At 59.1% G+C, this 114152-nt stretch carries 109 protein-coding genes and 5 pseudogenes (2 of these 114 running past the window's edge); 61 read left to right on the forward strand and 53 right to left on the reverse strand.

Annotated features, from left to right (window positions below):
- From rpsN to bfr, 16 genes are all read left to right on the forward strand, one after another.
- Positions 1 to 197, forward strand: partial view of a 30S ribosomal protein S14 gene (gene rpsN, locus LOY38_RS03380; protein ID WP_003176414.1) — the 3' portion only. Its footprint begins 109 nt before the window's first position; the window shows 197 of its 306 coding nt (coding positions 110-306); the start codon falls outside the window, past its left edge; it ends in the stop codon at positions 195 to 197.
- Between the two features lie 210 nt (positions 198 to 407).
- A complete protein-coding gene (gene rpsH / locus LOY38_RS03385) occupies positions 408 to 800 on the forward strand; it encodes a 30S ribosomal protein S8 (protein WP_003186040.1) in 393 nt (130 codons plus the stop codon).
- Between the two features lie 12 nt (positions 801 to 812).
- Entirely contained in the window at positions 813 to 1346 is a 534-nt protein-coding gene (rplF, locus tag LOY38_RS03390) for a 50S ribosomal protein L6 (protein ID WP_007896774.1), read from the forward strand.
- 10 nt (positions 1347 to 1356) lie between these two features.
- A complete protein-coding gene (gene rplR, locus LOY38_RS03395; protein WP_003186037.1) occupies positions 1357 to 1707 on the forward strand; it encodes a 50S ribosomal protein L18 in 351 nt (116 codons plus the stop codon).
- A gap of 3 nt (positions 1708 to 1710) precedes the next feature.
- Positions 1711 to 2211, forward strand: a complete 501-nt coding sequence (gene rpsE / locus LOY38_RS03400; RefSeq protein ID WP_003186035.1) for a 30S ribosomal protein S5 — start codon at positions 1711 to 1713, stop codon at positions 2209 to 2211.
- 2 nt (positions 2212 to 2213) lie between these two features.
- The gene (gene rpmD / locus LOY38_RS03405; RefSeq protein ID WP_003176408.1) at positions 2214 to 2390 is read left to right on the forward strand and encodes a 50S ribosomal protein L30; all 177 of its coding nucleotides are present in this window, start codon (positions 2214 to 2216) and stop codon (positions 2388 to 2390) included.
- A 3-nt stretch (positions 2391 to 2393) separates the two neighbouring features.
- The gene (gene rplO / locus LOY38_RS03410; protein WP_003228720.1) at positions 2394 to 2831 is read left to right on the forward strand and encodes a 50S ribosomal protein L15; all 438 of its coding nucleotides are present in this window, start codon (positions 2394 to 2396) and stop codon (positions 2829 to 2831) included.
- Entirely contained in the window at positions 2832 to 4160 is a 1329-nt protein-coding gene (secY, locus tag LOY38_RS03415; RefSeq protein ID WP_003228718.1) for a preprotein translocase subunit SecY, read from the forward strand.
- 27 nt (positions 4161 to 4187) lie between these two features.
- On the forward strand, positions 4188 to 4304 hold the full coding sequence (gene rpmJ / locus LOY38_RS03420; RefSeq protein WP_002555468.1) for a 50S ribosomal protein L36: 117 nt from the start codon (positions 4188 to 4190) through the stop codon (positions 4302 to 4304).
- Between the two features lie 130 nt (positions 4305 to 4434).
- A complete protein-coding gene (gene rpsM / locus LOY38_RS03425; protein WP_003186020.1) occupies positions 4435 to 4791 on the forward strand; it encodes a 30S ribosomal protein S13 in 357 nt (118 codons plus the stop codon).
- A gap of 30 nt (positions 4792 to 4821) precedes the next feature.
- A complete protein-coding gene (rpsK, locus tag LOY38_RS03430; protein WP_002555466.1) occupies positions 4822 to 5211 on the forward strand; it encodes a 30S ribosomal protein S11 in 390 nt (129 codons plus the stop codon).
- 18 nt (positions 5212 to 5229) lie between these two features.
- On the forward strand, positions 5230 to 5850 hold the full coding sequence (rpsD, locus tag LOY38_RS03435) for a 30S ribosomal protein S4 (protein ID WP_003176404.1): 621 nt from the start codon (positions 5230 to 5232) through the stop codon (positions 5848 to 5850).
- 22 nt (positions 5851 to 5872) lie between these two features.
- Complete coding sequence (locus tag LOY38_RS03440; protein WP_003186012.1) at positions 5873 to 6874, forward strand: DNA-directed RNA polymerase subunit alpha; 1002 nt, start codon at positions 5873 to 5875, stop codon at positions 6872 to 6874.
- Between the two features lie 42 nt (positions 6875 to 6916).
- A complete protein-coding gene (gene rplQ, locus LOY38_RS03445; protein WP_007955635.1) occupies positions 6917 to 7303 on the forward strand; it encodes a 50S ribosomal protein L17 in 387 nt (128 codons plus the stop codon).
- 212 nt (positions 7304 to 7515) lie between these two features.
- Complete coding sequence (locus LOY38_RS03450; RefSeq protein WP_258698831.1) at positions 7516 to 8964, forward strand: catalase; 1449 nt, start codon at positions 7516 to 7518, stop codon at positions 8962 to 8964.
- Between the two features lie 155 nt (positions 8965 to 9119).
- Positions 9120 to 9584, forward strand: coding sequence for a bacterioferritin (bfr, locus tag LOY38_RS03455; RefSeq protein WP_258698832.1), 465 nt, complete (start codon positions 9120 to 9122; stop codon positions 9582 to 9584).
- A 72-nt stretch (positions 9585 to 9656) separates the two neighbouring features.
- Here the strand turns inward: bfr and uvrA are convergent, their stop codons facing one another.
- Entirely contained in the window at positions 9657 to 12491 is a 2835-nt protein-coding gene (gene uvrA / locus LOY38_RS03460; protein ID WP_258698833.1) for an excinuclease ABC subunit UvrA, read from the reverse strand.
- A 191-nt stretch (positions 12492 to 12682) separates the two neighbouring features.
- Here uvrA and LOY38_RS03465 point away from each other — a divergent pair, with 191 nt between their 5' ends.
- Positions 12683 to 14080 (forward strand): MFS transporter, encoded by a 1398-nt coding sequence (locus LOY38_RS03465; RefSeq protein ID WP_258698834.1) that lies wholly within the window; start codon positions 12683 to 12685, stop codon positions 14078 to 14080.
- A 9-nt stretch (positions 14081 to 14089) separates the two neighbouring features.
- The gene (locus tag LOY38_RS03470) at positions 14090 to 14614 is read left to right on the forward strand and encodes a single-stranded DNA-binding protein (RefSeq protein ID WP_007896798.1); all 525 of its coding nucleotides are present in this window, start codon (positions 14090 to 14092) and stop codon (positions 14612 to 14614) included.
- A gap of 65 nt (positions 14615 to 14679) precedes the next feature.
- On the opposite strand, the gene LOY38_RS03475 is transcribed toward LOY38_RS03470, so the two are convergent.
- The 10 genes from LOY38_RS03475 to LOY38_RS03520 form a co-directional block, all read right to left on the reverse strand.
- The gene (locus LOY38_RS03475; protein ID WP_258698835.1) at positions 14680 to 16884 is read right to left on the reverse strand and encodes an OsmC domain/YcaO domain-containing protein; all 2205 of its coding nucleotides are present in this window, start codon (positions 16882 to 16884) and stop codon (positions 14680 to 14682) included.
- Between the two features lie 120 nt (positions 16885 to 17004).
- Positions 17005 to 18162: a glutathionylspermidine synthase family protein gene (locus tag LOY38_RS03480; protein WP_258698836.1), complete on the reverse strand. Its 1158-nt coding sequence runs from the start codon at positions 18160 to 18162 to the stop codon at positions 17005 to 17007.
- A 12-nt stretch (positions 18163 to 18174) separates the two neighbouring features.
- Positions 18175 to 18903 (reverse strand): DUF1190 domain-containing protein, encoded by a 729-nt coding sequence (locus LOY38_RS03485; RefSeq protein ID WP_258698837.1) that lies wholly within the window; start codon positions 18901 to 18903, stop codon positions 18175 to 18177.
- A 19-nt stretch (positions 18904 to 18922) separates the two neighbouring features.
- Positions 18923 to 19351 carry a DUF350 domain-containing protein gene (locus LOY38_RS03490; protein ID WP_008008913.1) on the reverse strand — a complete coding sequence of 143 codons (429 nt, stop codon included), beginning with the start codon at positions 19349 to 19351 and terminating at the stop codon, positions 18923 to 18925.
- A gap of 14 nt (positions 19352 to 19365) precedes the next feature.
- Positions 19366 to 20040 carry a YjfK family protein gene (locus tag LOY38_RS03495; RefSeq protein WP_258698838.1) on the reverse strand — a complete coding sequence of 225 codons (675 nt, stop codon included), beginning with the start codon at positions 20038 to 20040 and terminating at the stop codon, positions 19366 to 19368.
- Positions 20027 to 21061 (reverse strand): potassium channel family protein, encoded by a 1035-nt coding sequence (locus tag LOY38_RS03500; RefSeq protein WP_258698839.1) that lies wholly within the window; start codon positions 21059 to 21061, stop codon positions 20027 to 20029. Before LOY38_RS03500 ends, LOY38_RS03495 begins: the two co-directional genes overlap by 14 nt.
- Before the next feature lie 73 nt (positions 21062 to 21134).
- Complete coding sequence (locus LOY38_RS03505; protein ID WP_258698840.1) at positions 21135 to 21698, reverse strand: rhomboid family intramembrane serine protease; 564 nt, start codon at positions 21696 to 21698, stop codon at positions 21135 to 21137.
- A gap of 163 nt (positions 21699 to 21861) precedes the next feature.
- Positions 21862 to 22560 carry a PspA/IM30 family protein gene (locus LOY38_RS03510; RefSeq protein WP_258698841.1) on the reverse strand — a complete coding sequence of 233 codons (699 nt, stop codon included), beginning with the start codon at positions 22558 to 22560 and terminating at the stop codon, positions 21862 to 21864.
- Between the two features lie 24 nt (positions 22561 to 22584).
- Complete coding sequence (locus LOY38_RS03515) at positions 22585 to 23166, reverse strand: YjfI family protein (protein WP_258698842.1); 582 nt, start codon at positions 23164 to 23166, stop codon at positions 22585 to 22587.
- 367 nt (positions 23167 to 23533) lie between these two features.
- Entirely contained in the window at positions 23534 to 24082 is a 549-nt protein-coding gene (locus LOY38_RS03520) for a cysteine hydrolase family protein (RefSeq protein ID WP_258698843.1), read from the reverse strand.
- Between the two features lie 102 nt (positions 24083 to 24184).
- On the opposite strand from LOY38_RS03520, the gene LOY38_RS03525 reads away from it, so the two are divergent.
- From LOY38_RS03525 to LOY38_RS03535, 3 genes are all read left to right on the forward strand, one after another.
- Positions 24185 to 25180, forward strand: a complete 996-nt coding sequence (locus LOY38_RS03525; protein ID WP_258698844.1) for a GlxA family transcriptional regulator — start codon at positions 24185 to 24187, stop codon at positions 25178 to 25180.
- A 181-nt stretch (positions 25181 to 25361) separates the two neighbouring features.
- A complete protein-coding gene (locus tag LOY38_RS03530; RefSeq protein ID WP_258698845.1) occupies positions 25362 to 26471 on the forward strand; it encodes a DUF3182 family protein in 1110 nt (369 codons plus the stop codon).
- Positions 26461 to 27219 (forward strand): S9 family peptidase, encoded by a 759-nt coding sequence (locus tag LOY38_RS03535; protein WP_258698846.1) that lies wholly within the window; start codon positions 26461 to 26463, stop codon positions 27217 to 27219. The genes LOY38_RS03530 and LOY38_RS03535 overlap by 11 nt, the downstream gene beginning before the upstream one ends.
- A gap of 138 nt (positions 27220 to 27357) precedes the next feature.
- Here the strand turns inward: LOY38_RS03535 and LOY38_RS03540 are convergent, their stop codons facing one another.
- The 4 genes from LOY38_RS03540 to LOY38_RS03555 all read right to left on the reverse strand — a co-directional run bounded on the left by LOY38_RS03540 (position 27358) and on the right by LOY38_RS03555 (position 34994).
- Positions 27358 to 28344: a lysylphosphatidylglycerol synthase domain-containing protein gene (locus LOY38_RS03540; RefSeq protein WP_258698847.1), complete on the reverse strand. Its 987-nt coding sequence runs from the start codon at positions 28342 to 28344 to the stop codon at positions 27358 to 27360.
- The gene (clsB, locus tag LOY38_RS03545) at positions 28341 to 29627 is read right to left on the reverse strand and encodes a cardiolipin synthase ClsB (protein WP_258698848.1); all 1287 of its coding nucleotides are present in this window, start codon (positions 29625 to 29627) and stop codon (positions 28341 to 28343) included. Before clsB ends, LOY38_RS03540 begins: the two co-directional genes overlap by 4 nt.
- On the reverse strand, positions 29624 to 30421 hold the full coding sequence (locus LOY38_RS03550; protein ID WP_258698849.1) for an endonuclease/exonuclease/phosphatase family protein: 798 nt from the start codon (positions 30419 to 30421) through the stop codon (positions 29624 to 29626). Before LOY38_RS03550 ends, clsB begins: the two co-directional genes overlap by 4 nt.
- A gap of 256 nt (positions 30422 to 30677) precedes the next feature.
- The gene (locus LOY38_RS03555) at positions 30678 to 34994 is read right to left on the reverse strand and encodes a DEAD/DEAH box helicase (RefSeq protein ID WP_258698850.1); all 4317 of its coding nucleotides are present in this window, start codon (positions 34992 to 34994) and stop codon (positions 30678 to 30680) included.
- Between the two features lie 324 nt (positions 34995 to 35318).
- Between LOY38_RS03555 and LOY38_RS03560 the strand changes: the two genes are divergently transcribed.
- Both LOY38_RS03560 and LOY38_RS03565 read left to right on the forward strand, forming a co-directional pair.
- The gene (locus LOY38_RS03560; RefSeq protein ID WP_223485583.1) at positions 35319 to 36203 is read left to right on the forward strand and encodes a sugar nucleotide-binding protein; all 885 of its coding nucleotides are present in this window, start codon (positions 35319 to 35321) and stop codon (positions 36201 to 36203) included.
- The gene (locus LOY38_RS03565; protein WP_258698851.1) at positions 36196 to 37125 is read left to right on the forward strand and encodes an NAD-dependent epimerase/dehydratase family protein; all 930 of its coding nucleotides are present in this window, start codon (positions 36196 to 36198) and stop codon (positions 37123 to 37125) included. Before LOY38_RS03560 ends, LOY38_RS03565 begins: the two co-directional genes overlap by 8 nt.
- A 175-nt stretch (positions 37126 to 37300) precedes the next feature.
- Here the strand turns inward: LOY38_RS03565 and LOY38_RS03570 are convergent, their stop codons facing one another.
- From LOY38_RS03570 to LOY38_RS03590, 5 genes are all read right to left on the reverse strand, one after another.
- The gene (locus tag LOY38_RS03570; RefSeq protein WP_258698852.1) at positions 37301 to 37999 is read right to left on the reverse strand and encodes an OmpW family protein; all 699 of its coding nucleotides are present in this window, start codon (positions 37997 to 37999) and stop codon (positions 37301 to 37303) included.
- A 228-nt stretch (positions 38000 to 38227) separates the two neighbouring features.
- Positions 38228 to 38746, reverse strand: a complete 519-nt coding sequence (locus LOY38_RS03575; protein ID WP_258698853.1) for a DUF3299 domain-containing protein — start codon at positions 38744 to 38746, stop codon at positions 38228 to 38230.
- Between the two features lie 11 nt (positions 38747 to 38757).
- Positions 38758 to 40023 carry an ABC transporter permease gene (locus LOY38_RS03580; RefSeq protein WP_258698854.1) on the reverse strand — a complete coding sequence of 422 codons (1266 nt, stop codon included), beginning with the start codon at positions 40021 to 40023 and terminating at the stop codon, positions 38758 to 38760.
- Between the two features lies 1 nt (position 40024).
- The gene (locus tag LOY38_RS03585; RefSeq protein ID WP_258698855.1) at positions 40025 to 40735 is read right to left on the reverse strand and encodes an ABC transporter ATP-binding protein; all 711 of its coding nucleotides are present in this window, start codon (positions 40733 to 40735) and stop codon (positions 40025 to 40027) included.
- Positions 40736 to 40901: 166 nt separating this feature from the next.
- Positions 40902 to 41495 carry a DUF2796 domain-containing protein gene (locus tag LOY38_RS03590; RefSeq protein WP_258698856.1) on the reverse strand — a complete coding sequence of 198 codons (594 nt, stop codon included), beginning with the start codon at positions 41493 to 41495 and terminating at the stop codon, positions 40902 to 40904.
- A 135-nt stretch (positions 41496 to 41630) separates the two neighbouring features.
- Here LOY38_RS03590 and LOY38_RS03595 point away from each other — a divergent pair, with 135 nt between their 5' ends.
- Complete coding sequence (locus tag LOY38_RS03595) at positions 41631 to 41978, forward strand: hypothetical protein (protein ID WP_258698857.1); 348 nt, start codon at positions 41631 to 41633, stop codon at positions 41976 to 41978.
- Positions 41979 to 42021: 43 nt separating this feature from the next.
- Here LOY38_RS03595 and trxA read toward each other — a convergent pair whose 3' ends face one another.
- The 3 genes from trxA to LOY38_RS03610 form a co-directional block, all read right to left on the reverse strand.
- Positions 42022 to 42894 carry a thioredoxin gene (gene trxA, locus LOY38_RS03600; protein ID WP_052967072.1) on the reverse strand — a complete coding sequence of 291 codons (873 nt, stop codon included), beginning with the start codon at positions 42892 to 42894 and terminating at the stop codon, positions 42022 to 42024.
- A gap of 177 nt (positions 42895 to 43071) precedes the next feature.
- Positions 43072 to 43728, reverse strand: coding sequence for a methyltransferase (locus tag LOY38_RS03605; RefSeq protein WP_258698858.1), 657 nt, complete (start codon positions 43726 to 43728; stop codon positions 43072 to 43074).
- Positions 43725 to 44189: a YbaY family lipoprotein gene (locus tag LOY38_RS03610; protein ID WP_258698859.1), complete on the reverse strand. Its 465-nt coding sequence runs from the start codon at positions 44187 to 44189 to the stop codon at positions 43725 to 43727. The genes LOY38_RS03605 and LOY38_RS03610 overlap by 4 nt, the downstream gene beginning before the upstream one ends.
- 117 nt (positions 44190 to 44306) lie before the next feature.
- Between LOY38_RS03610 and nrdR the strand changes: the two genes are divergently transcribed.
- The 12 genes from nrdR to LOY38_RS03670 all read left to right on the forward strand — a co-directional run bounded on the left by nrdR (position 44307) and on the right by LOY38_RS03670 (position 53108).
- Complete coding sequence (gene nrdR, locus LOY38_RS03615) at positions 44307 to 44771, forward strand: transcriptional regulator NrdR (RefSeq protein ID WP_007906838.1); 465 nt, start codon at positions 44307 to 44309, stop codon at positions 44769 to 44771.
- Positions 44768 to 45901 (forward strand): bifunctional diaminohydroxyphosphoribosylaminopyrimidine deaminase/5-amino-6-(5-phosphoribosylamino)uracil reductase RibD, encoded by a 1134-nt coding sequence (ribD, locus tag LOY38_RS03620; RefSeq protein WP_258698860.1) that lies wholly within the window; start codon positions 44768 to 44770, stop codon positions 45899 to 45901. The genes nrdR and ribD overlap by 4 nt, the downstream gene beginning before the upstream one ends.
- Before the next feature lie 47 nt (positions 45902 to 45948).
- Positions 45949 to 46611, forward strand: coding sequence for a riboflavin synthase (locus LOY38_RS03625; RefSeq protein ID WP_258698861.1), 663 nt, complete (start codon positions 45949 to 45951; stop codon positions 46609 to 46611).
- 31 nt (positions 46612 to 46642) lie between these two features.
- Positions 46643 to 47734, forward strand: coding sequence for a bifunctional 3,4-dihydroxy-2-butanone-4-phosphate synthase/GTP cyclohydrolase II (ribBA, locus tag LOY38_RS03630; RefSeq protein ID WP_258698862.1), 1092 nt, complete (start codon positions 46643 to 46645; stop codon positions 47732 to 47734).
- 90 nt (positions 47735 to 47824) lie between these two features.
- Positions 47825 to 48301: a 6,7-dimethyl-8-ribityllumazine synthase gene (gene ribE / locus LOY38_RS03635; protein ID WP_003228649.1), complete on the forward strand. Its 477-nt coding sequence runs from the start codon at positions 47825 to 47827 to the stop codon at positions 48299 to 48301.
- Positions 48298 to 48798, forward strand: a complete 501-nt coding sequence (gene nusB / locus LOY38_RS03640; protein WP_214379096.1) for a transcription antitermination factor NusB — start codon at positions 48298 to 48300, stop codon at positions 48796 to 48798. The genes ribE and nusB overlap by 4 nt, the downstream gene beginning before the upstream one ends.
- 18 nt (positions 48799 to 48816) lie before the next feature.
- Positions 48817 to 49782 (forward strand): thiamine-phosphate kinase, encoded by a 966-nt coding sequence (gene thiL, locus LOY38_RS03645; protein ID WP_258698863.1) that lies wholly within the window; start codon positions 48817 to 48819, stop codon positions 49780 to 49782.
- A complete protein-coding gene (locus LOY38_RS03650; protein WP_258698864.1) occupies positions 49779 to 50282 on the forward strand; it encodes a phosphatidylglycerophosphatase A in 504 nt (167 codons plus the stop codon). Before thiL ends, LOY38_RS03650 begins: the two co-directional genes overlap by 4 nt.
- Before the next feature lie 22 nt (positions 50283 to 50304).
- Positions 50305 to 51039, forward strand: coding sequence for a transporter substrate-binding domain-containing protein (locus LOY38_RS03655; protein ID WP_258698865.1), 735 nt, complete (start codon positions 50305 to 50307; stop codon positions 51037 to 51039).
- A gap of 235 nt (positions 51040 to 51274) precedes the next feature.
- Positions 51275 to 51892, forward strand: a complete 618-nt coding sequence (gene ribA / locus LOY38_RS03660; RefSeq protein ID WP_007906827.1) for a GTP cyclohydrolase II — start codon at positions 51275 to 51277, stop codon at positions 51890 to 51892.
- On the forward strand, positions 51889 to 52308 hold the full coding sequence (locus LOY38_RS03665) for an MFS transporter (RefSeq protein WP_258698866.1): 420 nt from the start codon (positions 51889 to 51891) through the stop codon (positions 52306 to 52308). Before ribA ends, LOY38_RS03665 begins: the two co-directional genes overlap by 4 nt.
- Positions 52308 to 53108 (forward strand): cobalamin-binding protein, encoded by an 801-nt coding sequence (locus LOY38_RS03670; protein WP_258698867.1) that lies wholly within the window; start codon positions 52308 to 52310, stop codon positions 53106 to 53108. Before LOY38_RS03665 ends, LOY38_RS03670 begins: the two co-directional genes overlap by 1 nt.
- 174 nt (positions 53109 to 53282) lie before the next feature.
- Here the strand turns inward: LOY38_RS03670 and dxs are convergent, their stop codons facing one another.
- The 3 genes from dxs to LOY38_RS03685 all read right to left on the reverse strand — a co-directional run bounded on the left by dxs (position 53283) and on the right by LOY38_RS03685 (position 56399).
- Positions 53283 to 55181 (reverse strand): 1-deoxy-D-xylulose-5-phosphate synthase, encoded by a 1899-nt coding sequence (gene dxs / locus LOY38_RS03675; protein ID WP_258698868.1) that lies wholly within the window; start codon positions 55179 to 55181, stop codon positions 53283 to 53285.
- Between the two features lie 91 nt (positions 55182 to 55272).
- Positions 55273 to 56160 carry a (2E,6E)-farnesyl diphosphate synthase gene (gene ispA, locus LOY38_RS03680; protein ID WP_258698869.1) on the reverse strand — a complete coding sequence of 296 codons (888 nt, stop codon included), beginning with the start codon at positions 56158 to 56160 and terminating at the stop codon, positions 55273 to 55275.
- The gene (locus tag LOY38_RS03685; protein WP_007894317.1) at positions 56157 to 56399 is read right to left on the reverse strand and encodes an exodeoxyribonuclease VII small subunit; all 243 of its coding nucleotides are present in this window, start codon (positions 56397 to 56399) and stop codon (positions 56157 to 56159) included. Before LOY38_RS03685 ends, ispA begins: the two co-directional genes overlap by 4 nt.
- Before the next feature lie 480 nt (positions 56400 to 56879).
- Here LOY38_RS03685 and LOY38_RS03690 point away from each other — a divergent pair, with 480 nt between their 5' ends.
- The 8 genes and pseudogenes from LOY38_RS03690 (at position 56880) to LOY38_RS03725 (ending at position 68954) form a co-directional block, all read left to right on the forward strand.
- Positions 56880 to 57671: a YfaP family protein gene (locus LOY38_RS03690; RefSeq protein WP_258698870.1), complete on the forward strand. Its 792-nt coding sequence runs from the start codon at positions 56880 to 56882 to the stop codon at positions 57669 to 57671.
- Positions 57672 to 57706: 35 nt separating this feature from the next.
- The gene (locus LOY38_RS03695) at positions 57707 to 59431 is read left to right on the forward strand and encodes a DUF2138 domain-containing protein (RefSeq protein WP_258698871.1); all 1725 of its coding nucleotides are present in this window, start codon (positions 57707 to 57709) and stop codon (positions 59429 to 59431) included.
- On the forward strand, positions 59416 to 60066 hold the full coding sequence (locus LOY38_RS03700; protein ID WP_258698872.1) for a DUF1175 domain-containing protein: 651 nt from the start codon (positions 59416 to 59418) through the stop codon (positions 60064 to 60066). Before LOY38_RS03695 ends, LOY38_RS03700 begins: the two co-directional genes overlap by 16 nt.
- Positions 60063 to 64637, forward strand: coding sequence for an alpha-2-macroglobulin (locus tag LOY38_RS03705; protein ID WP_258700647.1), 4575 nt, complete (start codon positions 60063 to 60065; stop codon positions 64635 to 64637). Before LOY38_RS03700 ends, LOY38_RS03705 begins: the two co-directional genes overlap by 4 nt.
- Position 64638: 1 nt before the next feature.
- The gene (locus LOY38_RS03710; RefSeq protein ID WP_258698873.1) at positions 64639 to 66258 is read left to right on the forward strand and encodes a DUF2300 domain-containing protein; all 1620 of its coding nucleotides are present in this window, start codon (positions 64639 to 64641) and stop codon (positions 66256 to 66258) included.
- A 3-nt stretch (positions 66259 to 66261) separates the two neighbouring features.
- On the forward strand, positions 66262 to 67077 hold the full coding sequence (locus tag LOY38_RS03715; RefSeq protein WP_258698874.1) for a YfaP family protein: 816 nt from the start codon (positions 66262 to 66264) through the stop codon (positions 67075 to 67077).
- A 30-nt stretch (positions 67078 to 67107) separates the two neighbouring features.
- A pseudogene (locus LOY38_RS03720) lies at positions 67108 to 67263 on the forward strand (DUF1016 N-terminal domain-containing protein); the annotation flags it as partial.
- A gap of 260 nt (positions 67264 to 67523) precedes the next feature.
- Positions 67524 to 68954 carry a PLP-dependent aminotransferase family protein gene (locus LOY38_RS03725; RefSeq protein ID WP_258698875.1) on the forward strand — a complete coding sequence of 477 codons (1431 nt, stop codon included), beginning with the start codon at positions 67524 to 67526 and terminating at the stop codon, positions 68952 to 68954.
- A gap of 34 nt (positions 68955 to 68988) precedes the next feature.
- Here the strand turns inward: LOY38_RS03725 and LOY38_RS03730 are convergent, their stop codons facing one another.
- The 9 genes and pseudogenes from LOY38_RS03730 to LOY38_RS30235 all read right to left on the reverse strand — a co-directional run bounded on the left by LOY38_RS03730 (position 68989) and on the right by LOY38_RS30235 (position 76006).
- Positions 68989 to 69282, reverse strand: coding sequence for a hypothetical protein (locus LOY38_RS03730; protein WP_258698876.1), 294 nt, complete (start codon positions 69280 to 69282; stop codon positions 68989 to 68991).
- A gap of 90 nt (positions 69283 to 69372) precedes the next feature.
- Entirely contained in the window at positions 69373 to 70155 is a 783-nt protein-coding gene (locus LOY38_RS03735) for a methyltransferase domain-containing protein (protein ID WP_258698877.1), read from the reverse strand.
- A gap of 103 nt (positions 70156 to 70258) precedes the next feature.
- The gene (locus LOY38_RS03740) at positions 70259 to 71158 is read right to left on the reverse strand and encodes a DMT family transporter (protein WP_258698878.1); all 900 of its coding nucleotides are present in this window, start codon (positions 71156 to 71158) and stop codon (positions 70259 to 70261) included.
- A gap of 63 nt (positions 71159 to 71221) precedes the next feature.
- Entirely contained in the window at positions 71222 to 71845 is a 624-nt protein-coding gene (locus tag LOY38_RS03745) for a 2OG-Fe(II) oxygenase (protein ID WP_258698879.1), read from the reverse strand.
- A gap of 3 nt (positions 71846 to 71848) precedes the next feature.
- Positions 71849 to 73087, reverse strand: coding sequence for a hypothetical protein (locus tag LOY38_RS03750; RefSeq protein WP_258698880.1), 1239 nt, complete (start codon positions 73085 to 73087; stop codon positions 71849 to 71851).
- Entirely contained in the window at positions 73087 to 74076 is a 990-nt protein-coding gene (locus LOY38_RS03755) for a hypothetical protein (protein ID WP_258698881.1), read from the reverse strand. Before LOY38_RS03755 ends, LOY38_RS03750 begins: the two co-directional genes overlap by 1 nt.
- 214 nt (positions 74077 to 74290) lie before the next feature.
- A complete protein-coding gene (locus LOY38_RS03760; protein WP_258698882.1) occupies positions 74291 to 75031 on the reverse strand; it encodes an SDR family NAD(P)-dependent oxidoreductase in 741 nt (246 codons plus the stop codon).
- A gap of 315 nt (positions 75032 to 75346) precedes the next feature.
- Positions 75347 to 75646: pseudogene (locus LOY38_RS03765) on the reverse strand (integrase core domain-containing protein); the annotation flags it as partial.
- Positions 75647 to 75739: 93 nt separating this feature from the next.
- Complete coding sequence (locus LOY38_RS30235; RefSeq protein ID WP_408980560.1) at positions 75740 to 76006, reverse strand: TIGR02391 family protein; 267 nt, start codon at positions 76004 to 76006, stop codon at positions 75740 to 75742.
- A gap of 167 nt (positions 76007 to 76173) precedes the next feature.
- On the opposite strand from LOY38_RS30235, the gene LOY38_RS03770 reads away from it, so the two are divergent.
- From LOY38_RS03770 to LOY38_RS03790, 5 genes are all read left to right on the forward strand, one after another.
- The gene (locus tag LOY38_RS03770; protein WP_258698883.1) at positions 76174 to 76356 is read left to right on the forward strand and encodes a hypothetical protein; all 183 of its coding nucleotides are present in this window, start codon (positions 76174 to 76176) and stop codon (positions 76354 to 76356) included.
- Between the two features lie 81 nt (positions 76357 to 76437).
- Positions 76438 to 77439 carry a hypothetical protein gene (locus LOY38_RS03775; RefSeq protein ID WP_258698884.1) on the forward strand — a complete coding sequence of 334 codons (1002 nt, stop codon included), beginning with the start codon at positions 76438 to 76440 and terminating at the stop codon, positions 77437 to 77439.
- Complete coding sequence (locus LOY38_RS03780) at positions 77436 to 78452, forward strand: iron-containing redox enzyme family protein (RefSeq protein ID WP_258698885.1); 1017 nt, start codon at positions 77436 to 77438, stop codon at positions 78450 to 78452. Before LOY38_RS03775 ends, LOY38_RS03780 begins: the two co-directional genes overlap by 4 nt.
- On the forward strand, positions 78449 to 79780 hold the full coding sequence (locus LOY38_RS03785) for an aminotransferase class III-fold pyridoxal phosphate-dependent enzyme (protein WP_258698886.1): 1332 nt from the start codon (positions 78449 to 78451) through the stop codon (positions 79778 to 79780). The genes LOY38_RS03780 and LOY38_RS03785 overlap by 4 nt, the downstream gene beginning before the upstream one ends.
- Positions 79781 to 79901: 121 nt before the next feature.
- Positions 79902 to 81386: an aldehyde dehydrogenase family protein gene (locus LOY38_RS03790; RefSeq protein WP_258698887.1), complete on the forward strand. Its 1485-nt coding sequence runs from the start codon at positions 79902 to 79904 to the stop codon at positions 81384 to 81386.
- A gap of 151 nt (positions 81387 to 81537) precedes the next feature.
- On the opposite strand, the gene LOY38_RS03795 is transcribed toward LOY38_RS03790, so the two are convergent.
- From LOY38_RS03795 to LOY38_RS03815, 5 genes and pseudogenes are all read right to left on the reverse strand, one after another.
- Positions 81538 to 82140 (reverse strand): peroxiredoxin, encoded by a 603-nt coding sequence (locus LOY38_RS03795; protein ID WP_258698888.1) that lies wholly within the window; start codon positions 82138 to 82140, stop codon positions 81538 to 81540.
- 103 nt (positions 82141 to 82243) lie between these two features.
- A pseudogene (locus tag LOY38_RS03800) lies at positions 82244 to 82369 on the reverse strand (transposase); the annotation flags it as partial.
- A 90-nt stretch (positions 82370 to 82459) separates the two neighbouring features.
- Positions 82460 to 82720: a hypothetical protein gene (locus LOY38_RS03805; protein ID WP_258698889.1), complete on the reverse strand. Its 261-nt coding sequence runs from the start codon at positions 82718 to 82720 to the stop codon at positions 82460 to 82462.
- The gene (locus LOY38_RS03810) at positions 82717 to 83175 is read right to left on the reverse strand and encodes a hypothetical protein (protein ID WP_258698890.1); all 459 of its coding nucleotides are present in this window, start codon (positions 83173 to 83175) and stop codon (positions 82717 to 82719) included. The genes LOY38_RS03805 and LOY38_RS03810 overlap by 4 nt, the downstream gene beginning before the upstream one ends.
- 115 nt (positions 83176 to 83290) lie before the next feature.
- Positions 83291 to 83668 (reverse strand): annotated as a pseudogene (locus tag LOY38_RS03815) (tyrosine-type recombinase/integrase); the annotation flags it as partial.
- Positions 83669 to 83730: 62 nt separating this feature from the next.
- On the opposite strand from LOY38_RS03815, the gene LOY38_RS03820 reads away from it, so the two are divergent.
- Positions 83731 to 84911, forward strand: a protein-coding gene (locus LOY38_RS03820; protein ID WP_258698891.1) for an IS3 family transposase whose coding sequence is annotated in 2 segments (ribosomal slippage) — positions 83731 to 83995 and positions 83995 to 84911 — 1182 coding nt in all. Because the reading frame shifts where the segments join, the coding sequence is not laid out codon by codon here.
- Between the two features lie 74 nt (positions 84912 to 84985).
- Here the strand turns inward: LOY38_RS03820 and LOY38_RS03825 are convergent.
- Positions 84986 to 85495: a LasR-specific antiactivator QslA gene (locus tag LOY38_RS03825; RefSeq protein WP_258698892.1), complete on the reverse strand. Its 510-nt coding sequence runs from the start codon at positions 85493 to 85495 to the stop codon at positions 84986 to 84988.
- A gap of 1009 nt (positions 85496 to 86504) precedes the next feature.
- Between LOY38_RS03825 and LOY38_RS03830 the strand changes: the two genes are divergently transcribed.
- From LOY38_RS03830 to LOY38_RS03860, 7 genes and pseudogenes are all read left to right on the forward strand, one after another.
- The gene (locus tag LOY38_RS03830) at positions 86505 to 87020 is read left to right on the forward strand and encodes an Hcp family type VI secretion system effector (RefSeq protein ID WP_007919523.1); all 516 of its coding nucleotides are present in this window, start codon (positions 86505 to 86507) and stop codon (positions 87018 to 87020) included.
- A gap of 127 nt (positions 87021 to 87147) precedes the next feature.
- The gene (locus LOY38_RS03835) at positions 87148 to 90054 is read left to right on the forward strand and encodes a type VI secretion system tip protein VgrG (RefSeq protein WP_258698893.1); all 2907 of its coding nucleotides are present in this window, start codon (positions 87148 to 87150) and stop codon (positions 90052 to 90054) included.
- A complete protein-coding gene (locus LOY38_RS03840; RefSeq protein WP_258698894.1) occupies positions 90051 to 94739 on the forward strand; it encodes an RHS repeat-associated core domain-containing protein in 4689 nt (1562 codons plus the stop codon). The genes LOY38_RS03835 and LOY38_RS03840 overlap by 4 nt, the downstream gene beginning before the upstream one ends.
- A complete protein-coding gene (locus LOY38_RS03845) occupies positions 94729 to 95211 on the forward strand; it encodes a DUF4265 domain-containing protein (RefSeq protein WP_258698895.1) in 483 nt (160 codons plus the stop codon). Before LOY38_RS03840 ends, LOY38_RS03845 begins: the two co-directional genes overlap by 11 nt.
- A gap of 66 nt (positions 95212 to 95277) precedes the next feature.
- The gene (locus LOY38_RS03850; RefSeq protein ID WP_258698896.1) at positions 95278 to 95541 is read left to right on the forward strand and encodes a PAAR domain-containing protein; all 264 of its coding nucleotides are present in this window, start codon (positions 95278 to 95280) and stop codon (positions 95539 to 95541) included.
- Between the two features lie 143 nt (positions 95542 to 95684).
- Positions 95685 to 96032 (forward strand): hypothetical protein, encoded by a 348-nt coding sequence (locus tag LOY38_RS03855; protein ID WP_258698897.1) that lies wholly within the window; start codon positions 95685 to 95687, stop codon positions 96030 to 96032.
- A 145-nt stretch (positions 96033 to 96177) separates the two neighbouring features.
- A pseudogene (locus LOY38_RS03860) lies at positions 96178 to 96285 on the forward strand (PAAR domain-containing protein); the annotation flags it as partial.
- A 32-nt stretch (positions 96286 to 96317) separates the two neighbouring features.
- Here the strand turns inward: LOY38_RS03860 and LOY38_RS03865 are convergent.
- The 10 genes from LOY38_RS03865 to LOY38_RS03910 form a co-directional block, all read right to left on the reverse strand.
- Entirely contained in the window at positions 96318 to 97523 is a 1206-nt protein-coding gene (locus LOY38_RS03865; protein WP_258698898.1) for a site-specific integrase, read from the reverse strand.
- A 565-nt stretch (positions 97524 to 98088) separates the two neighbouring features.
- Entirely contained in the window at positions 98089 to 98835 is a 747-nt protein-coding gene (locus LOY38_RS03870; protein ID WP_258698899.1) for a helix-turn-helix transcriptional regulator, read from the reverse strand.
- 228 nt (positions 98836 to 99063) lie between these two features.
- Complete coding sequence (ppa, locus tag LOY38_RS03875; RefSeq protein WP_008052339.1) at positions 99064 to 99591, reverse strand: inorganic diphosphatase; 528 nt, start codon at positions 99589 to 99591, stop codon at positions 99064 to 99066.
- A gap of 273 nt (positions 99592 to 99864) precedes the next feature.
- Entirely contained in the window at positions 99865 to 100677 is an 813-nt protein-coding gene (locus LOY38_RS03880; RefSeq protein ID WP_258698900.1) for a zinc-dependent peptidase, read from the reverse strand.
- A gap of 6 nt (positions 100678 to 100683) precedes the next feature.
- Entirely contained in the window at positions 100684 to 101340 is a 657-nt protein-coding gene (locus LOY38_RS03885) for a DedA family protein (protein ID WP_258698901.1), read from the reverse strand.
- Between the two features lie 267 nt (positions 101341 to 101607).
- Entirely contained in the window at positions 101608 to 102069 is a 462-nt protein-coding gene (locus LOY38_RS03890) for an N-acetyltransferase (protein WP_258698902.1), read from the reverse strand.
- A 113-nt stretch (positions 102070 to 102182) separates the two neighbouring features.
- Positions 102183 to 103007, reverse strand: a complete 825-nt coding sequence (eutC, locus tag LOY38_RS03895; RefSeq protein ID WP_258698903.1) for an ethanolamine ammonia-lyase subunit EutC — start codon at positions 103005 to 103007, stop codon at positions 102183 to 102185.
- 8 nt (positions 103008 to 103015) lie between these two features.
- On the reverse strand, positions 103016 to 104410 hold the full coding sequence (locus LOY38_RS03900; RefSeq protein WP_258698904.1) for an ethanolamine ammonia-lyase subunit EutB: 1395 nt from the start codon (positions 104408 to 104410) through the stop codon (positions 103016 to 103018).
- A 204-nt stretch (positions 104411 to 104614) separates the two neighbouring features.
- Positions 104615 to 105985 (reverse strand): ethanolamine permease, encoded by a 1371-nt coding sequence (gene eat, locus LOY38_RS03905; RefSeq protein ID WP_258698905.1) that lies wholly within the window; start codon positions 105983 to 105985, stop codon positions 104615 to 104617.
- A gap of 265 nt (positions 105986 to 106250) precedes the next feature.
- Complete coding sequence (locus LOY38_RS03910) at positions 106251 to 107771, reverse strand: aldehyde dehydrogenase family protein (protein ID WP_258698906.1); 1521 nt, start codon at positions 107769 to 107771, stop codon at positions 106251 to 106253.
- Between the two features lie 367 nt (positions 107772 to 108138).
- Here LOY38_RS03910 and LOY38_RS03915 point away from each other — a divergent pair, with 367 nt between their 5' ends.
- From LOY38_RS03915 to LOY38_RS03930, 4 genes are all read left to right on the forward strand, one after another.
- Positions 108139 to 110052 carry a sigma-54-dependent Fis family transcriptional regulator gene (locus LOY38_RS03915; protein WP_258698907.1) on the forward strand — a complete coding sequence of 638 codons (1914 nt, stop codon included), beginning with the start codon at positions 108139 to 108141 and terminating at the stop codon, positions 110050 to 110052.
- A gap of 187 nt (positions 110053 to 110239) precedes the next feature.
- Positions 110240 to 111589: a UDP-N-acetylmuramate:L-alanyl-gamma-D-glutamyl-meso-diaminopimelate ligase gene (gene mpl / locus LOY38_RS03920; protein ID WP_258698908.1), complete on the forward strand. Its 1350-nt coding sequence runs from the start codon at positions 110240 to 110242 to the stop codon at positions 111587 to 111589.
- Positions 111586 to 112218 (forward strand): flavin prenyltransferase UbiX, encoded by a 633-nt coding sequence (gene ubiX / locus LOY38_RS03925; RefSeq protein ID WP_223485712.1) that lies wholly within the window; start codon positions 111586 to 111588, stop codon positions 112216 to 112218. Before mpl ends, ubiX begins: the two co-directional genes overlap by 4 nt.
- Positions 112211 to 112495: a YceK/YidQ family lipoprotein gene (locus tag LOY38_RS03930; protein ID WP_258698909.1), complete on the forward strand. Its 285-nt coding sequence runs from the start codon at positions 112211 to 112213 to the stop codon at positions 112493 to 112495. Before ubiX ends, LOY38_RS03930 begins: the two co-directional genes overlap by 8 nt.
- Before the next feature lie 56 nt (positions 112496 to 112551).
- Here LOY38_RS03930 and LOY38_RS03935 read toward each other — a convergent pair whose 3' ends face one another.
- Together LOY38_RS03935 and LOY38_RS03940 are read right to left on the reverse strand one after the other, a co-directional pair.
- Positions 112552 to 113193 carry an oxidoreductase gene (locus tag LOY38_RS03935; protein ID WP_258698910.1) on the reverse strand — a complete coding sequence of 214 codons (642 nt, stop codon included), beginning with the start codon at positions 113191 to 113193 and terminating at the stop codon, positions 112552 to 112554.
- Positions 113194 to 113220: 27 nt separating this feature from the next.
- Positions 113221 to 114152 carry the 3' portion of a C13 family peptidase gene (locus tag LOY38_RS03940; RefSeq protein WP_258698911.1) on the reverse strand. Its footprint extends 784 nt past the window's final position, so 932 of the gene's 1716 nt are visible here — the last part of the coding sequence; its start codon lies off the right edge, out of view; its stop codon occupies positions 113221 to 113223.

Genomic DNA, 114152 nt, shown 5'->3' on the forward strand with positions numbered 1-114152 from the left:
GTCCAGAAGCGCGTTGGGAAGCTACAGTAGCTCTGCAGAAGCAGCCACGTGACGCAAGCGCTTCGCGCATGCGTAACCGCTGCCGCCTGACCGGTCGTCCACACGGCGTTTACCGCAAGTTCGGCCTTGGCCGTAACAAGCTGCGTGAAGCTGCAATGCGTGGTGACGTACCTGGTCTGGTTAAAGCCAGCTGGTAAGCACTGTCAAAGTCTCGGTGCTCGGGGTCGCAAGATCCTGACCATCGGTGACCTTGAACTTGAATCAAGCCCCTATTGGGGCTTGATTCATTTGTGGGGTGTGTCTAGAATACCCGGCTCGCCTGAGCCCGTGCTTTTTTTGCGCGGATGTATTCGGCGACACGTAGTAGCCGCAAGGCTAATTTTTTGTGTATTAGGAGCGTCTAGCCCATGAGTATGCAGGACCCGTTAGCGGACATGCTAACTCGAATCCGTAATGCCCAGATGGCTGAAAAGTCCGTCGTAAGCATGCCATCTTCTACTTTGAAGGTAGCTGTTGCCAAAGTCCTGAAGGACGAAGGTTACATTGCGGGTTATCAGATCAGCAGCGAAATCAAGCCACTGCTGTCCATCGAGCTGAAGTACTTCGAAGGCCGTCCGGTCATCGAGGAAGTGAAGCGCGTTAGCCGTCCAGGCCTGCGTCAGTACAAGTCCGTCGATGATCTGCCAAAAGTTCGTGGCGGTCTCGGTGTGTCTATCGTCTCCACCAACAAAGGTGTGATGACGGATCGTGCTGCGCGCGCTGCCGGTGTCGGCGGCGAAGTTCTTTGCACTGTGTTCTAAGGGGGGATAAGCATGTCACGCGTCGCTAAGAACCCCGTTAAGCTGCCAGCCGGTGTCGAAGTCAAATTCGCAGGCCAACAGCTTTCGGTGAAGGGTGCCAAGGGTACTCTCGAACTGAACATCCATTCGTCCGTTGAGATCGTTGAAGAAGCTGGTGAGCTGCGTTTCGCTGCTCGCAATGGCGATCAACAAACTCGCGCAATGGCTGGTACCACTCGTGCGTTGGTAAACAACATGGTCCAAGGCGTAAGCCAAGGCTTCGAGCGCAAGCTCCAGCTGGTCGGTGTTGGTTACAAAGCGCAAGCAAAAGGCACAGTGCTGAACCTGGCTCTTGGCTTCTCGCACCCAGTGGATTACGAACTGCCGGAAGGCATCACCGCTGAGACTCCTAGCCAAACCGATATCCTGATCCGGGGCATCGATAAGCAGCTAGTAGGTCAAGTGGCCGCCGAGATCCGCGACTTCCGTCCACCAGAGCCGTACAAAGGCAAAGGTGTGCGCTACGCGGACGAAGTCGTCCGTCGTAAAGAAGCCAAGAAGAAGTAGGGCATAGCAAATGACCGACAAAAAAGTTACTCGCCTGCGTCGCGCTCGCAAAGCACGCCTGAAAATGCACGAACTCGAAGTCGTGCGTCTCTGCGTGTTCCGCTCGTCGCAGCACATCTACGCCCAGGTCATTTCGGCCGACGGCAACAAAGTCCTGGCAAGCGCCTCGACTTTGGATAAAGAACTGCGTGATGGCGCCACTGGCAACATCGACGCGGCCACTAAGGTTGGCCAGCTGGTCGCTACGCGTGCTAAAGCCGCTGGCGTCTCGCAGGTGGCTTTCGACCGCTCTGGCTTCAAGTACCACGGCCGCGTCAAGGCGCTGGCTGATGCTGCTCGTGAAGCTGGGCTGGAGTTCTAAGTTATGTCAAATAACGACCAAAAGCGCGACGAAGGCTACATCGAGAAGCTGGTTCAAGTTAACCGCGTAGCCAAAACCGTTAAAGGCGGCCGTATCTTCACTTTCACCGCGTTGACCGTGGTAGGTGATGGTAAAGGGCGTGTTGGCTTCGGCCGTGGCAAGTCGCGTGAAGTGCCTGCTGCGATCCAGAAGGCAATGGAAGCTGCTCGCCGCAACATGATTCAAGTTGATCTGAACGGCACCACTCTGCAGTACGCAATGAAGTCCGCTCACGGCGCTTCGAAGGTGTACATGCAGCCTGCTTCTGAAGGTACCGGTATCATCGCTGGCGGCGCTATGCGTGCTGTCCTCGAAGTTGCTGGCGTTCAGAACGTTCTGGCCAAGTGCTACGGCTCGACTAACCCGGTAAACGTGGTTCACGCCACTTTCAAGGGTTTGAAAGCAATGCAGTCTCCTGAATCCATTGCCGCCAAGCGTGGCAAAAGCGTCAAGGAGATCTTCTGATCATGGCTACCGTTAAAGTTACGCTGATCAAAAGCATGACCGGCCGCATCCCTAACCACAAACTGTGCGTTAAGGGTCTGGGTCTGCGTCGCATCGGTCACACTGTAGAAGTCCAGGATACTCCCGAGAATCGCGGGATGATCAACAAGGCTTACTACATGCTGCGTGTCGAGGGTTAATCGATGAAACTCAATGATCTGAGTCCAGCGCCGGGTTCCCGTCGCGAAAAGCATCGTCCGGGCCGTGGTATCGGTAGCGGTTTGGGTAAGACTGGTGGCCGTGGCCACAAAGGTCAAACCTCCCGCTCCGGTGGCACCATTGCTCCAGGCTTTGAAGGCGGTCAACAGCCGCTGCATCGTCGCCTGCCGAAGTTTGGTTTCGTTTCCCTGAAAGCCATGGATCGCGCAGAAGTGCGTCTGTCCGAGCTGGCTAAAGTGGAAGGCGACATCGTCACCGTGCAGTCCCTGAAAGATGCCAACGTGATTAACGTCAACGTTCAGCGTGTGAAAATCATGCTGTCCGGCGAAGTTACTCGCGCTGTCACCATCGGAAAGGGAATCGGCGCCACCAAAGGTGCGCGTGCGGCTATCGAAGCAGCTGGCGGCAAGTTCGAGGAATAAATGGCTAAGCAAGGTGCTCTCTCTGCGCTCGGCAAAGGCGGTATGTCTGAACTCTGGGCTCGTCTGCGTTTTCTGTTCCTGGCGATTATCGTCTACCGAATAGGCGCACACATCCCGGTTCCAGGTATTAACCCGGACCGACTCGCGGACCTGTTTCGACAGAATGAGGGGACCATTCTTAGCTTGTTCAACATGTTTTCCGGCGGCGCGCTGGAGCGGATGAGCATCTTTGCACTGGGGATCATGCCGTACATTTCGGCATCGATCATCATGCAGCTGATGACCGCCGTCAGCCCGCAGCTGGAGCAGTTGAAGAAGGAAGGTGAAGCTGGCCGTCGCAAGATCAGCCAGTACACCCGCTACGGCACTGTCGTCCTTGCTCTCGTTCAGGCTATTGGCATGTCCATTGGTCTGGCGGGGCAGGGCGTTGCGTTCACTGGTGACTTTGGCTTCCATTTCGTCGCGGTATCCACTTTTGTGGCTGGTGCGATGTTCATGATGTGGCTGGGTGAGCAGATTACTGAGCGTGGTGTTGGCAACGGTATCTCGATGTTGATTTTTTCGGGTATCGTCGCCGGTCTTCCGAGAGCGATCGGGCAGTCTTTCGAGTCTGCACGTCAGGGTGATATCAACATCTTCGCCCTGGTTGCCATCGGTTTGCTGGCAGTAGCGATTATCGGTTTCGTGGTGTTCATTGAGCGTGGTCAGCGTCGTATTGCTGTTCACTACGCCAAGCGTCAGCAGGGCCGCAAGGTCTTCGCTGCGCAGACTAGCCACTTGCCGCTGAAGGTGAACATGGCCGGTGTTATTCCGGCTATTTTCGCGAGCAGCATTTTGCTGTTCCCGGCTTCGTTAGGTGCCTGGTTCGGTCAGTCTGAAGGTATGGGCTGGTTGCAGGACATCTCGCAGTCGATCGCTCCTGGTCAGCCGTTGAATATTCTGCTGTTTAGTGCAGGGATTATTTTCTTCTGCTTCTTCTATACGGCGTTGATGTTCAATCCGAAAGACGTAGCGGAAAACCTGAAGAAGTCCGGTGCCTTTATTCCGGGCATCCGTCCAGGTGAGCAGTCTGCGCGCTACATTGATGGCGTTCTGACTCGCTTGACCATGTTCGGTGCTCTTTACATGACGGCCGTCTGCCTGTTGCCCCAGTTCCTGGTGGTTGCAGCAAACGTACCGTTCTACCTTGGCGGGACCTCGTTGCTGATCGTGGTCGTGGTTGTGATGGACTTCATGTCCCAAGTACAATCGCACCTCGTTTCGCACCAGTACGAATCCCTGATGAAGAAAGCCAACCTGAAGGGTTACGGCAGCGGCATGTTGCGCTGAGTACCCATAAGGTTCGAGGAGTTGGTGATGAAAGTTCGTGCATCGGTGAAAAAGCTGTGCCGTAACTGCAAGATTATTCGCCGCGAAGGTGTTGTTCGAGTAATTTGCAGCGCGGAACCGCGTCACAAACAGCGCCAAGGCTGAGTGTGATTGTGCTTCAAGCCCGGCAGCTAGTGCGCTGCCGGGTTGATTATTTGTTATTACAGCGATATTATCTCGCGCCCTATTTCTTGGCTTCCGGGGCGTAGGTAGCTGTCAATTGGAGTCCCACTGAATGGCCCGTATTGCAGGCGTTAACATTCCAGATAACAAGCATACTGTTATCTCGCTGACCTACATCTATGGTGTTGGTCGCACTACTGCACAGAAAATTTGTGCAGTGACTGGGGTAAACCCAGCGGCAAAGATCAAAGATCTGAGCGACGAGCAGATTGAACAGCTGCGTGGCGAAGTGGCGAAGTTCACCACTGAAGGTGACCTGCGTCGCGAAATCAACATGAAAATCAAGCGTTTGATGGACCTCGGTTGCTATCGCGGTCTGCGTCATCGTCGTGGTCTTCCAGTACGCGGTCAGCGTACCAAGACCAACGCGCGTACCCGTAAAGGTCCGCGTAAGCCGATCCGCAAGTAATCGCCCCAGCGAATCGACAGGAAATTAATCATGGCAAAACCTGCTGCTCGTCCTCGTAAAAAAGTTAAAAAGACAGTGGTTGATGGCATCGCCCACATCCATGCTTCTTTTAACAACACCATCGTGACCATTACCGACCGTCAAGGTAACGCTCTTTCCTGGGCTACCTCCGGTGGTTCGGGTTTCCGCGGTTCCCGCAAGTCCACCCCGTTCGCTGCTCAAGTAGCTGCTGAGCGTGCTGGTCAAGCTGCGCTGGAATACGGCCTGAAAAACCTCGACGTTAACGTCAAAGGTCCAGGTCCAGGTCGTGAATCCGCAGTCCGCGCTTTGAACGGCTGTGGCTACAAGATCGCCAGCATCACCGACGTGACGCCAATCCCGCACAACGGGTGCCGTCCGCCGAAGAAGCGCCGCGTGTAATCCAGGAGATTGTAAAGAATGGCTCGTTACATTGGTCCAAAATGCAAACTCGCTCGTCGCGAAGGCACCGATCTCTTTCTGAAGAGCGGCGTGCGCGCGATCGAATCGAAGTGCAACATCGAAGCAGCACCTGGTATCCACGGCCAACGCCGCGGTCGCCAGTCCGATTACGGCACCCAACTGCGTGAAAAGCAGAAGGTCCGTCGTATCTACGGCGTTCTCGAGCGTCAATTCAGCGGCTACTACAAAGAAGCTGCTGGCAAGAAAGGCGCAACTGGCGAAAACCTGTTGCAGCTGCTCGAATGCCGTCTGGACAACGTTGTATACCGTATGGGTTTTGGCTCTACTCGTGCCGAATCCCGTCAGCTGGTATCGCACAAGTCGATCAGCGTTAACGGTCAGACCGTAAACGTTCCGTCTTACCAGGTTCGTGCTGGTGACGTGGTCGCAGTTCGCGAGAAAGCAAAGAACCAACTTCGCATTGTCCAAGCTCTCGATCTGTGTGCCCAACGTGGCCGCGTAGAATGGGTAGAAGTAGACACTGAGAAGAAGTCGGGCGTTTTCAAGAACGTTCCTGCTCGCAGTGATCTGTCCGCCGACATCAACGAAAGCCTGATTGTCGAGCTCTACTCCAAGTAAGGGCTAGAAAATAGGTGCATCCATGCAGATTTCGGTAAATGAGTTCCTGACACCCCGCCATATTGATGTGCAGGTTGTCAGTCCAACCCGCGCCAAGATCACTCTCGAGCCTCTCGAGCGTGGTTTCGGCCACACCCTGGGCAACGCGCTGCGCCGCATCCTGTTGTCCTCAATGCCCGGCTGTGCAGTAGTCGAGGCCGAGATTGACGGTGTGCTCCACGAGTACAGCGCCATCGAAGGTGTACAGGAAGACGTAATTGAAATCCTGTTGAACCTTAAAGGTCTGGCTATCAAGCTGCACGGTCGAGACGAAGTTACGCTGACCTTGTCGAAGAAGGGTTCGGGGGTGGTTACCGCTGCCGATATTCAGCTGGATCATGATGTCGAGATCGTCAACCCCGATCACGTAATCGCTAACCTGGCGTCTAACGGCGCCCTGAACATGAAGCTCACTGTAGCTCGTGGTCGTGGTTATGAACCGGCAGACTCGCGTCAGAGCGATGAAGATGAAAGCCGCAGCATCGGTCGCTTGCAGCTTGACTCTTCGTTCAGCCCGGTTCGCCGTATCGCATACGTGGTGGAAAACGCCCGTGTCGAACAGCGTACTAACCTGGACAAGCTGGTTATTGATCTGGAAACCAACGGTACCCTGGATCCTGAAGAGGCTATCCGCCGCGCTGCAACCATTCTGCAACAGCAGTTGGCTGCGTTCGTCGACCTCAAAGGTGACAGTGAGCCAGTGGTTGTCGAGCAGGAAGACGAGATTGATCCGATCCTGCTTCGCCCGGTTGACGATCTGGAACTGACTGTACGTTCGGCTAACTGCCTTAAGGCGGAAAACATCTACTACATCGGCGACCTGATTCAGCGTACCGAAGTAGAGCTGTTGAAGACTCCGAACCTTGGCAAGAAATCCTTGACTGAAATCAAGGACGTTCTGGCCTCCCGCGGTCTGTCCCTCGGCATGCGCCTCGACAACTGGCCGCCTGCAAGTCTTAAGAAGGACGACAAGGCGACTGCCTGATCGTCGTAATCACCGAACGTTGTGTTTGGTAAGGAATGAACCATGCGTCATCGTAAAAGTGGTCGTCACCTGAGCCGCACCAGCTCGCACCGCAAGGCCATGTTTCAAAACATGGCGGTGTCGCTGTTCGAGCACGAGCTGATCAAAACTACACTGCCAAAAGCCAAAGAACTGCGCCGCGTTGCTGAGCCGCTGATCACTTTGGCCAAGACAGACAGCGTTGCTAACCGTCGTCTGGCTTTTGACCGTACTCGTTCGAAAGCTATCGTTGGTAAGCTCTTCAACGACCTGGGCAAGCGTTACGCTACCCGTGAGGGTGGCTACCTGCGCATCCTCAAGTGCGGTTTCCGCGCTGGCGACAACGCGCCTATGGCGTACGTCGAGTTGGTTGATCGTGCTGTCGGCGGTGAAGCTGTATCCGCTGAGTAAGACGTCAGTCTGAAACAAGGAACCGGGCCTAGTGCCCGGTTTTTTGTGCGCGTCTGAAAAGTATGGCCTTGCGACTATCCATCTCCGATCTCCGTTAGTAAATTTCTATCACTGCCCACAATTTAATGAATTTGATGGCGTCATGTGCATGGTTGATACTCCCCCCCAGCCGATTAGCCGGCAGTTCCAAGACTGACAGAGGAAGAGATCGCATGAGCCAGAATAAAACGCTTACGACCGCCAGTGGCGCTCCTGTTGCCGACAACCAGAATTCCCGCTCCGCCGGCCCTCGTGGTCCTTTGCTGCTCGACGATTTCCACCTGATTGAGAAACTTGCCCACTTCAACCGTGAAAACATCCCGGAGCGTCGCGTGCATGCGAAAGGGTCGGGTGCTTACGGTACATTCACGGTGACTCGCGATATCACTCAGTACACCAGTGCCAAGCTGTTCGAGTCTGTTGGCAAACAAACTCCGACCTTCCTGCGATTCTCCACCGTGGGTGGCGAGCGCGGTTCGGCTGATACCGAGCGTGATCCACGCGGATTTGCCCTGAAGTTCTACACAGAAGAAGGCAACTGGGACATCGTCGGTAACAACACACCGGTATTCTTCATCCGTGATCCGCTGAAATTCCCTGACTTTATCCACACCCAGAAGCGCCTGCCGCAAAGCAACCTGAAAAGCGCGCAGGCGATGTGGGACTTCTGGTCTCACTCACCTGAGGCATTGCACCAGGTCACTATTCTGTTCTCGGACCGCGGCATCCCTGATGGTTATCGCCACATGCACGGCTTTGGTAGCCACACCTACAGCCTGATTAACGCCAATGGCGAGCGTCACTGGGTAAAGTGGCACTACAAAACCAAACAGGGGATCAAGAACCTTGCTCCGGCAGAAGCGGCGCGGCTGGCGGGTACCGATCCGGATTACGCACAACGTGACCTGTTCGGCGCCATTGAGCGCGGAGACTTCCCGAAATGGAGTGTCAACATCCAGGTCATGACCGAGGCCCAGGCCGCTGATCACTACGAGAACCCGTTCGACGTGACCAAAACCTGGTCGCAGAAAGAGTTTCCGTTGATCAAGGTGGGCGAGCTGGAGCTCAACCGCAATCCGCTGAACTACTTCGCTGAAGTCGAGCAAGCTGCGTTCGGTCCGAGCAACATGGTCCCGGGTGTCGGTCTGTCCCCTGATCGCATGCTGCAAGGTCGCGTGTTCGCTTACGCCGATGCCCATCGCTACCGTGTGGGCACCAATCACCAGCAACTGCCGGTGAATGCGCCTCGTAGTCCGGTCAACACCTACCAGCGCGACGGCTCCATGGCATTTGGCGTCAATGGTGGTGCGGCGCCGAACTATGAGCCGAACAGCTACGTGGAATCACCGAAACAGGCACCGCATTATGCGGAACCAGCCTTGGCCTTGAGCGGCGCCGCCGATCGTTACGATCATCGCGAAGATACTGACTACTACAGCCATGCCGGTGCGCTGTTCCGTCTAATGAACGATGAGCAGAAAGCCCTGCTGATCAACAACATTGCCGGTGCCATGGCCGGGGTTTCCGGTGACGTGATTGATCGTCAACTGCAGCATTTCTTCAGGGCTGACCCAGCTTATGGAGAAGGCATCGCAAAGGCGTTGGGCTTACAGCTTAACTAAGTCTAAACGATAAGCAGAACCGCCCTCATTTGGGCGGTTTTTGCGTCATTTAAACTGCTTTTCTCAGAATATCTTCGCTTTCATTGCGTCGAGCGAGTGACCTTCCGGTCAGCTTGGTTCAAACTACAGACTTTCAAGCAGGGAGATGTAGGGCGATGCAAGGTCACCCAGACGTAATCGATTACCTCAACACGTTGCTGACAGGCGAACTGGCAGCCCGTGATCAATATTTCATCCATTCGCGGATGTACGAGGACTGGGGGTTCACCGAGCTCTACGAACGTATCAACCACGAGATGGAAGAAGAGGCGCAGCACGCTGACGCCCTGATGCGTCGGATCCTCATGCTCGAAGGTACTCCGCGTATGCGTCCGGACGATCTGGATGTCGGCACCACCGTGCCTGACATGCTCGCCGCTGACTTGCGTCTGGAGTACAAGGTTCGGGCAGCTCTCTGCAAGGGCATTGAGCTTTGCGAGCTGCACAAGGACTACGTCACCCGCGAGATCCTGCGCATTCAGCTGGCCGATACCGAAGAAGATCATACCTACTGGCTGGAGAAGCAGCTGGGTCTGATCAAACTGATTGGTCTGGAAAATTACCTGCAATCGCAGTTCTGATCTTTTAGCAGGCTACACAAACAAAAGCCCCTGTCACCGACAAAGTGACAGGGGCTTTTTCATGGCCCTGATTCAGGCCCTGTCGCGAGCCAGCAGCGGTTTGAGGTAGTAGCCGGTGTGAGACTGCTTCATCTCGGACACTTCTTCCGGTGTGCCGACGGCAATGATCTGGCCGCCCTTGGAACCACCTTCCGGCCCCAGGTCCACCAACCAGTCGGCGGTTTTGATCACATCCAGGTTGTGTTCGATCACGACCACGGTATTGCCGTGGTCGCGCAGACGATGCAGTACGTCGAGCAGTTGCTGGATATCGGCGAAGTGCAAGCCGGTAGTCGGTTCATCGAGGATATACAGCGTCTTGCCGGTATCGCGCTTGGACAACTCGCGCGACAGTTTCACCCGCTGGGCTTCACCGCCAGATAGTGTGGTCGCCGATTGTCCTAGCTTGATGTACGACAGACCGACATCCATCAACGTCTGAAGCTTGCGCGCCAGAGCCGGAACCGCGTCGAAGAAGACTCGAGCTTCCTCGATGGTCATCTCCAGGGTTTCGTGGATGCTCTTGCCCTTGTACTTGATCTCCAGCGTTTCGCGGTTGTAGCGCTTGCTCTTGCAAACATCACACGGAACATAGATGTCCGGCAGGAAGTGCATCTCCACCTTGATCAGGCCATCGCCCTGACAGGCCTCGCAGCGTCCGCCCTTCACGTTGAAGGAGAAGCGCCCAGGACCGTAACCGCGAGAGCGGGACTCCGGAACGCCAGCGAACAGTTCGCGAATCGGCGTGAACAGCCCGGTATACGTTGCCGGGTTGGAGCGCGGCGTGCGACCGATCGGGCTCTGATCGATGTCCACAACCTTGTCCAGATGTTCCAGGCCTTTAATGCTGTCGTGAGCAGCCGCTTCCAGAGTCGTTGCCCCATTGAGTGCTGTAGCGCTCAAAGGAAACAGCGTGTTGTTGATCAGCGTCGACTTGCCCGAACCGGAGACACCCGTCACGCAGGTCAGCAGACCGATCGGAATGTCCAGGTCGACATTGCGCAGGTTGTTGCCGCGAGCGCCTTTGAGGGATAGCGACAACTTCTTGTTACGCGGCGTGCGTTTGGCTGGGACTGCGATCTTCACCCGGCCCGACAAATACTTGCCGGTCAGCGAATCAGGGTGAGCCATGACTTCGGCCGGCGTCCCTTCGGCAACGATATGCCCGCCGTGCACGCCTGCACCCGGGCCGATATCCACCACATAGTCGGCCAGACGAATCGCATCTTCATCGTGCTCGACCACGATCACTGTGTTGCCGATGTCCCGCAGATGCTTGAGGGTGCCCAGCAACCGGTCGTTGTCCCGTTGATGCAGACCGATCGACGGTTCATCGAGGATGTACAGAACCCCCACCAGACCGGCGCCAATCTGACTGGCCAGGCGAATCCGCTGGGCTTCACCGCCGGACAGCGTGTCGGCACTGCGATCCAGTGATAAGTAGTCCAGGCCAACGTTGACCAGAAACTGCAGCCGCTCGCGGATTTCCTTGAGGATCTTGTCGGCAATCTCGCCACGGCGGCCGGTCAGTTTCAGCACGCCGAAATACTCACAGGCGTCTCCGATCGGCAGATTGGTCACCGCCGGCAAGGTCTTCTCACCAACCCACACGTGCCGCGCCTCGCGACGCAGGCGGGTGCCGCGGCAATCCGGGCAGGGTTGCGTGCTGAGGAACTTGGCCAGCTCTTCACGGACCGAAGCCGACTCGGTTTCGCGGTAGCGGCGTTCCAGGTTCGGCACGATGCCTTCGAACGGGTGCGAACGTTTGACGATGTCGCCACGGTCGTTCAGGTATTTGAAGTCGACGTTCTGCGAGCCGCTGCCATGCAGGATGAATTTCTGCTGATCGGCCGGCAGTTCGTTGAACGGCACTTCAAGACTGAATTTGTAGTGCGAGGCCAGCGAGCCAAGCATCTGGAAGTAATAGACGTTACGTCGGTCCCAGCCGCGAATCGCGCCTTCGGCCAGGGTCAGTTCACCGTTCACCAATCGCTTGATGTCGAAAAACTGTTTAACCCCCAGGCCATCGCAGGTCGGGCAGGCGCCGGCCGGGTTGTTGAAGGAAAACAGCTTGGGTTCCAGCTCGCTGATGGCATGGCCGCAGATCGGGCAGGCGAAGCGTGCAGAGAAGATGATCTCTTCGCCGGGCTCGTCATCCATCGGCGCGACCAGTGCAATGCCGTCCGCCAGTTTCAATGCGGTCTCGAACGATTCGGCCAGGCGTTGTTGCAAATCGGCGCGGACCTTGAAGCGGTCGACCACGACGTCGATCGAGTGCTTCTTCTGTTTATCCAGCTTCGGCAACTCGTCCAGTTCGCAGAGCTTGCCGTTGACCCGTGCCCGCACAAAACCCTGGGCCCGCAGTTCTTCGAAGACCGAGAGGTGCTCGCCCTTGCGCTCGCGGATCACCGGGGCCAGCAACATCAGTTTGCTGCCCTCAGGTTGTGCCAGCACCAGATCGACCATCTGGCTGACGGTTTGGGCTTCCAGCGGAATGTCGTGATCCGGGCAGCGCGGAATACCGACGCGAGCGTAGAGCAGGCGCAGGTAGTCGTAGATTTCGGTAATGGTGCCGACCGTCGAACGCGGGTTGTGCGAGGTCGACTTCTGTTCGATGGAGATCGCTGGCGACAGGCCTTCGATGGTGTCGACGTCAGGTTTTTCCATCATCGACAGGAACTGCCGGGCGTAGGCCGACAGCGATTCGACATAGCGTCGCTGGCCTTCGGCGTACAGCGTGTCGAAAGCCAGCGACGACTTGCCGGATCCGGACAGGCCGGTGATAACAATCAGTTTGTCCCGTGGCAGGGTCAGGTCGATGTTCTTCAGGTTGTGGGTTCGGGCCCCACGAATCAGGATCTTGTCCAAAGTGGCCTCGCTCGGCGGGCGTCGAAAACGTAGGAGTATACGGCCAAATACTGGATGGATGCACACTATCAAATGAGAGGGCCGCAGCCTTACATGAAGAGTCTGTTAGCAGAGCGCGTCATTGCGTCGCGATATACCCCGTCAATCGATGGGACTGGTAGAATCGCCGCCGGTTCACATGAGGTTTTTCCATGCACGATCCCCACAGCGAACGCATGAGTGGCAGTGAGACCCGCGCAGCAAGCGGTCTGGCCCTGGTGTTCGCCTTCCGTATGCTTGGCATGTTCATGGTGTTGCCGGTACTGGCGACCTATGGGATGGAACTGGCGGGAGCGACCCCGGCCCTCATCGGGTTGGCGATTGGCGCTTACGGCCTGACCCAGGCGATCTTTCAGATTCCTTTCGGCTTCATTTCCGACCGCATCGGTCGCCGTCCGGTGATTTACCTGGGGCTGATCGTCTTCGCCCTGGGGAGCGTGCTGGCGGCCAATGCGGATTCGATCTGGGGCGTCATTGCCGGACGCATCCTGCAGGGCGCCGGGGCGATTTCCGCGGCGGTCATGGCGTTGCTGTCGGACCTGACCCGGGAACAGCATCGGACCAAAGCCATGGCCATGATCGGCATGACGATCGGCCTGTCGTTCGCTGTCGCCATGGTTGTTGGGCCGTTGCTGACCCGCGCCTTTGGCCTGTCCGGGTTGTTCTTCGCCACCGGCGGCATGGCGCTGGTCGGCATCGTCATCGTGATGTTCATGGTGCCCCGCGCCACCGGCCCGTTGCAGCACCGCGAGTCCGGTGTCGCGCGCCAGGCGCTGATACCGACGCTCAAGCATCCGGACCTGCTGCGCCTGGACCTGGGCATTTTTGTGTTGCACGCGATGTTGATGTCGAGCTTCGTTGCATTGCCCCTGGCACTGGTCGAAAAAGCCGGTTTGCCCAAGGAGCAGCACTGGTGGGTATACCTGGCCGCGCTGCTGATTTCCTTCTTCGCCATGATCCCGTTCATTATCTACGGCGAGAAGAAACGCAAAATGAAACGAGTTTTACTCGGCGCCGTCGTGACGCTGATGCTCACTGAGCTATTCTTCTGGCAGTTCGGCGACAGCTTGCGGGCTCTGGTGATCGGGACGGTGGTGTTCTTCACCGCGTTCAATCTGCTGGAAGCGTCCTTGCCGTCGCTGATCAGCAAGGTTTCACCGGCAGGCGGCAAAGGCACGGCGATGGGGGTTTATTCCACCAGTCAGTTCCTCGGTTCGGCACTGGGCGGGATCCTCGGCGGCTGGCTGTTCCAGCACGGCGGTTTGTCGGTTGTGTTCCTTGGATGCGCAGGTCTGGCTGCCCTCTGGTTAGCCTTTGCTGTTACCATGCGGGAACCTCCGTATGTGACGAGCCTGCGCTTGCCGTTGTCGCCCGAAGCGATTCGTGAAGCTGGCCTGATCGAGCGCCTGAAGGCCGTCGTTGGAGTAACCGATGCAATCGTGGTTGCAGATGAAGCGGCGATTTACATCAAACTGGACACCGAATTATTGGATCGCACTACCTTGGAGCGTCTGGTGAACAACCCGGCCGCGACAGCGTGCGAAGCCTAGGAGAACGTTATGGCCCGTGGGGTTAACAAAGTCATATTGGTCGGCACTTGCGGCCAGGATCCCGAAGTTCGCTACTTGCCTAACGGTAACGCCGTGACCAACCTGAGTCTGGCGACCAGCGAACAGTGGACCGACAAGCAAACCGGTCAGAAGGTCGAGAAGACCGAATGGCACCGTGTGTCGATGTTCGGCAAGGTTGCCGAAATTGCCGGCGAATACCTGCGTAAAGGTTCGCAGGTCTACATCGAAGGCAAGCTGCAGACCCGCGAGTGGGAAAAAGACGGTATCAAGCGTTACACCACTGAAATCGTGGTCGATATGCAAGGCACCATGCAACTGCTGGGCGGCCGTCCACAACAGGGCGACCAACAAGGCGGGGGCAATAACTACCAGCAATCCGCCCCAGCCCCACGTCAGCAGGCTCCGCGTCCGCAGCAGTCGGCACCGCAACAGTCGCGCCCGGCTCCACAGCAGCAGGCCGCTCCTCAGCCGGCTCCGGATTTCGACAGCTTTGATGACGATATCCCGTTCTAAAAAGCAGCTATCCAGTCAGTAACAAAAAAGCGAAGCCATCTGGCTTCGCTTTTTTGTGGGCGCTGTTAACTGAATAAAGTGGTCACATTGGCCCGTGCCGAGTGCAGTTTCTTGTAGCTATCGATCAACCGCAGGTGCCTGTCGAGCCCCTCCAGTTTCATGCTGGTCGGCGTCAAGCCATGGAAGCGCACGCTGCCGTTCACCGATCCGATTGCTGCATCTGTCCGCTCGTTGCCAAACATCCGGCGGAAATTGGCCTCGTAGTCTTCCAGCTCCAGGTCTTCGTCCAGTTCCATCTCCAGCACCACATTGACGGCCTGATAGAACAAGCCACGCTCAACCGTGTTGTCGTTGTACTGCAGGAACATTTCTACCGCTTCTTTTGCCTCTTCAAACCGCTGCAAGGCGAGATAAATCAGCAGCTTCAACTCCAGGATCGTCAGCTGACCCCAAGCCGTGTTGTCGTCAAACTCGATGCCGATCAAGGTGGTGATGTCGGTGTAGTCGTCCAGCTCACTTTCCACCAGGCGTTCAACCAGCGCTTGCAGTTCGTCTTCGTCCAGGCGATGCAGGTTCAGGATATCGGTGCGGAAGAACAGCGCTTTGTTGGTGTTATCCCAGATCAGATCGTCCGCGGGATAGATTTCCGAATAGTTCGGTACCAGGATGCGGCAGGCCGTTGCACCGATATGCTCGTAGACCGCCATGTACACTTCTTTGCCCATGCCTTTGAGAATGCCGAACAAGGTCGCGGCTTCCTCGGCATTCGAGTTTTCACCCTGGCCGGAGAAGTCCCACTCCACGAATTCGTAATCCGATTTTGAGCTGAAGAAGCGCCACGACACCACGCCGCTGGAGTCGATAAAGTGCTCGACGAAGTTATTCGGCTCGGTCACTGCATGACCTTCAAAAGTCGGCTGGGGCAAGTCGTTGAGGCCTTCGAAGCTGCGGCCTTGCAGCAATTCGGTCAGGCTGCGTTCCAGCGCCACTTCCAGGCTCGGATGCGCGCCGAACGAGGCGAACACACCGCCGGTACGCGGGTTCATCAACGTGACGCACATCACCGGGAATTCACCCCCCAGGGACGCATCCTTCACCAGCACGGGGAACCCTTGTTCTTCCAGCGCCTGAATACCGGCCAGTATCCCGGGGTACTTCGCCAGCACGTGAGCCGGTACATCCGGCAGGGCAAATTCACCTTCGATGATTTCGCGTTTTACCGCGCGTTCGAAGATCTCCGACAGGCACTGCACCTGGGCTTCGGCCAGCGTGTTACCGGCACTCATGCCGTTGCTCAGGAACAGGTTTTCAATCAGGTTGGACGGGAAATACACCACCTCGCCGTCCGACTGGCGCACGTACGGCAGCGAGCAGATGCCGCGCTCTTCATTGCCCGAGTTGGTATCGATCAGGTGGGAGCCACGCAGCTCGCCGTCGCGGTTGTAAATCTTCAGGCAGTACTCGTCGAGGATTTCGGCCGGCAGTGCATCTTTACGGCCTGGCTTGAACCAGCGTTCGTCCGGGTAGTGCACAAACGCTGCGTCGGCGATGTCTTCGCCCCAGAACTGGTCGTTGTAGAAGAAGTTGCAGTTGAGTCGCTCGATAAACTCGCCCAACGCCGACGCCAACGCGCCTTCCTTGGTCGCACCCTTGCCGTTGGTAAAGCACATCGGCGAGTGCGCATCGCGGATATGCAGCGACCACACATTGGGCACGATATTGCGCCACGAGGCGATTTCAATCTTCATGCCCAGGTCCGCCAGAATGGCCGACATGTTGGCGATGGTTTGCTCCAGCGGCAGATCCTTGCCGGCAATATAGGTGCTCGCCTCTGAGTTGGAAGCAGGCATCAACAAAGCCTGGGCATCGGCGTCGAGGTTGTCCACCTCTTCGATCACAAACTCAGGCCCGGCTTGCACCACTTTTTTCACGGTGCAACGGTCGATGGAACGCAGGATGCCCTGGCGGTCCTTGTCGGAGATGTCCGCCGGCAACTCGACCTGGATCTTGAAAATCTGGTTGTAGCGGTTTTCCGGATCAACAATATTGTTCTGCGACAGGCGGATGTTATCCGTAGGGATATTGCGCGTGTCGCAGTACAGCTTCACAAAATACGCCGCACACAGCGCCGACGAAGCCAGGAAGTAGTCGAACGGACCCGGTGCCGAGCCATCGCCCTTGTAGCGGATAGGTTGATCGGCCACCACCGTGAAGTCATCGAACTTGGCTTCAAGTCGAAGGTTGTCGAGAAAGTTGACCTTGATTTCCATGGGGGATTACCAGAATAGCGGCTAAACGAATGGCCGCCATTATCCGGCATTTGCGCAGTAAGTCTTGTGGGTGTCTGACGATATGTCGACACCCGGCCTTTTTAGTGGGCGATGGATGGGTCAATCGAGTATCAGATGCGGCAAGAACCGGCTCGAATCCTTGGTAATCAAACTGTTGTCCTCGCGCACGCCGATGCCGGCCGCTTGATCCCCGATCACCCAGGAACCGATCAGCGTGTAGCTGTCGCCAAACTTCGGCAGCGGGGCGAACTCCTGAAGGATAAACGGCGCGTCGGTGTAGGGTCCGTCCTCTTTCACGATCAGCCCCTCAGCAGTTTGCAGCTCGATGTTGGCACCTTCCCGGGAGAAGAACGGCTTGCGTACCCAGCCCTTGGGCACGGCTTTGCTCGGGGCGGCGTCCAGGTACGACTCGAGCAGGTTCGGGTGACCTTTGTTGAACTCCCACAGCAGCGGCAGGATCCCCTTGTTGGAGATGATGGATTTCCAGGCCGGCTCGAAAAACTGTGTGTCGCTCTGGGCGATCGCTGCGCCGAAGGGTTCGTGGAAGATGAACTCCCAGGCATGCAGCTTGAACAGGTGAGGAATCCAACGATCTTCTAAATCGACGAAACGTCCTTCACTGGTGAGGCCGATGTCCTCGATATCGATATGCCGCGATTCGATGCCGACCTTTTCCGCGACCAGACGCAGGTAATCGGTGGTGCCCTTGTCTTCGACCGAGTCTTTCATCGAGGCGAAATAGAAGGGCTCTTTGAGCTGCAGTTGGGCAAAGGCCTGATGCAGCTTGGTGTCGATGCTGTTGAACTGGTCGGCATGCTTGGGCAGCAAGCCGCGTTCGATGCATTGCTCAAGCCAGCCCCACTGAAACGCTGCCGCCTCATACAGGCTGGTCGGCGTGTCGTAGTTGAGTTCCAGCAATTTGGCCGGCCCGCTGCCGTTGTAGGAGAAATCCATGCGCCCATACAGGTGCGGGTGGCCTTCGAGCCATGAAGTGCGAACCATGTCGAAGAATGGCGCGGGAATGCTCAGGCGCTCCAGCAGCTCCTCGCTCTGAACCACGCGGGCCACCAGGTCCATGCACATCTCATGAAGCTCGGTGGTCGGGTCTTCGAGATCGTTCTCGATCTGTTTGAGCGTGAACTGGTAGTACGCGCTCTCGTCCCAATAGGGTTCATCGTCGATGGTATGGAACAGAAAGCCGAGACTCTCGGCGGTCTGTTTCCAGTCATGACGCTCTGCGCAGAGGATTTTCTTCATGGCCCTGTTTCCTTAACTGCTCGACCCGCCAAAACTCTTGCTCGATCCGCCCCAGCCGCTGCGTGCGCTAGCCTGGCTGCCGAAGCCGCCGCGGGAGGTGGACGATGCAACAGACACCGGCTTACTGCGGGTGATGGTGTCGGTGTAACTGCCGCTGCTGCCGTAGCGCGCCTGATTGGACCTGTTGAAGGTTGAACCTGACGATACCCGCTGGCTGAGTGTCGAGGACGAGTAGTCACCGCGATCATCGCGATAGCGATAGACCGGTTCGGAGTAGTAACTGTTGCGGTTGCTGCTGAGCATGTTGCCGATCAGCAACCCGGTCAGCAGGCTGCTGCCGGAGAAGCCTGACCCGGCGGCGTTCGCTTCCGACGCGGGCAGTTTGGCCTTGGCCGCGTCCACTTCGGCTTGCGTGACCTCGCCATCGGCGTTCAGCTCGAAACCGCCGAGCTTGGGGATGAACTTGCCGGCGGAATCCTGCTGGCACCAGTCGGTAACGAAGTCGGCGTCGCAATCGGCCTGGTTGTCGTACACCGGCGCAATGCTTCGATGCTGGGCCATGGCCTTCATATAGGCGTCAGAACAGATGTCGACCGGGAGCTTTTCATCGGCGCACTGCTGGACGGACTGGAAGTTGTACTTTTTGTGTATCTCGTAGGTTTTTTCCGTCGGCCCGCAGCCTGATATCGCCATGGCGACCGATGCTGCCAGGGAGAGCTGAACGTACTTGCTTCGTTTCATCGGGATCTCCGTGGCGCAATCAGTTCTGGGAAGGGGTCATGCACGCGGCATTCAACATGCCGACGCTGATGGCCACTGCCGCGATATAGATCCCCGCAGCGATTTCACCTTTCTTGATGCGCTCAGAGGCGCCTTTTAGCACCAGGCTGGTCACCAGAAACGCCAGCAGTTGAACGAAAGCGGCGATCACTGCCCAGACGACGAAGTCCAGAATGCTGATCGAGTAGGCGATCACATTGCTGGCCGGAATGGCGAAACCAATGATGGCGCCGCCCAGGGCGATCGCAGCCGCCACGTTGCCCGAACGGATCAGTTCGAACTCCTTGTGCGGTGTGATTCGGGTGTAGATGAACTGGAACAGCGCGAACAGCACGGCGGCGCCGAGAATGTACAAAACAAACCCGAGCACGGCGGCTTTGTTCAGGGAGATGGAGAGCGCTTCAAGCATGGACTTCTTCCTTTTTAAAAAGTGTTCAGGTCGGTGGTGTACAGCGAGATGCCCAACGAAGTGCTCAAGCTGATGGTGCCTTCGGCGTCTTCTTCGACGGAAAACAGCAGGAATTCCCGGCGATCGGTCAGGCCGGTTTCGCGGGCGTACAGCATCGAATGGTGCTCGATGCTGTAGGACTCATCCGGATTGGTCAGGCGCTCGCTCAAGGCCACCAGTTCCGTCTGGCCGTTCTCGGTACCCCATTCGCGGGTGTATTCGACACCGTTGTGGGTGTAGGTCGGCAGGCCGATCAGGCTTTGAGGGCCGGCCAGTCGACGCAGCTCCGCTTCACTGTTGATGGTGACGTAACTGAGGTAGTTGAACAGGATCACCGACTCGACCTGTCCGGCGATGTCGCCGGTGGTGTGCACTTGCAGCCAGTAGTCTTCGTCGTTCATGTAATAGCGCGACAACCAGGTCGATTGCCCGAGATCAACAGTGCCGGCGCTCCAGATCTGTTGGGAGCCAGGAATGACCACTGTGGTATTGCCGTCGAGCAGCAACTTCAGGGTGGTATCGAACATCACCCCTTTGCCGAATGCCAGGCCCAGCGGCCCGGTGGCGGGCGGGCTGTCGTTGGCTGTCCATTTCGACTCGGTATTCGCTGTCGGGGCCTCAAGCCCCATCAACTGTTTAAACCATCCCATTGGAGATTTCCTTGAGGCGCGTGGAGGCGATGTAGAAGAGTTCACCGCCCTCAACGCGAGTGGCGCCGGGCGGGTTGATCGAAGGGTGGCGGGCGCCTTTGGCGCGGTAGCCGATAAGGGTAGCGTTGTGGCGTTCTTTCATCTGTGCGTACAGATCGCCGAACGTTGCTTCAAAAGCCTCGGGCAGTTTCATCAGGTATTGGGTGGCGCCTTGGCCCACGCAAAGCAATTCATTGATGACCACAGACGAGCCCGGGTCCTGAGAGGCACGCACCAACATCTCGATGGCCATGCTTGAGGTGCATTCCAGGCTGGGGGCGTAGGCGCTGGCGAGCGCGGCGATTTCACTTTCATTGAAGTGGGCGACCACATGCCCGACAGGGCTCAGTTGATTGACCGCCAGCACGGTGGCCAGGGTCAGATCGTCTGAATGGGTTCGCACCAGTACGCGTTCGGCGCCAGGCACGCCGGCCCGCAGCAAAAGCGCGGCAGCGGACAGGCTTTCGCCTTTGATAAAGGCCGCTTTGCCCGGCATGGGGTTTTCTTCAAGGGTGCAATCGCAAATGACGATCAGGTTGTCATTGGACGTTTCGTCCTGCAGCAGTAATTCAATCACCCGCTCGCTGGTCGCGCCTTCCCAGCCGATGAGAACGGTGTGGCCGACCTTGCCGGTGAAATCGCCTTTGCCCTTCATGCCTTTTCTCCATACATCGATGACACTGCTGGTGGTTTTGCCGATGGCTGCCGTCAGCAGCGCAATGCCCCCGAGCATGACCCAGGTAGCCACGAAAATCCGTCCCGCGGATGTCTGCGGCGCGAGATCGCCGTAGCCGACGGTGAGTGTGGTGGTGAGATAGAAGTAGATAAACGTGGCGGGGGCGATGAGGTGTTGTTCGCCCAGAAGCGCCAGGCCCAGCCAAGCCGTGGTCATGTGTATGCCCAAGGCAATGGCCAGGCCCGCCCAGCCGAACCGATGGAAGAAGGACGAGGCGTACGCACGCAACAAAAGGAAAATCGACATTACATCCCTGACTCCGTGGGGGGGCTCATTCCTGGCGACGTAATCGCTCTGGCGTCTGAGTGCTCAAGTGCGGTTACCGGGCGGCATTAAACCTGCTGCGCGGCGTAGATAAAAGTACCTTGGCTGCAATAAACCCGGCGATCGCACTAAAAATATGCCCTTCGAAGGAAATGCCCCGGCGAGGAAGGAAGCCAAAAATCAGCCCGCCATAGAGCAGGGCGACGACACTGGCCGTTATCAGGTTGCTCCAGCTTCTCTGGAACCAGGCGCGCGACAGGAGGTACGCCCACAGCCCGAATACCCATCCGCTGGCACCGATGTGTACGCCTGCAAAACCGAACAGCCAGATCAGCGAGCCGCCCAGCAGAATAATGATAGCGCTGACGGCCACGAACCGATTGAGCCCTTCGATAATGACCAGAGTACCGAGGATCAAGAAGGCAATCAGGTTGGCGCTCAGGTGTGCAAAGGATGAGTGCAAGAAAGGCGAGGTGATGATGCCGGCCAGTCCGTGCAATGTTCTCGGCACCAGGCCGAAGGCAGTAAGGCTGTAGCCGGTCGCCGCATTGAGCAGATGCAGCGCAACCATGAAGAGGGCTACGCCTGCGATTGTCTTGAAACCCTTCAGGGCATCCATCCTTGACCTCGACTCAACTCGACTCGACGAAAATTGAAGCGCAACCCATTGTGGGAGCGAGCCTGCTCGCGAAGCGTTGTGTCAGCAACATTGATGTCGACTGACACTCCCTCTTCGCGAGCAGGCTCGCTCCCACAGGTTATGCATCCGGCACGTGAGTCGATTACTCGGCCGATTTTTTCTTCAGGCGTTCCAGGATCGCATTGGCGCTGCCTTCGTTCGGCGTGATGCCGGCTTCGCGCAGCTTGCGCTCCAGGTCGGTGCCGGTCGACGCATCGGCCAGTTCGTCCTGGGCTTGCAGTTCAGCGGCGCGTTGCTGTTGCTTGGCTTGCAGACGGTTCAGCGTACCGACAGCGGTTTCCAGCTTGCCGTTGGCGCCGCCACTGGCGATCGAAGCGCTGACCTGGGCTTTCTGGACGCTCTCGCGAGCCTTGGCCATGTCCACTTGCTGACGCAGGCTTTTGATGCGGTTTTCGGCCTTGGTGATGTCTTTGCGCATGTTGTCTGCGTAACCGCCGAATTCGGTGGCCTGCTTTTGCTCGACATCCAGTTCATTGGTCAGGGTCGAAATGGCTTCGGCCACTTCCAGTGCCAGGTCTTCGCGATTGGCCTGGATTGCGGACAGGGCCTTGGATTCCAGGTCCTTGATCTTGGCGTTGTACTCGCTGACGCGATCAGCCGACAGTTTGTGCTTGGCCATGATGGTGACCAGCTCGCGCTTGGCGTTGGCCAGCGCGCTGTCAGCATCGCGAATTTCCTGGTCGAGGATGCGCAGGGCCTGTTGGTCGACGATCGATTCGCCGACTTCATTGGCACCGCCACGCAGCGCGGTGAACAATTTGCTCCAGATGGACTGAGTCATTGGATATTTCCTGTTCCCGAATAATTAATTGAAAAAGCGTTCGAAGGCTTCACTGGCGCGCTGGACGTTGTCGACGAGGGTTTTGACCTCGGTCACGACGTTGGTCAGGCTGGAGTCGGAGCTCAGTGCGCCGAACATGTTGTAAACGATCTGCCCGTTAGGCATGGACTCGATACCGATCGAGGACAACGGGAACATTTCCCGGCTGCGCAGAACGGCATCGTTGAAGGCCGGTACATCGTTGATGGACTCGACATCGACCAGAACGGTATCGACGATGATCTGATCGCCAACCACTGCGATGTAAATCGGCAAGCCACCGAAATCGTTCATTTCCAGCTTGATGCTGGATTCGGAGCCTTGAACGAGGGAAAGGGTGATGTCGTTCGCAATCACTTCGTCGAGGGCCTGAAGGGCGCTGTAGAGGCGATCGATGTTCCAGTTATTACCTGCGCTCATGTAATTCTCCGACATGAATGAGCCAGCCAGAATCGGTTGGCGTAGCTGTTTCTCCATCTGCTTGAGCAGGCTTCGGTTTTCGGGAAGCACCCAAGTCTCGTGTTTCACATACCCGGCGGCACCCAGGCCCGCGCGCATCTGCTTCATGTAGAAGCTGGATGGTTTTTTCGCGGAGGGTTTCGAGCGCTCTCCCTTGCGACTCGCCGAATCGGTAACAGACCCGGTAGGCGGATCTGATGGAGAGCTGCTGTTCATGATGCTGACCCCGTTGTGAAAAAATACTCACGCGTGAGAAACACTACAGGCAATTTTTGCGGCCTTCAATAGCTCACGCGTGAGATTTTTTCGACTGTTGCACAGGTGTATGACAAAAGAAGGTCTATCACTCAATGCCAGTCAGTTAAGCGCAATCCTGTGGGAGCGGGCTTGCCCGCGATAGCGATGTAACAGTCAACAAAGATGTTGGATGTGATGGCCTCATCGCGGGCAAGCCCGCTCCCACAGGTTCCTCATCTTAATCAGCCAGAAAATCGTCAGTGGACACCACGCTTGCATAAGCAAAACCCAGGGCCGACATGAAGGCGGCGTGTACGTGGGCTGCCGGAACCGTCAGACCGTTGAACTCCAGATCACGGGTGGCGCAGGCATCGTGGACGACGGTGACGGTGTAGCCAAGATCTGCCGCGGCACGGGTGATGCCGTCGATGCACATGTGGCTCATGCTCCCGACCACCACCAGGTGCTCGATGCCTTGCTGGTCGAGGATTGACTCCAGTTCGGTTTCGCGGAATGAGTTGGTGAAGTGCTTGAGCACCACCGGTTCGTCGGCACGGTTGAGAACTTTGGGATGCAACTTCGCGCCGTCGGAGCCCGGGGTGAAGAACGGTGCGGCGTCGGAGGTGAATTCGTGGCGGATATGCACCACCGGATCACCGGCCTCGCGAAACGCCTGAATCAACCGTGCGGCGTTGTCCGCTGCGGCGTCGGCGCCCGCCAGCGGCCACTTGCCTTGGGGGAAGTAGTCGTTCTGGATATCGACTACGATGAGTGCTTGCTTGGCCATGACTGTTTCCTCGAAGTGTGTGTTGGCTGTGGAATGTAGTATTGGCGCTGGCCGTTCGTTCGAGGATTGGCCGCACCGACAATAGAAGGGGGAAAACTGACAATGGGAGTCGAAAGGGCAGTCGCCGAACTGGGGGTACTGATCTATCCCGGTGCGCAGATGGCAGCGGTGCATGGGTTGACGGACCTGTTTGGCGTGGCCAACCGGATCGCCGCCGAGCATCAGACGGCACAGCTACCGTTGCTGCGGGTCAGCCATTGGCAGGTCGAGGGCGATCAGGTGCTCGAGCGGGTCTATGACACTCATCCAGGCCCGGCCGGCGCGTTGGTTGCCGTGTTGATCCCACCCTCGATCGGAGGCTTTTCCGAGGGACAGGCGCCCCAGGGGTTGATTCGCTGGATTCGACAGCAACATGCCAGCGGCGCGACCCTCGGCGGGGTCTGCGTGGGTTCTATTCTGTTGGCCGAAAGCGGCCTGCTCGACGGCCGTAGCGCCACCACCCACTGGACTTCGGCTAAATCTTTCGCCGAGCGTTACCCCGCGGTAAAGCTCAAGGCCGACACGCCCATCGTCGACGACGGTGATCTGATCACCACCGCCGGGCTGATGGCCTGGTCAGAGCTGGGGTTACGGTTGGTGGACCGCTTGCTGGGGCCGAGCATCGCCACCGGCACGGCGCGGTTTCTGGTGGTGGAACACAGCGACAGCGCGAGCGAGTGCGGCAGTAACTTTTCACCGATTCTCAACCATGGCGATGGGTTGATTCTCAAGGTTCAGCACTGGCTGCAAAGCACCGGGGCGACCGATGTCTCGTTGGCGGCGATGGCCGAACGGGCGGGGCTGGAAGAGCGTACTTTCCTGCGGCGGTTCCGTGCAGCGACCGGGTTGAAACCCACCGAGTATTGCCAGCATCTGCGAGTCGGCAAGGCGCGGGAAATGCTCGAATTCACCAACGGCACCATTGATCACATTGCCTGGACCGTGGGCTATCAGGACCCGAGTGCGTTTCGCGCAACGTTCAAGAAGATTACCGGGCTGGCGCCGAGTGATTACCGGGCACGGTTTGGGGTTACGCCGATCGCGGTCATGGCTCGGTAGCGGGCTTTGGTCGTGCAAAATGCCGGGAATATTGAAAGGTGTCGTGCAGAATAAAACAGGCCTTGTGCCATCACGTAATTCGCAATTGGCTGATTTGAAACCTGTTTCTCTCCAGCCTCCGTTGGCCTGATCTCTGCACTCCTTCAATGACATTCATCACGCGCAGATTGAAGGGGAACGCATGACCCCAACAAATCGCAAGAAACTGGTGCTCGCCCATTCGGTGCGACCCGATGCTCCGCTGCACGAAGTCGAAACCAATCGCGCGCTGGCCCGTTGGCTGGCACAGATCGTCGGGCTTGAATACGGCGGCAGCTACGACCTTCAATTGCACAGCGGCCGTGACCTTTATCTGTTGCCGACCCAGACGCTGGTAGGCGTCGCTGCTGCTCGGCAGCTGGGCGTCAAAGGGCCGGAGGATTTGTGGGGCGGTTACGTCGACCACGATTTCATCTGCACCAAAGCCATCAGTCATGGCTTGTTAAGCCGCTATGCGTTCGCCCCCGAAGGTTGGGCGCCCCTGTTTTCCGAGCGGGTCCGCAGCGTCGTGCTCGATGGCCTCAGCGTGTTCTCCCTGGACGATGCCCGCCCGGCAGCGGAGCATCTGCTCTACAGCGGCCCGATCCGTATGAAGCCAATTCATGCCTGCGCCGGACGCGGTCAGGAAGTGATCAAAAGCCTCGGCCAGTTCGACGCCATCCTCGCTCGTCCCGATGCCAAAGCGTTGTTCACCGAAGGTGTGGTGCTGGAGCAGGACTTGACTGAGGTGATCACCCACAGTGTTGGTCAGAGTTTTATCGGCGACAACGTGCTGAGTTATTGCGGTGATCAATACTTGACCGAAGACGGGGAGGGTGAGCAGGTTTATGGCGGGTCCAACCTGTTGGTGGTGCAGGGCTATTACGAGGATTTGCTGGCGCTGGAACTGCCGGATGAGGTGAGGCTGGCGATCCAGAAGGCGCAGGTGTTCGATAGCGCGGCGGATGAAGCCTACCCCGGTTTCTACGCCTCGCGGCGCAACTACGACATCGCCCAGGGGTTGGACTGTAACGGCCAACAACGCAGCGGCGTGCTCGAACAGTCCTGGCGCCTGGGCGGTGCCAGCAGTGCTGAAGTCGCGGCGCTGCAAAGCTTCGTCAACGACCCCGGCCTGCGCGCGATTCGCGTGTCGTCGGTCGAAACCTATACCGACCAACCGCTGCCGCTGAACGCCATTGAGGTCTACCGCGGACCGGCGGAACACAGTGACTTTCTTCTCAAGTACGTAACGGTCAAATCCTATGACGGCTAGAAGCGAAACCATTGCGATCGACATCGACGATGAACAGATGAGCGGGACCTTCCTCAGCCCCAAATCGAAAGTCCCGGGTGTGCTTTTCGTCCACGGTTGGGGCGGTAGTCAGGAGCGTGACCTGGAACGCGCCAAAGGCATTGCCGGGTTGGGTTGCGTATGTCTGACGTTCGACTTGCGCGGCCATACCGGCGGGACCGGTATTCCGTTGTCCCGGGTGACCCGCGAAGACAACCTGCGCGACCTGCTGGCGGCCTACGATCGCTTGCTCGCCCATCCGGCGCTCGATACCTCCGCGATCGCGGTGGTCGGCACCAGTTATGGCGGTTATCTGGCAGCGATCCTGACGACGTTACGCCCTGTGCGCTGGTTGGCGCTGCGAGTGCCGGCGCTGTATCGCGACGACTTTTGGCACACGCCCAAGCGTGAATTGGACAAGGTCGATTTACGCGATTACCGCAACACACGGGTCCGCGCTGACAGCAATCGCGCACTGCATGCCTGTTCGCAATTTACCGGGGATGTGTTGCTGGTGGAGTCCGAGACCGACGCCTATGTACCCCATGCGACGATCATGAGTTACCGCGCTGCGTGTCAGCGGACCCACTCGTTGACCCACCGGATTATCGACGGTGCCGATCACGCCTTGAGCGAGCCTGTCTCGCAACAGGCGTACACCTCGATCCTTGTGGGCTGGATCACGGAAATGGTGGTGGGCGAGCGGTTGAGCATTATCCAGTCAACATGATGTGGGTGTTCTTGCGATCATTCGCGAGCAAGCCCGCTCCCACAGTTGTTTTCTGCTGTTCACACATTCTGTGCTCACCGCAGATCCAGTGTGGGAGCGGGCTCGCTCGCGAAGGCGGCATCCGCTTCAGCGAATACCTCAAGAAGGTTTTTTCGAGATCCGCAACGACTTGGCCTTGGCTTCCACTACCAGGTACATCACCACGGTGATCAACAGCGGCAGAATGAAATAGATCGCCCGATAAGCAATCAACCCCGCCACCAGGCTTCCCCGCGAAACCTGGTGTTGCAGCAGCGCCACGAACACCGCCTCCAACACGCCGAGCCCGGCGGGAATATGGGTGATGACCCCGGCAATGGCGCTGATCAGCAACACGCCAAGCACCAGCGGATAGTCCAGTTTGCTCGGCAGCAGGGTGAAGATCACCGCCGCCATCAGTGACCAGTTCAGTGCGCCGAGGCCTAGTTGCAGGATCGCCATGTGCAGCGACGGCAGGTCGATTTCCACGCCGCGAATCGACCACTCCCGCCTCCTGGAAAACCGGCAGGCCGCCAAATATCCTGCACTCAATAGCAGCAACAACACGCCCACGCCTTGCAAGGCTTCGCTACTCAGCTTCCAGCCTGGCGGCATTCGCACCAGTCCGCTGCTGAACACAGTGCCGGCAATCACCATGTAACCGAACCAGTTGGTCGCCAGGCTCAGCCCGAGGATTTTCGCGATGTTGCCTTTACTCACGCCAAGCCGTGAATACAGCCTGTAACGCATGGCGATGCCGCCGACCCAGGCGCTCAGGTTGAGATTGAAGGCATAGCTGATGATTCCCACCGGGAGGATCTGCCGCCAGGTCAGGTTCTGCCGGATGTAGGTGCGGCCGATCAGGTCGAAACAGGCGTAAACCAGAAAACTCACCAGGGTCAGGCCTGATGCGATGATTAGCGTGCGTACTTTGAAATCGGCCAGCGTGTCGAATACTTCATCCCATTCGATGCGCTGGGCGAGCATCGTGAACAAAACGATCAACGCCAGGAAAAACAGCATCGTCAGAGGCTTTTTCCAGCGGCGCCAGAGGGGTTTGCCTGGCGTGTCGGAGTGCGGGGCAGGCTGCGCTTCGGAATGGCTCATGCCTTGGCGCTCCCGGCCGGATGGATGAAGGGTTTGAGGCGCGGTTTATGCGCCGGCAACCAACCGGCCCACGCCGGGAAATGCCGCAGGAAGTGAAACACCAGAAAGCCGATGGTCATGTGCCAGACCCACCCGCGAGGCGCCTTGTCTATCGACATGATCTTGCAGTGGTTGCTGCTCAACTCGTCGAGACGCTTGTACAGGTCGCGATTGAAGGCTCGGTCGCGGATCAGCACATTGGCCTCCAGGTTCAGAGACAAACTCAGTGGGTCGAGATTGCTCGAACCGACGGTGCTCCAGTCCTCGTCGACCAGGGCGACTTTGCCATGCAGGGGGCGGTCGCAATATTCGTAGATCACCACCCCGGCCCGCAGCAGGTAGTCGTAGGTCATGCGCGCGGCGAGCTTGGCCACCCGCATGTCCGGCTGCCCCTGAAGAATCAGGTGCACCTCGACTCCTCGGCGCGCCGCATTGCGGATCTCCCGCAGCAGCCGATAGCCTGGAAAGAAATAGGCATTGGCAATCACCACGCGACGTCGGGCAGTGCGCACTACCTGCAAGTACACCTCTTCGATATCTTTTGGGTGTTCTGCGTTGTCGCGATACACCAGCCGCACCTGACCATCATGATCGCTGACCGCCAGTTCCGCGCGCCTCTGTCTGCGGCGTTGCCACCAGTATTTGGCCCGGGCCGGTCGACCGCTTTTCAGCAGGACAAAGTGATGAATATCGGCCACCGCCGGGCCCTGCACTTCAACCGAGTAATCCTGTTTGGCCTCGGGGCCGAAGTCGGCCAGATGGTCGGCGGAAAAGTTGATCCCGCCGATGAACGCGATCATGCCGTCGACCACCACGATTTTGCGGTGCAGGCGGCGGAACCAGTTGGTGCGGATGCCAAAGTGACGCGGGGCGGGGTCGAATATTTGCAGGCGTACGCCTGCGTTGCTCAGGGCGGCGAGGAACTCCGTACTCAGTTCGCCACAGCCAAAACCGTCGAGGCTGACGGTGATGCGCACACCGCGTTGAGCCGCTTCAATCAGGATCTGTTGAAGCTCATTGCCGACCTTGTCCTCGAACACAATGAACGTCTCCAGCAGGATTTCACTCTGGGCCTGGCGCAGTACTTCAAACACCCGTGGAAAGTACGCTTCACCGTTTTCCAGCAATTCGACCCGGTTGTTACCGTGCCAGCCGTACTCGAAGTCAGTCACCGCCGGTTTGCGCACGGGGGGAGGCGGGGACAGGTGCTCGGCCGTGGCTTTTCCCATCGATGGGCTGCTCATAGCTCGATTTCCACCGATAGCGGAGCATGGTCGGAAAGGTGTGACCAGGGCCGTGCTGCCAATACTTGCGGATGGCTGGCCTTGAGGTTGCGCACGTAAATGCGGTCCAGGCGTAACGCCGGCCAACGCGCCGGGAAACTGCGGGCCGGTTTGCCATGCAGCTCGACGAAGACCTCACGCAAACCGCAAGGATTGAGCCGCGCATCGGCGCGCAGGCGCCAGTCGTTGAAGTCGCCGGCGACGATCACCGGGGTATCTTCCGGTAACTCTTCCATACGTTGGGTCAGCAGCTTGAGTTGTGCCGCCCGGTGGCTTTCGCGCAGCCCCAGATGGACGCAAATGGCATGCACTTCCCGACCATCGCCAGGCAGGCGCAGCACACAATGCAGGATTCCACGGTTCTCGTGGCCGCTGATGGACACGTCGAGGTTGTCGTGGCGGATGATCTGGAATTTTGACAACAGCGCATTGCCGTGATCGCCCGCCGGGTATACGGCGTTGCGTCCATAGGCAAATTGCGGCCACAGGGTATCGGCCAGGAATTCGTACTGGGGCATTGCCGGCCAGTTGTTGTAGCGCTGGGGGTGATGCTCGTGGGTGCCGTGGACCTCCTGTAAAAACACCACGTCGGCGGACACACTGCGCACCGCCTCACGCAACTCGGGCAGGATGAAGCGCCGATTGAGCGCGGTGAACCCCTTGTGGGTGTTGACCGTCAGCACGGTAAAGCGGCTCACGGCGCTGATGATTGGTTGCTGTTCATCGGTCCCGCCGACCGGTTCGGGAATGCTCATGGCAGCGCGCCTTCGGCAGCCGGTTCGCCGAGGACGAAGAAACTCGCCAGCGGTTCATGAATGTCCCGCAGGCGCTTGATGTGGGTGATAAAGCTTGGCCTCATGTCGCCTCCCGTCCTCGGACAGCCCTGTCTTTTGATGACTGTGGGGCGCGGGTGAAAGTTTCGACGGGGCTACGGACGGTAAAAACTCGCCAAAACACCACAAATCAAATATGGGAGTGGGTTTGCTCGCGAAGAGGCCAGGCCAACCAGCATCAATGCCGGATCAATTTACTACGCACCTCTGCCATGGCCTGTTGCTCCAGCTCCAGCCAGAACTGCTGCTTGCCGGCAATCTCCGCCGCGGCAGGAAGACCATCGCGATACACCAGTCGATTGCTCGCCAGCGCCGGCACTTTCGCCCCCGGCAACAGGGTGCCGGCGAGGTTCAGCGGATCCACCCCGCACACCGCGATCAGACTACCGTCGTGCGGTCGCCGCCTGACTTCGCGCAGCAACGCAATCGCCTCGGGCAGCGCAAATTGTTCCCCCGCCAGACCACTGACAAACCGCCCGCCACGTATCTCTCCCCGGGCCTCGAGCCGATGGAACGTGCGCAGCAATTCCCGCCAACTCGGCAACCAATCCGCCTCACGCTCCAGCAAACGCCAGAACACCACGCCGTAACGGCGCAGCAAGGTCATGGCGATGTATTCCAGGGTTTCTGTGGGTGTGGGCGTTGGACGTTGCTTATCCACAACCGGCGCGGCGGCACCGCGTCGCAGCAATGCCCAGCGCCCGGCGTCGTCCATCCCGCCGACAAACGCTCCGCGCCCGCGTCGGCTGCTGCGATTCTGGCGTTTGCTGGCCGGGGTGATCAGCGCGCGCAGGCCGGCGAAGCTGTCGGCGTTTACCAGCCCGGCACCGACCAGTTCCTGCAAGGCGATTTCCAGTTCCGAGCGCAGCAGATGGGCCTCGTGAATCAGTTCATCGAAAAACAGCGCACCGTGCTGGCTGAGCGCTTCATGGACTTTCTGCGTTTTCGGCGACAGTTCACTGACCGGTGTCTGTTCGGTCAAACCACTCCACAACCCGACCTGACTGCGCGGCAGTAACAGAATTGGCGTACTGCGCAATGCCGTGCCGGCGCTCTTGTTGTGCGCGGTCAGGCGGGTCCAGACCAGTTTGCCGCTGCGGCATAACTCATCCAGCCAGCTCGCCGAATAGTCTTTGAGCCGCGCCGGCAGAATGTCGCTGTCCCACGCCGAAGCGGCGGCGGGGTAGCCTTCGAACTGGCTGATGATCGCCGGCAACACTGCACTGCCCTGGCCTCGGCTCGCGGTGGAAAGATGCTGCCAGTCGAACAGAAAACGCATGAAATCCTGCAACGCCACCGGCTCGATTTCCCGTCGCAGCCGTTTGACCGTGTAGCGATGAATCCGCGCCAGCAAATGCCGTTCGCACCATTCTTCTTCACGGGCGCCCGGGCTGAATTGCCCGCGCAGTACGTAACCTTCGCGTTCCAGTTGCGCCAGTGCCTGAGTGACTTGAAGCGCCGGTAATCCAAGCGGCTCGGCAATCGCCGTCAGCGGCAACGGACCAAACCCACTGAGCCGCGCACGGATCACTTCCAGCACCGCTTCGTCTGGCTCCCAGGTTTCATCGAAACCCGGCAACGCCTCTAGCGCTGGCAGCAACGCGGCCTGTGGATAAATCGCCTTCAGGCAGGTCAGTCGCTCCAGCGCCAACCACAGCGATTGCTCGGCGTTGATGTGCAAACGGCTGGCGCGGCCACTGTCGGCCAGGGTGTTCAGCCAATCGAGCCACTTCGTGTTGGCCTGGGCCTCGGTATCGGTAATGCACGCCAGGCTCATCAAGGCCTCATGCATTTCATCGATGCCGGTGGGCGCTGGCCAGGCTTCGTCGCGCACAGCGGCAATCGCCTCGGCGTCCAGGGCACCGAGGTCGTCGGTGGACTGCGGATCGCTCCAGCGGCGGTTGAGCACCGCCTGAGTGCGCCGCTCTTCCAGCGGTGCATCGTCGAGAAAGGTGTAGGGGCGGGCGCTGAGAATCTCTGCCGCCAGTGGCGAGGGCGCCGGCAAATCGCGGCTGATCAGGCGGATGTCGCCCTGTTCCATGCGCCGTAACAACGCCAGCCAGCCTTCGCTGTCCATGGCTTCGTGCAGGCAATCGTCGAGGGTTTGTTCCACCAGCGGATGGTCGGGAATCTCGCGCTCGCCGGCGAGGTTTTCCACGCAGGCGATCTGATCGGGAAACACACTGGCGATCAGGTCTTCGCTTTTCATCCGCTGGATCTGCGGCGGTACTTTGCGTCCGCCGCTGTAACGTGGCAGCGCCAGGGCGACCCCGGCGTTCCAGCGCCAGCGCACACCGAACAGCGGCGCCTCGAGCACCGCTTGAATCAGAATGTGCTCGGCGCTGTTGCTGTGCAGGTAACGCCAGACGTCCTCCAGCTCGAAGCTGTGGCTGGTGGACAGCGACAGCACGATGGCGTCCTCGCTGGCGGCGGCCTGCAATTCAAAATTGAACGTGCGGCAGAAACGCTTGCGCAAGGCCAGGCCCCAGGCGCGGTTGATGCGGCTGCCGAACGGCGAGTGGATGATCAGCTGCGTACCGCCGGACTCGTCGAAAAACCGTTCCATCACCAAGGTATCTTGCGACGGCAAGGCGCCGAGGGTCAGGCGGGCCCGGGTCAGGTAGTCGACCAGTTGCTCGGCGCTGGCGAGGTTCAGGCCGAGGGTGTCGGTCAGCCAGTCGAGCGCCGGTTGCAGATTGCCGGGTGTGGCGCCGAGCCGCTCATCGAGTTGCGCTTGCAGGCGGGCCACGGCGAATGACAGTTCATCGCTGCGACCGGGTGCTTCACCGAGCCAGAACGGAATGGTCGGCGGCTGACCCTGAGCGTCCTCGACCCGGACCTTGCCGGTTTCGACCCGCAGGATCCGATACGACGTATTGCCCAGCTGGAAGATATCCCCGGCGATGCTTTCCACCGCGAAGTCTTCGTTGACGCTGCCGATGTTCAGCCCCTGAGGCTCCAGCAACACGCTGTAGTCGGCGTTGTCCGGAATCGTCCCGCCGCTGGTCACAGCGGTCAGCTTGGCGCCCCGACGGCCACGCAAGGTGCGGCTTACGGCGTCCCGGTGCAGGTAAGCGCTGCGAATACCCAGGCGACCGTTGTAGCCCTCGGCGAGCATTTGCAGCAGTGCCTGATAGTGCTTTTCGTCGAGCGTGGCGTAAGGCGAGGCTTTTCGCAGCATCGCCAGCAGCGCCTGTTCCTGCCATTCCTGGCAGCTGACCTCGGCGATGATCTGCTGGGCCAGCACGTCCAGCGGTGCTTCGGGGATCAGCAAGGTGTCGAGTTCGCCACGGCGCACGCAATCGAGCAGGGCGGCGCATTCGATCAGGTCGTCGCGGGTGGTGGCGAACAACCGGCCCTTGGGCGTGCCGCCGACCTGGTGCCCGGAGCGGCCGACCCGTTGCAAAAAACCGGCGATCGAGCGCGGCGAAGCGATCTGGCACACCAGGTCGACGTCGCCAATATCGATCCCCAACTCCAGCGAAGCGGTGGCGATCAGCACTTGCAGCTCACCGCGCTTGAGCCGTTGCTCGGCGTCCAGGCGAAATTCCTTGGCCAGGCTGCCATGGTGGGCGGCCACGGCCTCTTTGCCGAGGCGTTCGCTCAAGTGTCGGCTCAGACGTTCGGCCAGGCGCCGGGTGTTGACGAAAATCAGTGTGGTCCGGTGCTCGCGGGCGAGGGTGGCGAGTCGGTCATAGACCAGCTCCCACACGTCGTTGGCCATCACCGCCGACAACGGCACGGGTGGCACCTCTATATCGAGATCCCGTGGGCGGGCGTGGCCGATGTCGATGATGTCGCAGTCGCGATCACGGCCGACCAGAAAGCGCGAGACCGCTTCGATGGGTTTTTGCGTGGCGGACAGGCCGATACGCACCAGCGGGTGTGAGCAAAGCGCCTGCAAACGCTCCAGGCTCAGGGCCAGGTGGCTGCCGCGTTTGCTGGCGGCGATGGCGTGGATTTCGTCGACGATCACCGTACGCGTAGTGCCGAGCATTTGCCGGCCAGAGTCGGAGCCGAGCAGCACATAAAGGGATTCCGGGGTGGTCACCAGAATGTGCGGCGCGGTTTTGCGCATGGCCGAGCGCTCTTTTTGCGGCGTATCGCCAGTGCGCACGGCGGTGCTGATCGGCACGTCGGGCAGGCCCATCACGCGCAGCTGTTCAGTGATGCCGGCCAGCGGGTTTTGCAGGTTGATCTGGATGTCGTTGGACAGGGCCTTGAGCGGTGAAACGTAGACCACCAGGGTTTCGTCCGGCAGGCCGTCCGGGTTTTCCAGGCCGCGATGGACCAGATCGTCGAGCACCGCCAGAAACGCGGTAAGGGTTTTGCCGGAGCCGGTGGGCGCGGCAATCAGCGTTGAACGGCGCTGGCGGATCAACGGCCACGCCCGGGCCTGGGCGGCGGTGGCCGTCGCGAAGGTGTTGCTGAACCAGGCGCTGACGGCGGGGTGAAAGCCTGCCAGTGCAGCGTCCGTGGGGATGGGCAGATTCATGGAGTAATTTATGCGGGTGGGGTGAGGAAGATGCAAGTACCGCTCAAGCCTTCGCTGGTCTTTAGGGCCCCATCGCGGGCAAGCCCGCTCCCACAGTGTCCTCTGTTGTTCATAAATATTGCGTTCACAGAAGATCCCTGTGGGAGCGGGCTTGCCCGCGATGGGGCCAGTAGCAGCGCCACAATTCCCCGGGATCTACACTTTACGGATGACGGTTGCGCACTAAACCCGCAAAATGCAACGATTCCGGCAATTATTGAGGACATCGCCTGCGGGCGCTGTCGATAAAGCCATCGTTCCAATCAGACTGGGCCTGCTGACTCTATGCGAATGCGCCTTATGTTACTGGGCGGCGGAAATGCCCTTGGGCAGGCGCTGATTCGCCTCGGTGCGGAGGAAGACATCGGTTTCCTCGCCCCCCGCCCACCACAAGACGGCTGGGACGCCGCGAGCCTGACGCAACTGCTCGACGATACCCGTCCGGATGCGTTGATCAATCTCGCCTACTATTTCGACTGGTTCCAGGCGGAGACCGTCAGCGAGCAGCGTCTGGCCGGGCAGGAGCGCGCCATCGAGCGGCTGGCCGAGCTGTGCCAGCATCACAACATCGTGCTGCTGCAACCGTCGAGTTATCGCGTGTTCGATGGCTCCCGGGCGACCGCTTACAGCGAAAAAGACGAACCGGTACCGCTGGGCCTGCGCGGTCAGGCCTTGTGGCGAATCGAGCAAAGCGTACGGGCCACTTGTCCGCAGCACGTGCTGCTGCGTTTTGGCTGGCTGCTCGATGACAGCCCCGACGGCACCCTTGGGCGATTCCTGAGTCGCGCCGAAAAAGCTGAAGAACTGTTGATGGCTGATGATCGCCGCGGTAATCCGACGCCGGTGGACGACGCCGCCCGGGTGATCATTTCGGTGCTCAAGCAACTCGATTGCGCGGCGCCGCTGTGGGGCACTTATCACTACGCCGGGCATGAGGCGACCACGCCGCTGGCACTGGGGCAGGCAATCCTGACCGAAGCACGCGCCCTGCACCCGCTGGCCATCGAAGCGCCGACCGCCCAGGCTCACGCCGCACGGCCCGATGCCGCCGAAGAACCGCAACACGCGGTGCTGGCCTGCAAGAAAATTCTGCACACTTTCGGGATCAAACCCCGCGCCTGGCGCGCGGCACTCCCGGGCTTACTGGATAGGTTTTATCGCCATGGCTGACGGCCCTGTTTTAATCACCGGCGGCGCCGGTTTCATCGGCTCGCACCTGACCGACGCCTTGCTCGCCAAAGGACACTCGGTGCGCATTCTCGATGACCTGTCCACCGGCAAACGCAGCAACCTGCCGCTGGACAATCCCCTCATCGAACTGATCGAAGGCGACGTCGCCGACGCCGCACTGGTGGCGCAGGCGATGGTCGGTTGCAGCGCTGTGGCGCACCTGGCTGCGGTGGCTTCGGTGCAGGCCTCGGTGGACGATCCGGTGAAGACGCATCAGAGCAATTTCATCGGCTCGCTGAATGTCTGCGAAGCCATGCGTCAGGCCGGCGTCAAACGGGTGCTGTACGCGTCCAGCGCGGCGGTCTATGGCAACAATGGCGAAGGTGAGTCGATCGACGAAGACACACCCAAGGCACCGTTGACGCCGTACGCGGCGGACAAGTTGGCGAGCGAACATTACTTCGATTTCTATCGCCGCCAGCATGGTCTGGAACCGGTGGTTTTCCGCTTCTTCAACATCTTCGGCCCGCGCCAGGATCCGTCCTCGCCGTATTCCGGGGTGATCAGCATTTTCAGCGAGCGCGCGCAGAAAGGCTTGCCGATCACCGTGTTCGGCGATGGCGAGCAGACTCGGGATTTTGTCTACGTCGAGGACCTGGTGGACGTGTTGGTGCAAGCCATCGAGAAACCGCAGGTCGAAGTTGGCGCGGTGAATGTCGGCTGGAATCAGGCGACGACGCTCAAGCAGATGCTTGAAGCCCTTGAAGCAGTGGTCGGCAAGCTGCCGCCCGTTAGCTATGGCCCGGCGCGTTCTGGTGACATCCGCCATTCACGCGCGAATAACCGGCGTTTGCTGGAGCGGTTTACCTACCCGGAGCAAACCCCTATGAGTGTTGGCCTGGCGCGGTTGCTGGGGCGCTGAGGTTTTACACAGCCATGAAAAAGGCGCCTTTGAAGGTGCCTTTTTTGTGGCCGATGCAATAACCGTGGCGAGGGAGCTTGCTCCCGTTCGACTGCGCAGCAGTCGCCATTATTGGGTCTGCTTCGCAGCCCAGCGGGAGCAAGCTCCCTCGCCACAAAAGCCGGACAAATGTTGCTTAGAACTTGTAACCCAGACCGACCATGTAGATGAACGGGTCCACATCAACGTCGACCTTGGCTCGAGTGCCTGGTGCGACGGCGTTGTTTTCCACGGTCGCGGTGGTGTCGATGTCGATGTAGCGTACCTGAGCGTTGATCATTACGTTGTCGGTCAGCATGTAGTCGGCACCGACCTGCCAGGCCAGACCCCAGGAGTTATCCGCCTTGAAGTTGCTGAAGCCGTTGGCGGCGGCTTCGCTGCTAACGTGCTCATCGTAGATCCAGGTGTAGTTGATGCCGCCGCCGATGTACGGCTGGAACGGGGACCTTGGGTCCAGTGGGTAGTAGACCAGGCTCAGGGTTGGCGGCAGGTGTTTCAAGGTGCCGAGTTTGCCGTTGGCGGCGCCCAGGGAGGTGCCTTTGAGCTTCACGTCATGCTCGAACGGCGAGGCCGCCAGCAGTTCGATCCCCAGATTGTTGGTGATCATGTAGGCGAAGTTCAGACCCAATTGCGTGTCGCTGCTCATGGTGGCCTTGCCACCCAGATCGGCGCCCTTCAGCGGGCCCTGATCGACCTTGACGCTGGAGCTGTCGGCTTCCGGGTTGACGGTGATCGCACCGGCCCGAACGATGATGTCACCGGCGTCGTGGGCATGGGCGAGCGGGGCTGCAAGCGCGAGGGCAAACAGCGAAGCACTGAGCAGGGACTTGTGCATGGGGGCTCCAAAGGACGTTAAAAATGTTCGATGTCCAATGGTAGGGATCCAATTGATACAGTCTTTTGACTCAGCTCAATGAAACAGTGATGGCCCTGATTTTTGCGCAGCCTTCAAAGGCCCCTTCGCGAGCAAGCCCGCTCCCACACGGGATCTCCTGACATCGGAGATCGAATGTGCGGGCTTGCCCGCGAAAGCTATCGATCAAACAACACACAACTACCGGACTCACTCCGGCAGCTCATACACATAAATCTTGTCCGCCTCCATCTGATACCCGGCATCCGCCAACTCACTGGTGGACGCCTTGACCTGCAACGCACCCTCGATCCAGTACGGCTGATACAGCTCGTCCAGCTTCACGCCGACTTCGCTTTTGACATGCACGATCTGGTTCGACGGCGGAGGCGGTACGTGGATGCAGGCGCCGAAATACGGCACCAGCAGAAACTCCGTGGTGCGGCCTTCTTCACTGACTTCCAGCGGCACGATGTACCCCGGCAAGCGAATATTCTGGCCATCGAGGCTTTTCACCACCGGAGCGTTGGGCATGTCCTGCTTGGCGGCCGGAGCCGACTCCGCGGACAACGTGTCGCTCATCTTCGACAGGTCATGCAGCGGTGTCATGTTCGGCACTTCTGGCGCAGCATCCGGCGGGATCATTTCCGACCAGGTCAGGTCTTTCGGCTCGGCCGCCCACAGCGGCAGAGCAACCAGCAGCAACAGCGCAAGCAGAGCGCGGGGCATGTTCAACGTCCTCACAGGCGGATCGACAGGCCATCGGCCAAGGATTGGCGATAAGCGCGCCAGGCCGGCACGCTGCCCATCAGCAGCGCGGCGATCAGGATGCCGCCGAGCAGCGTCCATTCATATTCACTCGGCCAGGCCAGCGGCAGGTACAAGCCGTAATTCGATTGCACGTAACCTTGCGCCACGGCGATGCCCACATACAGCAGCGCCACGCCGGCAATCACCCCCGACAGCGCCAGGGCAAACGCTTCCAGCACCAGTAAAGTCGCAATATGCCATGGCCGCGCGCCCACTGAGCGCAGAATCGCCATCTCCCGGCGCCGCTCGTTGAGGCTGGTGAGAATCGCTGTGAGCATGCCGATCAACCCGGTCAGCACCACGAACAGCGAGACGACGAACAAGGCTTTTTCCGCCGTGCTCATCAAACTCCACAACTCCTGCAACGCCACGCCCGGCAGGATCGCCAGCATCGGTTCGCCACGGAATTCGTTGATTTCACGTTGCAGCGCGAAGGTCGAAATCTTGTTGTTAAGGCCGAGCATGAACGCGGTGATCGCTTGCGGCGTCAGGTCCATGTTGCGCGCCTGATCGGCACTGATCCGGCCGTTACCGCGCGCCGGCACGCCGTTGTGCCAGTCAATGTGGATGGCTTCCATGCCGCCGAGGCTGATGTGCAGCGTGCGGTCCACCGGGGTGCCGGTGCGCTTGAGAATGCCGACCACGGTGAACGGTTTGTCGTCATGCTTGACCAGGCTGATCGCCGCCACGCCATGGGCCAGCACCAGTTTGTCGCCGAGCTTGTAATGCAACGCATCGGCCACTTCGGCGCCGAGCACCACTTCGAACGGATCGCTGGCGAAGGCGCGGCCACCGGCCAGTTCCAGGTGCTGCTGATGGCCGTATTGGTAATGCTCGAAGTACGCCTCGGTGGTGCCCATCACGCGATAACCGCGATGGGAATCGCCGAGGGACATCGGGATCGCCCACTTCACTTTCGGGTTGTTGGCGAAATGCTCAAAGCTGTCCCAGCGGATATTGTTGGTGGCGTTGCCGATGCGGAATACCGAATACAGCAGCAGGTTCACTGAACCGGAACGTGCGCCGACGATCAGGTCGGTGCCGCTGATGGTGCTGGCGAAACTGGCTTTGGCCTCGGTGCGCACCCGCTCCACCGCCAGCAGCAGGCAGACCGACAGGGCGATGGCGAACGCGGTGAGAATCGCGGTGAAGCGACGGTTAGCCAGGCTGGCCATGGCTAGACGAAACAAATACATCTCAGACCTCTACGGGCGTGGCGGCGCGATTGAGCTCGGCCAGCGACAGATTGCGATCGAACAGCGGCGCCAGGCTCTGGTCATGGCTGACGAACAACAGGCTCGAACCGGCTTCGCGGCATTCGGCGAACAGCAGGCGAATGAAGTTCTCGCGGGCATCGTAGTCCAGCGCCGAGGTCGGTTCGTCGGCGATCACCAGTTCCGGCTGACCAATCAACGCGCGCGCGGCGGCGACCCGTTGTTGCTGGCCGATGGACAGCGAGTCGGCACGGCGGCTGAGCAAGTTTTGATCGGTCAAACCCAGGTGGGCGAGCAGGGTGGCTGCCGCCTGATCGACGCTGCCGTGGCGCTGTTTCGCCCGTTCGGCGCGCAGCCTGGAGAAGTGGCAGGGCAACTCGACGTTCTCGCGCACCGAGAGGAACGGCAGCAAGTTGAACTGCTGGAAGATGTAGCCGGTGTGATCGACCCGGAAGTGGTCGCGAGCACCGGCAGAGAGTTCGGTCAGTTCCTGGCCGAGCAATCGAATGCTGCCGCGATCAGGCTTTTGCACACCGCCGAGCAGACCGAGCAGGGTGGTCTTGCCGCTGCCGCTGGGGCCTTTGAGAAACAGGGTTTCACCCGGCATAAGGCGAAACGCCGGGATGTCCAGCAGCGGTGGATGACCGGGCCAGCTGAAGCCCAGGTCGGACAGTTCGATGAGTGCTTGGGTCATAGCGCCGATTTCATGGGTTTTGGGTACTTGTCTCAATGTCACATTCAACACCAACCCCCTGTGGGAGCGAGCCTGCTCGCGATGAGGCCATCACCTTCAACATAGATGTCGACTGTTTGGCCGCTATCGCGAGCAGGCTCGCTCCCACAGGGGATCTTCGGTGAATTCAGAATTTCAGGGCGGCAGCCTTGGCTGTTACCTCAACCCCTTGCTGCCCGCTCGGGCTGATCAGTTGTACCTGAATCTTCTGGGTGGCCGGGAATGTGTTGAAGATGTTCGCCAAATCCAGGGTCTTCAGCGCGCCCGGGGCCGAGCAGCTGAATTGGTAGTGGGCATGGATCTCGCTGTGGTCATGGTGATGCTCGTGACCGTCCTTGGCGTCTTCCTTGTCATGGTCATCGGCATCCGGCGTGTCACCGAACAGCGGGCTTTCCAGTTCCTGAGTCGCGACCACGCAACCGGCGGCTTTTGGCAGGTTGAACAGCACCAGCGGTTTTTCCAGCTGCGCGCGGACGGCGGCGACCTTGGCCTTGTCGGCGTCGGTGGTGGCGGCGTGTTCGAAACCCACCAGGTTCATCGCCGGGCTTTCCAGTTCCAATTCCAGAGTCTGGCCATCCAGCGCCGCATTCAGGCGACCGACGCCATGTTCGTGGGCGCTGAGGCTGCCGTGCTCATCGTGATCATGATCATGCTCGACAGCCGCGTGGGCGACAGCCAGCGGCAACAGGGCAAACGGCAAAGCGAGCAGCAGACGGCGCATGACGGGTCTCCGAAAAGTAAAGTGAAGAGTTTGTTATGTAATCTTATAACGAAAGTGCCGAGAGTTTGACCGTCTGCTTGGCGTTGCGCAAGACCCATGGGAGCATGCAAGACATGTATGGGCAGGAGCAGACTTATGTTGCGAATACGCGGAAGCATCGGCGACTGGCCGGTGGATTTGACGCTGGAACTGGATGAGGGCGACTGGGCGCAGCTCGGTGCGCAGTTGCAGGCTGCCAAACCCGAGGCGAGTGCGACGCCCGCCAAACCGGTGAATCAGGACGATGCGCTTTGGCAGATCGCCAAAGAACTGCTGCGCAAGGCAGGGCAATTGAGCGGGCCGGATTTGCTGGAGCAGCTGGAAGGGCTGACCGGCAGCGCAGCGGCGGGCAAACGCTTGTTGGTGCGCTTGCGCCACTGCGCAGACGTCAAAGTGGTGAGCGGCGGGGATACGCCGCTCTACAGCTGGCACAAGCCGGCGTAAGAGCTGCCGCAGGCTCGGGCCGCGTTCGGACGATCTTTTGACCTTAATAGAGCGCGGCAAACAACTTGCGACGGTACGTGGTCACCAGCGGGTGATCGTTGCCCAGCAATTCGAACACTTGCAGCAAGGTCTTGTGTGGCAAGCCTTCGCTGTAGCTGCGGTTGCGGATGAACAGTTTCAGCAAGGCATCCAGCGCCGCGTCATATTGCTGACGGGCCAGTTGCTGGATCGCCAGTTGATAGACCGCCTCATCGTCCTGCGGATTTTTCGCCAGACGCGCTTTCAGGTCTGCCGCATCCGGTAAATCCCTGGCCTGACCGAGAAACTGGATCTGCGCCTTGGCACCGGCCAGCGCAGCTTTGTGTTCATCGGTCTTGACCGCGTCGAGCACGATTTGCGCTTCACCCAGTTCGCCGCGCTCGGTGAGGCAGCGGGCGTAGAGAATCAGTGCCTTGGCATTGGTGTTGTCTTCAGCCAGCAGTACTTTGAGCGTGGCTTCGGCGTCGGCGAAACGACCGTCATCGAACAGCGCCTGAGCCTGCTCGAACGGGTCGGCCGCAGCGGGCGGCGGCATTTGCACGTGGGGCTCGAGCATGGTGCGCACAGCCGATTCCGGTTGTGCACCGGCAAAACCGTCCACTGGCTGACCGTCCTTGAACAGCACCACGGTCGGCAGGCTGCGAATGCCGAAGCGCGCAACAATGTCCTGCTCGATGTCGCAGTTGACCTTGGCCAGCAGCAACTCGCCCTGATAGCTCTCGGCGATGGTTTGCAGCATCGGCATCAAGGCCTTGCACGGCGCACACCATTCGGCCCAGAAATCCACCAGTACCGGTTTGTGAAAAGAGTTCTCGATCACCGACTGGTCGAAATCGGCAGTCGTGGCGTCGAAGATGTACGGCGTTTCCTGACTCATGGGGTCTCTCGTAAAAGCGTGGATGAGGCCACTATAAGGCTTGGTGGGGGGCTGCTGAAAGTCGTAACGCTGATCGTTCCCACGCTCTGCGTGGGAATGCCTCAATGGACGCTCTGCGTCCGCTTTGGGACGCGGAGCGTCCCGGGCTGCATTCCTCCACGCAGAGCGTGGGAACGATCAAGCTCGGGTGGCATGGTAGAGGCTCACATGCCGAAACTCTTCGGGCTCGGCCAGGTCCGGCAAGGTCATCGCCTCCAGCATCTCGATGCGCCGATACAGCGGATGGCGAAAATCCCGCACCCGTGAATCCGCCACCAACGCTTCCCGGCCACGGCTGAGAAACTCGTCGAGTAATGGCAGATTTTCCCGGTCGTACAACACATCGGCCACCAGAATCAGATCAAACCGATCCGCTTCGGCGAAAAAGTCCGTCGAGTAGCTGAGCTGCACATCATTGAGTTCAGCATTCGCCCGACATGCAGCAATCGCCAGCGGGTCCAGGTCGCAGGCCACCACTTCCAGCGCCCCGGCTTTCACCGCCGCAATCGCGGCCACCCCGGAACCGGCGCCGAAATCCAGCACCCGTTTGCCCTCGACCCAGTGCGGGTGATCGGCGAGATAGCGCGCCACGGCCAGCCCACTGGCCCAGCAGAAACTCCAGTACGGCGGCTCGTGGAGAATCCGCCGGGTTTCTTCGGGGCTGAAGGCGCGGTCCATGTTGTCGCCGTCGATCAGCCAGAGTTTCAGCGCGGTGCCCGGTAACTCACAGGCTACAAGCTGTGCATCACCGAGCAGTTCACTCAATGCCTGTTGCAGGTCGAGCGGTGCAATCATGGTGCTTTGACGAATTGCAGCTGACCCAATGCCTGGGTGGTTGGCTGTGTGATCATTTGCGCCGGCAGATGCAGAATCAACTGCCCGGACTGGCTGGCGCGCCCGCGCAGTTCAACGCGAGCGCCAACCGGGAAGGATTCAGGGCTGAAACGCAGACGAAACGGCAACACCTGATGGGTGCCGATCAGGTTGGCACTGGCGAGCAATTGTTGCGGGCGATCCTTGTCGTCGATCACCAGCAGCGCCAGTTCGACTTCGGCATCGGCCGGCACGCCCAACAGCGTGCCGCTGATTTCACGTTGGTAAGCCGGCAGCGGACCGAGCTCGGCAGACGCCTTGGCTTTCTTCTGCGCCTGTTGTGGCGCCGGGCCTGGAGTCGGTGGCTGGGGCTTGGGCGCATCACTGCCACAGGCCACCAACAGGCTGAAAAGACTGAGCAAAATGAGGGGGCGTAAAGACATTGGCGGCTCCAGCAAGTGAAATCCATATACAGCCAGTCTGTATACCGCAAACCCTATGGCTTGTCTTGCCACGGGGATGCGCTACCATGGCCCTCCCATTTTTTGTTGCCTGCCACCATGCACTGTCCCTTCTGCGGTGCCAACGACACCAAGGTCATCGACTCGCGTCTGGTCGCCGAGGGCGAACAGGTGCGCCGCCGGCGTGAATGCCTGGCCTGCGGCGAACGTTTCACGACGTTCGAAACCGCTGAACTGGTGTTGCCGCGCCTGATCAAAACCGACGGCAGTCGCCAGCCGTTCGATGAAGAAAAACTGCGCGCCGGCATGCAGCGGGCGCTGGAGAAGCGCCCGGTAAGTGTCGAGCGCCTCGAATCGTCGCTGGTGCACATCAAACACAAGCTGCGCGCCACCGGTGAGCGTGAGGTCAAATCCCTCGTGGTCGGCGAACTGGTGATGGCCGAGCTGAAGAAGCTTGATGAAGTCGCCTATATCCGCTTCGCTTCGGTGTATCGACGCTTCCAGGACCTCAACGAGTTCCGTGAAGAGATCGATCGCCTCGCCCGTGAGCCGGTGAAAGAATGACCACCTCCCCGGAACAAGCCATCCTCGACATCCATTACATGGCCCGCGCCCTGGAACTGGCGCGCAAAGGTCATTACACGACGCACCCCAACCCCCGGGTTGGCTGCGTGGTGGTGCGTGACGGGCAGATTGTCGGCGAAGGCTGGCATGTGCGCACCGGCGAGCCCCATGCCGAAGTCCACGCCTTGCGTGCCGCGGGCGACAAGGCGCGGGGCGCCACGGCTTACGTGACCCTCGAACCTTGCAGCCACCACGGCCGTACGCCGCCCTGTGCCGAAGCGCTGGTCAATGCCGGTGTGGCGCGCGTCGTCGCGGCGATGCAGGACCCGAACCCGGAAGTCGCCGGTCGCGGCCTGCAACGTCTGGCCCAGGCCGGTATCGCCACCGAAAGCGGCGTGCTGGAAAGCGAGGCGCGCAAGCTTAATGAAGGCTTCCTCAAACGCATGGAACACGGCTTGCCATTCGTGCGGGTCAAATTGGCCATGAGCCTCGACGGTCGCACGGCCATGGAAAGCGGCGAGAGCCAGTGGATCACAGGTACGGCGGCGCGTTCGGCGGTACAACGCCTGCGCGCCCAGGCCAGCGTGGTGCTGACCGGCGCCGACACGGTGCTCGCGGACAATGCCCGCTTGACCGTGCGAGCCGATGAATTGGGCCTGGATCCCGAACAAACAGCCTTGGCCATGAGCCGTCCGCCGCTTCGCGTGCTGATCGACGGTCGTCTGCGGGTGCCGCTGGATGCGCCGTTCTTCAAGGCCGGCCCTGCGTTGGTCGCCACGTGTATGGCAATCGAAGAGCAATACGCCAACGGTCCGGAATGCCTGATCGTGGCCGGCAACGATGGCCAGGTTGACCTGCGCAAGCTGTTGGTCGAGCTCGCGGCCCGTGGCGTCAACGAAGTGCTGGTCGAGGCCGGCCCGCGTCTGGCCGGGGCGTTCGCTCAGCAAGGGCTGGTGGATGAGTTCCAGATCTTCATCGCCGGCAAGTTTCTCGGCTCCACGGCGCGACCGTTGCTGGACTGGCCGCTGGCGCAAATGAAAGAGGCGCCCGAGCTCAAAATTACCGAAATCCGCGCGGTTGGCGATGACTGGCGAGTCACTGCCATCCCTGTGCCATCGGCGAGCGTATAATTCCCGGCCATTGCTCTAGTGCTGGCCCTGTTCTCGAGGAGGACTCCATGTTTACCGGCATCATCGAATCCATCGGCAGTATTCGTGCATTGACCCCAAAAGGCGGAGATGTGCGGGTTTACGTAGAAACCGGCAAGCTTGACCTGAGCGACGTCAAACTGGGCGACAGCATTGCCGTCAACGGCGTGTGCCTGACGGCGGTTGAACTGCCGGGCAATGGTTTTGCGGCGGACGTCAGTCGCGAAACCCTCGACTGCACCGCCATGAATGACCTTAAAAGCGGCAGCCCGGTCAACCTGGAAAAAGCCCTGACCCCGACCACCCGCCTGGGCGGGCATCTGGTCAGCGGTCACGTCGACGGTGTTGGCGAAGTGGTCTCGCGTACCGACAATGCCCGCGCCGTGGAATTTCGCATCCGCGCGCCGAAAGACCTGGCCAAGTACATCGCCCACAAGGGCTCGATCACCGTCGACGGCACCAGCCTGACGGTGAACGCGGTCGATGGCGCCGAATTCCTGCTGACGATCATTCCGCACACCCTGAGCGAAACCATCATGGCGTCTTACAAGCCAGGTCGCCGGGTGAACCTGGAAGTCGACTTGCTGGCCCGTTATCTGGAGCGCCTGCTGTTGGGCGACAAGGCCGCGGAGCCTTCTGCCGGTAACATCACCGAAAGCTTTCTGGCCCAAAACGGCTATCTCAAATCCTGAAGCTCAAATTTCGAAAGAAGGGGGGTGCCTTGTGGCGCTCAATAGCATCGAAGAACTGGTTGAAGACATCCGCCAAGGCAAGATGGTCATCCTCATGGATGACGAAGACCGCGAGAACGAAGGCGACCTGATCATGGCCGCCGAATGCTGCAAGGCTGAACACATCAACTTCATGGCCAAGCATGCCCGTGGCCTGATCTGCATGCCGATGAGTCGCGAGCGCTGCGAACTGCTCAAGCTGCCGTTGATGGCACCACGCAACGGTTCCGGCTTCGGCACCAAGTTCACCGTGTCCATCGAAGCCGCCGAAGGCGTCACCACCGGTATCTCCGCGGCTGACCGTGCGCGCACCGTGCAAGCCGCTGCCGCCAAAGACGCCAAGGCTGAAGACATCGTCAGCCCTGGCCACATCTTTCCGCTGATGGCCCAGGCCGGCGGTACCCTGGCCCGCGCCGGCCACACCGAAGCCGCCTGCGACCTGGCGCGCATGGCCGGCTTCGAGCCGAGCGGCGTGATCTGCGAAGTGATGAACGACGACGGCACCATGTCCCGTCGCGCCGAACTCGAAGCGTTTGCCGCCGAGCACAACATCAAGATCGGCACCATCGCCGACCTGATTCACTACCGGATGATCCACGAACGTACCGTTCAGCGGATTGCCGAGCAGCCGCTGGACAGCGAACTGGGCCAGTTCAACCTGGTGACCTATCGTGATTCGGTGGAAGGCGACGTGCACATGGCCCTGACCCTGGGCACCGTGTGCGCCGAAGAGCCGACCCTGGTCCGGGTGCACAACATGGACCCGCTGCGTGACCTGTTGATGGTCAAGCAACCGGGCCGCTGGAGCCTGCGCGCCGCCATGGCCGCGGTCGCCGAGGCTGGCAGCGGTGTGGTGCTGTTGCTGGGGCACCCGCTCGATGGCGACGTGTTGCTGGCACACATCCGCGAAACCGCCGACCACAATGCGGTGAAAAAACCGACCACCTACAGCATCGTTGGTGCCGGTTCGCAGATCCTTCGGGACCTGGGCGTGCGTAAAATGCGCCTGATGAGTGCACCGATGAAATTTAATGCGATATCCGGTTTCGATCTGGAAGTTGTAGAATACGTGCCCTCCGAATAAGACCTGGGTGTTGCGGTCCTGTATTCGCGGTTCAAATATCACTGAGGGGCGCGTAGAAAACGCGTCCCGGCTCTTTAAGAGATCTAACGAATGACCCTGAAGACCATCGAAGGTACCTTCATCGCCCCTAAAGGCCGCTACGCTTTGGTAGTGGGCCGTTTCAACAGCTTCGTCGTTGAAAGCCTGGTCAGCGGTGCAGTTGATGCCCTGGTTCGCCATGGCGTGAGCGAAAGCGACATCACCATCATCCGTGCGCCTGGCGCCTTCGAAATCCCGCTGGTTGCGCAGAAAGTCGCTCAGAAGGGCGAGTTCGCGGCAATCATCGCCCTGGGCGCGGTCATTCGTGGCGGTACTCCGCACTTCGAATACGTGGCTGGCGAATGCACCAAGGGCCTGGCCCAGGTGTCCATGGAGTTCGGCGTACCGGTCGCTTTCGGCGTGCTGACCGTTGATTCCATCGAACAAGCCATCGAACGTTCCGGCACCAAGGCCGGCAACAAAGGCGCTGAAGCTGCCCTGTCCGCCCTGGAAATGGTCAGCCTGCTGGCGCAGTTGGAGGCCAAGTGATTAGCGACGATAGCGATCGTTTCAACCCGCGCGATCCAAAGCCTGCGGATGCCGGCAAGCCATCGAAAAGCGTCAAGCGTCGCGAAGCCCGTCAGCTCGCGACTCAGGCACTGTACCAATGGCACATGGCCAAGCAATCGCTGAACGAGATCGAAGCGCAGTTCCGGGTCGATAACGATTTCAGTGATGTCGACGGCGCCTACTTTCGTGAAATCCTGCATGGGGTTCCAGCGCAGAAGGACAAGATCGACGCGGCTCTCAAGCCTTGCCTGGATCTGACCATCGAAGAGCTGGACCCTGTTGAGCTGGCGGTATTGCGCCTGTCCACCTGGGAACTGCTTGAGCGCGTCGACGTGCCGTACCGCGTTGTAATCAACGAAGGTATCGAACTGGCCAAGGTCTTCGGTTCCACCGACGGCCACAAGTTCGTCAACGGTGTGCTCGACAAGCTGGCCCCGCGTCTGCGTGAAGCTGAAGTGAAGGCATTCAAGCGCTGATCGGCGCTTGAATTTGCGATGGGTGAGTTTGAGCTGATCCGCAATTTCTTCGCCGCCGCGCCCTGTGCGCAGGGCGGCGAAGGCGTTGCCCTCGGGATCGGTGACGACTGCGCCTTGCTGGCTGTTCCCCCCGGGGAGCAGTTGGCGATTTCCACCGATACGCTGGTGGCCGGTGTGCATTTCGCCGACCCTTGCGACCCGTTTCTGCTCGGTCAGCGCTCGCTGGCTGTGGCTGTCAGTGATCTGGCCGCCATGGGCGCCGCTCCCATTGCCTTTACCCTTGCCCTGACCTTGCCGACGGTGACCACCGATTGGCTGGAAGCCTTCGCCCGTGGTTTGAACCTCATGGCGCAAAATTGCGGTGTGGCGCTGGTGGGTGGCGATACCACTCGCGGGCCGTTGAGCCTGACCATGACCGTGTTCGGTCGGGTGCCGGTCGGTCTGGCGTTGACCCGCAGCGGCGCACAGCCGGGCGATTTGCTCTGCGTGGGGGGTGAGTTGGGTAACGGTGCGGGCGCATTGCCGCTGGTGCTCGGCCAGCGAATGGCTGACGCGGCCATCGCTGAGCCGTTGCGTGCCCATTACTGGTCGCCGCAACCGCAGCTTGGTCTGGGCATGGCGTTGCGCGGCAGAGCCACTGCGGCGCTGGATATCTCCGACGGCCTGCTCGCCGACTGCGGGCATATTGCCTTGGCGTCGAAAGTCGGGGTTCAGGTAGAGCGCAACAAGCTGCCGTTGTCTAAGGCGCTGCTGGCCTTCCTCGGTCAGTCCGACGCTGAGCAAGCCGCCCTGAGCGGCGGTGACGATTACGTGCTGGCCTTCACCTTGCCGCCCGCCGAGTTGCCATCGTTGCTGGCGGACGGCTGGCCGATCCATGTGCTTGGGCAGGTCATAGCAGGGCAGGGAGTGACACTGCTGGACGCCGACGGACACGACATCACCCCGCCAATCCGGGGTTATCAACATTTTCGGGAGACACCGTGACAGATCATCCCAAACAGGTCCCGGCAGAGTTCGTGCCGCCATCGGTGTGGCGCAATCCGTGGCATTTCCTGGCGTTCGGCTTCGGCTCGGGCACCCTGCCAAAAGCGCCGGGCACCTGGGGTTCGTTAGTGGCGTTACCCTTTATTCCGTTGTGGCAGATGCTGCCCGACTGGGGCTACTGGCTGATGCTCGGCCTCACCATGCTGTTCGGCTTCTGGCTGTGCGGCAAGGTCGCCGATGATTTGCGTGTGCACGACCATGAAGGCATCGTCTGGGACGAAATGGTCGGAATGTGGATCACCCTGTGGCTGGTGCCGGAAGGTTGGTATTGGTTGCTGGCGGGGTTCCTGATGTTCCGCTTCTTCGACATCCTCAAGCCGTGGCCGATTCGCTGGATCGACCGGCATGTGCACGGTGGCGTCGGGATCATGCTCGACGACGTACTGGCTGGTGTGTTTGCCTGGTTGGCGATGCAAGGGCTGGTGTGGCTTTTCGCCTGAAGGCTGCAGACGAGGACGAAAAATGGCTCGCTGGTTGATGGTAATGGTTTTCGCGACGTTTTGGTCGCTCGCCCGGGCGAGTGAAGCACCGACGCCGCCGTCCGTGATTCACCTTGCCAGCGAAGCCTGGGAAGACTTCACCGCCGCCGATGGTCGTGGTTTGGGCTGGGACCTGCTGCGCGAGGTGTTCGAGCCGGCGGGCGTCAAACTGGATATTCGAATCGAACCGTATACGCGCGCCACGGGCCTGGCACAGCGTGGCGAAGTGGACGCCTGTGTCGGTGCCTATCGGGATGAAGTCAGCGACGTGCTCTATCCGCGCTGGAGTTTCGATACCGATCCCATCTATGCACTGGGCCTGGCCAGCAATCCGACACCGACCGCGGAAAACCTGGGCAATTATCGATTGGTCTGGGTGCGCGGCTACAAGTATCAGGCTTACCTGCCCAACGTGCGGCGCTATAACGAAGTTGTGCGGCGTAGCGGGATTCTGTCGATGCTGATTCAAAACCGCGTCGACTACTACATCGACGCGCTAGACGAGGTTGACTCCATCGTCAGCCGAGCCAAGGAGCCGTCGCAGTTTCAACGCACGCACATCGCGGATTTGCCACTGTACCTGTGCTTCGCCGATACACTCCGGGCACGCCAGCTGATGGCGTTGTTCGATCAGCGCATGGAACTGCTGGTAAAAAGCGGCCAGCTGAAACCGATCTTCGCAAAGTGGAAACAGCCGTACCCGTTTGGCGCAGACTGAATACGATCAATGTGGGAGTGGGCTTGCTCGCGAAGGCGGACGCACATTCAACATATGAGTAGCCTGATACACCGTTTTCGCGAGCAAGCCCGCTCCCACAGGGCCATTGGCTTGGCCGCTTGATCAAACTTTTTGATCGTTATGGCCGATAATTCAGCCTAAGCGTCTGTAGGAACGTGCTGTTACAATGCCGCCTCTGCGAATCTTCAGTACTTAATAGATCAGGAGCACACCGGTGCCTGTCGTTTTTGTCGCCGCTTCCAAGCTGCCAACGCCTTTTGCGCAATTCACCATGCACGGCTTTCTCGATGAAGAAAACGGGCGCGAGCACGTGGTGCTGAGCCTGGGTGAGTTCGCCGACGGTGCTCCGGTACTCGGCCGGTTGCACTCCGAATGCCTGACCGGCGATGCCTTGTTCAGCCAGCGTTGCGACTGCGGCTCGCAGCTTGAGGCGGCGTTGCAGGCGATCGCCCGCGAAGGCCGTGGCGTGTTGCTCTACTTGCGTCAGGAAGGTCGCGGCATTGGCCTGCTGAACAAGATCCGCGCCTATGAATTGCAGGACGGCGGTGCCGATACGGTTGAAGCCAACGAACGTCTGGGCTTTGCCGCCGACCAGCGCGACTACGCCATGTGCCTGCCGATGCTGGAGCATCTGGGCGTGAAGTCCCTGCGTCTGATGACCAACAACCCACGCAAGGTCAAAGCCTTGACCGACATGGGCATTGTGGTCGCCGAGCGCGTGCCGTTGCACACCGGGCACAACCCGCACAACAAACTTTACCTGGCCACCAAGGCCAGCAAGCTTGACCACATGATGGGCAACGAGCATCAGGGCGAGGTTGACCGGGCGTGACCCGCGCTCAGGTACGGCGGCGACTGTCCGTCAGCTGGTGGCAATACCTGGCGCTGGCCTTGCTGCCGCTGTTCGTGATCAACGGCGTATTCGGCCAGAGCGAGGCGATTCTGCCGGTGCTGGCCATGCCGTTGTTCATTGCCGGTGTGGCGTCGATGTTTGTCAGCCTGAAGTTCTTTGGCGGCTACAAGCACGCGCTGATCGCCACCCAGAAAGCCCTCGACACCCCTGAAGAGCCCGCCGCCTGGATCGCCCTGGCTGCAAAACGCCGCACCGCGTTGCTGGTCGCCGGTCTGCCTGCCTGGATCGGTGCGCTGGCGGTATTCGTTGGCCTTGAAGCCGTGCCGCTGGTGCTGCTCGCGCTGTCGACCACGGTGCTGTTCTACCTCTACCGTATCCCGCGTCAACTCGGCTGATGCGCAAAGTCTGGCTGGCGGTGTTGCTGCTGGCCGTCAGTGGGGCGGCGGTTGCTGTCGAACGGGTTGTCACTCTGGCACCGTCGCTTTCTGAAATCGTCGTGGAGCTGAACTCGGCTGACCTGCTGGTTGGTGTGCTGGATGCCGGTGAGCGTCCTGCCGAGCTCAAAGACATTCCTTCGGTGGGCCGCTATGGCCAGTTGGACATCGAACGATTGCTCAGCCTCAAGCCCGATTTACTGCTGCTCTGGCCGGGCGGTGTGGGGCCGGCTCAGCGTGAACAGCTCAAACGGCTGAACATTCCCACCTATGTCGTTGAACCTCACAACCTCGAACAACTTACCGTGCAGATCGAGGCAATTGCCACGCAACTCGGCCGGTCGGAGCGAGGCGTTTCATTGGCTGAGAGTCTGCGTCAACGACTCGATTCCCTGCGCCAGCGCTATCGGAGGAATGAACCGTTACGGGTGTTTTATCAAGTCTGGGATCGGCCGCTGTACACCGTTGGCGGCAGCCAGATCATCAGCGATGCGCTTGAAGTGTGTGGCGCGCGCAATGTGTTCGCCAACCTGCCACAGCCTGCGCCGCAGGTCAGTGTGGAGGCCGTGTTGCAGCGCAATCCCGAAGTGATTCTGGCCGGTGATCAGGCGCAGCTCGATGCGTGGAAGGCCTGGCCCCAGGTGACGGCGGTGGCGCGGGGGCAATTGCTGCTGGTGATCGATAAAGGCCTGGAGCGGCCGAGTGGGCAGATGATCGAAGCGACCGCCAAGTTATGCCACGCCATCGCACCGGACCGCTGAGACCGAGGTGCCTGCTTCGCGAGCAAGCCCGCTCCCACATTGACCGGGTGGGACGCGGTCAACTGTAGGCGCTGCCGAAGGCTGCGATCTTTTGATTTTGTTTTTCAGATTTGGAGCCGCCGAAGGTCAGGATCAAAAGATCGCAGCCTTCGGCAACTCCTACGGGGAGCGGGATCAGATGTTCAGCAGTTGCAGACGCTGACGCACCGCTTCTTCGATCCCGGCTTCGTCCAGCCCGCATTCGGCCAGCATTTGCGCAGGCTTGGCGTGCTCCACATAGGCGTCTGGCAGGCCCAGGTGCAGCATCGACTTGAGGATGTTTTCGCGGGCGAGGAACTCGCTGACCGCGCCACCGGCGCCGCCCATGATCGCATTCTCTTCGATGGTCACCAGCAACTCGTGGCTGCCGGCGATTTCGCGAACCAGTGCTTCGTCGAGCGGTTTGACGAAACGCATGTCGACCACCGTCGCATCCAGCTTCTCGGCGACTTTCAGCGCCTCGGCCAGTTGCACGCCGAACACCAGCAGGGCGACTTTGCTGCCCTGGCGACGAATCACACCCTTGCCGATTTCAATCGGTTCGAGGTCTTTCTCTATCGGCGCATTCGGGCCGGTGCCTCGCGGGTAGCGCACGGCCGCCGGGCCGTTGTACAGGTGGCCGGTGCTGAGCATTTTGCGCAGTTCGTTCTCGTCGCTCGGGGTCATTACCAGCATGCCGGGGATGCAACGCAGGAACGACAAATCGAAGCTGCCCGCGTGCGTCGGGCCGTCTTCGCCCACCAGGCCTGCGCGGTCGATGGCGAACAGTACGTCGAGGTTTTGCACCGCGACGTCATGGATGAGTTGGTCGTAACCGCGCTGCAGGAAGGTCGAATAGATCGCCACCACCGGTTTCGCACCTTCGCAGGCCATGCCGGCAGCGAGGGTCACGGCGTGTTGCTCGGCGATCGCTACGTCGAAATAGCGCAGTGGGAAACGCTCGCTGAAGGCCACCAGATCGGAGCCTTCCTTCATGGCCGGGGTGATTCCGACCAGTCGCGGGTCGACAGCGGCCATGTCGCACAGCCACTCACCGAATACTCCGGAATACTTCGGCCCGCCGGCTTTCTTCGGCGCGGCGGCCGGAGCGTCCAGCGGTTCGAGTTTGGTGATGGCGTGGTAACCGATCGGGTCGACTTCCGCCGGGGCGAAGCCTTTGCCTTTTTTGGTGACCACATGCAGGAACTGCGGGCCTTTCAGATCGCGCATGTTGCGCAGGGTGGCGATCAGGGTCGGCAGGTCATGGCCGTCGATCGGGCCGATGTAGTTCCAGCCCAGCTCTTCGAACAGGGTGCCGGGGACCAGCATGCCTTTGGCGTACTCTTCGGTGCGCCGGGCGATTTCCCAGGCGCCGGGCAGACGCGACAGGACCTTTTTGCTGCCTTCGCGCATGCTGGCGTAAGTGCGGCTGGAAAGGATCTTCGCCAGATAGTTCGACAGCCCGCCGACGTTGCGCGAGATCGACATGTCGTTGTCGTTGAGGATTACCAGCATGTTGGCGTCCACTTCCGGCGCGTGGTTCAGCGCCTCGAAAGCCATGCCGGCGGTCAGTGCGCCGTCGCCGATCACCGCGATCGCCTTGCGATCACTGTGTTGCAGGCGGGCAGCAATCGCCATGCCCAGCGCTGCGCTGATCGACGTGCTGGAATGGCCGACGCCAAAGGTGTCGTACTCGCTCTCTGAACGACGCGGGAAGGCGGCAATGCCGTCCTTCTGGCGCAGGGTGCTCATGCGCTCGCGACGGCCGGTGAGGATCTTGTGCGGGTAGGCCTGATGACCCACGTCCCACACCAGCCGGTCGTCCGGGGTGTCGAAGACGTAATGCAACGCGATGGTCAGCTCGATCACGCCCAGGCCGGCACCGAAATGCCCGCCGGTCTGACCGACCGTGTAGAGCAATTCCAGGCGCAACTCATCGGCCAGGGTTTCCAGCTCTGCTTCGCCTAACCGGCGCAGGCCGTCCGGCGTGTTGGCACGGTCGAGCAGGGGCGTGGTCGGGCGCTTGCGGGGAATCTCATGAAACGTCGTGGGCATCAGGCGAATCGTTATAGGTATAAAAGATGCGGCAGTTTACCTGATGCATCGCCCCCTGCCCACGCGTTGGTCTTTTTTGGCGAGTACGCCGTCAGCTGCGGCGATCGACGATGTACCGAGCCAGATCGCGCAATGGCTCGGCCGCCGCGTCAAACGGTCGCAGCGCGTGCAGGGCCTGGTCGCGCAGTTCCAGGGCATAGACCTTGGCCGCGTCGAGGCCGAGCAGGGCCGGGTAGGTCGGCTTGTCCCGGGCGATGTCGGCACCCTGGCGTTTGCCGAGGGTTTCGGTGTCACTTTCGACGTCGAGAATGTCGTCCTGGACCTGAAATGCCAGACCGATGGCCTGTGCATAACTGTGCAGGGACTTCAGTTCGTCCTTCTCGGCATGACCGCTGGCCAGGGCGCCGAGTTTGACGCTGACCTCGATCAACGCACCGGTCTTGTGCCGATGCATGTATTCAAGGGCTTTTTGATCGAGCTTCAGACCCACCGAGCCGAGGTCGATGGCTTGCCCGCCGACCATCCCCGCCGGACCTGCCGCCAACGCCAGAGCGCTGACCATCTGCAGACGGGTTTCAGCGTCCGAGCTGCTCAGGCGCGGGTCGAGCAGGGCGCTGAAGGCCAGGCTCTGCAAACCGTCGCCGGCGAGGATCGCACAGGCTTCGTCAAATTTCTTGTGGGTGGTTGGCTGGCCGCGACGCAGGTCGTCATCGTCCATGGCCGGCAGATCGTCGTGCACCAACGAATAGGCGTGGATCAGCTCAACCGCGCAGGCTGCGCCGTTGGCTTGCTCGGCTTTGCCGCCCAGTGCTTCACACGCGGCGTAGGCCAGCAACGGACGCACGCGCTTGCCGCCATTCATCACGCTGTAGCGCATGGCTTCATAGAGGCGAGCGAGTTCAGGGCCTGGCGGGTTGAACAGGGTTTCCAGTGCAGCGTTGACGCGAGCCTGGCTGGTGGCCGAATACGCCGCAATCATTCTGGCTGATCCGCGTCGAAGGGTTCCTCGGCCAGCTCGCCATCACGCTCGAGCAGCACCTGAACCTTTTGCTCGGCCTGGGCCAGCGCCGCCTGGCAATCGCGGGTCAGACCAATGCCCTGCTCGAAAGCGGTCAGCGAGTCTTCCAGCGACAATTCGCCGTTCTCCAGACGCTCCACCAGCGTTTGCAGGTCAGCGAGGGATTGTTCGAAATCCAGTGCAGCTTTTTTGCGGGCCATGGCGGCTATTTCCGGTTGACGTTAAACCGGCGCGACACTAGCAGACATGGGGGGTATGGGCAAATGAGCGGGGTCGTTGGCGCAGCAGTTCCGGGGTGACAACACACCTTGTGGCGAGGGAGCTTGCTCCCGCTGGGACGCGAAGCGGCCCCAAAACCATACGCCGCGTTTCTTCAGGCACGCTACGCTGCATTCAGCGAATTGCGACTGCTTCGCAGTCGAGCGGGAGCAAGCTCCCTCGCCACAGAGATATGTCGTCTATAAAGGTAATGGGGGTTATTCGGCTCACGCCCGACAATCACCGTGATTCCCACCGCAAATATAGATGTATCCGATTGTTAAAAAACCGCCGAATGGCTAATCTTCGCGCCTTCTACGACCCTATATTCAGGGTCTTTCTGACGAAACGCAGCTTTTTTGGGTCTGTAACGCGCCGAGGATCGGGCGCAGGGTTTCGTTATGCATGGCAGGAGGCGTCACATGCGTTGTGTTCTTTCACTGCTGATCACGCTGGTCTGTGCCCAGGTTGCGTGGGCCGAGCCCACGGCCGAGTTGTCGGAACCGGTGGGCGGCTGGCGCTATCACGGCCTGTTGGACCGCAGTGAAAATCCGCGAGTCGCCTATCCCACGCCGCCCATCGACCGGGGCGTGCAGCGCAATCGCACGATGATCGAAGGCCAGCTCAAGGCCCTCGGCACACTCCGTGGCCCCCATAGCCTGGCGGTCAACGGCAATCCCCTGAATTTGTACACCGACGACCAAGGGCGTTTTGCCCGGCCGTATGCGTTCGGCGCCGGCTCCAACAGCGTCGAAGTGCGCAGTTCCGAGGGCAAGTCGCTCAAACGCGTCCAATTCTATGAAGCCAACGACCTGCGCACTCCGGCGCGGATTCGCGTGGTGCTGGGCTGGGACGACCCCAAGGCCGAACTCGATCTGCACATCATTACGCCCGATGGCCGACATGCGTTCTGGGCTCGCCCGGCGATGAGCAACGGCGGCGGCCTGGACCCGGACGGGGTCGATGGCCCCGGCCCGGAAATGTTCACCATGACCGCGCCGATGCACGGCACCTACCTGGTTTACGTGAACTATTGGGGCAACTTCGGCAGTGGCGGCTATAACTTCGATGAGACCAGCAACCAGAACGAGGTGATCACCTCGCAAATCAATCTGGTGCTCAACGAAAACACCGTCGACGAAAAACGCGAGACCTTCATCGTGCCTTTGCGGGCGATCGGCGACCTGCTGCTGGTCAAGACTTTCAACTATTAAACATCCCGCACCACGGATGAATTGGGTTTGTGAACATGAGTGATAACACTATTCCACCAGCCGCTTCCCCGGCCGCCGACGCACCTGCTGCCAACACTTCCCGTCGCTGGCCGGCGCTGCTGGTCGGGCTGTGCCTGGTGGCTGGCGTGGCGGGCGGGTTAGGGTGGTTCCTGCACAAACCCAAGGCGCCGCCCGCTGAGTTGGCCAGTGACAAACTGGGCATGAGCCGGCCGGACGGTCTGCTCGAAACCCATTCCCTGAGCCAGCTGCCCAAGGATTTGCTGGCGGTGCCGTTTCTCAAGGAAACCCTGACCGAAGATTTCGTCTTCTATTACGAAGCCCACGCCGATCGCCTCGGTTTGATTGGTAGTCTGCGGCGGATCATTTACGAGCATGACCTGAAGTTGCAGGACAGCCTGATCGAGCAGCTGTTCGATCAACCGGCGGATGTGGCGCTGTGGCGCGGGGCGGATGGACGTCTCAAGGATTTCCTGTTGGTGATGGATCGCGGCGGGCTGGCCAAGGTACTGGAGCCGCTGGCGAAAGTGGCGCTGGATGATACGCAGCTGAGCAAGCTGGCTGAAATCAAAGTCGCCGGCGATGTGGTGCCGCTTTATCAACTCACCTACAACAACAGCAAAGCGCTGCTGTTCGCCTCTCATGGCGACAAACTGGTGGTGCTGTCCAACCCGGCCAAGCTTTATGAAACCGGCCACGGTCCAGTCGACGACCCCGGCATGGTATCGACCGAATCGCTGGAAGCACTACTCGGCGGCCAGAAACTCTTCCCCGAAGCCTTCGGCCTGCCACCGCGCGCGCCCGAGGTAAAACAACGCCTCTCGGTCAATTCCAGCGTTCTGGCCATGGGCTACCAGCGCTTCATCCCGAACTTCGCCGGCCTGCGTTTCGACATGGACGACAAGGGCTGGCACAGCTTCCTGGCCATGGACGAACTGGAAAACCAGCCAGACTTCGACTTCAAACCGATCTGGCAAGCCATGCCGATGGGCGCCAGCGCCTGCGTGGCCTTGCCACTGGCCGCCGAACAACAGAAGCCGCTGCTGGTGAAACTCGGTGCCGAAGAGTCCGTGGCCCAGGCCCTGACTGAACACATGGCCGGTGCTGCCGGCCTGTGCTGGTATGCCGACTCGCGGTTGTACACGCCGCTGCTGGTGGCCAGCCTGAATGATGATGACAGCGCCAAACTCGACGGCGACCTGGGCAACCTGTTCGGCTCGATGGTGGGTGCTTACGAAGGCAACGTTGCCGATCACGCCTTCCCGGTGGTCGAAAAACAGGAAGGCCAGACCCATCAGTGGCAGCGCCAGGTCAGCTCCAACTTCGGTCCCTATAAGGCCAAGGATGCCGAGCAGCCCGACGCGATCACCGGCAAAGCCTTTATGCGCGTAAGTCTCGCGCGCCACGGTTCGACCCTGCTGTTCTCCCTCGACGACAAACTGGTCGACAAAGCCCTCGGCACCCTCGACAAACGCTTCCCGCCGCTGGCTGACGTGCTGCCAAAAGACCTGTTGATGCCGATCTATTTCGGCCCGGACTCCATGGCGCAGCTGATGCAGCAGGAAACCCTCGACAGCCTGCCGCAGGACATGGAACCGGTGTTCTACAACGCCGCGCAAACCTACCTGATCCCGAAACTGCGCACCCTCGGCGGCTATGGCAAATATGCCCTGACCTTGCCCAAAGGCAGCGAGCCCGACGGCCACTGGCAGTGGCTGCCGCTGGAATGGAAAGCCTTGTGACCGCACTCATCCGAGGCCTCGGCCTGCTGGCGTTGTTGCTGGGGACTCGCACCTTTGCCAGCGAAGCCCCGGCGCTCGACCCGCAACAGTCCCAGGTATTCCGCGCCTGGTTCGTGCGCATCGCCCAGGAACAACTGACCCAAGGCCCGAGCCCGCGCTGGTATCAGCAGGACTGTGCCGGGCTGGTGCGGTTTGCCGCCAACGAAGCGCTGAAAGTCCATGACGACAAATGGCTGCGCAGCAATGGCCTGTCCAATCGCTACCTGCCGCCGGAACTGCAACTGAGCGACGCCCAACGCGGCCTCGCCCAGCAATGGCAGCAGGGCGGCGGCAAGGTCGGGCCCTATGTCAACGCGATCAAACTGATCCAGTTCAACAGCCACCTGGTTGGCCGTGATCTGGCCCAGGCCCGGCCCGGCGACTTGATGTTTTTCGATCAGGGCGATGACCAGCACCTGATGATCTGGATGGGCCGCTTCATCGCCTATCACACCGGCACCACTACCCCCACCGACAACGGCATGCGCTCCGCAAGCCTGCAACAACTCATGACATGGAAGGACACCCGATGGATACCCGACGCAGCCAACCCCAACTTCATCGGCGTCTATCGACTGAACTTTCTCTCCCAATGATCGGTGCCCGCATGCTGCGCATTTGTTCAAAACTGCCTCTTTTGCTTGCGTTGATTTTGCCTCTGTCGGCGGTCAACGCCGAAGACACCGTCGAGCCGAGCGGCTATACACCGGTGGCCGGTGAAAGTTTCTTCCTGCTGGCCGACAGCAGTTTCGCCAGCGACGAGCAGGCGATGGTGCGCCTCGAAGCGCCGGGCCGCGATTACCGCCGGTTCCGCATGGAGCCTTACGGCGGCGCGGACATTCGTGTGTACCGCATCGATAAACCGCTGGATTTCCTCAAGCGCCAGAAGAACCTGCATCGGGTGGTCAGCGACGGCCAGTTCAAGGGCGAAGGCCTGTCGAACACCCTCGCGTACCTGTGGGACAACTGGTACCGCAAATCCCGTCGGGTGATGCAGCGGGCGTTTTCCTACGAGTCACGTAAACAAGTCACCGAGGAAGTACCGGAGCTGAAGATGGGCACCGCCATCGCCGCGCCAACGCCGTACGACGCTCAGCCGCAGTTCGCGTTGATTCCGGGCCTGCCAGTGGTCAGCCAATTCCGTTATCCGCTGTGGCAAGCCAAACCGATCCAGCCGCCTGAAGGCGTGAACCTGGCCGGTTCTTCCAGCGAGTTCGTCAGTGTCTCGCCGGGCAACGTGTACATCCCGTTGGGCAACCTGAAACCGGGGCTGTATCTGGTGGAAGCGCTGATCGGCAAGTACCGCGCGACCACCATGGTCTTCGTCTCCAACACCGTGGCCGTGAGCAAGATTGCTGGCGATGAATTGCTGGTGTGGGCCGCGCGCAAACACGAAGGCAGTTCGGTGCCCAAGGTCAATGTGCTGTGGACCGACGGCCTGGGCGTGATGAGCAGCGGCGCTACTGACGCCGACGGATTACTGCGTCTGAAACACGTCAGCCCCGAGCGTTCGTTCGTGATCGGCGAGGACGAAGAGGGCGGGGTGTTCGTCTCCGAGAACTTCTATTACGACAGCGAAATCTACGACACCAAACTTTATGCGTTCACCGACCGGCCGCTGTATCGGCCGGGGGATTGGGTGTCGCTGAAAATCGTCGGCCGCGAGTTCAAGAATGCGCGGGATTCCGTGGCACCGACCGCTGCCGACGTCAATGTGACCGTGCTCGATGCCACCGGCACCGCGCTGCAATCGTTGGCGCTGAAGCTCGATTCCAAGGCTGGCACTCAGGGCCGTTTCCAGTTGCCGGACAACGCGGTGGCGGGTGGCTATGAGCTGCGTTTCAACTACAAGGATCAGGCCTACAGCAGTGCCTTCCGTGTCGCTGAATACATCAAGCCGCACTTCGAAATTTCCCTGAACCTGGCCAAGCAGGATTACCGCACCGGCGAACCGGTGAAGGGCAGTCTGGTGTTGTTGTACCCGGACGGCAAACCGGTGGCCAACGCCAAGGTAAGCCTGAGCCTGCGCGCCCAGCAACTGTCGATGGTCGACAACGAACTGCAATACCTCGGGCAATTCCCGGTGGAGCTGACCAGCGCCGAACTGACCACCGACGCCAAGGGCAACGCGAGCCTCGATTTGCCCGCCGCCGAGAAACCGAGCCGCTACATGCTCACCGTATTCGCCAGCGATGGCGCGGCGTATCGGGTCAAGACCACCAAGGAAATCCTCATCGACCGTGGCGCCGCCAGTTTCCGCCTGAGCGCGCCGCAGCGGTTCAGCGCGGTGGGCGGCAAGGTTGCATTCAGCTATGCCAACGAAGGTGGCAGCGAGCAGAGCAAAGCGGTCAACCCGAGCAGCTACAGCTGGGTACGGCTCGAAGATCAGACCTCTGGCGAAGGTAAACTCGCCGCCAAAGATAAAGGCTTTACCCTGACCTTCGACCGTCCGGGCACTTACAACCTGACGCTGAAAGATGATCACGGCCGCGTGCTTGGCGCGACCGGTCATTCGGTCACTGGCGACGGCGTCAAAGCCGTGCCCGGCACCGTGGAAATCGTCCTCGACAAACCTGAGTACAAGGCCGGCGACGAAGCCCTCGCGTTGATCACGTTCCCCGAGCCGGTCAGCGATGCGTTGCTGTCGCTCGAGCGCGACAAGGTCGAGGCCACGGCGCTGCTGTCCAAGGGCAGCGACTGGCTGAAGATGGAAAAACTCAGCGACACCCAATACCGCGCGCGTATCCCGGTGAAGGACAACTTCGCGCCGAACCTGACCTTCTCCGTGCTCTACACCAAGGGTGGCCAATACAGCTTCCAGAACGCCGGCATCAAGGTGATCGCGCCGCAGATCGACGTGGCCATCGCCACCGATAAAGAGGCGTATCAACCCGGCGATACTGTGTCCGTGGACCTCACCACTCAATTCGCCGGCAAGCCGATTCCGGCGCACCTGACGGTCAGCGTGGTCGACGAAATGATCTACGCGTTGCAACCGGAAGTCGCGCCGACCATCGACCAGTTCTTCTACCACCCGCGCCGCAACAACGTGCGCACTAGCGCCAGTTTGTCGTTTATCAGCTACGACGTGGCACTGCCGGGCAGCCCGGGCGCACCGGGCAAAGCCAACCGCAGCGAGCGTGGGGTGAAAGTGCTGGAGCGGCCGCGTCGTGAAGACGTCGACACCGCCGCGTGGCAGCCGGAATTGATCACCGACGCCAACGGCAAAACCCGTTTCACCTTCAAGATGCCGGACTCCTTGACCCGCTGGCGCATCACTGCCCGCGCCATCGCCGATGACGGCCAGGTCGGGCAGAAGAAGCAATTCGTGCGCTCGGAGAAACCGCTGTACCTGAAGTGGAGCGGCCCGACCAAGTTCCGCAATGGCGACAAACCGGATCTCGGTGTGTTCGCTTTCAGTCAGGCCGAGAAATCGGTCAAGGCTGAGCTGGTGATTCATTACGCGGGTGCCGAGCAACGTGTGCCGGTCACCCTGAACAACGGCGTCAACTACATCGCATTGCCGGCGTTCGCATTGACCAATGGCGGGTGGACCGCCGAGCTGGTGCAGGACGGCAAAACCGCTGACGCCTTGGCCGTGCGCCTGACCGCGACCGGTGAAGGTTGGCAGGTGACCCAAAGCCAAAGCCTGGATGTGGCCAGCGGTGATACGCCACTGACCTTGCCGGCGGACGCCAGCGACATCCGCCTGCGTCTGGATGACAGCCCGCAAGCGGTGTTCCGCTCGGCCCTCGATGATCTGCTGAGCTATCCATACGGCGGCGTCGAACAAACCGCCAGTCGTTTGCTGCCGTTGAGCATCGCTTATCCAACGCTGTCGTCGAATCCACAGATCCGCGACCGCTTGCGTTTGATCATGCAGAACAGCCGCCTGCGGCTGGTGCAAATGGCCGGCCCGTCGGCGAGCTTCACCTGGTGGGGCTATGACGGTGAGCCGGATGCGTTCCTCACCGCTTACGCCTATTACGCCGACTGGCACGCCAGCAAGGCGCTGGAACTGAGCCTGCCGCCGGAGCACTGGCAGCGGGTGCTGGAGGTGTACGCGAAACAGGCGCAGAACACGCCGCTGTTGCAGCGGGCGTTGATTCTGTCGTTTGCCAAACAGATGCAATTGCCGGTGAACACGTTGCTCAGCGGTTTGATCGACGACTTGGTGAAAGCCGGCGAAGGCAATGCGGCGAGCGTCATGGACGATGGCGCAGAGAGCCTGGTCATGAACGATCCGGATTCGGCATTGGGTCTGGCCAGTGCTCGGGTGCTGACCGCGTCTTTGGCGCGTCAGGCCAAAGTCAATCTGCCCCCGGCGTTCAGCCGTCAAGTGGATGCTGCGCAACAGCAAGTGGCTGCCAGCGCTCAACCGTTTGCCGAGGCCTTGAACCTGTCGCTGCAAGCTTTCGATCAAGCGCATGCACAAGCGTTGTTGCAACGCCTGTTGCCACAGCAATCGACCCTGGAGCGCGCCTTGGCGCTGACTTGGTTGCAACGCAGTATCGAGCAAGCCTCTCCGACCATCGCACTGGCACCGGGGGAAGGCTGGAAGAAACGCTACGGTGATACCGGTGAGATGTATTGGACGTGGCAGGGCGCTACGCCGGTGCCGGCGGTGTTGTCGCTGACCGGGACGCAAGAACGCCCGCTGCGTGCCGCGCTGAGCTACCAGACCAAACAACCGGCAATCGATCCGATGGCCGTGACCATCACCCGTCGCCTGTCGCGTCTGGTGCCGGGTGATGAAGCGTTCGAGTTCAAACTCGAAGCGGTCGGCACCAAGCCGTTGTCCAGCGACAGCCTGTACCTGGACGAAGTGATCATCACCAGTAAAGCGGCGAAACCGCTGCGCTACGGCATGCTCGAAGTGCCGCTGCCACCGGGTGCGGACGTCGAGCGCACCACGTGGGGCATCAAGCTGATGGGCAAGGCCGGCACCGAGCCGACCGCGTTGGAGAAGGCCCGTTTCGAACCGGGGCAAATGGCGTATGCGGTGCCAGTGGATGCGCTGAGCGGTGAGTTGCGCCTGCGTCATCTGGTGCGCTTCTCGCAAAAAGGCCAGTTCAGCCTGCCACCGGTGCGCTTCACGCAGGTCTACGCGCCACAGCATCAGGCTCAGGAACAGAAGCCGGCATTCGGTCAGGTCACGGTCAACTGACATGACCCGGTGTCTGGTCTGGTGGCTGCTGTGCTTGATCCCTGCGCTGGCGACAGCGCAGGACGAGCCGTTGCGCCTGGGCTTCAAGGGTGAACTGCTTGCGTTGAGCCGGACTCAGATGATCTCGCGTGAGCCATTGCCTGCCGATTTGCAGACGCCGCTGGGCAGCTTGTGGAAGTTGTTTGTCTACGGCTGGCTGGTGGACACCGGCGCGCGTGAACCGGCTTTTGAGTGTCGCGGGCAGTCGAAGGAAGAAATTTATTGCTGCACGGCGGGTGGCACGATCGGTCGCGATCAGGCGTTGGTGAAGTCCTGCGGGTTGTACTTCGAGCCCGCGCGGTTGGGCATTTCCGGCACTGAGTGGCGCGAGTATTGGCAGACGAGACAAGCGCCAACGTGGTTGCTGGACTTGCCGTCGTTGCAACCGCAGACCCGGGTTTCGGTGGCTGAGTTGTTGAAGGTCTTGGCCGTGATGCCGGCGCAGGATCGAGCGCGGCGGGTATTGCTCGATGTGGTGCTCAATGCCGCTGACGGCAATGTCGTGGGAGAGCTTGGCGGTCGGTTGCGGGTGAAAACCTGGAGCTGGTTGGGGGATCAGGATCCTTCGTCGCGCCAGGGCGGGTTCGCGGGCTGGACGGCGGACGGCACGCCGATCTGGGCCGGTGGGCGTGGCACCAGCCAGATGGTTTTGCGCAATTATGGTCAGGCGCTGGCGACGGTGTTGCCCTCGTCATGGCCAGCAGAAGCGGGGAAGTGTGTCGAGGTCGGCCTGTTCGCGCGTTATCCGCTGAAACGCGTGCTGTCGGGGGATCGCGTGTTAGCGCCTGGGCCCCTGCAGGGCGACTACCGCGTCGAATTCGCCAACGGCAACCAACTCGATATCCACAGCGACGGCGAGTTGTTCTTGCTCAAGGACAAGCTCGTCGCCCGCCTGGACCGCGAAGAGTACGTCGCCCGTGTCCTGCAGCGCGAAGCCATACCCGAGCCCGTTGAAGCAGCCAAAGCCCTGAGCGTCGCGATCCGCACCTACCTGCTGCAAAACGCTACCCGTAACGGCGACTGCCTGAGCATCGACGACAGCAGCAGCCGGCAGCGCGTCGCCCCACGTCCGGCCGCCACCGAATCGCGCAACATCGCCGCGTGGACCAGCGACCTGGTTCTCGCCGGCAGCACCGTTACCTATCACTCCGACCAACCCGGGCCGGACAAACTCTCCTGGCAGCAAGCCGTCGAACAGGCCAACGCCGGTCAACGCTACGACGCCATCCTGCTGCACGCCTACCCGCGTGCAAGCCTCAGCCGCTGGGACAGCCCGGTCGCTTCCTGCGAAGCGCTGCCCGCCGCGCAAGACTGGTTGCAAAACCAACGCCGCGGCTGGCGCCAACGCCTCGAAAGTGAGGTCGGTTACAACGAAGTCAGCACCTTCGCCGTTTGCCGCCTGGCCTTCGGTCGTCCCTTCGTGGACCGCGAACGCCAGCGCATCTATGTGCGTGGCGTGCTGACGCTGCAAGACCGCCTCGACTTGACCCACGAATACCTGCACCTGGCCTTTGAAGCACACCCCAATGGCCAGGATGAAACCTACATCGAAGGGCTCGCCCGCCACCTCTTGCTGGAATAGGCCATGAAACTCCGTTATCCACAGGTCTTCCTGTTCCTTTGTTCGTTTTGCGTATGGCCGACGACATTCGCCGCCGATAGCGCGGTCAAACTCGACACCCCCGTCGGCGGCTGGCGCACGGGCGCCCCCGAAGGCGAAGGTGAAAACTTTCGTCAGACGGTCAATTACCCGGCTTCGTCGGTGAACACACCGGTGGGGCAGGCCAATACCGCTCGCATTACCGGCCAAATCCAATCCACACCCAAGGGTAATGAGCCCGGTAAGCTGATCGTCAACGGCGTCAGCATGCCACTGAAAATTGACCCCGCGGGCCGCTACGACCGCCCGTTCTCATTCCCCAACGGCAGCAACAGCGTTGAAGTCCGCAGTCCCGATGGCCAACAGCGGCATCGCACTCAGTTCCTGAACGCCAGTGGCGGTGCCACTCCGGCGAAGTTGCGAGTACTGCTTTCCTGGGACAGCGACGGCACTGATCTGGACTTGCACCTCATCACCCCCGATGGCGCACACATCTGGTACGGCGATCGTGTCGCGCCCAATGGTGCGGCGCTGGATGTGGACGTCACCACCGGCTACGGCCCGGAAATCTTCGCCATGCCGGCGCCGATCAAGGGGCAATACCTGGTGTACGTGAACTACTACGGTGGCGGGTATCGCGGCGATGAAGAGGGGCAGGAAGAGGCTGTTCAGCCGCTGACCACCGCGCAAGTGACGGTGATTACGCAAGAGGGGACGCCGAACGAGAAGATGGAGACGTTCCTGGTGCCGATGCGGGCGGTGGGGGAGTTGACGTTGGTTAAGGGGTTTAGTTATCCGTGATCGGGCAATTGTGACAGCGGTGCTGACACTATTGAATTGGGCAGCAGTCTGCTGCCCAATGGCGTAAACCACCGACCGAACCTCTTTCGTATGCGCCAGTTTTACGAGGTGTACAGGCACCATGCAAAAGTCTCAGCACTGCTGCGACAATTACCCTGGACCCAAAACCTGATCATTCTCAACCAATACCTCGGCAAACTGGACTTCTACCTCGAGCCTTTGGATCGCAATGTCCGCAAACCCCATGAAAACCCATTCTCGTCCCTGAGTTTTTTACTCGATGGAATAGGCAAGGCATTTTTCGAGCACTGGCGTAAACTTTGCTTACAAAGTATCCAGGATACTGCCTCGCACGCGAGTGTTGGCGATGGCTTGTTGATTACCGGCCTGCTCTTTGCCAAGCATCAGGAAGGCCATGATGGCGGTGGTTTCATTAAGGGAATGAGATGTTTGAGATAGATCGCAGCAGCAAGACACTGTTGGTGGACCAGATCCGAAGCGCGATTATTGCCCGCATCGAGTCTTTCCAATGGGTTCAAGGCAGTCGGTTGCCTTCGGTCAGGGCTCTGTCCAAACAACTGGGCGTCAGTAACTTTACGGTGAGCAGCGCTTACGAGGACCTCGTGGCACAGCACATCATCGAGTCCCGACCCGGGGCCGGTTACTTTATTCTCGCGGCCAATCCATCGGGATCCCTCAAGGATCTGGACGAGTTGATCCCACCGTCCAGCCTGCATGCGGGGTTTCTGTACCGCGCGCTGGACCCTTCCCAATACGATATCCCCGTCAGTTCAGGTTACTTTCCTCCGTCCTGGCTGGCTGACGCTGTGCCTGTTTCTGTTACCGGACGGCTGATTCGTAACACGCTGTCTTGCAGCGTCCCTGCGCCCGCCGCGGGGAGCCAGCAGTTGCGCTCGGTAATTGCACGCAAGTTGCGAGAGATTCAAATCGATGCCTCCAGCAACCAGGTTGTGGTGACGGTGGGGGCTACCCATGCGTTCTCGCTGATTCGTAACGCCATGCTCAAGCCCGGTGATTACCTGTTGGTCGAGGACCCGAGCTACTTGTTGCTGCAGTTGAAGCTGATCAAGGGGCGGGATTTCAACATCATCACCGTGCCACGAATGGGGGATGGTCCGGACCTGGAGGCCATGGAGGCCATGCTGATCAAGTACCGGCCAAAACTGTTTCTGACCCAGACCCTGATCCACAACCCTACTGGCGGCAATACCTCCCCGGCCAAGGGGTTCAAGATTCTTTCGCTGGCCGAGAAGTATGACTTTCATATTGTTGAAGACGATATTTTCGGCTCGTTGTCTGCCAGGCAAACACTTCGGCTGGCCAGCCTGGATGGTTTGAATCGCACCTTTTACATCAGCGGTTTCAGCAAGGTGCTCAGTCCTGCCCTGCGCCTTGGGTATGTGGCGGCACCCCCCGCTTTTGTCGAGCGTCTGGTGGAGCAGAAGATGTACAACCTGTTGTGCGGCTCATCCCTGGACGAAACCATCGTGACCTACACCCTGGAGTCCGGGCGCTATCAACACCATCTGGATGGCCTGCGCCAGCGAGTGATGCAGGAGCGTGCCCGGGCGCGGGAGTGGCTGGGCAAGGTGGGCGTGGTGTTTGATGAACCCAGCGTGGATGGTTTGTTTCTGTGGGGGCGTTTCCCCGCGCACGTGGATATTCGTCGTCTGATTGAACAGGCCCATGACGCCCGCATCTTTCTGGCACCAGGGTCGTTGTTCAGCAACACCCGCGATTACGATCAGTATATTCGCCTGAACGTCAGCCACTGCAATGACGTCCAGTTCAAACGTTTCATCGATTCTCAGACCGGCAGCGAAACAGCCCAACGAGTCACCGAACACAGCATTTGAAACCTGGCCCCGGGTTAGCCTGATGCTCGTCGATCTAGCTGTCCGGCGACGTGTTACGGCTGCCCAGGTTTTGCTGCCAGCTTTTGAAGTACTCCACCAGGGTGGCCACTTCCCCCAGGTCTTCATAGGAGTAGATGACGCCGTTGAGGATCTGGACTTCATCATTGTCGTGCAGTGTTTGAATGAGCGAATCCTCAACGATTTCCGAGCCGTTGACGGCCAGGCTGATGTCATCGATCCAGTACAGCGGTTTGCCCTCCTGGTTCGACCACACTTGGGCGTCGGTGTAAAAAGATTTCAACGCTAATCCATTGGTTTTCATAGACATATCGTTAATTCCAATTAGACGGCAAGCCTCGCGCCGGTTGTCTGCTGATTGATCCAATGTGTCGCTTTTTGTCAGCCAGGTTCTGTGGGGCTATGCCTTTTTTTCAGCTCTGAAACGCAGGCATGTGTAGTCCACCGTCCATCGGCCGTCGGAGTCCAGCAGGTCATTGACCAGTTCCTCCGTCACTTCCTCCAGAAAACCCGCGCGGGCTTCAAGCGGCAGCGCCGCCAGGTAAGGAGTGCCAAAGGTTTGTATCCATTCGGCAATGGGGTAATCCAACACCACCGGTCGTTCGAACCAACTGATGAAGCTGACGTGAAACCCCGCGTTCTCCAGCACCTGTTGGTATTCACCGGCGGTGGGCAAGTACCAGGGGTCAATGTCCTGTGCGTCGACGGATCTGCGCTCCAGGGCGCCGTGAATCGCCCGTCGGATCAGCAGCGCATTCTCGGCTCCGGCAAATTCTCCGATGAAACGCCCACCGGGCTTGAGGGCCATAAAGGCCCCATAGGCGACTTGATCGGCACGTCGCATCCAGTGTATGGCGGCGTTGCTGAACACCGCGTCGAACTCCTGGTGAAAGAACAGTTCCTCGGCATTACCCAGCCTCACATCCAGGCCGCGAGAGCGTGCGGCTTCCACCAGTTCCGGGCTGTAGTCGAAACCCACCACTTCAGCGCCTTGACGAGCCAGTTGCTCACTCAGATAGCCGTCACCACAACCGATATCCAGGACTCGGTCGCCGGCCTTGAGGGCCAGCAGTTCCACCGCGCCATTGGCGAGGTGGGCGACGAAATGGGCGTTGTTTTCATACTGCGAGGCGTCCCATTGTTGCAGTTCAGAGGTGGGGCGAAAAAAGCTCGAAGAAGTCATGGGCGGATTTCCGTCTGGGTGTGGAGAGGGTGAACAGCCAGGCTGACCCCCCCTCGAGGAACACGTGGATGGAGCGCGCTGGTTGACCCGCGCGCGATCCTGTTCAGATGCGCTTGGACAGCCAGACCAGCACGATGACGATGGCGCAGACGGCCGGGGTCAGCCAGTTCCACGACTCGCCCATCAGGAAGATCGAAAAAGCAAATGTGAAGAACGGTTGCAGCAACTGCAGCTGGCTGATGCGCTGGATGCCACCCAGGGCCAGGGCACGGTTCCATGAGAAGAAACCCAGCAGCGAGTTGATCAGGGCCAGAAACAGCAGGGCGGCGACCCCTTGTCCCGGCAGGTTGGCAATGGTTTGGCTGTCATAGAGCCAGAGGCTGACCGGGAGCAGCACAGGCAGGCTGATGACCAGAGTCCAGCACATGACCTGCCAGCCCGGCAGTTCCTTGGACAGTGCACCGCCCTGGGCGTAGCCAAAACCGGCCAGCAGCACGGCGCCCAGCAGTGCCAGATCGCCGATGTAGATGTCGGAGACATTCGACTTGATGACGGTGTAGGCCATCACGACCAGGAAGCCCAGGCTTGAAACCGCCCAGAACATTTTGGATGGGCGAGTGCCTGTAATGAGCGTACCGAAAATCGCTGTGGACAGCGGCAGTGCAGCGAGTACCACGCCGCCATGGCTGACCGGAACGTATTGCATGCCCAGCGCGGTGAGGATCGGAAAGCCGTAAACGATCCCGGTGGACGTCAGCAACATTCGCTTGATTTGCGAACGATTGGGAATCTTTGCCCGGCCGATAAGCAAGAAAGGAATTGCCGCAAACGCAGCCAACACTGACCGGAAGAACCCGACTTGCAGGGCACTCAGGTCGCCAGCGAGCATTTTTGCCGCCGGTAAGGTCATGGCAAAGGCCGCGACCGAAATGAGTCCCAGGAAATAGGCTTGCAGGTCTTGATTCTTTGTTTCTTGAAAGCTGGCTACGTTGGTTTGCGTCATGAGACGTTTCCTTCTGGTTTCGCCGGTTGAGCGTCCGCCTTGGGGGGCGGACGCACACTCCGATCAGATCTGTTTATTGTTGAGGTTGGGTTTGTCCAACGGGCTGGTGCTCAGGAAAAACACCAAGGAGGAGCGTGTGCCGCTCTCTACCTTGCGTACGCCGTGGGGAATCTCGCAGCGGTTGATCAGCACGTCGGCGTAGTCTGTTTTAAATTGCGATTCGCGGCCTTCATGCTCGATGAAAAACTCGCCGCCTTCGTATTGCTTGCCGAACTGGATCACCACGGAGTAGCGATATTCCAGGTTGCTGTAGGTATCGATGTGCTTGCCGATGAAGTTGCCGGCTTCCAGCAGATTGGACTGGCAGCGACGGATAAAACACTCGGCTTCCATGATGCCGTTGAAGAACTCACGGCTTTTTCCCGAAGAGAGGATCTCCACCACACGTTTGCCGTAAGGATCATTGCGATACACGGGTAACTGGCCTTTTTGATCCTCCATGAAGCGTCCCACCGCGAGAAAGTTTTCTTCGCCTACATCGCCGATTTCGATGATGGTTTTGGGGATGACCTGGCACGCCGCTTCCATGTACTCCAGCTCTTCTTGAGAAAACAGCTGTGAGGCCTTGAGGGAGGCGTAGGCGTTGTTCTGCAGTTCGTGGTTAGCAGCTTGGATCGTCTCTTGCATTGCTCAGACTCCTTGAGAGGTGGACGTTGGGTACAGGCTGTTTGGGTTATTGAGAGAAGCAGGTTTCCGAGGGGTAAACGGCTCGACCACCCCTCGGCACAAATGGTCGCGAATCAGGTACAGGCCCGCCATGAACCCCCAGACTTCGAGGAACGGGCCATAAGGAGAAGGCTGTTGCTCGACGCTGGCGCGATAATTGGCGATATGCCGGTAATGGACGTTGGGGCGGCGGTGGTGCGCGTCGTGGTTGGGCAAGTCTTGCGGGTACACATACAAGCGCACCGGCAGATCGTAGAGCGCACACTTCAGCACCCAGGCGGCATGGGCGATGACCCCGCCTTCTGGCGGTGTGCGGCCCTGGAAACGACCCCAGGTCAGCCGGCCATAGTGGCTTTTCTCGCTGCTCCCGGCGTCCCGGTGGTAGAACCACAGGTGCTCGGTAAACAATTGCAGCCACATGGAGTGCTCAAACAGCACGGCGCGCGGGATCACGTACATCAAGCCAAAGGCTTGCAACCCGCCTGTCGCCCACAGCAGCGTGAGCAATACGCCCCAGAAACCCCAGCGAAACAGTGCTTCACGACGTTCAAGACGAACAAAGCTGTCGAGCAACGTCCCGCGCCATTGGCGCATCAGGTAAACGGGGCGAAAGGGCGTGCAGCAGACCCTCCACCAGTAGACCGGTTCAGGCATCCCCGGGTAGAAACCTTGCTCACGGATGAAACGCTGGTCGGGGTCCGTGTCAGAGCACAACACGTGGATATTGTGGTGTTCGCGTACATGGCTCTGGTTATAGGTGTCCCAGTCCTGGTACAGCAGCGGCGTGGTCAGAAACAGCCTGGCATAGCGCTGTGCGCGGGCCTTGTCCTTGAGCACTGCGCCATGGGTCAAGTAGTGGAAGGTGGCTTGCATGCTACGCAACCGGTTAACCATCAGGACCCAGCCCACCAGCACCAGCAACACCGCCATACCCGTGGAGAAGGCACCCTCCAGAACGGCCTGGCCGAGCAGCACCAGGGCGATCATCACCAACCAGGTGAACAGCAAATGAGCCACCAGAAAGCGCTCACCGCTCTCATTCATTGCGCTCTTTAACGCCTCGGGTGTGAGTGGCTGACCCTTGCCGGTCAGCCAGGTCCAGAAACCCTGGAAGGGCAGATGGGCATAGCTGGCACGGACATCGCCCTGTGGCCCGTACTGACAGTAGTGAGTGCATTGACCTGCACTTTCACGGGCGCTCATCAGTAAACCCTGGTCAGATAAAGGACAGGAATGGTGCTGTACAGCCAATAGAAGGGTTGCATGCGATTGTGATCCGCACCGATAACAATCGGGTTGGTCCACTGCTGGGCAAACACCTTGCCGATGGCCGCATACTCCGCACCCTGGGCATACAGGATCTGCATCAGCTCTTCGTTGCTGCGCTGCTGGTGCCAGGCCTGATAGAGCGGCAGTCGTGCACTGAAGATGGAGGCATAGTCGAGATCATCCTCGACGATGCAGCCGTTATCCTGATGTGCCAGGCGCTGTTGGGCTTCTGCCGTCAGTGCATGCCAGCAGTCCTCGCCACCGGCGGCTTCGGCGATCATGATCGACTCGGCGCCAGGACCGAGAACGTCGAGGATCTTCTGCTGGCTGATACGCAGTTTGTGAGCGAAGCCTTCGCGTGTTTCCTTGAGGCGGTTCAGGGTACTGGCGTCAAACCCTTCAAAATCCCCGGCCGCCACGGCGATCCGTGCATCGATGCCGTGCTTTTGCAGCACTGCTTGCAGGTCAGGCAGGGTCTTGACCACACGTCCGGCCACCAGCCCGATGCCTTCGCCCAAGTGCTCGAAGGTATAGCGCAGGCGGCCATTCTTGTTTTCGTAGCCATAATCAGGGCACACCGGGGAGACCAGGGTAATGGTTTCACCGGCCAGTCCCTTGGCCAGAGCCTGGGCAAAACGCGCGACGAAGTGGGGCGCTGATTGGGCAAATGACAAACGCTCAAAGGCCTGCTCAAGATCCACCACCAACTCGTCCGGCAGTTCTCGCATGGCGGGGTATCGCACTTTCAAGGCCGGGGTCGTGGCGGTGTTGTCGTTGATGGCGCACAGCAACAAGTTCAATAACGAAGGTCGGCTTTGGTTGATGTATGGCTTGTCCAGAATCAAGGTTTTCTTGCCCTGAGTGGAGCGAACCTGCCATTGAAAACCGGGGAATTTAGACTGAATGAAACGATAAAACGGCATGTAACGAGGAAGCCCCGTCTGGCCATCGTCCGAGTGTTGGAACTGGGCATAAACAGCTGACAACTTTGACACTTCACTTTCAATGCAAAGTGCCTGTACCAAGTCAGCCGGAGGCTGCTGGGAAAGTGAAATAGGTGACAGCACGCGCTTGCTGATCAACTTATGGGTGAGTTTGTTTCTGACATAGTAGTGGGCGAGAGATTGGCTCATGGGATCACCGGTATGAAAGTTCCTGATCAGCAGGCATTAGTTCAATAAGATTAATATTGACGTGGGTGGGCTGATGCAGGGCCCAGAGGATCGAGTTGGCAACATCCATCGGCTCAAGCGGCGTCAGGGTGCTGTACACCCGGTCGGCTCTGGCTTGATCGCCAGCAAATTGAACCAAGGCGAATTCTGAGCGGGTTTTACCAGGTGCGATGTTGGTCAGCCGGACCCGAGCGCCCACCAGTTCGGTGCGCAGGCATTGTCCGAAGTGGTCGACAAAGGCCTTGGATGCCGCATAGACATGGCCGCCGGCGTAGTGATAATGAGCGCCAATCGAGGTCAGGTTGATAATGTGCCCGCGTCCACTTTCTATCAGCTTGGGTAATACCGCCCGAGTGACATTGATCAAACCGTGAACATTGGTCTCCAGCATGGTGGATATTTGAGCATCCGAGACTTCCAGTAACGTCCCTTGTCCCTGAAGTAAGCCGGCGCTATTGATGAGTTTGCTGATGGCGGCAAATGCATCGGGGAGTTGTTTCAGTTGTGTGTTGAGTGCGTCGATGTCACGCACATCACAGCTGAGGGGATAAAAACGTTCACCCAGTTCGTCGGCCAGTGCATTGAGGCGCTCGGTTCTGCGCCCGATCCCAACTACCTTGTTTCCCTGTTCTATCAACTTTCTGGCGCAGGCCAGACCAATGCCTGATGTCACTCCGGTGACAACCACTGTTTCATCAGTGTTCAATTGAAGCTCCTTTTTTATTGCATTTTTATCGGTACTTGGCGAACTGAGGCGTGGGTGCCTGATGACGAACTGCAGATTAGGGAGCTTGGCGAGGGAAGTACCGGTACGGCGACGGGCATGGGCAACGAACTGTATCGTTGCGCGACCATGACAGTTGGAGGGCCGTTTGTTTCGATAGCGCGCGGGTGTGCGTGCGCGCACAGATCGATGCCTGTGAGAAAGGCCTCACCAGGGGAAAAGGTCAGGAGAGTGGTGGGGGGAGGATTATTCCGGGCATTAAAAATGCCGGCTTGTGGGCGGCGTTATTTGTAGTGGTCAACTAATTCCGGACACCTCGATAGGAGGTTTAGACGCCATTGCCCGTTCGTAAACGGTCGGTGGCAGATATCCCAGTTTCGAGTGCAGCCGCTCGTTGTTGTAAAACCCAACGATGTATTCAGTGATGTCACGTATCGCTTCGGCGTGGTTGGCGTAATCGCGCCGCCATACCCGCTCCATTTTCAAACTCAGGAAGAAGCGCTCCATCACTGAGTTGTCCCAGCAATTACCTTTACGGCTCATGCTTTGCTGCATTTCATTTCTTGCCAACAGCGCTCTGTAGCTTGCGCTCGCGTGATTTCAAGCGTAGGTGGTGCGCCGATTAGGCTACCTAATATTGACGCGATTAATTCATGGTCGCTGTCTGCGGTGGGCGCCATGGTCAGTTGTTCAGCCACGCTGTTTTCTGGGTGGATTGCGCACTGCGCCGAACATTCCAATCAGCAGATTCGCGAGGCCTCTTTGCTCCTCTTTTCTGACTCGGCGGTGAAGGGGGCCCAAGGCCAGTGTGGGCTGCTGGCCCCCAAAATGCCTTGTTTCACCTGGTCGCTTAAGCCCGATAACTGGCGGATCCGCTCCGCGACACCCTTTATGGCCTTTAAGACGGCATGGAAGTAGAACACATGAAAGGCCTTGCAGGCCTGCTACCGAGGCCACTCAGTCAGTTCGCTGGCCGAGTGGCTTTTTTATTTTCAGAGGCAGGAGGTCCACCATGCTCAAAAATGGCGTCTGCTAGTCTGCTAACGTGTCCTACACTTCTTCAGGATCAGGCTTTGCCGTCCGGCTATCAACGCCTTGGTCAAAACATAATGAAAGGAGTCATCATGAAAGACAACGAGCATCGCCCACTGGAAGCAAAAGAAGTGGTGATTCAGGTCCCCAAAGGAACCGCCGATAATGTTCGAATTGTAGAAACAGACTCTACACTAGGTAGCGAAATCACAGTACGAGTAAGCAAGAAGCGTGTTGCAAGCAAGATGGCGGTGGTAGGAGTGATCGTTAAGTAGTCAGCTAAAAAGCAGCGGCGAGTAGGTCATTTGCTCGTCGTTGCTCCAATTCACTCGCGCAATGGATTTGCCGGAGAATTTATGCCAACAACCGAACTACCTTTGCTCCGTGCCGATGCACAACTGAGAATTGTCGATCAGGCACTTGAGATTGAAATAGAAGATACGGTGTTTACCCTTTCTGGCGCCCCGCCAACCCGTCTGCGACAGGCAATCGCTTCGCTTAATGGACTTACCGACATCGAAACCGCAGGCAAACAAAGTGGATTGGCGATCGACTCCCTGCACGCAATTGTGACGCAAATGACTAATCTGGGTGCACTGCACAAAATGGCTGCACCCGTTGACACCACACTCAGCCCGCAGGCATTTGCTAGCTTATGCCGCCGCTTATATTCCCATTGGAAACTGCGCCTATTTTCCCATCCATTGTGGATCGGTTTGACCGATGGCAGCCTGCCCCGTCCAGTATTTATTGGTTGGGTAATTGAATCCTGGTTCTTTATTGAAAACGTCATGGACAGACTGCCCATGGCGATTGCACACACTGAAAGCCGCGCAATTCGTTCCATTTTCGCCCAACATTTTTCCGAAGAATGGGATCACTTCAAGTTTTTCGAGCTCTCGCTGGATGCACTGGACGTTGGGCCTGAGTTGCGGGCGCAACTTCAACCCTTGCCATCTACCCGTGCCATTCAGAACTTAATGCGTGCGGCGGCACGTCGTGATTGTTTGCGTTATGTCACCTGCTCAGGCTTTCTGGAGTCCACCGGACGCGACCGTGACACTGCACGCATGTTCTTTGACCTAGTCGGCCAGTTCTACGACAACGACCATCGTCAGGCAGTAAAACCGATGGCCGATCACGTCTCGCTAGACGAAGACTACGGTCATGGCGATTTCGTTGAAAAGGTGGTCACGCAAACCGGGGCAATTCCGCTAGAGCGTGCGCTGGCCGCTCTGCGCGACGCCTATGCGCTAGTAGAAACGCTAGAGATGTGGTCAGACGATATCCTCAAGTTTTATCAAACTGCTAATGCCTTCCCGCTGAGGGCATTACGAACTTACAGGGGAATGCAGTGAGTACACTTGCCAATCGCCGCTACCTTTTGTCGCCAATTTGCCGAATACAGTCTTCTGAGCGCAGCGTAATAGTCACCTGCAATGAAGAAGAGATTCTGATTGATACCAGCTTCCAGCCGCAAATCTCAGAATTGCTCACGGCATTGCGTACATCAAACTGCCCCGCAGATTTTCTGGTCAAGCAGGGCATTACACAAATTAATATGCTGGATCCGGCGCTGCAGGCCCTATTGGAGTCGGACTTACTTCTGGATGTTGACCGCGCATGTGAGGCAACCTGTCGCCACGAGCTGAATGACGCTTTGCAGGCAGAAGCCCGCTTCTGGGCCAAGCCTATCTTCGAGCAGCCGTTCTGGGAGCAATTGCTGTCCGGACAGTGTTCGCCATCGCAAATTTTGGGTTGGGGGGTCGAGTTCTATCATTTTGTCGATGCGGCCAACGACTACATGCCTCTGGGGGTGTCACATACCCGAGAGCTGCGACAGTTGCGTGGCCCGATTGCCAGCCATTACATCGAAGAGATGAACCACGGCAAAATCTTTTTGGAGGGTTTAGCACGCTGCGGCCTTCAGCACGAATCGGTATTGGTTGCCCCACCCTTGCCCCATACCCGTGCGCTCATCAACCAGCTGATCGAATACGCTTACGAGGGGGAACTGGCGTACACCTCTAGCTTTGCAATCATGCAGTCGGGACTCACCCAGCCGTCCATAGCCGTGCTTGACGAGTTCTACGGGCGACTCAAAGCTTATTATCCTTATGCGGCAGGCTTATTTGACGCCTTTCACCGCCATGCCAGCCTAGACGTAGAGCTGGGTCATGAAAAAACTGTATTCATGCGCTTATGCTTGGAAGGGCCACTGCTGGCACCGGTGCAAATCCGTAGGGCGAGTACGGTCATGCGCAGCCTGGCCGAATCGTTCATGTTGTTCTTCGATGGTATTAACAAGTATTACGGCACCACCGAAGGTTTTACACCGCGCCGCGCCTTGCAATTGGAGGGCTTGGTATGAGCCATGCCAGCAAGGCGGAGCAGGCATTACTGGCACGCTACTGCAATACCCTGCATAGCGGATGCGTCTGGTCCAGCGGCGACAACCCACTGGCAGGCGGCAGCGGCCACGATAGTTGGCGCATGGAGCCGTTTCCTGTCGTGTTCGAACGCGGGCGAGGTGTTTACAAGTGGGACACCAGCGGTAAACGTTACCTCGACCTGTGGATGGGGCACGGTGCCTTGATGTTTGGCAACGCACACCCAGCAGTGGTAGCCGCAGTCGCCAAGCAGATAGCACAAGGGCAGCATCTGGGGGGGGTACACCACTTACACTTTGCCTGGGCCGAACGTATCCGACACTATTTTCCGTCCTGCGAACAACTGCGCTTTACTGCCTCCGGCTCAGAGGCCGCCCAACTGGCGCTGAGAATCGCTAGAGTCAGCACTGGTCGGGGGCGGATTGTACGGGTTGACGGCCACTTCCACGGCTGGTTCGATGACTGCCTAGCACATATGCTGCCAGCAGCCAGCGCCGGGTTTAATCCCGGCGTGGAAGACCACGTTGGTATTGTGCCTCCCATGGACATCTCTGCTGTAGAAAAAGAGTTGGCAGAATACGACGTCGCGGCATTGATCCTGGAGCCAGGAGGAGGCAGCTCAGGCACGCTAGCTTGGACTGCCGAGTATTTGGCTACGCTACGCCAATTGTGCGATCGCTACGGCACACTGTTGATCTTTGATGAGGTTATCAGTGGTTTTCGCTATCACTTGGGTGGAGTTCAGGCAATGAGCAATGTCTACCCAGACCTGACCTTGCTGGCAAAAATATCCGCAGGCGGTATGCCAGGCGCGCTGGTTGGGGGTTCTACCGAGCTAATGTCTGTGTTTGCCAACCACCATATCACCCATAGCGGCACGTTCAATGGCTGTCCTATAACGGCAGCGGCAGCACTGGCAACGCTAGAACTGATCGGGGAGGGCGAACCAATAACGCTGGCAAACCGCACTGCTGGCGTTTTGGCAGACGCCATCAACGCCGCAGCAGAGTCTGTCGGCGTGGACGTCATGGCCTATGCGCAAAGCTCGATTTTCCACCTGGTGATAGGCGCACGCGCACAGGGAGTGGCTGTAGCGCCAGGGGTAGAAGCAGTGCGCCTTGCTGCACAGCACGCACCACTGCACAGGCTATTGCGTATGGCGCTAATGCTGGAAGGCGTGGACTGCCATGCCAGCCACGGTTGGTTGTCGGCGTTGCACGAGCAGTCGCACATAGACGAGGCCGCCAGCGCATTCTGTCGCGCCTTCGAGCAGTTGCGCTACATACCAGTGTTCGAGCCGTCTTTCTGACACGACGCAAAGTCATAGCATTGCTTGGTGTGCCGTAGCGAGCGCACGCCCGGCAGTCTCACTCTTCTAGCCGGGGGCCTAAGACCCGCCCGCTAGTGTCACACCTGAGAGAGGGCTACCCATGAGTGAACGTATACTTGCCGAACTCGTCAACGGCACCTTATCCCGCCCACAACGGCAATGGCTGCATGCCACTCACAACCCGGCAGGCGGGGCGGTACTAGGGTTGCTACCGGTTGCCGACGCTAACCGTGTCGCCGAAGCAGTTGCCGCTGCCCGTACCGCCTTCGACGATGGTCGATGGAGCAGGCTACCTGCAATTAACCGGGCCGATTTGCTGCTTGATCTGGCAGATCAACTGGAAGCAAATCTTGACGCTCTGGCTCGTGCCGAAACAGCCGATACGGGCATGTTACTCAGTATGACTTCGCAAGGACATTTGCCACGCGCTATCGCGCATTGCCGTTACTTTGCTGCAGAATGCCAACGCCAAGGCGGTGAGTGCTTTGCAATGGACAATGCCTACTGGCAAATCGTGCAGCGCGAGCCGTTGGGGGTCGTTGCCATTTTGGCTCCTTGGAGCGCGCCGCTGGCAGTGGCCACCATTAACTTGGCGGCAGCGCTGGCTGTCGGCAATACTGTGGTACTAAAAAGCTCAGAGCGTGCACCACTGACCTTGTCGCTGATGGCCGAGTTGATTGCCGCACTTGATTTTCCGCCCGGCGTGGTCAATATCATCCACGGCCCCGCCGACCCAACCGGAAAAGCATTGGTGCGCAATCCGCAACTTGACGGACTGTGTTTCGTCGGTGGCACTGATACTGCGAGAGACATCGCCGCCCAACCCGTCAGCGCATTTCGGCGCACCTTGTACGAGCTGGGAGGCAAGTCCCCAACCATCGTGCTGGCCGATGCCGACATTGATGCGGCAGTTGACGGTGCCATGTTGGCTGCTTTTGCCAGCAATGGCGAGGTATGCACTGCAGGCTCCCGCCTGTTGCTGCAGGAAGACATACAGGCCGCCTTTCTTGAGCGCTTTTTGGCACGCGTACGCAATTTACAGGTTGGTGACCCTTGTCACCCGCTCAGCGAGCTCGGCCCGATGATAGACGTGGCTCATTTGGAATCTATCGAACGTCATATTGCCCTCTCGCAGCAAGAAGGAGGCACGTTGCTATGCGGCGGCCAACGTATTCCTGAACTGGACGGCCCGTATCTTAGCCCTGCGGTACTTAGTAACATCGCCCCAGAGATGAGTCTGTTCCAACAGGAAGTCTTCGGCCCAGTCGTGGCAGTTACCTCGTTCAGCTCACCAGAGCAAGCCGTAGTGATGGCCAACGCAAGCGACTATGGTTTGGCAGCAACTGTATGGTGCGCCGATGCGGCTAACGGTCTGCGCTTAGCGCGCCAGTTGCGCTGCGGTGTCGTGGCGGTTAACAGTCCAGTAATACGCGATATGCGGGTACCCTTTGGCGGTCGCGGTGCCAGTGGCCTTGGCCGCGTTGGCGGGCGCTGGAGCCTAGAACAATACAGCGAACTGAAAACTGTCAGCGTGCCATTGGAAGGTTACATCCTGCCGCGTCTGGGCTTGAGGGGGAAGGAATGAGCATACAACTCAGAATGGATATCCGCCTCTCACCCGCTAAACTCCCAGCCTTGCCCCGAAGAAATCGCCTTGGTGCAATACGCTGTGGGCACAAGGCGTGCCCAGCAGCAACGACCGTTTACTACGCACAAGCACAAGCACAAGCACAAGCTCAAGGTGTAGTGCCAAGCTCCTCGCCTACTGACCGCACTAGATCCTGAGCCAAGACCAGCATCTCGGCAGCGTTACGATCCGGTGGAAACACCGGATAACACAGCCTCACGATGTGGCCATCATGCACCAGCCAGCTCATGCGTTTGAGTAGCGTCTGCCCGGCGACCTCCAGCGTCGGCATGGACAAGGCGCACGTGAGCTGCAGCTGTTCGTCGCTAAGAATGGGGAATGGTAGCATTAGGCGGGCTACAAGCTCCTGTTGATATGCGCTGCTCTGGGTAGAAAGGCCATAAATGCGGTAGCCCAACACAGAAAACGCCTCAGCCAAGGCCTTGTATCCCATGGTCTGTGGTGTGCAGCCGCGCGCACCAGCAATTTCATTCCAATTGTCTACCAGTGCCGGACGCCCCGGCTGGCCTGTACGTGGATAGATAAATATCACACTGCCGCCAGGCAATGTAGACAAGTCCACCTGACTACCATCGGTAGCAGGTAAGACAAGCTGCGGCAATGCACACCCGAGCAAGTGGTCTGCGCCCCCATCGTCCTCTGGCACCGGCAAGTTATCAGGTAGGGCATTGAGATTATTTATTGTCGTCATGCGATCTCCCTCCGTTGTTTCTAACATTATGAACAGAAGATTCAGGTTGTCATTACAGCTTGTCAAAGTGGTGAAGCTTGGTCTTTGTAGACATCGTAAAGCTTGCGGCTTCCTGAATGATGCCCATGGCATACAGCTGAGCAAAACCGGCGTAGCCGTCAGCCTGCAAGATCCCGCTGAAGTTCTTGAGATGAGCGCGGGGATGTTGCCCTTTGCGATTCGGCGAGTATCAGCCGGTGATATTCGAGAAGAGCGGGGCGTTTGAGTTAGGCGAAGGCAGAAAAAAGCCCGCTATCGCTGAACAGGATAGCGGGCTGGTTCAACGCTTTTGCGGTGGAGTCCTTACGATTGCCAGTTCGTTTTCGACTACGGTATCGACGCCATCGCCACGGCCGAAGACGTAGGTATCGTTACCCTGTTGTCCGTCCAGATAGTCGTTCCCCGCACCGCCCACCATCCGGTCGTTACCGGCGCCGCCGCTGAGGGTGTCATTGCCCGCGCCACCGCTGCCGCGATTGCCGATCAACACGTTGTCCTGGCCGTTGCCCTGGGCATCGATGTCCTCATTCCACAGCTTCAACGGTTCCAGTGTGTAATCGCGTAACCGCTGGCCTCGTTGTACACCGCGCCGGTGATGGTCACCACATGGTTGACCGCACCGTTGCCGACGTAGGCCGGATCATTCCACAGCTGCCCGGCATTCACCGCCAGGATGACGCCGCGACCACTGCGCACCAGGTTGGCCACGCCTTGCTCGTTGTAGCCGGCGAGCAAGGCGTTACGGATGCCGAAACTGTCGAGCAGCGCCTGCTGCTGAACGAAGTTCGAACCGCCGCGCTCATAGGCCGGGCGGGTGGGATCGGTGACCGCCCCCTTATTGTCTATCGTCACCTCGATCACGTTTTTTTCGCTGGTCGGCCGGTCGGCCTGTGTCAGAAGGTTGGCAATCGCGGTCAGGGCGCAGGTGCCCTGGAAATCCGCCACTGCATTGCCTTGGGAGTAGTCCAGTTCGTTGGCCTTCGGGTAGCCGTACACCAGAATCGCCTGGTCATCGACCAGACCTTTTTCGGCTTTGCCGAAATCCAGCAGGATCAGGTTTTCGGCGTTATCGGCCAGGGTGTAGATGCCTTCTGCCTTGCCTTCTGCTGATTTACGAGTTAGAGGGGTACATCACAAATTTTGCCCAATCCGTCATGAGTAAGCGCCTTTTATCAAGAAAGTCCGAACGAGAATACGCTCCCTCGGTCTGATCACGTTCGTCATGCGCCAGCGCCATTTCACAGACCTCACGCGGATAGTGAGTACATTCCCCCGCCCAGTCACGAAATGAAGAGCGAAAACCGTGCCGAGTGATGTGTTCGTATTTCATGCCGTGTAGGAGCGTTCGCACGGCGTTTGCGTGCATAACCCCTGTCTTACCCTGGCCAGGGAATAGAAAGGCGCTTCCTTCCTCTCGCGGAATACTCTTCACCAGCTTTACGACTTCCTCAGCAAGAGGAATTACGAAAGCTACTCGCATCTTCATTTGCAGTGGTCTAATTTCCCCGGACACCTCGATAGGTGGAGAATGCATCTATCGAGGATTTTTTCATGACTGGCAAACGCAGAACATTCGACGACAGCTTCAAACTGCAAGTGGTAAAGATGATCAAGGACCAGGGACTGGCCGTTCCGCAGGTCTGCCGCGACCTGAATATTGGTGAGACCGCCGTCCGGCGCTGGGTGCAGCAGTACGAGGCTGAACAGCTGGGAGATGTCGGAATCGGCAAACCGTTGACTGCCGAGCAACAACGTATCCGGCAGTTGGAGCAGGAAAATCGCCAGCTCAAGATGGATAACGATGTATTAAAAAAGGCTACCGCCTTCTTTGCCCGCGAGCTGAAGTAACGTATCGCTTGGTTCGGCAGCTGCAACAGAAGGCTTATTCGGTGACGCATGTCTGTCGGCTGCTGGGCATCAGTCGATCCGGGTTCTACGAAGCCAACAAACGTGCTGAAGTGCCAACATCAATTTGTCCCATGGCTCTGCAACTCAAGGCATCGTTTGCCGCAAGTGGCGGCTGTTATGGCAGTCGTCCGTTGCGTAAAGTGTTGCACGCCAAGGGCATGGAAATAGGCCTTTATAAAATTCGTCGCTTGATGCGTGCCAACGGTCTGCGTTCGGCTTGGAAGCGTAAGTTTGTGCATACGACAGATAGCAACCACGACCTGCCGATTGCTGAAAATGTATTGAATCGCCAATTTGAGCCTGACGCAGTAAACAAAGCTTGGGTGGCAGACATTACCTACATCCGGACCCGAAGCGGCTGGTTATACCTGGCCGTGGTGCTGGACTTGTTCTCACGCAAGATAGTCGGCTGGTCCATGGCCCCGAACATGCCGGCTGAGCTGGTGTGTAGTGCAATGCAGCTGGCGATTGCTCAGCGTCAACCACCACCGGGTCTGGTCGCCCACTCGGATCGTGGCAGCCAATACGCGAGCGCAAGCTACAGAGCGCTGTTGGCAAGAAATGAAATGCAGCAAAGCATGAGCCGTAAAGGTAATTGCTGGGACAACTCAGTGATGGAGCGCTTCTTCCTGAGTTTGAAAATGGAGCGGGTATGGCGGCGCGATTGCGCCAACCACGCCGAAGCGATACGTGACATCACTGAATACATCGTTGGGTTTTACAACAACGAGCGGCTGCACTCGAAACTGGGATATCTGCCACCGACCGTTTACGAACGGGCAATGGCGTCTAAACCTCCTATCGAGGTGTCCGGAATTAGTTGACCACTACAAACATAACCGTTTGCCTATCCCTTATCGTAAGGGGGAAACGGTGTCCTGTCTTTCATGGGGCTCGTTCAAGAAGACTGCAATTGCACCAGTCGTTGCTGCAAACGTAACAAGAAGCCTGCTTCGAAGGAGTCCTGGCAGTCGCCCGCCCAATGTCTTTTACGGTGGTGGGAAAGGGCCCACCAAAGGGGAAGCGACGATGAGTCCTCCAGCCACTCTTCTGCACATCGCACGCCGTCTTCGATCATGGGGGCGTAGTCGCTACCCCAAGGCGTTCGGATGCCGGGTCTGCCATCTGCTGCGGGAATCGAGTAGTACTCTTTATGTTTTCGCCTCGCGCGTTCGGGAGGGCGTCCCAACAAGCGTTGGAGGGCCATGTCATACAGCACGGCCGCATCGTCGAGCAATTCAACCGCCAAATCCTCCTGTCCTGTGGCATGTAGGATTAGGCTTTGAGCACCATTGAGGCGAAAGGAGGCAGATCGGCGCAATGTCAAAGCCGCCTCTTCTTGGCTTAACGATGAGGTATCGATGGTTTTGGGTTTGGGCAGGCTGCTCAGGAGAGAGTGATCAATCATGGGGATGTCCTCCCCAATGGATCGCAGCGATGATTAACAACTGGTGGTGCGCGGGCGTAAAAGGGGGGTAGGCCATTTTCCTTATCTCCTCGGACAAGTAAATACTGCCATCAGCCGTTGTCACGCGGTTGGGTGGCAGACCGTACGGGGGTGACAAACCGGCGTCCGAGGGAACCGGCCAGGCCGAAGCCTGCCCCGCACGATCTGCCATAGAAAAGCAGCAGCTAAGCCTGTGTGAGCACTTACTACTAGCTATGGCGCCATGCGCCTCGAACATTTCAGGTTGTCACACCCGGCCACGGGATAGACCGCGGCGGTAAATGCCTAATCGGTAAACGTTACGGAAACAAGGATCGAGGTAGAGAGAGCAATGTGGACGACAATTGACGCTATAGAGCTAGTCCATTCTCTGGGCCCAATGTTGTGAAATTACATTCATTGGAACCCCCCATTACATTTCCCCTGAGCAGCAGTTGCATCGTCTGAACAGACAGCGCCAAGCTATGGCGCGCTCTTGATTAACTAACTGTCCCGCTCATGGTGACGTCATGCATGGCTGCGCTTTTTTCAATCCAAACCGAGGAGCGTTAATGCTCACGACAGTTTTGTCTCCAGCTACGGATAACGACGACAAGCGCTTTTAACAAAGAAATTTCCAGCTTTAAGCGGTGAGCGCTTCTAAGGAGCAGATGTCGCATGATGGCTTTTTGCTGCTGTGCGCAAGAAGTTGCGCACTCCTATGTGGATAACCGTGTGGATATATTCCTACAGGCCACGTCATTCGTTCTGTACAGACGAGTGCGCAAGAAGTTGCGCAGTACTGCGCAACTTCTTGCGCACTTTTCTTCTGTTTCTCACCATGAACGTCAACAAAACCACGACCGAGGTCACCTAACCCCTTGATGCCTAATGGCTATCTGATGGCTGGCATGGATTTTGATCTCTCCTTCGACACCTGGGCAGGCAATCACGCCGTCCGGTCCTGTCTTTTGAGCAAGGAGAGCATCCCATGGCTACACCAGCGTACATGTCGGTTACCGGCGAAAAACAAGGCCTGATCACTGCCGGCGCTTTCACCGCTGACTCCGTTGGCAACACCTACCAGGAAGGTCACGAAGACCAGGTCATGGTTCAGGCGTTCAGCCACGACGTGATCATCCCGCGTGACCCGCAATCCGGTCAGCCAACCGGTCAGCGCGTTCACAAACCAGTTGTGATCACCAAGGTCTACGACAAGGCTTCGCCGCTGCTGCAAGCTGCTCTGACTTCGGGCGAGCGCATGAGCGAAATCGTTATCCAGTGGTTCCGTACTTCGGCTCAAGGTACCCAAGAGCACTACTACACCACCAAACTGGAAGACGCGATCATCGTCGCCATCAACAACAAAATGCACAACTGCCAGGATCCAGGCAATTCGCACTTCACCCACCTGGAAGAAGTGCAATTCACCTACCGCAAAATCACCTGGACCCACGAAGTATCCGGTACTTCGGGTTCCGATGACTGGCGTGCTCCAGTCGTTTAATTACGGCTGATTGTTGTACTCGCTTGGGCCGGCGCTGCTGGCCCAGGCGTTCGACCATTAAAGAATTTTTCGCGACCAGCCGAACAGCGGGCTGGTGCGCGTCGCAGCATTGCGCGAGGAACAAGGGATGTTCTCACCGGCCAACCAGCCTCATTTCAATCTCACTGTCGATGGCATCGACAGCGACTTCCAGGTGCTGTCGTTCACCGGTCGAGAGGCACTCAACACTCCCTTCGAATTCGAGTTGGAACTGGTCAGTGAAAAGGCCTCGATCAACCTCGAAAGCGTGCTGCACAAACTGGCGTTTCTTCAGCTCTCGCCGAGCGGCAGCGGGATTCACGGGCTGGTCTACAGCATTGCCCAGGGCGAGGCAGGCAAACGCCTGACCCGCTACAAGATCTCCCTGCGCCCGCAACTGGCTTACCTGGCGCACCGCTTCAATCAGCGCATTTTCCAGCAGATGACGGTGCAGCAGATCATCAGCAAGGTGCTGGAAGAACACGGCATCCTCGCCAGCGATTACCACTTCCAGCTGAGCGCGATCTATCCCGAGCGCATCTACTGCACGCAGTACGACGAGAGTGACCTGCATTTCGTCCAGCGCTTGTGCGAAGAGGAGGGGATTCACTACCACTTCCAGCACACCGCCAGCGGCCACAAACTGACCTTCGGCGATGACCAGACGGTGTTCCCGAAGCTCACGCCAGTGGCTTATCAGCAGGACTCCGGACTGGTCGCCGACAAACCGGTGGTCAAGCGTTTCGGTCTGCGTCTGGCCACCCGCACCAGCCGTACCACACGGCGCGATTACGACTTCATCAAGCCGAAGATCGAGCTGGAAAGCGATGCAAAAAGCTCGGCTCAGCCGGATCTGGAAGACTACGACTACCCGGGCCGGTTCGTTGATCGCGACCGTGGCCGGCATCTGGCCAATCGTGCGCTGGAACGCCACCGCAGTGACTATCGTCTGGCCGAGGGCAACAGCGACCAGCCTATCCTGGTCACCGGGCATTTCCTCGCCTTGACCGAGCACGCCAACCCGACTTGGAACGACCTGTGGCTGCTCACTGAAATCTTCCATGAAGGCAAGCAGCCGCAGGTGCTGGAAGAGTCGGTGACCAGCGACACCACCGACCTGAAGGACGATTTCCATCAGGGCTATCGCAACCGCTTCAACGCGATCCCGTGGGACGTGCCCTACCGTCCGCCACTGGATCACCCGAAACCGAAAGTGCTCGGCGCGCAAAGTGCGGTGGTCACCGGCCCCGAAGGCGAAGAGATTTATTGCGACCAGTATGGCCGGGTGAAGGTGCAGTTCTTCTGGGATCGCGAAGGCAAGCACGACGACATGACCACCTGCTGGATGCGCGTGGCCTCGAACTGGGCAGCGCAGACCTTCGGTTCGATCAACATTCCGCGCGTTGGCATGGAAGTGCTGATCAGCTTTCTGGAAGGTGATCCCGACCAGCCGCTGATCACCGGTTGCCTGTACCACGGCGCGAATCTGCCGCCGTACAAACTGCCGGACTTCAAGACCCTCGCGACGGTCAAGAGCAAGGAATACAAAGGCAGCCGCGCCAACGAACTGCGCATCGACGACACCACCAGCGAGATCAGCATCGCGCTGCGCAGTGATCACGGCGCGAGTGCGATCAACCTCGGTTACCTGACCCATCCGCGCCCAAGCGGCGGTCAACCGCGTGGTGAAGGTTTCGAGCTGCGTACGGACCGCCATGGTGCGGTGCGTGCCGGCGCCGGTTTGCTGATCACCACCGAACCGCGTCCAAACGAATCCAAGCATCACAAAGATCTGCCGGAAACCGCCGAACGCCTCGCCACCGCGAGCGATCAGCAGGACGGCTTTGCGGTGCAAGCCAAAGAACTGCAAGCGCAGGAAGCGGGCGATCAGGACGACGTGGCCAAGGCGCTGCACGCCCAGTATCAAGGCGTGCTCGGATCGGCCCCGGCGAACATGGCGGCCAACGAATTTCCGGAATTCACCGAACCGCATCTGGTGCTCGCCAGCCCGGCCGGCATCGCCCTGACCACGCCGCGCTCCAGCCACATCGCCACCGGCGAACACCTGGCGCTGAGCAGCACCGGCCACACCAGTCTGTCGATCGGCAAACGCCTGCTGGCCAGTGCCAGTCGCGGCATGCGCCTGTTCGTGCAAAGCATGGGCTGGCGTCTGGTCGCGGCCTCCGGCGACATCGACGTACGGGCGCTGAAGGACAGCATCAACCTGCTGGCCAAACTCAACATCACCGCCAACGCCGACCGCATCACCATCACCGCCAAGACCGAATTGGTGATCCAGGGTGGCGGCAGCGCCACGACCTACAACGCTGGCGGCATCACCCACGCCACTAGCGGCCCGTACACCGCGCACGCGGCGAACTTCGCCTACACCGGGGCTAAAAGTCTGGCCGGTGTATTTCCGGAACCGCCGAAACCGGGCAAGGGCAACCTCGAACTGTTCAACCAGTACGCCGGGCGCCAGGGCATCAAGGAAGGCGATTACGAAGTCATCGACGCCTTGGGCAAAAGCATCAAGGGCAAGCTCGACGGCAAAGGTTTCGCCAGCGTCGCCGGTGCTGCGCCAGGGCCGGCTCGCGTGCTGTTTGGCAAGGATCCGGCGGACACCTGGAGTGATGGCAGCTACATCGGCAAACCGGAATGGCCGTTAAATCCACCGGGGGCGGAAGACGTGCCGAGTCAGGTGCAGGCGATGGTCGCGCAAGTGTTGCCGAGTAAGAACTGGGATGTTTTGGAGAAGGGCAAGGACTTGGCGCAAACAGGGATGAGTGCGATGCAGACCGCACAAGGCGCGATGCAAACAGCACAGCAAGTGAAAGGCGTGGTGCAGGGCGGGGTGGCCGGGTTGCCGAAACTGGCGAGTGCAGCGATGCCGAGTGCTTCCGGACTTCTCGGGGCTGCGAGCAAGGCGGGCAAGTTGCCGACTCTGCCGGCACCGACGCTTCCAAAACCTTCCTTGAAAACCCCGGGCCTGCTGGCGGGTGAGATGCTGTCATGACGACTGAAACTGCTGTTGTAAAACGTGAACCCCAGGTTGCCATCGTTCCACTGAATGCCATCGACATTCAGGACGTCGCCAGCAGTGCGGCCACTTTCGATGCCTGGCTGCAATCTGCCACCGATGGCGTGGTCACTCTTGATCGAATCAAGAACTACGCCGGCTTCTTGCCGGTGGTGGGCAACATCATGGCGCTGGTCGATGCGCTGGGTGACATTGTCACCCTGTCGAACGCGAAGCAACGCGACTTGCTCGCCTGGGCCAGCCTTGGCATCAACCTTATCGGTGTCTTGCCGTTGCCGCCAGCGATGGCCGCTGCGCGCATGACCCTGCGCCCGACGCTGTTTCTAGTACGTCAGGAGATGAAGGCCAGCAGCAAGATGTTGCTCAGTGCATCCGTGATCGAGGTGTTGGTCGGGCACCTGAACGCCTCGATTGTCGGCACGCTGGATGATTTTGTTGAACAGGCCAAAGGCAAATTGCCCGGCATCCTGGCGGACGCTGGCAAGCTCGGCGAAGAAGTCATCAACGAGATTGCCAAAGGCATCGAAGCGGTGGCTTTCGGCAATCTGGATGCCAAAGGTGATCTGAATGCGGCCAGCGCACAGGCAAGCGCAGCAGTCGGTCAATTCAAGAATGATCCGCTGGCGTCATTCAGCAATGTTTTCGGGGCTGCCGCAGGTGTTTATAAAGCGGCTGGCAAGGGCCTGGCCAACAGCGTGGCGCAAAATCTGGTGCCCGATGACTTCAAAAAAACCGTTTCCCACGAAATCAAAAAACTGCGCGCGATGGGGCCGGAGCTGCGCACTCAGTTGAGCAAGCTCGACGATGAATCGGTGCAGAACTCCATTGGCTGGTTGCTGCTGATCCTGTCCAGCGCCGTAACGTTGTGGCGCAAGCGTAATGCCCACGGCCAGAGCGCCGGGGTGCACCCGGACAAGACCGGTCAGGCAAGGCACACGGCGTCCGATGGTCAATTGGGGTCCAACGGCAAACAGGCTCCGGCGAATCGCGAGCCCGATCCGAAGAAAGACGGGCCTTGCACCGGCACGTGCCACAGCATCAGTTTTGCCTTGGGTTCGGAAAGACTCAGTCATACCGATTTCAGATTACCAGGGCCATTCCCGGTCAAGTGGATACGGACTTATAACTCACGCCTTGACGCCTACGATCAAAGCGAACTCGGCGCTCGCTGGATCAGCGAATTCACCACACGCTTTGACTGCGTGGACGACGGCTTGAAGTTCTACGGCTCCGATGGTCGCGACCACAGCTATCCGCTGCCCAAACTCGGTCTGTTTCACTACGACGCCATCGAAAACATCACACTGGTTCGCAGTGGCGAAGACCAGTTGCTGTTGTGCCGTGGCTTCGAACGTAAGGAAACCTACGTCCGCCATGGCCAGCGCTTTGTGCTGACCAATATTTCTCTGCGCAACGGCGCCGGAATCATGCTGCATTACGAGCATCGTCACGGCGAACAGTCGGTGCTCTCGGACCTGATCACCTATCAAGAAAACGACATCAGCAAAGTCCACCTGCACCTCGGCACGATGATCGACGATCACGGCCGGCTGATCGGCCTCTGGCAAATCGTTGACGGTGCCCCACTGCGACAACTCTGTGTCTACCAGTACGACGCCTATGGCGACCTGATTCAGGCGCAGGACGAGAACGGCGCAGTCTGGTCGTATCAGTACCAACATCACCTGATCACCCGTTATACCGACCGTACCGGTCGTGGCATGAATCTGGAGTGGGACGGCCAGGGTGCCAAAGCCAAAGCCGTGCGCGAATGGGCGGACGACGGCAGCTTCGACACGCGTCTGGAGTGGGACGAAAACATCCGTCTGACTTACGTCACGGATGCTCTCGGCAACGAGACCTGGCACTACTACGACATCCTTGGCTACACCTACCGCATTCGCTACGCCGATGAGCGTTCGGAATGGTTCTTCCGCGACGACGCGAAAAACATCGTACGTCGCGTAAATGCCGACGGCAGCACGGATCGTTATAGCTACGATGAGCGCAGCAACCTGCTTGAGCACATCCGCGCCGATCACACGGTGATGCATTACGCCTACGACGATCAGGACCTGCTCATCAAGATCAGCGACGCCGAGGGCGGCCAATGGCAACGCGCTTATGACGATCAAGGCAATCTGGTCGAAGCGCTCGATCCGCTGGGCAACAAAACCGAATACGCCTACAACAAGGCCGGCCAGCCCACCGCGATCAAGGACGCCAACGGCAACGAAAAGGCCCTGGACTACAACGACGCCGGCCAACTGGTGGAATACGTCGACTGCTCAGGCAAAACCAGCGCCTGGGAATACAACGAACTGGGGCAGATGATCTGCTTCACCGACGCCGCCGGAAACGCCACCGAATACGAATACAAAGCCGGGCAGTTGGCGCTGATCAAGCACCCGGACAAGACCGAGGAACGCTTTGAGCGCGACGCCGAAGGTCGGTTGTTGGCGCATGTTGATGGCCTCGACCGCTGCACCACCTGGAGTTACACAGCCGCCGGTTTGATCTCCGAACGCGTGGACGCCGCCGAGCAAACCTTGCGTTATCGCTGGGATCGTCTCGGGCGATTAACAGCCCTAGAAAACGAAAACGAACAACGCACGTACTTCCACTACGACCCGGTCGGTCGATTGCTGGAAGAGAGCGGATTTGACGGGCGCAGCACACGCTATCAGTACGACCCTCTAACTGGTCGCCTCGCCCAGTCCATCATTGGCAAGCGCGTGATCTCGGTGAGCTTCGACCCGATGGGCCAACTGACGGAACGCCGCGCGACTCTGGGCGATCGGTCGCAAAGCGAAACCTTCGCCTACGACGGCAACGGCAATATGGTGCTGGCCAGCAACGCCGACAGCCGCCTGCAATGGTTTTATGATCCGGCAGGAAATATTCTGCGTGAGCATCAACACTATCTAGGTTTGGAAAGTCCGATAGTCGCAGTTTGGCAGCACGAATACGACGTCCTTAACCAGTGTATCGCCACGACCCGTCCAGACGGTCACCGCGTCAGTTGGCTCACTTACGGCAGCGGCCACTTGCTGGGTATTCGCTTGGATGAACACGAACTGATCGGCTACGAGCGCGATGACCTGCATCGCGAAGTCGCCCGCCATCAAGGCAATCACCTACTACAGACCCAGAGATGGGATCCGGCCGGTCGCTTGCAAGAACAACTGCTGGGGCGCAGCGACGACAAATCCACATTGCTCAAACGCGAGTACAAATACGACGCCGCCGGCCAACTGACCGACATCAATGACAGCCGTCGCGGCCCGCTTTCTTATCGTTATGATCCTGTCGGCCGACTGCTCAGCGCCACCACGCGTCAAGGCGTGGAAACCTTCGCCTTCGACCCGGCCGGCAACCTGCTGGACGACAAAGCGACGGAAATTCGCCGCCCACTGGAACTGACGCCACCGCGCAGCAAACTGGTCGACAACCTGCTACGCGAATACGCTGGTACCCACTACGACTACGACGAGCGCGGCAATCAAATACAGCGCTGGCACAACGGCCAACGCAGCGATATGCGTTGGGACTTGTTTGATCGACTAGTGCATTTCGAAGATACGCGCCTGTCCGTTGAATTCGCTTACGACGCATTGGGAAGACGCCTGCACAAAAACTCCCGCGCGCACTACAAACAGCGCCCGGAGGCAGGTTCGCTCTGGAACAGAAACGAGCACGCCCGCAAACAACGCGAACTGGGCTGCGGCTTTACCTTGTACGGATGGGACGGCGACAACCTCGCCTGGGAAAGCAGCCCGGCGCAGAGCGATGGCGCGCCGGGTCGCACGGTTCATTACGTCTTTGAACCCGGTACCTTCGTGCCCGTCGCGCAGGCCGTGCGTCACGCACCAATCAACCTGATGGGCCAACCGGATAACATCGGTGAATACAGCATTGATGAGGATCCGCTGTGGAGTCACAAGGCAACGGCATTACCGTTTGATGCGTTGGCCTGGTATCAGTGCGATCACCTCGGCACGCCACAGGAACTGACCGATTCACAAGGCAACATGGCGTGGACCGCGCAGTACAAGGCTTGGGGGCAGGTAACGGAGCAGCGCTCGGAGTGGGCGCGGCAGCATGACGTGACGAACCCGATCAGGTTTCAGGGCCAGTATCACGATCATGAGACGGGGCTGCATTACAATCGGTATCGGTACTACGATACTCACGTAGGGCGATTTATTTCGAAAGATCCAATCGGATTTGCTGGTGGTCTCAATTTTCATCAGTACGCTCCCAATCCTACAGGGTGGGTTGATCCACTCGGGTTGGCAAAGAAGGCACCATCCAAATTTGCACGTAAGGATGGTGAGGGCGCGACGGCGGCGGAGATTGCTGCGAGTAAGGTGGGTGGTGGAGTTCGAACAGGGCAACGAGGTTGCCGAGAGAGAAAAATTGCAGAAAGCAAACCTGTTGGGGTTTTCACATGTTGGCGTTGCCAACACACTACGACCAACCCAGACGATATGCACCTTGGACACAAGAATGTGCCCACCTCAAAGGGGGGGAACTTGGAAGACGTCAATGTGGATCTTGAAGGGGCATCGTGTAACCTTAGTGCTGGGAATAGCGGTTACGTCAAAGAAGGGATGTCGTGTGTTGAACGTGGAAGCTGTGGAGCACCTTATGGAAGATAAGCAATCACCTGTACTGATACAGGTTTATATGGCTGACGATGACGGCGCTGTTCGTGAGGAATTGCTCGCTCGCCAGATTGATCAGGACACATATGAGTTACTCTCCTCGCCTGGCCTGGCGCAAAATTTGGCGAGGGGCGATATTGTTTCAATCAAAGATAAAAATGCACCTGCGGTGGTTTTGAAGCGAGGCGGTAATTTCTGTATTCAAATTTACGCCGATTATATTCCACCGGAATATATAACTGCGCTTGAAAGTGATGTTGTTCGTGAGCTGAATGGAACATTAGATGGTGTGTGCAACGGAACTCTATCGCTAGCCGTTCCTTCAAAAAATGGAATGGAAAACATTAACGCGTTTTTTGATAGGTTTCGCGAAAAAACTGGGATTCAGTGGTATTACGCGAACGTCTATAAAAACCTCGACGATGACAATGATGAGACGCTTTTGTACTGGTGGCTGGACAGCTGATGACTGATGTAGGGTCAAGTGATCTGCCAATTTGATGACGATCACTTCTAATTAAGGATAGGCATAGTGAAAGACATCATTCGCTTAGGCGATTCCACCAGCCATGGTGGAGTAGTACTCGAAGCGTTTTCCCAAACCGACCTCAATGGGAAGCCGATTTCGGGCGTCGGCCACAAGGTCAGTTGCCCACTGTGCAAAGGTATTTTTCCCATTGCCGAAGGCAGCAGTACCTATACCGTCGACGGAACCCCCATTGCACTTCACGGTATGAAAACCTCCTGTGGTGCTAGCCTGATTGCTAGCGGTCCGAAGGGGGCTGTGATCAGCTGAAGTTGTTCCGACTTCGAAGCAAACCAGGCGGATGGGGGCTTGTAATAGAGTCCCTGAGAGTCCGCCATTAACCTAGTCTCGTAAGCAAGGCGGATGCCTCCCGCATTTTCAAACTGCATGGAAACCAAGCTAGGAATTTAGGTATGCAAAGGGCTGATTTGATTAAACCTGACGAGACGCAAAGACAAGTTTGTGCTAGATACGGCTTACCTGTGCATTCTCATGAGGAAATGGTCGCCATTGCACTGGACACTCTACACAAGTCTCCAATTTATGGTGCAAGGGTCCAACTGCCCGAGGGCGGTACAATAAGTTGGTTTATTCACTGCGGCGAGCATTCGCCTGCGAGCGGTTTTTACCAAGCACTTCACACAAACCATTTAGTGGAAGAGTTGCCGGAAGTCGTGAAGTATCTTTTTTTGCCTGAGGGGGCAAAGTTCATTATCGACAGACAGGGTTACGAGGATGTCTGGATGGATGCATCGGAATAGATGATTTTCGGTGCAAAAATAAACACCCAGAGACCACATTCGAGAAATGAGTACACCCACCGATCACCAGATGAAAATGTGAGATCAATGAGGGGTTATTTTTCGCAGTTGATTAATGACAGAAGCAGGATGAAGGTAGTCAGCCATGAAAGACATCATCCGACTGGGCGACTCCACCAGCCGTGGTGGAGTGGTATTTGAGGTGTTTCCTCAAACCGATCTCAATGGTAAATCCATTGCCCGGAGTGGGTATGGCCGTTTGAGTGCACGTAGCATTAGGTCGGACTAAGTAGGTACGGACGTAGCGTACTGCGCCCACAGCTCCATCAGCTCTCGACGTTTATCGAAGAAGTCAGAGCGGGAATACGCACTCTCTGTTTCACTTCGCTCATCATGAGCCAGCGCTAGCTCACAGATTTCTCGAGGGATATTGGTCTGCTCGCCCGCCCAATCGCGAAAGGTTGAGCGAAACCCGTGGCGAGTAATGCTTTTATAGCCGAGCCCGTGCAGCAGGTTACGAATCCCGTTGGCATGCATGACACCGCTTCGGCCTCGACCTGGAAACACATATGGGCTCTCGCGACCGAGCCTCGGGAGATTTTTTAGCCGTGAGACGACCTCAGGGGCAAGTGGGATCGCGAAGGCCTGACGGGTTTTCATTCGTTCGTCGGGTAAAGACCAGCGGCCTGCCTCAAGGTCGAATTCATCCCAACGTGCGAATCGAACCATGTGTGAGCGGGCGCCGGAGAGGATCAGCAACTGAGTCGCGATAGAAACGTGGCTGGGATCCTTGTGCAGGATTTCCATGAGTTTTGGTAGGTCCTGCCATTTCAATGCCGGGTGATGTTGGCGCTTACGAGCCTTCTTCTTCTCATTGCGGCTGAGGAGGTTTTCCAGATGACCGCGCCAACGAGCTGGATTTTCGCCAGTCCTGAGCCCCCGCGCTCTTGCGGCATCGAGTATCTGTTCAATTTGCCCTCGAACCTCGTCTGCCGTCCGTGTTTTGCTTGACCAGAGTGGCTGCAATGCCTTGATCAGATGTTTGGTCTCGATCTGGTCGGCTGACAGCTTCCCTATGGTAGGGAAGGCATAGAGCTCAAGTTTCCTCAGCCAGCCCTTGCGCCATTTCGCCGACCAGCTTGATCCATGGGCGTCTCGGTAGTCAGAGGCCAGCTTCTCGAAGGTAATCAGCTGCGCCAGTTCTCGGCGTGCGGCTTCCCGCTGAGCAGCTTGTTCAGCCTGTCGTTTCGCGAGTGGGTCAGTGCCATTGAGGATCTGGACTTTGTTTTCATAGGCGGCGGCGCGAGCTTTTTTCAGGTCGAGCTGAGGGTAGCTCCCCAGACCCATCTCCCTGCGTTTGCCGTTCATTTGAAAGCGGAGTACCCAGGTTTTTCGTCCGGAGGGTTTCACCAAAAGACGAAGCCCTTCACCGTCTTCGTACGTCCCAGACTCAACTAAATTTTTGACTTGATTGGCGGTCAGTTTGCCCATTTTTTCGCCCTCTGTTCCCCCACTTGTTCCCCCACTTACGCGTGGAACGCCTCGGATCAAAACGGAAGTCACGGGAACGAAAATAGGCTGAAACCATTGATCTAGCAAGGCTCAAGCGGTTTTCAGTAGATGAGAGTGGCTTTCAAAAAGACATTAAAAAGCCGGCTTGTGGCCGGCTTCTCGGGGACTGACTTGGCTCATTTTTGGTAAGCCGCGCCAGCCTTCAAAACGTACACCCGAATCTTGCGTTCGGCTGTGGGACTTGGCGAGAAAGTCATCTGCCTTGTCGGTGCGATCTGAGCCTTAAGAAGGGTCGATGCGCAAATGTGGGGCGCAGCATACTGATTTTTTGGGGGAATTCCCAGCCTGGCGTGCGGGATAGAGCTTTGCGGGGATGATTTTGTGTGGCTGCGCGGACTCTGTGGCGAGGGGGCTTGCCCCCGTTGGGGCGCGGAGCGTCCCTGAAGTGGGTTATCCAGAAGCACCGCATGTTCAGGTTTTACGACTGCTGCGCAGTCGAACGGGGGCAAGCCCCCTCGCCACATTGGATCGCGGGGTTGCGTATTTACAGGAACGGTACGGACGGTCTGCGTTTGTTCAGCGTGGACCACCAGAACACCCACCCCAATACCCTGATGTTCTGCTTATCAATCTGCTCGGCACTGAAGATCTCATCCGGATACTCGGCCCTGTTGTAACTGCGCAATCGCAGCGCATTCCCCGGCATCCGATGCAGGTATTTGATCCGTAACATTCCGTCATGCTCGATCGCATAAATCTCCCCATCGACAATCTGCGTAAGCCCGCGATCAATGGCGAGGGTGGAGCCGTCTTCAATCTTCTCGGCCATGCTGTTGCCGATCATGTAGGTACAAATAGCGTCGGCGTGATTGATTTCCAGGAAGTCGAGGTGGCTGCGGGGCAGGCGGATGGATTGGCCAGGGTCTTTGACGACATGGGTTTTGTTGGAGCCCGGGGCGGTGGCTGTTTCTTTATAGAACGGCAGTTCGACGTCGATGGGTTCGATGACCGTGTAGACACCGCGGATGGCTTGGGCGTCGAAGGTGTTGCCGGACTCGTCGAGCACGCGCAGGCGCGTGGACTCTTTCGGGCCTTCGCCGGTTTTGAGCCATTCGCTGTTTACAGACAGTAGTCGGGCGACCTCTTCCATGCGGTAGGCGGGCACACCACGGGTGTACCAGTTATGGATATTTTGCGCTTCCGTGTCGAAGAAAGCGGCAAATCCTGTTGTCCTGATGTTCGCTGCTTCGAGGAGCGCTTTAAACCGGGGGCCGCTAGTGTTCTTTTTCATAAACACGAGTTTACTGGCGTGGGTTGGGGGTTTGAATAAACGACCCGTTCAAATTTAGAGGGAAATTTAAGACTTGATGTAAGACGCTTTTAGTGGAAATTAAACAAGAAAAACCAAATCCAGGAAGTGTTAAACGTTCCGTTTAGTGGTGAGCCAAGCGCCCACAAAAAACCCCGGATCAACCGGGGTTCTTCTTGACGCTTGCAGCTAGAAGCTTATCGCTGCTTCTCAGCCTTTGTAGGCAGCAACCGACTTGGTGATCGCGTCGCGGGCGGCGTCTGCACCGGCCCAGCCTTCGATCTTCACCCATTTGCCTTTTTCGAGATCTTTGTAGTTCGCGAAAAAGTGCTCGATCTGCTGGATCAGCAGAGGTGGCAGGTCGGTGTATTCCTTCACGTCGACGTACAGCTGGGACAGCTTGTCGTGTGGGACTGCGATGACTTTGGCATCGCCGCCGCCGTCGTCGGTCATGTTCAGGATGCCGACTGGACGTGCGCGGATCACCGAACCTGGAGCAACCGGGTAAGGGGTCACGACCAGCACGTCGAGGGGGTCACCGTCGTCAGCCAGGGTGTTCGGGATATAACCGTAGTTGGCCGGGTAGAACATTGGGGTGGCCATGAAACGGTCAACGAACAGGCAATCGCTGTCTTTGTCGATTTCGTATTTGATCGGCGCGTGGTTGGCCGGGATCTCGATCGCGACGTAGATGTCGTTCGGCAGGTCTTTGCCAGCCGGAATCTTGCTGTAGCTCATTGGGCGGTGCCCCCGTTAGTTGACCAAAAACACTTGGCCGGATTGACCAAAAAGTGGCGGCGATTATAGGCATATTCTGCCACCGTTGCTATGTACCAGAGGTCGTGTAGACCCAGGTGCCCAGCCTCACAGATACTGTCGCTTTTTGACGGCGTCCGTTGTGGCCATGCTGCGTTGCCGCTCCTCGCCATAGCCAGCTATGACTCGTCGCGGCGCCTTGCCTGACCACAACGGCCACTCGTCAAAAGAGCAACGTATCTGTGAGGCTGGGCACTAGTCGTGAGCCTGATAGACCGGGTTCTCGGCCAGAAGTTGCCGCAGACGCGCCAGTGGATCCTGTCGGTAAAACAGCCTTAACTGCTCATACACCTGTGGATAAGCCTCATGCAGCAAATCCGGGGCGCTGAAGAAGTATTCGCTGGTGACCGCGAAGAACTCGGCGGGGTTTTCCGCCGCGTACGGGTCGATGGCGGTTTCAGCGTCCGGGTTGCGCTCCAGTTGCCGGTCGAGGTCGTCATAGGCTTCTTGCATGACCCTGGCCCAGTCACTGACGCGCATGTCGGCGTGCAGCGGTGGCAGGCCATTGGCGTCGCCGTTGAGCATGTCGAGTTTGTGCGCCAGTTCGTGGATCACCAGGTTGTAGCCTTCCCAACCCCCGCTGGCCATCACGCCGTGCCAGGCGAGGATGATCGGGCCTTGCTGCCAGGCTTCACCGCTGTGTTCGCCGTCCCATTCGTGTTCGACGCCACTGGCGTCGCGATGGCGCTGTGGGCTGAGGAAGTCGTCGGGGTAGAGGATGATTTCGTGAAAGCCCTGATACCAGTTCAGGTCGCCCAAATGCATCAGCGGCAATTGGGCCTGGGCGGCGAGCAGCAGGCGTTGCTCTTGATGGAGTTCGACGCCGGGCAGGGCGGTCAGGTGTTTGTCCTGCAGGAACAGTACGCTGGCTTCGCGCAGCCACTGGTCTTGCGCAGGGCTGAGGCCATCGAGAAAACTCAGGTGATGGCGCACCCGTTGCCACATGTCGTCGGCAATCGGATGCCTGGCCAGGGTGCGCCGGCGTCGCCAGGCGCTAAGGGACCACATCGTGAGTCAGCGGGGTTCGGCTTTGGATGCGGCATTAGCGAGGCGGCTGCGGATCATGCCGATGATCATCGGTAGCAGCGACACCAGGATGATACCCACGACTAGCAGCGACAGGTTTTTCTTGATGAACGGTACGTTGCCGAAGAAGTAACCGAGGGTCACCAGGCCACCCACCCAGAGGATGGTGCCTAAAACGCTGAAGGCAAAGAAACGCGGGTAAGGCATTTTGCCCACGCCGGCGACGAATGGGGCGAAGGTACGGATGATTGGCATGAAGCGCGCCAGGGTCACGGTTTTGCCGCCGTGCCTGTCGTAGAAATCGTGGGTTTGTTGCAGGTAGTCGCGGCGGAAGATTTTCGAGTTCGGGTTGCTGAACAGCCGTTCGCCGACGGTGCGGCCGATCACGTAGTTGGTGCTGTCGCCGAGGATCGCCGCCAGCATCAGCAGGCCGCCCAGCAGCACCGGGTCCATGCCGCCACCGGCCGCTACGGCGCCCGCGATGAACAGCAGGGAATCACCCGGCAGGAACGGCATCACCACCAAACCGGTTTCGCAGAAAATCACCAGAAACAGGATGGCGTAAATCCATGCTCCGTAGTTGCTCACCAGCATCTCGAGGTAAACATCGAGATGCAGGATAACGTCGATTGGGTTGAAATCCATGGAAAGCACCTGTGGTGATGGCCCGACTCAGCAGGCCTGTGCGGATGGCTTCGCGTAAGACTACAGCTAAGTGTGATTTTTCTTACGAGCCGGAAAGAATTGGCATTATACGGGGTGAAAAGTGAAAAACGCGTCGAGTTTGTAGCGAGGGATGTCGATGGGTTGCGGAGTTTGCGGGGCAAGATCGCAGCCTTCGGCAGCTCCTACAGGGTCGAGGTCGCCCCGGTCAATGTAGGAGCTGCCGAAGGCTGCGATCTTTTTGGGATCTTAAATCCCGTCACTGATCGGCAACACGTAGTTCTTGAACTCGGTGTCTTCCTTGAACCCGATGGATTCGTAGGTTTTCTGCGCCACTCCGTTATTGCTACTGGTGGAAACGCGCATGCGCACGGCATTGGTTTCCTTGGCCATTTTTTTCGCGGTGCGGATCAGGTTGTCGGCCACCAACTGGCGGCGGGCGTCTTCGGCGACGTAGATGTCGTTGAGGATCCACACGCGTTTAAGCGAAAGAGACGAAAAGCTCGGGTACAACTGACAGAAACCCATCAGTTTGTTGTTGTCGTCATCGGCCAGGGCCAGGTAGATCACCGACTCCTTGCGCCGCAGGCGTTTCTCGAGGAATGCCCGGGACGAGTCCGGATACGGCAGGGAGCCATAAAACTCGCGATATTTGACGAACAACGGGGTCAGCAGGTCCAGGTGTTCGAGGGTCGCTTGAATAATCCGCATGGTAGGTCTCGTCTTCAAGTGGCTGTCTTACATGGTGACGGCGATGGGAAACCCTTGGCGGCCGTGCATCGATCCTGCCTGAAACCTGAATAGAAACGCAATGCGGAAACGGTTCAGGCTTCCGACGGGCTGAGTAGGAAATTACCCTTCATGTCCGCCCCGGTGTCCGACTCCAGCGTCTGAACCTGGGCTTCGTCCTTCAGACTGACCCCCGATAACTGCCGCCGACAGGCTTCGCGCATCAGATACAGCAAACGGTGTGCCGCCATGCCGTAACTCAAGCCTTCAAGCCGGACATTGGAGATGCAGTTGCGATAGGCGTCCGTCAGTCCGACCTTGGGATTATAGGTGAAATACAACCCCAGGCTGTCTGGCGAACTTAATCCTGGGCGTTCGCCGATCAGTATGACCACCATTTTCGCACCCAACAGCTCGCCAATCTCGTCGGCCACCGCAACCCGGCCCTGTTCCACCAGAATCACCGGTGACAGGGACCAGCCCTCAGCGGCTGTCTGTTCTTCCATGCGTGCCAGAAACGGCAAAGTGTGGCGATGAACGGCCAGCGCCGAGAGACCATCGGCCACCACGACAGCCAGATCTACGCCGCCAGGATGGGCTCGCGCGTAATCGCGCAGGGTCTGCGCCGACTCATCACTCAACTTGCGCCCCAAATCGGGGCGCTGCAAATAACTGTTCCGGTCCGTGGCGGCGCTGTGCAGCAGCAAGCTCTCACGTCCACGTTCGGCCAGTTGCGAACTGAGCCCCGGGTGGTCGAACGGCAGATGCACCGCATCCCGGGCCTGTGCATGGGCGTACTGGAAGTCCAGCTGCGCGCTGGTCGGCATGCTGGTGCCTGTACGACCGAGGGCAATACGTGCCGGCGTCAGGCGACGCAGTTCCAGCAATGGGTTTTGCGGATCGACGGGTGGTTTATCCATATCAACACTCATCCCAGTTGCGCCAATGCCTGGCGGAAGGCCGCTGGCAGGCTGTTGCCGAAGTGAATTTTGCCGTCTGCCTGGGTGAAGATGCCCATGTTCGCCAGCCACTGTTCAAACTCCGGCGCCGGTTTCAGGCCCAGGGTTTGCCGGGCGTAGAGGGCGTCGTGGAACGAGGTGGTCTGGTAGTTGAGCATGATGTCGTCGGAGCCGGGGATGCCCATGATGAAGTTGATCCCGGCCACACCCAGCAAGGTCAGCAGGGTGTCCATGTCGTCCTGATCGGCTTCGGCGTGATTGGTGTAACAGATGTCGCAACCCATGGGCACGCCCAGAAGCTTGCCGCAGAAGTGATCTTCGAGACCGGCGCGGATGATCTGTTTGCCGTTATAGAGGTATTCCGGGCCGATGAAGCCTACGACGGTGTTTACCAGAAACGGCTTGAAATGACGCGCCACGGCGTAGGCGCGGGTTTCGCAAGTCTGTTGATCGACGCCGTGGTGGGCGTTGGCCGACAAGGCGCTGCCCTGACCGGTCTCGAAATACATCAGGTTCTGGCCCAGCGTGCCGCGGTTCAGACTCAAGCCCGCGTCATAGCCTTCCTGCAAGACGTTGAGGTTGATACCGAAACTGGCATTCGCCGCTTCGGTGCCGGCAATCGACTGGAACACCAGGTCCAGCGGAACACCTCGATTTATCGCCTCGATGGACGTAGTGACGTGGGTCAGCACGCAGGCCTGCGTAGGAATTTCGTAGCGCTGGATGATCGCATCGAGCATTTCCAGCATGGCGCAGATCGACGCGATGCTGTCGGTGGCCGGGTTGATGCCGATCATCGCGTCACCGTTACCGTACAGCAGGCCGTCGAGAATGCTCGCGGCGATACCGGCCGGTTCGTCGGTGGGGTGGTTGGGTTGCAGGCGTGTCGAGAGCCGGCCGCGCAGGCCCAGCGTGCCGCGGAATTTCGTGACCACGCGGATTTTCTGCGCCACCAGCACCAGGTCCTGCACGCGCATGATCTTTGACACGGCGGCGGCCATTTCCGGGATCAGGCCCGGAGCGAGGGCGCGCAGGCTCTGTTCGTCGGCGGCGTCGCTGAGCAGCCAGTCTCGGAAACCACCGACGGTGAGGTGGCTGACAACCGCGAAAGCCTGTTTGTCGTGAGTGTCGATGATCAGCCGGGTAACTTCATCGGCCTCATAAGGAATCAGCACTTCCTGCAGGAAATGAGTCAGCGGGATATCAGCCAGGGCCATCTGCGCGGCCACTCGCTCGCCATCATTGAGGGCGGCAACACCGGCCAGAAAGTCCCCGGAGCGCGCCGGGCTGGCTTTGGCCATGACGTCCTTGAGGCTGTCGAAGCGATAGGTCTGGGCGCCGACGGTATGGGCAAATACGGCCATGGGACGGTGTCCTCCTGATTCAATAAATAACCCGAATGCACCGCCGAACCCTGTGGGAGCGAGCCTGCTCGCGATTGCAGTGTGTCATTCGACACATGTTTTGGATGTCAGACCGCAAATCGCGAGCAGGCTCGCTCCCACATAGGGAACTGCACTGCACTTCAATATGGCAGGCGCCGGGAATCAGCCCGGCGCCGGTGCAACTCAGACGCCTTCGAGCATCGCATCCGCCGGCGCGTCGGAACGCTGCTTGGCGGTCAGTTGGAAATACAGGTAACCGGCCACCATGAACCCAAGGAACACACACCCGATCAAGGTGTTGAACCACGCCATCGCCACCAGGCACACCACCGCCAGAAACAGCGCGATCCCCGGTACGATCGGGTAGCCCGGCGCGCGGAAGGTGCGTTCCAGGTTCGGCTCGGTTTTACGCAATTTGAACAGGCTCAGCATACTGATGATGTACATCACGATGGCACCGAATACCGACATGGTGATCATCGCAGCCGTCAGCGTCATGCCTTGCAGGTTGACCAGGCCGTCGCTGTAGATCGCCGCGATGCCGATCACGCCACCCGCCAGAATCGCCCGGTGCGGCGTCTGGAAGCGCGAGAGTTTGGCCAGCCCTTTGGGCAGATAACCGGCGCGAGCCAGGGCGAAGAACTGTCGCGAGTAGCCAAGAATGATCCCGTGGAAGCTCGCCACCAGGCCGAACAGGCCGATCCAGACCAGCATGTGCATCCAGGTCGAATTATTGCCGACCACGGCTTTCATCGCCTGAGGCAGCGGATCGTTGATGTTCGACAGTTGACGCCAGTCGCCGACGCCGCCAGCCATCACCATGACGCCGATGGCCAGGAACACCAGGGTCAGAATGCCACTGACGTAAGCCCTGGGAATCGTGCGTTTCGGGTCCTTGGCTTCCTCGGCGGCCATGGCGGCGCCTTCAATGGCGAGGAAGAACCAGATCGCGAAAGGTATCGCCGCAAAGATGCCGGGGATTGAGGCCATGGTGAATTCGTTGGAACCCGACCAGCCGTTGAGCACGAAATTGCTGAAGCTGAAGCCCGGTGCGACCACGCCCATGAACACCAGCAATTCGGCGACGGCGAGCACGGTGACCACCAATTCGAAGGTGGCCGCGATGCTGACGCCGAGGATATTCAGGCCCATGAACACGAAATAGGCGCCAACAGCGGCGATCTTCGGGTCCAGTTCCGGGTATTGCACGTTGAGGTAGGCGCCGATGGCCATGGCAATTGCCGGTGGCGCAAAGACGAATTCGATCAGGGTGGCAATGCCGGCGATCAGCCCGCCTTTTTCACCGAAGGCCCGGCGGCTGTAGGCAAACGGCCCGCCAGCGTGGGGAATGGCGGTGGTCAATTCGGTGAAACTGAAGATGAAGCAGGTGTACATCGTCGCCACCATCAGGGCGGTGACGAGGAAACCCAGGGTGCCTGCGGTGCCCCAGCCGTAACTCCAGCCGAAATATTCGCCGGAAATCACCAGGCCGACGGCAATGCCCCATAGATGCAGGGTGCCGAGTGTGGGTTTGAGCTGTGTAGTAGAAGTCATAAGTCCTCTCTGTCTTTTTTATTGTTTGATCTGTTGGACTTTCGGGTATGGCGTTTATGTGTGGAGCAGGCACGCAAAGCCCGTGCCAGAGCAGCAGGGCGATTATTTATGGTGCGTTTGAGGGCGCCATCGCGGGCAAGCCCGCTCCCACAGGGTTATGGGGTAAATTCACCTATTGGGGTTGACCCAAATCACTGTGGGAGCGGGCTTGCCCGCGATGGCCATCCGAAGGGCGATACAGAACTACCTGCATCGCCCCCGGTTCTTAGAAGAAGCCCAACGGATTGATGTCGTAGCTCACCAGCAGGTTTTTGGTCTGCTGATAGTGGTCGAGCATCATTTTGTGGGTTTCACGCCCGACGCCGGACTTCTTGTAACCGCCAAACGCGGCGTGCGCCGGGTACAGGTGGTAGCAGTTGGTCCACACGCGACCAGCCTTGATGGCGCGGCCCATGCGGTAGGCGCGGTTGATGTCGCGGGTCCAGAGGCCGGCACCCAGGCCGAACTCGGTGTCGTTGGCGATGGCCAGGGCTTCGGCTTCGTCCTTGAAGGTGGTGATGCTCACCACCGGGCCAAAGATTTCTTCCTGGAACACGCGCATTTTGTTGGTGCCTTTGAGCAGGGTCGGCTGGATGTAATACCCGGTCGCCAGGCTGCCCTCGAGTTTTTCTACCTTGCCGCCGGTCAGCAGCTCGGCGCCTTCGCCCTTGGCGATTTCCAGGTACGAAAGGATTTTGTCGAATTGCTGCTCGGACGCCTGGGCGCCGACCATGGTGTCGGTGTCCAGCGGGTCGCCACGCTTGATCTGCAGGACTTTGTTCATGACCACTTTCATGAACTCGTCGTAGATCGACTCCTGTACCAGAGCGCGGGACGGGCAGGTGCAGACTTCGCCCTGGTTGAAGAACGCCAGTACCAGGCCTTCGGCGGCTTTCTCGATGAACGTCGGCTCGGCTTGCATGATGTCTTCGAAGAAGATGTTCGGCGACTTGCCACCCAGCTCCACAGTGGACGGAATGATGTTTTCGGCGGCGCATTTCATGATGTGCGAGCCGACCGGGGTCGAGCCGGTGAAGGCGATCTTGGCGATGCGCTTGCTGGTGGCCAGGGCTTCCCCGGCTTCTTTGCCGAACCCTTGCACCACGTTGAGCACGCCGGGTGGCAGCAGGTCGCCGATCAGTTCCATGAGCACGGTAATGCCCAGCGGGGTTTGCTCGGCCGGTTTAAGGACCACGCAGTTGCCGGCGGCCAGGGCCGGGGCGAGTTTCCAGGCGGCCATCAGAATCGGGAAGTTCCACGGGATGATCTGCCCGACCACGCCCAGCGGTTCATGGATGTGATAGGCCACGGTGTTGCCATCGATCTCGGCGGCGCTGCCTTCCTGGGCGCGGATGCAACCGGCGAAGTAACGGAAGTGGTCGGCGGCCAATGGAATGTCGGCATTGAGGGTTTCGCGCACGGCCTTGCCGTTGTCCCAGGATTCGGTGATTGCCAGCAGTTCCAGGTTCTGTTCGATGCGATCGGCGATTTTCAGCAGCACCAGCGAGCGTGCCTGGGCGGACGTGGCGCCCCAGGCGTCGGCGGCGGCATGGGCAGCGTCCAGGGCCTTTTCGATGTCTTCGGCCGTGGAGCGCGGGAATTCGGCAATAGGTTGGCCGTTGACCGGCGATGTATTGGTGAAGTACTGACCTTTGACAGGCGCGACGAACTCGCCGCCGATGTAGTTACCGTATTTGCTCTTGAACGAAACGATAGCGCCTTCAGTACCGGGGTGAGCGTAACGCATGATGGGTATCTCCTTGGCTTTTGTGCTTATAAGGGAGGACGCGCCAGAGCGCTGCATAAGCGTAGAGCAAAGGTCGGGCCAGCGCCTTGCAGGTCAGGTAAATCAAGGTCTTGCGTGCTTTTTGTCGGACAGATGGGCGGCGTTTGTGACGCTTGCGGTACAGCCCCTGTGACACTTTGTACCGTTTATGGCGCAGGCTGTGACTAGCGGGTCTTGCCAGCATTGCATTGGAGGCTAGGCTGGAGGATGCTCGGAGCTCGCATGACTAAGTCACAGGGATTTGATGGCTGCTGCATAACCCCCGTAGGAGCTGCCGAAGGCAGCTCCTACGGGGGCGGTGTAAACCGCTCGGGGAGAATAATAAGAAATGCACGACAACCATTTAAGTCGCCATGCCCAGCAAGTGTTGACCGTGACCCAGGGTAAATCCCACCTGCACGGTCCCGGCAGCGATCCGTCCATTGCCCGTTCCTGGCTGCGTTGTCTTGAGGACTATCACCTCGACCCGGCCCTGACCATGGCGCCGACGGTGCTGGAACATGGCCGCGTGCTGGAAAGCCGTGAACGTTTGCAGCAAGTGTTGCAGATCGCCGGCAACGAAATGACCAGCCTCCACCAGCAGCTTTCCGGCGCCGGCCACGCGGTGCTGCTGACCGATGCCCGCGGGGTGATCCTCAATTGCGTCACCGCGCCCGCCGAACGGAAGATTTTCGAGCGCGCCGGCCTGTGGTTGGGGGCGGACTGGAGCGAAGCCTGCGAAGGCACCAACGGCATCGGCACCTGCCTGGTGGAGCGTCAGTCCCTGACCATCCATCAGGACGAACATTTTCGCGGCCGTCACACCGGCCTGACCTGCTCGGCGAGCCCGGTGTTCGACCCCCACGGCGAGCTGCTGGCGGTGCTTGACGTGTCTTCGGCGCGTCATGAGGTTTCGCGTCAGAGCCAATTCCACACCATGGCCCTGGTCAATCTGTCGGCGAAGATGATCGAGAGCTGCTATTTCCTGCGTTACTTCGACAATCAATGGTTGCTGCGTTTTCACTTGCAGGCCGAATCCGTCGGGCTGTTCAGCGAAGGGCTGCTGGCGTTCGACGGGGAAGGGCGGATCTGTGCGGTCAACCAGAGTGCGCTGAATTTGCTGGGGCATATTCGCGGCGGGCTGTTGGGCAAGCCGGTGGAAGCGTTTTTCGATTGCTCGCTGGATGAGTTGCTTGGCCGGGCGAGCGCCAATGCCAGCGCCAGTTGGCCGCTGCGCACCCGTGACGGGCGGCGGCTGTTTGCCGTGTTGCGCGGGCAGCCGCGCAGCATTCCTGTGCCTGTGGTGCAAAGCCCGATGGTTGTCGAGCGTCCGCGCTTGTCGGGTATTTGCCTGGGCGATGCCGCGCTGCAGGAAGACTTCCGCAAGGCCCTGCGGGTGTTCGAACGGGACGTGCCGTTGCTGATCAACGGTGAAACCGGTTCTGGCAAGGAGGCCTTCGCCAAAGCCGTGCATCAGGCCAGTCAACGGGCAGAAAAGACGTTCGTTGCCCTCAATTGCGCGGCGATTCCCGAAAGCCTGATTGAAAGTGAGCTGTTCGGCTATCGCGGCGGCAGTTTCACCGGTGCCCGCAAGGAAGGCATGCGCGGCAAGTTGCAGCAGGCTGATGGCGGGACCTTGTTCCTCGATGAAATCGGTGACATGCCGCTGACCATGCAGACCCGGCTATTAAGGGTGCTGGAAGACCGTCAGGTGGTGCCGATCGGCGGCGAGCCGGAGTCGGTCAATGTGCGGATCATCAGCGCCACTCACCGCAACCTGCTTGAAAGGGTGCAGGACGGCAGTTTTCGCGAGGATTTATATTACCGGCTCAATGGGTTGGAGGTTGCCTTGCCGGCGTTGCGCGAGCGCACGGACAAATCACAGTTGCTCGACTTTTTGCTGGCCGAAGAGGCGGGCGGGGAGAGCGTGTTGATTGATGCCCCGGCGCGGCAGGCCTTGCTGGATTTTGCCTGGCCGGGGAACGTGCGGCAGTTGCGCAATGTGCTGCGGACCTTGGCAGCGCTGTGTGACGGCGGTCGGATCGGGCTGGAAGATTTGCCGGCGATGATTCGTCAGGCCCGACCGGTGACGGCGTCGGCGGTTGAAGAACCGTCCGAGTATCCGCTGGACGATGCCGAGCGGTTGGCATTGCTCAGCGCGCTGGAGCAGCAGCGCTGGCACATAACCCACACCGCCGAGCAGTTGGGCGTCAGTCGCAATACGCTTTACAGAAAGCTGCGCAAACACGGTATCGCCCGCTAGGTTGTGACTGATCGTTCCCACGCTCTGCGTGGGAATGCCTCCCCGGACGCTCTGCGTCCGCTTTTGGGACGCAGAGCGTCCCTTGCTGCATTCCCACGCAGAGCGTGGGAACGAGCGTGGTTACAGCTAAAGAGTGCGATTTTCCCCTCCCTAAGCTAACCTGCGGCCATGTTTTACGAGGTCGACTATGCACATTCATATTCTTGGTATTTGCGGCACTTTCATGGGTTCGATGGCGGTTCTGGCCAAAGAGCTGGGCCATCACGTGACCGGCTCCGATGCCAACGTCTATCCGCCGATGAGCACTCAGCTGCAAGCTCAGGGCATTGAGTTGACTCAAGGTTACGACCCGGCGCAGCTCGATCCGGCCCCGGATCTGGTGGTGATCGGCAATGCCATGTCCCGCGGCAACCCGGCCGTCGAGTACGTGCTGAACAAAGGCCTGCCGTACGTCTCCGGCCCGCAATGGCTGGCGGATCACGTATTGCAAGGCCGCTGGGTGCTGGCGGTTGCCGGCACTCACGGTAAAACCACCACCAGCAGCATGCTCGCCTGGGTGCTGGAACATGCGGGCATGAGCCCGGGTTTCCTGATCGGCGGCGTGCCGCAGAATTTCTCGGTGTCGGCGCGTCTGGGCGGCACGCCGTTTTTTGTGATCGAAGCCGACGAATACGACAGTGCATTCTTCGACAAGCGCTCCAAGTTCGTTCACTACCGTCCGCGTACGGCGATTCTGAACAATCTTGAGTTCGATCACGCGGACATCTTCCCTGATCTGCCAGCCATCGAGCGGCAGTTCCACCATTTGGTACGGACCATTCCGAGCGAGGGTCTGGTGATCCATCCGACCACTGAACCGGCCTTGCAGCGCGTCATCGACATGGGCTGCTGGACCCCGGTGCAAACCACCGGTGCCGGCGGGCAGTGGCAGGTCAAACTGCTCAGCGAAGACGGTTCGAAATTCGAAGTGATGTTCGAAGGCGTCGCTCAAGGCGTGGTCGAGTGGGACATGACCGGTCAGCACAACGTCGCCAACGCCTTGGCTACCTTGGCCGCTGCGCGTCACGTCGGCGTAGTGCCGTCGATGGGCGTTGCGGCGCTGAGCGCGTTCAAAAGCGTGAAGCGCCGGATGGAGAAAGTCGCTGAAGTGCGTGGCATCACCATTTACGACGACTTCGCTCACCACCCGACCGCCATCGCCACCACCCTCGACGGTCTGCGCAAACGCATTGGCGACGCGCCATTGATCGCGATCATCGAGCCGCGTTCCAACTCCATGAAACTCGGCGCTCACCGCGATGGTTTGCCGGAGAGCGTGGTCGATGCCGATCAGGTGATCTGGTATTCACCGGCCAACCTCGGCTGGGATCTGGGCGCCACGGCGGCGTTATGCACCGTGCCGTCGATCGTCAGCGATTCGCTGGAAGGCATCATCGAGCGGGTGAAGAGCCAGGCCCAGCCGGGCACTCACGTGGTGATCATGAGCAACGGCGGCTTCGGCGGCCTGCACGGCAAACTGGCCGAGGCGCTGCAATGAACAACGGCCCGGAACGCATCACGCTGGCGATGACCGGCGCTTCGGGCGCCCAGTACGGCTTGCGCCTGCTCGACTGCCTGGTGCGTGAAGACCGCGAAGTGCACTTCCTGATTTCCAAGGCCGCGCAACTGGTGATGGCCACTGAAACCGATGTCTCGCTGCCGTCCAAACCGCAGATGATGCAAGCCTTCCTCACTGAATACACCGGCGCCGCCGCCGGGCAGATTCGGGTGTACGGCAAGGAAGACTGGATGTCGCCGGTGGCTTCGGGTTCTGGCTCGCCAGCAGCGATGGTGGTGGTGCCGTGTTCCACCGGGACCTTGTCGGCTATCGCGACCGGGGCCTGCAACAACTTGATCGAGCGGGCGGCCGACGTGACCTTGAAGGAGCGTCGCCAGCTGATTCTGGTGCCGCGCGAGGCACCGTATTCGAGCATTCATCTGGAGCACATGCTCAAGCTGTCGAACATGGGCGTGACGATTCTGCCGGCGTCGCCGGGCTTCTATCACCAGCCCCAGACCATCGATGACTTGATCGACTTCGTCGTGGCGCGAATTCTCAACTGTTTGAACATCCCGCAAGACATGCTGCCGCGTTGGGGCGAACACCATTTGAGCAGCGATGAATAAGCTGCTGATCATCCTGTTGGCGTTGCAACTGGCGGGCTGCGCCACGGCACGCACCCTCGATGCCGCCAAGCCTGGGGCGCCGGTTGTGTATTCGGGGACGCGACTGGATCTGTATGCGATGAACGGCGGTTGCTGCGCCATGGACAGATTTGGCGCAGAAGCGCCGAGTTATCCAGGTGTTGATCTGCCGGCCAGTGCCTTGCTCGACACGTTGCTGTTGCCGCTGTCGTTGTTGACGGTGTTGGGAGTGAATTTTCAGGCGTCGGGTGGATTGTAAGAACGAGCGCGGCTCTTGTGGCGAGGGAGCAAGCTCCCTCGCCACAAGTCGGCGCGTTATTTACCGAGCTTGCGCAACTCATCCGACTCGACAATCCGCACACCATCTTGCTCCTCCAGCGCCAGGCGCCACATGGCGCGGGCCAGTTGGCAGGCTTCGATGCCGTGGTATTTGCCCGGAATCAATTTCGACAACGGGCCGGCAACCCGCTCGCCTAATCGCGGCTCGACGCGATCGCCCAACAACAGCGAAGGCCGGCAAATGGTCAGCTGCGGCCAATTCTGTGCGCGCAATGCGTGTTCCATCTCGCCTTTAACCCGGTTGTAGAAAATCGAGGATCTGCGATCGGCCCCCAAGGCACTGATCACGATCAGGTGCCTTGCGCCCATCTCCCGCGCACGTTTGGCGAACGCCACGACCATGTCCAGGTCCACCGCGCGAAACGCTTGTTCGGAGCCGGCCTGTTTGATGGTGGTGCCGAGGCAGCAATAGGCAATGTCGACGCGACCGTTCAATTGCGGCAAAAACGCAGCCGGGTCGCCGACCGGGTTTTCCAAGTGAGGATGCTCGGCCAGTGGCCGGCGTGAGGGAGCCAATACCCGCGTAATCGTTGGCTCATTGAGCAGACGGTCAAGCAAATGCTCACCGGTCAACCCGGTAGCTCCGGCAAGCAATACATGCTGAGGCGTCAAGTACATAGTCATTCCCCCTTGATACTATTCAGCTTAGTTGCTCTTTTCATCCTTGCTGATAGAGACACTTTGCAGTGCCTTTCGTGCCTGCTGCTTGCGTAACAATTGCCAGTGGGCGAGAACGGCTTTCGGCGCCCATATCTGCGGCTCGGAGGCTTCGAAGTTGTCGGCCAGCTCACGTTCGGCCACGGTGGCACTGGCCCGTTTGAAGGCTTGCTCCAGATCGTCGGTCTGGTTCAGCGCCTGGGCAAACAGCGCGTCGCCGAAATAAGTGAAATTGGCTTCTTCCGAACACCCGAAGGACACCCGGTCAGCGCGCGAGGCGGTCATGATCAGGGTGCGTTCATCCTTGAGCGCGGGAATGAAGCCGCCGGAATAGCAAGATGAAATCACGATAATCTTGTCGCGTTTTTTCAGGGGGGCGAGGACGGCGGCGAGCTCGTCGGCCGGCAGGTCGGCCAGTTCCATGCGTGGCTGGTCGAGCACCAGTTCGTGTTCACTGGAGCCATGGCTGGTGAGGTAAATGAACAGCAAGTCTTCCGGGCCGCTGCGCTCGGCCAGGGTCTGGGCGGCGCGGCGCAGGTTTTCCCGGGTGGCCATCGGCCGGTCGCCAAGGTGGTCGCGATGGTTGACCAGGCGGATCTGGCCGAAGGCGCCGAAACGGCTGGTGAGCATGTTGGCGACGTAGTCCGATTCGCGCAGGAACACGCTCTGCTTGCCGTCACCGCCCAGGGTCAAGGTGTACAGCTCGACCGCCGGGGTCGAGGCCGGTACGCTGGCCAGTGCATCGTCGAGCAAACGGCCCTGAGCCAGCAAGCCGAGTTCGAGGGTGTCCGGCAGCAGCTTGCCGTCGGCGTCGCGCACACGCTGACTATTGATCCAGGTGCCGCTCAGCACCGTGCCATCGGTGAGCACCAACGTGCCTTTGCCCTGATAATTGTCGCCGTCGAACTGGCCGACATAGA

This window comes from Pseudomonas sp. B21-015 (assembly GCF_024749285.1).
Taxonomy (GTDB): domain Bacteria; phylum Pseudomonadota; class Gammaproteobacteria; order Pseudomonadales; family Pseudomonadaceae; genus Aquipseudomonas.

Bases quoted from the DNA above. Each gene is read 5' to 3' on its own strand.
- rpsH (WP_003186040.1), top strand. From the start codon at position 408: ATGAGTATGCAGGACCCGTTAGCGGACATGCTAACTCGAATCCGTAAT.
- rplF (WP_007896774.1), top strand. From the start codon at position 813: ATGTCACGCGTCGCTAAGAACCCCGTTAAGCTGCCAGCCGGTGTCGAA.
- rplR (WP_003186037.1), top strand. From the start codon at position 1,357: ATGACCGACAAAAAAGTTACTCGCCTGCGTCGCGCTCGCAAAGCACGC.
- rpsE (WP_003186035.1), top strand. From the start codon at position 1,711: ATGTCAAATAACGACCAAAAGCGCGACGAAGGCTACATCGAGAAGCTG.
- rpmD (WP_003176408.1), top strand. From the start codon at position 2,214: ATGGCTACCGTTAAAGTTACGCTGATCAAAAGCATGACCGGCCGCATC.
- rplO (WP_003228720.1), top strand. From the start codon at position 2,394: ATGAAACTCAATGATCTGAGTCCAGCGCCGGGTTCCCGTCGCGAAAAG.
- secY (WP_003228718.1), top strand. From the start codon at position 2,832: ATGGCTAAGCAAGGTGCTCTCTCTGCGCTCGGCAAAGGCGGTATGTCT.
- rpmJ (WP_002555468.1), top strand. From the start codon at position 4,188: ATGAAAGTTCGTGCATCGGTGAAAAAGCTGTGCCGTAACTGCAAGATT.
- rpsM (WP_003186020.1), top strand. From the start codon at position 4,435: ATGGCCCGTATTGCAGGCGTTAACATTCCAGATAACAAGCATACTGTT.
- rpsK (WP_002555466.1), top strand. From the start codon at position 4,822: ATGGCAAAACCTGCTGCTCGTCCTCGTAAAAAAGTTAAAAAGACAGTG.
- rpsD (WP_003176404.1), top strand. From the start codon at position 5,230: ATGGCTCGTTACATTGGTCCAAAATGCAAACTCGCTCGTCGCGAAGGC.
- LOY38_RS03440 (WP_003186012.1), top strand. From the start codon at position 5,873: ATGCAGATTTCGGTAAATGAGTTCCTGACACCCCGCCATATTGATGTG.
- rplQ (WP_007955635.1), top strand. From the start codon at position 6,917: ATGCGTCATCGTAAAAGTGGTCGTCACCTGAGCCGCACCAGCTCGCAC.
- LOY38_RS03450 (WP_258698831.1), top strand. From the start codon at position 7,516: ATGAGCCAGAATAAAACGCTTACGACCGCCAGTGGCGCTCCTGTTGCC.
- bfr (WP_258698832.1), top strand. From the start codon at position 9,120: ATGCAAGGTCACCCAGACGTAATCGATTACCTCAACACGTTGCTGACA.
- LOY38_RS03465 (WP_258698834.1), top strand. From the start codon at position 12,683: ATGCACGATCCCCACAGCGAACGCATGAGTGGCAGTGAGACCCGCGCA.
- LOY38_RS03470 (WP_007896798.1), top strand. From the start codon at position 14,090: ATGGCCCGTGGGGTTAACAAAGTCATATTGGTCGGCACTTGCGGCCAG.
- LOY38_RS03475 (WP_258698835.1), bottom strand. From the start codon at position 16,884: ATGGAAATCAAGGTCAACTTTCTCGACAACCTTCGACTTGAAGCCAAG.
- LOY38_RS03480 (WP_258698836.1), bottom strand. From the start codon at position 18,162: ATGAAGAAAATCCTCTGCGCAGAGCGTCATGACTGGAAACAGACCGCC.
- LOY38_RS03485 (WP_258698837.1), bottom strand. From the start codon at position 18,903: ATGAAACGAAGCAAGTACGTTCAGCTCTCCCTGGCAGCATCGGTCGCC.
- LOY38_RS03490 (WP_008008913.1), bottom strand. From the start codon at position 19,351: ATGCTTGAAGCGCTCTCCATCTCCCTGAACAAAGCCGCCGTGCTCGGG.
- LOY38_RS03495 (WP_258698838.1), bottom strand. From the start codon at position 20,040: ATGGGATGGTTTAAACAGTTGATGGGGCTTGAGGCCCCGACAGCGAAT.
- LOY38_RS03500 (WP_258698839.1), bottom strand. From the start codon at position 21,061: ATGTCGATTTTCCTTTTGTTGCGTGCGTACGCCTCGTCCTTCTTCCAT.
- LOY38_RS03505 (WP_258698840.1), bottom strand. From the start codon at position 21,698: ATGGATGCCCTGAAGGGTTTCAAGACAATCGCAGGCGTAGCCCTCTTC.
- LOY38_RS03510 (WP_258698841.1), bottom strand. From the start codon at position 22,560: ATGACTCAGTCCATCTGGAGCAAATTGTTCACCGCGCTGCGTGGCGGT.
- LOY38_RS03515 (WP_258698842.1), bottom strand. From the start codon at position 23,166: ATGAAGCAGATGCGCGCGGGCCTGGGTGCCGCCGGGTATGTGAAACAC.
- LOY38_RS03520 (WP_258698843.1), bottom strand. From the start codon at position 24,082: ATGGCCAAGCAAGCACTCATCGTAGTCGATATCCAGAACGACTACTTC.
- LOY38_RS03525 (WP_258698844.1), top strand. From the start codon at position 24,185: ATGGGAGTCGAAAGGGCAGTCGCCGAACTGGGGGTACTGATCTATCCC.
- LOY38_RS03530 (WP_258698845.1), top strand. From the start codon at position 25,362: ATGACCCCAACAAATCGCAAGAAACTGGTGCTCGCCCATTCGGTGCGA.
- LOY38_RS03535 (WP_258698846.1), top strand. From the start codon at position 26,461: ATGACGGCTAGAAGCGAAACCATTGCGATCGACATCGACGATGAACAG.
- LOY38_RS03540 (WP_258698847.1), bottom strand. From the start codon at position 28,344: ATGAGCCATTCCGAAGCGCAGCCTGCCCCGCACTCCGACACGCCAGGC.
- clsB (WP_258698848.1), bottom strand. From the start codon at position 29,627: ATGAGCAGCCCATCGATGGGAAAAGCCACGGCCGAGCACCTGTCCCCG.
- LOY38_RS03550 (WP_258698849.1), bottom strand. From the start codon at position 30,421: ATGAGCATTCCCGAACCGGTCGGCGGGACCGATGAACAGCAACCAATC.
- LOY38_RS03555 (WP_258698850.1), bottom strand. From the start codon at position 34,994: ATGAATCTGCCCATCCCCACGGACGCTGCACTGGCAGGCTTTCACCCC.
- LOY38_RS03560 (WP_223485583.1), top strand. From the start codon at position 35,319: ATGCGAATGCGCCTTATGTTACTGGGCGGCGGAAATGCCCTTGGGCAG.
- LOY38_RS03565 (WP_258698851.1), top strand. From the start codon at position 36,196: ATGGCTGACGGCCCTGTTTTAATCACCGGCGGCGCCGGTTTCATCGGC.
- LOY38_RS03570 (WP_258698852.1), bottom strand. From the start codon at position 37,999: ATGCACAAGTCCCTGCTCAGTGCTTCGCTGTTTGCCCTCGCGCTTGCA.
- LOY38_RS03575 (WP_258698853.1), bottom strand. From the start codon at position 38,746: ATGCCCCGCGCTCTGCTTGCGCTGTTGCTGCTGGTTGCTCTGCCGCTG.
- LOY38_RS03580 (WP_258698854.1), bottom strand. From the start codon at position 40,023: ATGTATTTGTTTCGTCTAGCCATGGCCAGCCTGGCTAACCGTCGCTTC.
- LOY38_RS03585 (WP_258698855.1), bottom strand. From the start codon at position 40,735: ATGACCCAAGCACTCATCGAACTGTCCGACCTGGGCTTCAGCTGGCCC.
- LOY38_RS03590 (WP_258698856.1), bottom strand. From the start codon at position 41,495: ATGCGCCGTCTGCTGCTCGCTTTGCCGTTTGCCCTGTTGCCGCTGGCT.
- LOY38_RS03595 (WP_258698857.1), top strand. From the start codon at position 41,631: ATGTTGCGAATACGCGGAAGCATCGGCGACTGGCCGGTGGATTTGACG.
- trxA (WP_052967072.1), bottom strand. From the start codon at position 42,894: ATGAGTCAGGAAACGCCGTACATCTTCGACGCCACGACTGCCGATTTC.
- LOY38_RS03605 (WP_258698858.1), bottom strand. From the start codon at position 43,728: ATGATTGCACCGCTCGACCTGCAACAGGCATTGAGTGAACTGCTCGGT.
- LOY38_RS03610 (WP_258698859.1), bottom strand. From the start codon at position 44,189: ATGTCTTTACGCCCCCTCATTTTGCTCAGTCTTTTCAGCCTGTTGGTG.
- nrdR (WP_007906838.1), top strand. From the start codon at position 44,307: ATGCACTGTCCCTTCTGCGGTGCCAACGACACCAAGGTCATCGACTCG.
- ribD (WP_258698860.1), top strand. From the start codon at position 44,768: ATGACCACCTCCCCGGAACAAGCCATCCTCGACATCCATTACATGGCC.
- LOY38_RS03625 (WP_258698861.1), top strand. From the start codon at position 45,949: ATGTTTACCGGCATCATCGAATCCATCGGCAGTATTCGTGCATTGACC.
- ribE (WP_003228649.1), top strand. From the start codon at position 47,825: ATGACCCTGAAGACCATCGAAGGTACCTTCATCGCCCCTAAAGGCCGC.
- thiL (WP_258698863.1), top strand. From the start codon at position 48,817: ATGGGTGAGTTTGAGCTGATCCGCAATTTCTTCGCCGCCGCGCCCTGT.
- LOY38_RS03655 (WP_258698865.1), top strand. From the start codon at position 50,305: ATGGCTCGCTGGTTGATGGTAATGGTTTTCGCGACGTTTTGGTCGCTC.
- LOY38_RS03670 (WP_258698867.1), top strand. From the start codon at position 52,308: ATGCGCAAAGTCTGGCTGGCGGTGTTGCTGCTGGCCGTCAGTGGGGCG.
- dxs (WP_258698868.1), bottom strand. From the start codon at position 55,181: ATGCCCACGACGTTTCATGAGATTCCCCGCAAGCGCCCGACCACGCCC.
- ispA (WP_258698869.1), bottom strand. From the start codon at position 56,160: ATGATTGCGGCGTATTCGGCCACCAGCCAGGCTCGCGTCAACGCTGCA.
- LOY38_RS03685 (WP_007894317.1), bottom strand. From the start codon at position 56,399: ATGGCCCGCAAAAAAGCTGCACTGGATTTCGAACAATCCCTCGCTGAC.
- LOY38_RS03690 (WP_258698870.1), top strand. From the start codon at position 56,880: ATGCGTTGTGTTCTTTCACTGCTGATCACGCTGGTCTGTGCCCAGGTT.
- LOY38_RS03695 (WP_258698871.1), top strand. From the start codon at position 57,707: ATGAGTGATAACACTATTCCACCAGCCGCTTCCCCGGCCGCCGACGCA.
- LOY38_RS03700 (WP_258698872.1), top strand. From the start codon at position 59,416: ATGGAAAGCCTTGTGACCGCACTCATCCGAGGCCTCGGCCTGCTGGCG.
- LOY38_RS03705 (WP_258700647.1), top strand. From the start codon at position 60,063: ATGATCGGTGCCCGCATGCTGCGCATTTGTTCAAAACTGCCTCTTTTG.
- LOY38_RS03710 (WP_258698873.1), top strand. From the start codon at position 64,639: ATGACCCGGTGTCTGGTCTGGTGGCTGCTGTGCTTGATCCCTGCGCTG.
- LOY38_RS03715 (WP_258698874.1), top strand. From the start codon at position 66,262: ATGAAACTCCGTTATCCACAGGTCTTCCTGTTCCTTTGTTCGTTTTGC.
- LOY38_RS03725 (WP_258698875.1), top strand. From the start codon at position 67,524: ATGTTTGAGATAGATCGCAGCAGCAAGACACTGTTGGTGGACCAGATC.
- LOY38_RS03730 (WP_258698876.1), bottom strand. From the start codon at position 69,282: ATGTCTATGAAAACCAATGGATTAGCGTTGAAATCTTTTTACACCGAC.
- LOY38_RS03735 (WP_258698877.1), bottom strand. From the start codon at position 70,155: ATGACTTCTTCGAGCTTTTTTCGCCCCACCTCTGAACTGCAACAATGG.
- LOY38_RS03740 (WP_258698878.1), bottom strand. From the start codon at position 71,158: ATGACGCAAACCAACGTAGCCAGCTTTCAAGAAACAAAGAATCAAGAC.
- LOY38_RS03745 (WP_258698879.1), bottom strand. From the start codon at position 71,845: ATGCAAGAGACGATCCAAGCTGCTAACCACGAACTGCAGAACAACGCC.
- LOY38_RS03750 (WP_258698880.1), bottom strand. From the start codon at position 73,087: ATGAGCGCCCGTGAAAGTGCAGGTCAATGCACTCACTACTGTCAGTAC.
- LOY38_RS03755 (WP_258698881.1), bottom strand. From the start codon at position 74,076: ATGCCGTTTTATCGTTTCATTCAGTCTAAATTCCCCGGTTTTCAATGG.
- LOY38_RS03770 (WP_258698883.1), top strand. From the start codon at position 76,174: ATGAAAGACAACGAGCATCGCCCACTGGAAGCAAAAGAAGTGGTGATT.
- LOY38_RS03775 (WP_258698884.1), top strand. From the start codon at position 76,438: ATGCCAACAACCGAACTACCTTTGCTCCGTGCCGATGCACAACTGAGA.
- LOY38_RS03785 (WP_258698886.1), top strand. From the start codon at position 78,449: ATGAGCCATGCCAGCAAGGCGGAGCAGGCATTACTGGCACGCTACTGC.
- LOY38_RS03790 (WP_258698887.1), top strand. From the start codon at position 79,902: ATGAGTGAACGTATACTTGCCGAACTCGTCAACGGCACCTTATCCCGC.
- LOY38_RS03795 (WP_258698888.1), bottom strand. From the start codon at position 82,140: ATGACGACAATAAATAATCTCAATGCCCTACCTGATAACTTGCCGGTG.
- LOY38_RS03825 (WP_258698892.1), bottom strand. From the start codon at position 85,495: ATGATTGATCACTCTCTCCTGAGCAGCCTGCCCAAACCCAAAACCATC.
- LOY38_RS03830 (WP_007919523.1), top strand. From the start codon at position 86,505: ATGGCTACACCAGCGTACATGTCGGTTACCGGCGAAAAACAAGGCCTG.
- LOY38_RS03835 (WP_258698893.1), top strand. From the start codon at position 87,148: ATGTTCTCACCGGCCAACCAGCCTCATTTCAATCTCACTGTCGATGGC.
- LOY38_RS03840 (WP_258698894.1), top strand. From the start codon at position 90,051: ATGACGACTGAAACTGCTGTTGTAAAACGTGAACCCCAGGTTGCCATC.
- LOY38_RS03845 (WP_258698895.1), top strand. From the start codon at position 94,729: ATGGAAGATAAGCAATCACCTGTACTGATACAGGTTTATATGGCTGAC.
- LOY38_RS03855 (WP_258698897.1), top strand. From the start codon at position 95,685: ATGCAAAGGGCTGATTTGATTAAACCTGACGAGACGCAAAGACAAGTT.
- LOY38_RS03865 (WP_258698898.1), bottom strand. From the start codon at position 97,523: ATGGGCAAACTGACCGCCAATCAAGTCAAAAATTTAGTTGAGTCTGGG.
- LOY38_RS03870 (WP_258698899.1), bottom strand. From the start codon at position 98,835: ATGAAAAAGAACACTAGCGGCCCCCGGTTTAAAGCGCTCCTCGAAGCA.
- ppa (WP_008052339.1), bottom strand. From the start codon at position 99,591: ATGAGCTACAGCAAGATTCCGGCTGGCAAAGACCTGCCGAACGACATC.
- LOY38_RS03880 (WP_258698900.1), bottom strand. From the start codon at position 100,677: ATGTGGTCCCTTAGCGCCTGGCGACGCCGGCGCACCCTGGCCAGGCAT.
- LOY38_RS03885 (WP_258698901.1), bottom strand. From the start codon at position 101,340: ATGGATTTCAACCCAATCGACGTTATCCTGCATCTCGATGTTTACCTC.
- LOY38_RS03890 (WP_258698902.1), bottom strand. From the start codon at position 102,069: ATGCGGATTATTCAAGCGACCCTCGAACACCTGGACCTGCTGACCCCG.
- eutC (WP_258698903.1), bottom strand. From the start codon at position 103,007: ATGGATAAACCACCCGTCGATCCGCAAAACCCATTGCTGGAACTGCGT.
- LOY38_RS03900 (WP_258698904.1), bottom strand. From the start codon at position 104,410: ATGGCCGTATTTGCCCATACCGTCGGCGCCCAGACCTATCGCTTCGAC.
- eat (WP_258698905.1), bottom strand. From the start codon at position 105,985: ATGACTTCTACTACACAGCTCAAACCCACACTCGGCACCCTGCATCTA.
- LOY38_RS03910 (WP_258698906.1), bottom strand. From the start codon at position 107,771: ATGCGTTACGCTCACCCCGGTACTGAAGGCGCTATCGTTTCGTTCAAG.
- LOY38_RS03915 (WP_258698907.1), top strand. From the start codon at position 108,139: ATGCACGACAACCATTTAAGTCGCCATGCCCAGCAAGTGTTGACCGTG.
- mpl (WP_258698908.1), top strand. From the start codon at position 110,240: ATGCACATTCATATTCTTGGTATTTGCGGCACTTTCATGGGTTCGATG.
- ubiX (WP_223485712.1), top strand. From the start codon at position 111,586: ATGAACAACGGCCCGGAACGCATCACGCTGGCGATGACCGGCGCTTCG.
- LOY38_RS03930 (WP_258698909.1), top strand. From the start codon at position 112,211: ATGAATAAGCTGCTGATCATCCTGTTGGCGTTGCAACTGGCGGGCTGC.
- LOY38_RS03935 (WP_258698910.1), bottom strand. From the start codon at position 113,193: ATGTACTTGACGCCTCAGCATGTATTGCTTGCCGGAGCTACCGGGTTG.